We start from the raw sequence: 83597 nt of genomic DNA, 5'->3' as shown, positions 1-83597 counted from the left end.
CGGGCGGCGCGGGCGGCGCGGGCGGCGCGGGCGGCGCGGGCGGCGCGGGCGGCGGCCCCCTCCTGACCGTCGCCGCCGACCTCCCGCTCTTGGACGGCGCGGCGGTGAACGCGGTCCTCGACGCGGCCGACACCGCCGACGGCGACTCGCTCACCGTCTGCGTGCCGGCGGCCCGCAAGCGCGAACTGGGCGTCAGCGCGGACGCGACGACCGAGGTCGACGGCCGCGAGGTCGTGCCCGCCGGGATCAACGTCGTGGGCGGCGAGGCGGGCGACGGAGACGGAAGCGACGCGGGGGGCGACGACTCCGCGGACGACGACCGCGACGCCGGCGCGGTCCACCTCACCGACGACGCCCGGCTCGCCGTCAACGTCAACTACCCGTCAGACGTGCGGACCGCAGAGCGGTTACTGAAGAACGGCTCCGACCGACACCACACCGACAAATGAACCTCGACAGCGCGCTCGGCCTCGACCGCGAACCGCACGGGAGCAGCGACGACCCCGACCTGCTGGACTTCTCGGCGAACACCAACCCCGAGGTCCCGCCGGGCGTCGAGACGGCCTACCGCGAGGCGTTCGCGGCCGCGCGGTCGTACCCGGCCGAGCCGCCCGCGGCGTTCCGCGAGGCCGCGGCCGAGTACGTCGACTGCGACCCGGAGGCGGTCGTGCCGACGCCGGGCGGCCTCGCCGCCATCCGCGCCGCGGTCGGGCTCGCGGTGGACCCGGGCGACACCGCCCTGCTCCCCGCGCCGAGCTTCGCCGAGTACGCCCGCGAGGTGCGACTTCAGGGCGGCGAGCCCGCCTTCGTCGAGCCCGACGCGGTCCTCGACGCCGACCCGGCCGACCACGCGCTCGCGGTCGTCTGCGCCCCGAACAACCCCACGGGGACCGACTACGAGCACGGGGACCTAGAGCGGTTCGCGGCGCGGTGTCGCGCGGCCGACACCGCACTGCTCGTCGACGAGGCGTTCCGCGGGTTCACCGACCGCCCCTCGCTCGCGGGAGAGGAAGGGGTCGTCGTCGCCCGGTCGCTGACGAAGCTGTTCGGGCTCCCCGGCATCCGGGCGGGGTTCGCGGTCGCGACGGGCGAGTTCGGCGCGGCGCTGGGGCGCGCCCGGCGCCCGTGGAACGTGAGCGTCCCGGCGCTGACGACCGGCGCGCACTGCATGCGACAGGACGCGTTCGTCCGCGAGACCCGCGAGCGCGTCCGCGCGGAGCGGTCGCGGATGGCTGCAGCGCTCGCGGCGCGGTACGACGTGGTCCCCTCGGAGGCACCGTTCCTGCTGCTCGACGTGGGCGGGGAAGAGAGCGGGCGCTCGGTCGAGCGGGTCGTCGCCGACGCCCGCGAGCGCGGCGTCGCGGTCCGGGACGCGACCACCTTCCGCGGGCTCGACTCCCACGTCCGGGTCGCCGTGCGCCGGCCCACCGAGAACGACCGGCTGCTCGCGGCGCTGGGCGTGGGAGACGTTGAGGGGTCCGACGCGGAAGCGAGCGACCCGGAGGGCGACGATGTTTGACGCGACCGTGCGCGAGGGCGTCCTCCGCCTGCGCCGCCCCGAGACGCGCTGGCTCTCGACCGGCTGGGACGGGGGGCGATCGCGGGGCGACGCCGCCTGCAACGTCTCGGTGCCCGAGGGGTTCGACCGGACCGACCTCGGCGCGTACCGCGACGAGCGGCTGGCGCGGGCGGGGATGCAAACCGACGGCGACCCCCCGACCCTCTTCACCGGCGTCGCGATGGAACACGCCCGCGGCGCGCGTCTCGGCCCGGTCGTCGCGTACGCGACCGTCGGGCTGTCGAACCCGGCGACGCTCCCGGTGGGGCCGGCGGGTGCGGCGAACGACGACGACGCGGGCGACCCCGAACGCGACGACGACGCGGGCGACCCCGAACGCGACGACGACGCGGGCGACCCCGAACGCGACGACGACGCGTCGACCGCGGCGCCGGCCGAGGAGCCGCCGCAACGACCCGGCACGGTCAACCTGATCGTCGGCACGACCCGCCGGCTTGCGGACGGCGCGGCGGCGAACCTCGTCGCGGTCGCGGCCGAGGCGAAGGCGGCGACGCTGCTGGCGACGGCGGGCGTCCCGGGGACGACGAGCGACGCGGTGATCGTCGGCGACGACCCGACCGGGGAGCCGGCGGCGTTCTCGGGCAGCGCCACCCCGGTCGGCGCGGCGGCCCGCGTCTGCGTCCGGGACGCGGTCCGCGCGAGCCTGCGGTCGCGGTACCCGGACGGCGACACGCCCGGCTCGGCGGCCGACGCCGAACACGGCGTGGTCGCCGACGACCGGGCGGAGGTCTTCGAGCTATGACACACGACGACACCACAGACAGCGACGGCGACGCGGACGCAGACGCATCGACAGAGAGCGAAAGCCCGGCCGAGAGCGACGAAGACCCCGCCGCCCGAACTCCCGGCGGCGGAGACGCCCCCGAACCGGAGCCGATCGAGCCGGCCGCGCCCGAGGCGTTCGGGCTCGTGCAGGCGTGGTGGGGCGACGGCAAGGGGAAGACCACGGCGGCGATGGGGATGGGCTTCAGGGCCGCGGGGCACGGCTACCGCGTCCACATGCTCCAGTTCATGAAGGGCGGCGCCGACAGCGTCGAGGGCGTCAGGGGCGAGTACAACGCGATCGCAGCCATGCCCGGCTTCTCCTACGAGAACGCCGGCCACTACGGCTGGCACGGGCTCCTCGACGGCTCCGCGGACGACGAGCACGAGGCGAAGGCGAGCGCGGCGTTCTCGCGCGCGGAGGAACTCGTCGCGGGCGCCGCCGACGCGGACCTGACCGCCCCCCTCCCGCTCGACGGCGACCCCGACGACGGCGTCCACATGCTGCTACTCGACGAGGTGCTGTACGCCGCCGACCGCGGGCTCGTCGACCCGGACGAGGTCGTCGCGCTCGCGGAGTCGAAGCCCGACGACCTCGAACTCGTCCTCACCGGGAGCCACGCCGAGCCCGACTACCTCGACGGCGTCGCCGACCTGATCACGAACGTCCGGAAACAAACCCACCCGTTCGACGCGGGCCACCGCGCCCGGCGGGGGACGGAGTACTGAGACCGTGACCGAGACAGGGGACACCGGCGAGACGGCGGACACCGTCCTGATCGCCGGCACCGCGAGCCACGCCGGCAAGAGCACGCTCGCGGCCGGGCTCTGCCGGCTCCTCGCGCGCCGCGGCGTCTCGGTCGCGCCGTTCAAGGCGCAGAACATGAGCAACAACGCCCGCGTCGCGCTCGCGCCCGACGGCGAGTGGGGCGAGATCGGCGTCTCCCAGCACGTGCAGGCGCGGGCCGCCGAAGTCCCGGCGACGACCGACATGAACCCCGTCCTGCTCAAGCCCCGCGGCGACGGCGAGAGCCAGCTGGTGATCGACGGCGAGGCGGTCGGCCACGTCGCGGCCGGCGAGTACTACGAATCGCACTGGGATCGAGCGCGGGACGCCGCGGTCGCGGCCCACCGCCGGCTGGCCGCCGACCACGACGTGATCGTCGCGGAGGGGGCCGGGAGCATCGCCGAGATCAACCTCCACGACCGCGACCTCGCGAACGTCGAGTGCGCCCGCTTCGCCGACGCCGCGATCCTGATCGCGGTCGACATCGAGCGCGGCGGCGCCTTCGCGAGCCTCTACGGGACCCTCGAACTCCTCCCCGACGACGTGCGCGAGCGCGTCGCCGGCGCGGTGATCACGAAGTTCCGCGGCGACCCGGACCTCTTAGAGCCCGGTATCGCGGAGATCGAGGAGCGAACGGGGGTTCCGATCCTCGGCGTCGTCCCGCACGACGACCCCGGGCTCCCGGCGGAGGACAGCCTCTCGCTGCCGGACCCGGGAGACGCCGGCGGCGGGGGCGGCGAGGGCACCGGAGCCGCCCTCGGCGCGGACGACGGCATCCCCGACGAGGAGGCCGTCCGGATCGCGGTCCCCCGGCTCCCCCGAATCTCGAACTTCACCGATCTGGAACCGCTCGCGCGCGAACCGGGCGTCCGGGTGGCGTACGTCCCGATCGACGCGTCCGGTGTTGAGACCGCCGACCCCCTCGCCGACCCCCTCACCGCCGACCCCCTCGCCGACCCCCTCACCGCCGACGCCGACGCGGTCGTGCTCCCCGGGTCGAAGAACACCGTCGACGACCTGCTCGCGCTGCGCGAGGCGGGAGTCGACGAGGCGATCCGGCGCTTCGAGGGACCGATCGTCGGGATCTGCGGCGGCTACCAGATCCTCGGCGAGCGGATCACGGGCGCCGAGATCGAGGGGACCGGCTCGGTGTCGACCGTCGAGGGCGTCGGCGTGCTCCCGGTCGAGACCCGCTTCTCGCCCGACAAGCGCGTCGAGCGCGTGACCCGGACCGTCGAGGGCGTCGGCCCGCTCGCTGGGGCGACGGGGACCGCGACCGGCTACGAGATCCACATGGGCCGGTCGTCGCCGACCGAGGGGACCGCCCGGCCGCTGGGCCCGGAGAGCGCGGCGACCGACCGGGCGCTGGGGACCTATCTCCACGGGCTCTTCGAGAACGGGGCGGTCCGCGACGCCTTCGTGGCGACCGTCTTCGAGGCGGCCGGCAGATCGCGGCCGGTAGTCGGGGAATCGAACCCGGCGCGGTCCGGGTCGCCCTACGACCGCGCCGCCGACCTCGTCGCGGAGCACGTCGACCTCGCGGCCGCGGGGCTCGACGACGCGGGGTGACCGTCCCGGATCGCGGCGATCGAAGGCGGGTCTGACCGCGACGACATCGCGACCGGACCGCCGCCACCTATTTTCGCACCGAGGCCGTCCCGCCGCGTATGGTCTCCCGCGAGAACGCGGTCATCGGAACGTGTATCGCCCTCACGGTCGCCGTCGCCCTCCTCGTCGAGTCGCTGAACGCCGCGTACCCCGAGTGGTTCCCCGTCGCCCTGTTCATCGGCGGCGGGGTCGTCGTGCCGCTGGCGATCAACGAGACCCTCGATCGGCGCGAGGGGGCGGCGGAGTAGCTGACCCGCGCCCCGCGGATCGGTCGGTCGTCGCCGAGTCGGTCCGTCAGCGCCCGGAGCCCGCGTCGCCCGACTCGTCGATCCGGGCCTCGTACTTCGCCAACGACTCGTCGAGCGCGTCGGCCGCGTCGACCTCGGCCGCGTCGGCGAGCGCGAGGAGCGCGAACAGGGCGTCGCCGATCTCGTCGGACGCGATCGCGGCCTCCGCGGGCTCCGCGCCGTAGCCGGTCGAGGTCGTCACTTCCTTCGCGATCTCGCCGACCTCGCTCTCCAGGTCGAGGACGCGGTAGGCGAGGTGGGCGTCCAACTCGTGCTCGTCGACGAACGCGGCGACGCGGTCCTGCTCGTCCATGGGCGTCGCCTCCGCGCCACCGGAAAAGAATCCCCCGATCGAGCGGCGGCGAGGACGGCCGGTCGCGCACCCCCGAAGAATGGTGGCGAGGACGGCCGGTCGCGCAACCCCTAAGACGCGAGCGGCGCGACTGATCGTATGAAACTCGCGATACTCGGCGGCACGGGCGACATCGGGCAGGGACTCGCGCTCCGGCTCGCGGCCGACACCCCCCACGAGGTCACGGTCGGCTCGCGCGACGCGGAGAAGGCCGAGACCAAGGCCGAGGAGTACACCACCGAGCTCGACAGCCGCGGCCTCGACGCCGCGGTGGCGGGCGCCGAGAACGAGGTCGCCGCCGCCGGGGCGAAGGTCGTCGTGCTCGCGGTCCCGCCGTACCACGTCGGCGACACGGTCGAGGGGATCGCCGACGCGCTCGATCCGGGCGACGTGCTCGTCTCCCCCGCGACCGGCATGAAGCGCGACGACGAGGGCTTTCACTACCACAGGCCCGGCGCCGGCTCGGTGACGCGGATCGCCGCGGACGCCGCGCCCGAGGGAGTCGCCGTCGTGGGCGCGTTCCACAACCTCGCGGCCGCCCGCCTCGCGAACCTCGACGCCGACCTCGGGATCGACACCCTCGTGATCGGCGACGACGAGGACGCGAAGGCGACCGTCGCGGACATCGCCGAGGGGATCGAGGGGCTGCGCGCGCTCGACGCCGGCGGCGTCGCCAACGCCCCGGAGATCGAGGCGCTCACGCCGCTTCTGATCAACGTCGCCGAGCACAACGACGGGCTCCACGACCTCGGGATCGAATTTAAGTGATCCGAGACGGGCGGCCGTTCCGTTAGGCCTTTGCGCGACCGGTCCCTCCGGGCGATAGATGGAGTACCTGGAGCGCCGGGTCGCGCTGGTCGAGGACCGGCTGGAGGCCGTCATCGACGAGGTCGAGCCCGACGAGCTGTCCGAGGAGGTCGGCCACGTCGTCCTCGCCGGCGGCAAGCGGGTCCGCCCCGCCGTGACGATCCTCGCCTGCGAGGCGTTCGACGGCGACCCCGACGCGGCCGTCGACTTCGCGGCCGGGATCGAGTTCGTCCACAACGCGTCGCTCGTGATCGACGACATCATCGACCGCTCCGAGGTGCGCCGCGGCACGCCGTCGGCGTGGGCCGAGTACGGCTACGGCCCGGCGATCATCGCCAGCGACGGCCTGCTGGGCGAGGCGTTCGCGCTCTTCTCCGCCGAGCCGCGCGCGATGCGGACCGTCGCCGAGGCGCTCGTCGAGCTCGGGGAGGGCGAGGCCACCGAGCTGGCCGCCCGCCCCACCACCGAGGCCGAGTACATGGAACTGGCCCGCCGGAAGACCGGCGCGCTCTTCCGCGCGGCCGCCGAGCTGGGCGCGGTCGCCGGCGGCGCCGACCCCCACGCGGTCGACTCGTTCGGGGAGTACGCCGAGCGCGTCGGCGTCGCCTTCCAGATGCGCGACGACGTGCTCGACGCGACCGCCGACGCCGGCGACCTCGGAAAGCCGACGGGACAGGACGCGGAGATGGACCGCCCCTCGGTCCTGCAGGTCACGTCGCTGTCGCCCGAGGAGATAAACGAGCGCGCCCGCGCCGAGTCGGAGCGCGCGCTGGCCGCCCTCGACGACGCCGACCCGCCGGAGACGGAGGCGATCGAGTACCTCCGCGACCTCGCGGAGTTCGTCGTCGTGCGGGAGCGGTAGGAGCGACTCCGCTTCGATCAGGCGTCCCCGGTGTCCTGCGGCGGGAACAGCGGAGTCGGGTCCTCGTGGTCGAACTCGATGCGTTCGTCCCCGGAGAGCGCGTGGACGTAGGTCGTCATCGCGTCGCCCGCCCGGACGCGACTGAGCATGCGGTCCGCCTCGGCGACCCGGTAGTACAGCGGGAGGCAGAGCGCGGTCTCGGTCGCCGTCGCCCGGAACACCAGCGTCAGGTAGACGATCCCGTTCTCGTGGGCGCGGAACGCCTCGAACTCGTCGAACCCGTCCGCCTCGACCAGCTCCGCCAGCCGGTCGAACTCCTCGCCCGACAGCAGCACGTCGAGCCCGACCTTCTCGTCCGCGGAGTCGCCGGGCGCGGGGAGCGGCACCACGTCGCCGGGGACCGGCGCGAACGCCGTCCACCCACGATCTCGGTACTCCTCGGCGGTCGCACGGCACTCCTCGATGACCGTGGTCCACGTGTCGTCGTCGTCCGCGAGCGGATGCTCTTCCACGTCCATGCACGGCGTAGGCGGTCGACGGCGGGTAAAGGTTCCCTCCTGTCCGCCGCGGGCCGGGGAGATCGGGGGACGGACCGACCCGAGAGCGGACCGTTTCGAAGGCGGACTGATTCGGAGGCGGGTCGATCCGAAGGCGGACTGATTCGGAGGCGGATCGATCCGAAGGCGGACCGGTCCGGGGGCAGACCGACCCGGAAGCGGACCGATCCGGGGACGGGGACGCCGCGGCGACCGCCGCGAGGCCGAAGGCAAAAGTATATCCATGGACGGTCGGAAACTCGCCACATGCCTCCTCTGCTTTCGCTTTCCGACCTCCGCACCCAGTTCTCGACGGAACGGGGACAGGTGAAGGCGGTCGACGGGATAGACCTCGAGATCCGCGAAGGCGAGACCGTCGGTCTCGTCGGCGAGTCCGGGTCCGGGAAGAGCGTCACGGCGCTGTCGACGATGGGGCTCGTCGACGACCCCGGCGAGATCGTCGGCGGCACCGTCGAGCTGACTGACGCCCGGCTCGCCGACGAGCTCCGCGACCGGTACGACGCCGCGGCGTTCGTCGACGGCGACACGATCGACCTCACCGCCGCGCCGGAAGAGGCGCTCCGGTTCGTCCGCGGCCGAGAGGTGAGCATGATCTTCCAAGACCCGATGACGTCGCTGAACCCCTCGGTGACGGTCGGCGAGCAGGTCGCCGAGAGCCTCAGGCTCCACCAGTACGGCGGGCGCCGCAAGGACTCGTGGCTCAACGCGGTGCGCGAGATCCTTCCGAAGATCAGCCGCGACGTGGACGAGGAGATCCGAGAGGAGACCATCGAGGTGCTCGAAGACGTCGGCATCCCCGAACCCGGGGCGCGGGTCGACGAGTACCCGCACGAGTTCTCCGGCGGGATGCGCCAGCGGGTGCTCATCGCGATCGCGTTGGCCTGTCAGCCGGGGCTGCTCGTGGCCGACGAGCCGACGACCGCGCTCGACGTGACCATCCAAGCGCAGATCCTGGACCTGATCGACGACCTGCAGGCCGACCTGGGGATGTCGGTGCTGATGATCACCCACGACCTCGGCGTCGTGGCCGAGACCTGCGACCGCGTCGCGGTGATGTACGCCGGCGAGATCGTCGAGGAGGGTCCCGTCGAAGAGATCTTCGGGAACCCGTCGCACCCGTACACGTACACCCTCCTGGAGTCGCTCCCGACCGAGGAGAAGGAGCGGCTCACCCCGATCGAGGGGAACGTCCCGGACCTCATCGACATGCCGACCGGCTGTCACTTCGCGCCGCGGTGCCCGTGGGCGACCGAGGAGTGCACGAGCGGCGAGATCCCGTACCTCCAGCACGGCGGTGAGGACGTCGACCACCGCTCGAAGTGCGTCATGGAGTCGTTCGACACGGACGAGTACGGCGACGACGAGGGCGGCGCCGGACGCGACCGGTCGATCGGGGAGCCCCTCGTCGAGATCGACGGGCTCCGGAAGTACTACGACCAGGCCGACGGGGTGCTCGACCGGGTCCTCGGCGCCGACGACCGCAGCGTGAAGGCGGTCGACGGGGTCGACTTCACGATCAACCGCGGCGAGACGCTGGGGCTCGTCGGCGAGTCCGGCTGCGGGAAGTCGACCGCCGGCCGGGCGCTGTTGCACCTCACCGAGCCGACCGACGGCCGGGTGGTGTTCGCCGGGACCGACCTCACCGAGCTCGACGGGTCCGCCCTGCGAGAGACGCGGAAGGACCTCCAGATGATCTTCCAAGACCCGCTCTCCTCGCTCGACCCGCGGCAGACGGTCGGCCAGACGATCCGCGAGCCGCTGTCGATCCACGACCTGCCCGAGAGCGACCCGGACGTGGCGACCGAGGCCGAGGTGACCGTCTCCGGGATCGCCCGCGACCGGGTCGACGTGACGGTCGACGAGGAGATCGACGCCGTCGTCGGCTCCGGGAGCGGCGTGGCGACCGCCCACGTCGATGTGAGAGTCGCGGACGGCGAGGTCGACGTCGACGTGCGCGAGCACCTCGGCGTCGAGGGGACCGTCGAGCGCACCGACGCCGGCGACGTGGAACGGGTCTCGGTGACGGTCTCGCCCGGCGACACCGACCGGCTCCGCCGGCGGCGAGCTCGACATCATCGACGGGCTCGGCGCGCAGTCCTCCCAGCAGGTCGACGGCGCCGACGGAGTCGAGCTGGTCCGCACCGAGGGGATCAACATCGGCTACATGGCGTTCAACATCGCGGAGGTCGAGGAGTTCCAGGACCGCCGCGTCCGTCAGGCCGTCAGCCACGCGATCAACACCGAGGCGATCGTCAACCAGATCTACTCCGGCTTCGCGACGGAGGCCAGCCAGCCGCTGCCGCCGAACGTGCTGGGGCACAACGACGACCTCGATCCGTACGCGTACGACCCGGAGCAGGCCCAGTCCCTGCTTGAGGAGGCCGGCTACGGCGACGGGTTCTCCTTCGAGCTGGCGACGTTCCAGAACCCCCGCGGGTACAACCCCTCGCCGATCCAGACGGCCGAGACGGTCGCCTCCAACCTCGGCGAGGTCGGCATCGAGGTGGAGATCAACCAGCAGTCGTTCTCGCCGTTCCTCGAGTACACGGCGCAGGGTCGTCACGACGCCTGTTTCCTCGGCTGGTACACCGACAACGCGGACCCGGACAACTTCGCGTACGTGCTGCTCCACCCGCAGGTCGAAGAGAGCGAGCTCACCGAGGGCCAGGACTGGGTGAGCTTCGACGCCGAGGGGTACAACACGAGCAACCGCTCGGCGTGGGCGAACCAGGACTACATGGACCTCGTCGAGGAGGCCCAGCAGACGACGACCGAGAGCGACCGCGTCGACCTGTACAACGAGGCGATGCAGATCGCCCACGACGAGGCGCCGTGGGTGTACCTGGACTACGCCGAGGAGCTGCGGGGCGTCGCCGACCGGGTCAGCGGCTTCCAGATCGCCGCGATCAGCGGTCCGTACCTGAACCTGGTCTCGCTGGAGTAGCCGAACAGCTCACTTCACCCGTCGATGTTTCCAAAGCGATTCGTACTCAAGCGGCTGCTGTTGCTCGTTCCGGTGTTGATCGGAGTGGCGACGCTGGTCTTCTCGATCCTCCACCTCTCGCCGGGCGATCCGGCGCTCACGATCGCCGGCGAGCGCGCGAGCCAGGAGTTCGTCGAGCGCATCCGCGCCGACCTCGGGCTCAACGACCCGATCTGGGTCCAGTACATCGACTTCCTCGGCAACGTCGCGCAGTTCGACTTCGGGGAGTCGTACGTCATCAACCGGAACACGAGCGTCCGGGAGGTCCTCGCCGACACCCTTCCCGTGACGCTCGAACTGGCCCTGTACGGCCAGCTGTTCGGCATCCTGTTCGGCATCCCGCTCGGCGTCCTGAGCGCGGTGAAACAGGACACGCTCACCGACCACGCCACTCGCGTCGGCGCGCTCACCGGAATCAGCGTGCCGATCTTCTGGAGCGGCCCGCTGCTGATCCTGCTGTTCGCGCAGGTGCTCGGCGTCCTCCCGACCAGCGGGCGGATCGCGTCGGCGTACAACGTCGCCGCGATCCGCGTCACCGGAATGGTGACGATCGACACGCTGATCGCCGGCGACTGGGAGATGTTCCGGTCCGCGGTCAGACACATGCTCCTGCCGGCGCTCGTGATCGGCGTGTACTCGATGGCGCTCATCTCACGGATGATGCGCTCGTCGATGCTGGAGGTCGTCAGGCAAGACTACATGCGAACCGCCCGCGCGAAGGGGCAAGGCGAGAAGATCACCGTGTTGAAACACGGGTTCCGTAACGCCCTGATCCCCGTCGTCACGATCATCGGGATACAGTTCGGCGGGCTCCTCGGCGGCGCGGTGCTGACCGAGACCGTGTTCGCGATCGGCGGGATCGGAACCCTCCTCGTCGAGGCGATCGAGGTCGGCGACTACCCGATCGTTCAGGGGACCGTCCTGACGTTCGCGTTCCTGTTCACCCTGGTGAATCTCGTCGTCGACGTGACCTACTCGTACCTCGATCCGAGGATCCAACAATGAGCACCGAAACACTCACCGACGGGGAGGCGGAGACGGCGAGCCGCGGGCTCGTCGACCGCGTCCGCGCCTCTCCGTTCCTCTCACAGCTGCTGTCGAATCGGCTCGCGCTGGCGGGGCTCGCGATCATCGTCGGCATGCTCGTGGTCGCGATCTACGCGCGCCTGACGCTCGATCTGGAGGTCATCTCCCGATCCCAGCTCGGCACGAACCCGAACCGCGCGGCGCCGAGCCTGGAGTACCCGTTCGGCACCGACGGGCAGGCGCGGGCCCTGCTCCCGCGGGTCGCCTACGGCGCGTGGTACGCGATGCTGTTCGGGACGGTGACCGTCGGCGCGTCGACGGTGCTCGGGGTCGGCCTCGGCATCGTCGCCGCCTACTACGGCGACATCACCGACAACGTGATCATGCGGACGATGGACGTGCTGTTGGCGTTCCCCTCGCTCCTCTTGGCGCTCGCGCTCGTCTCCATCTTCCCGGACGAGCTCGGGCTCTGGCGGGCGGTCGCGGCCCTGACGCTCGTGTACACGCCGCGGTTCGCCCGCGTCGTCCGCGGGGCCGCGCTCACGGTGTTGGAGAACGAGTACATCGACGCCACCGTCGCGCTCGGCGCCACGGACCCGCGGGTGCTCGTCAAACACGTGCTGCCGAACTGCCTCGCGCCGATCACCGTCCAGTCGACGCTGAACTTCGGGCTGGCGATCATCGACCTGGCCGCGCTGTCGTTCCTCGGGTTCGGCGCCTCCGCCGGCACGCCCTCGTGGGGACTCATGCTCTCGAACGGCGTGAGTCAGGGGCTTCTCACCGGCGTCTGGTGGTGGTCGTTCTTCCCCGGACTGTTCCTCGCGCTGACCGTCCTCGGGTTCAACCTGCTCGGCGACGGGATGCGGGACGCGCTCGACCCCCGGATGCGGGAAGCGGTCGACTGATCGATGTCGCTGCCGCCGGCCGTCCGGGAGCGCGGGCGGCTCGTCGCCGGCGGCGCCGCCGTCGGCGCCGCCGCGACGCCGGTCCTCCTCGCCGGGTTGGTCGCGATCGGGGGATTCGGCCCGCTGGCCGCCGCGGAGACGGCGTTCGCGTTCGGCGGCCTCTGGTTCGGGCTCGCCCTCCTCGGGTGGGCCGGCTCCGTCGCCTCCGGTCGAGCGATCGAGGCCGCACAGGAACACCTCGACGCGGACTCCGGCTGGACCGAGCGCCGGTCCCGGCGCGCGATGGCGCGGATCGGGGGGTTCGGCGCCGGCATGATGCTCGTCGCGCCGGTCGTCGGAACCGCGGTCGGCTGATCGGGCTCGTTACTTCGACGACGCTCCGGCCTCCGGAGCGCTACCGCGACGACGTTCCGATCCCTGGAGCGTCGTGGTCCGCCTCCCACTCCTCGCGGGCCGCCTCCACGTCGTCCGGCTGTTCGTTCAGGAGGCACGCCGAGGGGTGGTCTCCCGCGGGCAACGCGGGATCGATCGCCTCGCAGGGGGACCGGTACCGCTCCCGCAGCGTCGCCGCGGCGGCCTCGCGGTCGCCGTCGGCGAGCGCGCGGATCGCCTCGCGGACCGTCTCCGCGTCGGCGTCGGGCAGGTCCGTGTCGAACGCCTCCTCGTAAAGCGAGTCGACGAACGCCGCCTGATCCTCCCGATCCGGGTCGCCGACCTGCTCCCACCGCACGCCAACGTCGATGTCGCCGTTCTCGATCCGGGTCCTGAACTCGCCGATCTCGCGGAACGTCGCCTGCGGAAGGTCCAGTCCCGGCGGCTGGATCAGCTCCGGACACCGCGTCCGGAACGAACAGCCGGAGGGCGGGTCCCGCGGCGACGGCACGTCGCCGCGGATCGTCTCGACGTCGCGGTCCCGCTCCTCGGTGTCCGCCCGCGGAACCGACTCTAACAGCGCCTTCGTGTACGGGTGTTGCGGGGCCTCGAAGATCTCCTCGGTGGGGCCGATCTCGACGATTTCGCCGAGGTACATGACGGCGACGCGGTCGGAGATGTGCCGCACCACCGACAGGTCGTGCGCGATGAACAGGTACGTCAGGTCGCGCTCGGCCTGCATGTCGGCGAGCAGGTTCAACACCTGCGCCTGCACGCTCACGTCGAGCGCGGACACCGGCTCGTCGAGGACGATGAACTCCGGATCGATGGCGAGCGCGCGGGCGAACCCGATGCGCTGGCGCTGTCCCCCCGAGAACTCGTGGGGGTACCGGTCGATCTGGTCGGCCGAGAGCCCGACCTCCTCCAAGAGGGTCTCGGCGCGCTCGCGCCGCTCGGCGCTCGTCCCCACGCCGTGGATCGCGAGCGGCTCCGTGATGATCTCGCCGGCGGTCATCCGCGGGTCGAGACTGGAGAACGGGTCTTGGAACATCACCTGCGCCCGCCGCCTGAACGCGTCCGTGTCGTCGCCCGAGAGCTCGAAGACCGGGTCGCCGTCGAACGTCACGGAGCCGCCGGTGGGCTCGCGGAGCCGCATCAGCGTCTCCGCGAGCGTCGACTTCCCGCAGCCGGACTCCCCGACCACGCCGAGCGTCTCGCCCTCGCGGACCTCGAAGGAGACGCCGTCGACCGCCCGGACCGCCTCCGGCTCCGCGCCGGTCAGCCGGTCGAGCAGCGTGTCGTTCTCGTAGTAGTACTTCTCGAGGCCGTCGACGGTGACGAGGGGGTCAGTCATCGCTCACCTCCGTGTTCGGGGCAGTCGACTCGTCGCGGGCGGTCGACCCCTCGGCCGCGGACGGCCCGTCGTCGGTCGGCCCCGAGAGCCGCTCGTCGGAGACCGCGTCGGCCTCGCTGTACTCGCGCTCGGCGAGGACACAGCGGGCGCGGTGGCCCTCGCTCACCTCGTACTCCGGCGGTCGCGTGAGACAGTCTGTCATGGCTTTCGGACAGCGGTCGGCGAAGTAACAGCGGTCGGGCATGGTCGCGTCGACGAGGTCCGGCACGTTGCCCGCGATCGGTTCGAGCCGCTCGCCGGGGCGGTCGATGTCGGGCACCGAGCCGAGCAGTCCCTTCGTGTAGGGGTGGACCGGGTCGTCGAACACGTCCCGCAGGGTGCCGCGCTCGACCACCTCGCCGGCGTACATGACGCTCACCCGGTCGGCGACGCGGGCGATGACGCCGAGGTTGTGGGTGATGAGCACGACGCTCATGTCCATCGTCTCCTGTAAGTCGGCGAGCAGGTCGAGGATCTGCGCCTGAATGGTCACGTCGAGCGCGGTCGTCGGCTCGTCGGCGACGAGGAGGTCCGGGTCGCCGGCGAGCGCCTGCGCGATCATCGCGCGCTGGAGCATGCCGCCGGAGAACTGATGCGGGTACTCCTCGGCGCGCTCGGCGGGGTCGGGGATGCCGACGCGGTCGAGCAGCTCGACCGCGCGGTCCCAGCTCTCCTCGGAGGTGTACGAGCGGTCGGGGAGGACCCCGTCGAGGAGCAGCTGTCCCAGCCCGTACCCCTGCGTCCGCGACCGGGTCGAGCGCGGGTTCGCGCTCGCTCGGCGCTGCACCTCGGCCGCCTCGGCGATCTGCTCGCCGACGGTGATCGAGGGGTTGAAACTGCTCATCGGGTCCTGGAAGATCATGCTGAACGCGGAGCCGCGGAGCGACCGGCGTTCGGCCTCGGAGAGCCGGCGGAGGTCGACGAAGTCGCCGTCGACCGCCTCGGGCCGGTCGCCCTCGACCCGCGCCGCGAGGTCGGCGTTGTTGTACCAGATCTCCCCGCTCGTGATCTTCCCCGGCGATTCCACCAGGTCGATGAGCGAGAGCCCGGTGACGGACTTCCCGCTGCCGGACTCGCCGACGACGCCGAGGACGGAGCCGGCCTCCACGGTGAACGAGACGCTCTCGACCGCGTTGATCTGCCCCTCCTCGGTGAAGAAGCGCGTCGAGAGGTCCCGGACGCGAAGCAGGTCCGTCACGGCGCACCCCCCTGACCCTCGATGCCCGGATCGAGCGCGTCGCGCAGCCAGTCGCCGATCAGGTTGATCCCGACGACGGCGGCGACGATGGCCAGCCCGGGCACGGTCGCGATCCACCACGACGACGAGAGGTACTGCCGCCCCTGCGCGATGTCGAAGCCCCACGAGAGCTGCGCCCCCGAGAAGCCGAGGAACGACAGCGAGGACTCCAGTAAGATGATCGCGGCGATCTGGATCGTCGCGAGCACTAAGATCGGCGTCAGGCTGTTCGGGAGCACGTGTCTGAGTATCACGTGCAGGTCGCTTCCGCCCATCGATCGCGCCGCCTTCACGTACTCCTGATCGCGGACGGAGAGCGCCTCCCCGCGCGCCACGCGGGCGAACCACACCCAGTTCACCAGCGCGACGACGGCGATCACGGTCCCCGGCAACACGATGTTCTCGGGCATCTTCGCGGGCGCGATCCCGAACGCGACCAGCGGGTCGGGGATGCGAAGCGACGCCTGCCCCCACAGCCCGATGAGCGCGATCGCGAGCACGAGCGACGGGAAGGCTAACATTACGTCGGCGAACCGCATCAGCGCGTCGTCGACCCGGCCGCCGTAGTAGCCGGCGGTGATCCCGACGGTGACGCCGAGCACGACGGCGATCGCCGTCCCGAACAGGCCGACCAGAAGCGACGTGCGCGCACCGAACATCGTCCGCGAGAGCACGTCGCGGCCGAGCGAGTCGGTGCCGAGGGGATGCTCGGCCGTGGTGTTGACGACGACCTCCTTCTCGACGATCTGCACCTCGCCGTCGACCATCTCCGAGGTCGTCTGGTTCTCCGTCGCCGTGAACCCGAGCGGCGGAACGTTCGTGTTGTCGAGGTTCTGGTTCGTCGGGTCGTGGGGCGCTAACAGCGGGGCGAACACGGCCGTAAAGAGGATCACGGCGAGGATCGCGATCCCGAGCTTCGCGAGGAGGCTCCGCGAGAGCTCGCTCCGGAGGTTCCGGAGCGTCCGCGGGGAGATCACCGGACGCTCACCTCTAGTGCCGTCCCGCGCGCCGCCACGGATGTCGTTCCGCACGCCGCCACGGATGTCGTTCCGCGCGCCGCCACGGATGTCGTTCCGCGCGCCGCTTCGGTCGTGGGTGACTCAACCGTGCGACACGCCGCGCCGCCTGAGAGACCGGAGATCTGTCGGTTCGTCATCAGTGGACCACCCGCGGATTGAGGTACGCGTACAGCGCGTCGACGAAGATGTTGATCAGCACGAACCCGGTCCCGATCACGATCAGCGACCCCTGGATCAGCGGCCAGTCGCGCACGTTGATCGAGTCGATGACCAGCGTGCCGAGGCCGGGCCACGAGAACACGGCCTCGGTGATCACCGCGCCGCCGATCAGGGTCCCGAGCTGGAGTCCCAGCACGGTGACGATCGGGATGAGGGTGTTCTGGAGCGCGTGTTTGTACTGTATCAGCGACTCCGGGAGCCCCTTCGCGCGCGCCGCGCGGACGTACGGCTGCCCGAGCTCCTCGATCATCCCGCTCCGGGTGAGCCGGGTGACGAGCGCGGTGAAGTACGTGCCCAGCGTCACCGCCGGCAGGGCGATGTGCCACAGCCACGTCCCCAGCCCGTCGAGGAACGCGCCCACGTCCATCGGCGCGGCGAGCCCGTTCTCGACCGTGATGAGGAACGCGAACGACTCGAAGAGGCCGATCGGTCGCCGGCTCGTCGGGAAGATATCGATCTGTACCGACAACACCAGGATGAGCATGATCCCGAGCCAGAAGTTCGGCGTCGAGATACCGACCAGCGAGAACAGGGTCGCCCCGTAGTCGGCGGGGTCGCGCCGGCGCGTCGCGCTGATGACGCCGAGCGGGATCGCGATGACGATCGCGACGACGGTCGCCGCGACCGCCAGCTCGACGGTGGCCGGCACGCGGGCGAGCACGATGGTGCTCGCCTCGGTCCCGCGGAGGTACGAGTACCCCATGTCTCCCCGGAGGAGCCCGACGATGTAGTCGGCGTACTGGACGTACAGCGGCTGATCGAGCCCCAGCTCGGCGGCGATCTGTGCGCGAAGCTCGGCGCTCGCGTCCAGCGGCGCGACGAACGTCACCGGGTCGCCCGGGGTGATGAACCGCAGCAGGAACACCGCGGTCACGACCCCCCACACGACCAGCACGCCCTGAATCCCGCGTTTCAGGAGGAACCGTCCCAGCGCCATCGAGCCTTAGTTTCCGCCCGGCAGGTCCTGGGACTCGGACATGAGCTCGTCGACCTCGTCGTCGTCCTGATAGCTGGAGAGCGCCCCGTCGGACGTGAGCAGCGGGATGATCGTCTGGCTGGCGTCGAACGTGGTGTTCCCCCAGCCGAGCAGGTAGAACGGCGGCGTGTTCTCGATGTCGCCGCTCGTCACCTCGCCGGCCAGCGAGGCGAAGTCGCGCTGCTCGACCTCACAGGAGACGTTCGAGAGCTCGTCGATCTGGCTGGCGACCGCCTGCGCGATCTCCACGTCGCGGAGGTACCGACCCACGGGCGTTTCGAGGGTGATCTCGGCGCCGGCGTGGCCGGAGTCCTCGACGAGCTGTTCGGCCTGCTCGACGTCTTGTGGGTACGGATCGACCTCCTCGTTGTAGCCGACGAACCCTTCGAGGGTCGGCTGGCCGGTCGGGTCGGCGAACCCCTGCAGGATGTTCTCGATGATGCTGTCGAGATCGATCGCGTAGTTCAGCGCCTGCCGGAACTCGACGCTGGAGAACGGCTCCACGTCGTACCGCATGGCGTTGAACACGACGCGGGTGCTCGGCACCGCCGTGACCTCCGTGGCGCCCTCGTCGCGGACGCGGCTCACTTCCTGCGGCGGCACGTTGACGATGAGGTCCGTTTCGCCGGCGAGCAGCTGCGAGACGCGTGTGCTCGCCTCGCTGGCCGAGCGGATCGTCAGCTCCTCGATCTCCGGCGCGTCGCCCCAGTAGTCCTCGTAGGGCTCGTAGACGATCTCCACGTCCTGCTCGTACTCGACGACCTGGAACGGGCCGGTCCCGTTCATGTCGGAGTTGATCGCCGAGGAGTCGCGCGACTCGATCCAGTCCTGCTGGACGACCTTACAGTACGAGGCGAAAAGCGAGAACACGATCGGGTTGATCCCGTCCGAGGTCACCTCGACGCCGCCGTCGACGACCTCGGCGCCCGTGACGCCGGCGAGCTGGTCGTTCTGCGGGCTCGCGATCCCGACCTCCTCGTCGACGACTCGGTTGACGCTGTAGGCGATGTCCGAGGGCTGGAGCTCGTCGCCGTTGTGGAAGGTGACGCCGTCGCGGATCTCGAACCGGACGCGGCCGTCTTCGAGCCGCTCGTAGTCGGTCGCGAGCGCCTCGATGATGTCGCCGTCGGCGTTGCGGCCGAGCACGCCGTCGTGGGCCTGTACGACGATGTTGTCGGTCGGCGTCTCGCGGTGGTCGTGCGGGTCGAGCCCGGAGTCCATCGACGACTGGGTGATGGTGACCGACGGCTCGCCCTCGGTCACCGAGATCGCCTGCGCCTCGATCCGCTCGTCGCGGCGGGCGTCCCAGTCGAGCCGGCTCGCGATGCCGTACACGCTGTACTGGCGGTTGAGGAAGATCCACGGGGCGCGATCGTGGAGCAGTCGGTTCGCGCGCTGGAGGTGCTCTTCGCGGGTCTCCGGCTCCGGAAGCTGCTCCTCGTCCTCCCCGTCGGAGCCGTCCTCGCCGTCGCTTCCATCGCTCCCGTCGCCGCCGTCGCTTCCGTCTCCCCCGTCGCCCCCGTCGCCCCCGTCGTCCGAACACCCGGCCAGACCGACGGTGGCCGCGGTCCCTCCGACGTACTTCAGATACGTCCGGCGGTTCACGTCCGCGTCATCGCGTAGCATAGGCGATTCAATACTACCGCGGGATATAAGACCTGTGGTCACGTAACACGGCGCTCGGCCGCCGTCACCGCCGTCCGTTCCGGCGGTTTCCTCGCCTCGCGCTCGCGCCGAGAACGCGCGAGCAAGGTTTAATTCCCCGCGGCGACGCTCCCTTCCATGAGCAGAGCCGATCTCGGCGAGCGGTGGCAGCGCGTGTTCGACGACACCGAGGCGACCGCGGCGGAGTACCGCGACGGCGGGTGGGAGGCGCTCGCGTTGCATCCCGGCGACGTGAACCCGATCGCCGACGAGGCGCGGCTCCACGTCCTGTTGCCCGGCTCGGAGTTCGACGAGGTCAACGGGCTGCTCTCGGAGGTGTCGATCGAGTCCGTCCGCGTGTACGCCGCGGCCGGCGAGGCGGCTAGCTACCGGCTGGTGGTCGCGGAGAACGCGACGTCGGAGGTCGCCGTCTGCGTCCCGACCTTCGTCCTCGACTCGGACCGGGACGCGCTCGAAGCGGCCGCGGCCGACGCGGGTCGGCTGACGATCCGGCTCCGTCCGCTCGACGACCGCGACCGCGTCGAGTTCGCGGTCGACGACCCGGAGCTCTTCTTCCGAGCGCCGGCGGAGTGACCGCGACCGCGCCGCCCACCGAACCGCGACCGCGCCGCTCACTCTCCGCTAGGAGCCACGTTCGTGGCGATCGTATCCTCCGAGGACTTCGACGTATTCATACTTGTGCGATCGCGATCATCCGTATGAACCGAGCAGAGAAGGCGGCCCTCCAGCTGCAGGCGGTCGCCGTGTTGCGGATGCTGAAGGAGACGCGCACCTACGAGGAGCTGTCCGAGGTGACGGGACTGCCCGCGGGCGACCTGAACCGGTACGTCAACGGCCACGTGCTTCCGGGCACCGACCGCGCGAGCGAGGTCGTCGAGGCGGTCGGCCGCGACGCGCTCGCCGACGAGCTGCTCGCCCGCGTCGAGTTCGACGACGAGGGGTACGTCGACAACTCCGGCGTCGTCTTCGACCAGTCGTTCCTCGATTTGGTCGCGCCCGTCGCCGCGGAGACGTTCGAGTTCGAGTCGCCGGACGTGGTCCTGACGGCCGCGACCGACGGGATCACCCTCGGCGCGGCGATGGCCTCCTTCTTCGACGCCCGCTTAGCGTACGCCAAGAAGTCGAAGGAGACCGCCGTCGAGGAGTTCATCGAGTCCCGCCAGCGGCTCGCCTCCGGCATCGAGCTCACCTACTACCTCCCCGCGAGCGCGATCGACGCCGGCGACACCGTCCTCGTCGTCGACGACCTGATCCGGTCTGGCGAGACGCAGGAGCTGCTCTTGGACATCGCGCTCCAGGCCGACGCCGACGTCACCGGCGTGTTCACGCTCATCTCCGTCGGGGACGAGGGGATGGAGCGCGCGCGAGAGATCACCGACGCTCCCGTGGGCGCGCTGACGACGTTCGAGTAGACACGTTCGCGCATTTCTCCGGACGTATCGGGGTTCATTGGCGACATCGTATCCACGAATATGGATATATATCGCTAGCGTTCAGCAAAGCTTATCACTCGATCCCGGGGAACACCCACCCGTTCAATGGGGCTTACAGACACGATCGCGGCGCGGTTCGACGTAGAGGGGCACGACTCCGACGTTCGCACGGAGCTGATCGCGGGGCTCACCACCTTCCTCGCGATGTCGTACATCATCGTCGTGAACCCCGCGATCCTCTCGGACGCGATCCAGATCGAGGGGTACGGACAGGGAGAGGTGTTCCAGATGATCGCCATCGCGACGGTCCTCTCGGCGGCGATCGGGACCGCCGTGATGGCGCTGTACGCCAACTACCCGTTCGGGCTCGCGCCCGGGCTCGGGCTCAACGCCTTCTTCGCGTACACGGTCGTGTTGGGGCTCGGAATCCCGTGGCAGACGGCGCTGGCCGCCGTCTTCGTCGAGGGCGTCGTGTTCATGCTGCTCACCGCAGTCGGCGCGCGGGAGTACGTCATCCGGTTGTTCCCCGAGCCGGTGAAGCGGTCGGTCGGGGCCGGTATCGGGCTGTTCCTGCTGTTCATCGGGTTCCAAGAGCTACAGGTGGTCGTCCCCGACGAGACGACGCTCGTCACGCTCGGCGGGATCTTCGGGAACCCGTGGGCGATCCTCGGGGTCCTCGGGGTCGTGTTGACGTTCGTGCTGTGGGCGCGGAACGTCACGGGCGCGATCGTCATCGGCATCGTGACCACGTCGCTGGTCGGGTGGGGACTCACCCTCGGCGGGGTGTTCGGGCGCGGGACGGTCACCCCCGAAACGCTGCCGGGCGTCCAGTACGACATCACGCCCCTCGCGGGCGCGTTCGTCGAGGGGCTCGCCGACATCGACCCGCTCACGTTCGTCTTGGTCGTGTTCACGTTCTTCTTCGTCGACTTCTTCGACACCGCCGGGACGCTCATCGGCGTCTCGCAGTTCGGCGACTTCCTCGACGATGACGGCGACCTCCCCGACATGGACAGGCCGCTGATGGCCGACGCGGTGGGGACGACCGCCGGCGCGATGCTCGGCACCTCCACGGTGACGACGTTCATCGAGTCGTCGGCCGGCGTCGAGGAGGGCGGCCGCACCGGACTCACCGCCTTGACCGTCGCGGCCCTCTTCCTCGCGTCGCTCGTCGTGATCCCGGTCGTGGCCGCAATCCCCGGCTACGCCTCCTACATCGCGCTGATCGTCGTCGGCGTGATGATGCTGCAGGGGCTCGTCGAGGTCGACTGGACCGACCCCGCGTGGGCCGTCTCCGCCGGCCTCACCGTCACCGTGATGCCGTTCGCCTACTCGATCGCCGACGGGCTCGCCGCCGGCATCGTCGCGTACCCGATCATCAAGGTCGCGGTCGGCGAGTACGACGAGGTCGCGCTCGGCCAGTACGTCATCGCGGCGCTGCTGGCGCTCTACTACGTGCTCTCGACTCGGGGCGTCATCCTGTGAACTACCCTACCCTACTCGCTCACGGCTGACGCCGTTCGCTCCTTGAGGGTAGGGCTTCCTGCTTCCACGACGCGCTTTGCAGATACAGGCGTATCCACAGGGAGCGCAGTCTCCACAGGCGGTGATTCGGAGTGTCCCACTCCTACTTTGTCGAGGCCGCGAGAAAGAATGTTCCACGCCGCGTTCGCATCCCTGTCCGCCTCGAACCCACAGGCGGGACAGGAGTGTTCACGGACCCACAACGGCTTCTCCGTTGAGACGCCGCAGCACGCACACTCCTTGGTCGTCCCTCTCGGGTTGAACGCCACGAAGTGTGTCCCCTCTCGCTTGCACTTGTATTCGAGCAACGAGAGGAACGTTCGCCACGCGGCAGACGCCGTGTTGCGGCTGTTCGACGGCGATTCCATCATTCCCTTCACGTTCAGGTCTTCGACCGCCACGAGATCGTACTCCTGCGCGTAGTACGCCGAGAGTTTGTGCAAGAAGTCGCGGCGTTTCCGTCGCAGGTCAGCGTGATACTCCGCGACGCGCCGTCGTTGCTTTTCGTAATTGTTCGACCCGTGTTGCTTGCGTGAGAGCGTCCGTTGCTCACGCTCCAAGCGGTCACGCTCGTCGGAGAGATCGAGCGACCCGACAGCCGTGCCGTCGGTGTCGTGGGCGTACTTGAGAATCCCCACGTCGATACCGACGCACGTCTCGGGGTTCTCAGGCGGTTCGGGTGGTTCGCGATCCATTTCGACGCCGAAGGTGGCGAACCACTTGCCCGTCGGTTCCTTCTTGACCGTGACCTGCTTGAGTTCGGCGTCATCGGGGATGGCGCGGTGGATCCGAATCGGTATGTCCACGAGTTTCGAGAGCGATAGGACAGTCTGACCGCCCTTCTTGTCGAGCTTGAAGCCAGACTGACTGTACGTGAAACTGCGGAACTCCCGTGGTGGCTTCCATTTGAGTTGACCGACGCCGTAGCCGTTCTCCTTGAGCTTGGAGAGGCCTTTGAGGTTGTCGAACAGCCGTTCCACGACGGTTTGGAGAACCTTCGAGTACACGTCCGAGAGACCGTCCCACCATTTCTTGAGGTCGGGGAGCTCCGACCGCAGGGTGGTCATGGACGGCAGTTCGCCGTGATCGTCTTGGTACTCGTTGAGGCGGTAGAGCGTGTGGTTGTAGAGTTGCCTACAGATGTCTCGGTGGCGGTCCAACTCCTCGCGGTGGGTGTCGGACGGCTTGAGACGGTATTTGTAGGCGTAGTACATCTGTTACTCGCGTTCCTCAATGAGTTCGTCCAACTGCTCACGGACGAACGACGAGAGGTTGAGGTGTTGATCCTCAATCCACTCGTCTTGGTCCTCCCGAATGGTGATTGTCTTCCGTTTCACCGTAATGCACACCATGCACGCCACACGTATAACGGCTTCGGTAAACGTTGGCCTGTGGGGCTGCAACAGACCAATGTGCGAACAGATGATGACGGCGTTGACGAGACGCTCCGCGTCTCGTTCGCACACCAGAAATCTTTGATTTCTGGGGACGCTGTATCCCCACCCTACTTCGCTCCCTTCGGTCGCTCCGTTAAGAGTGGGGGCTTAGCGCCTATATACAGCTAAGACCCGGGCGCCACCCGCTGAGCGCGGATCGATCGCCGTCTCTCCTCGCGTTCCGCGGTCCTCGGCTACGGCGCGGTCACGACGAACTCGTCGAACTCCCCGTCCTCGATCGCCTCGACGGTATCGGGGACGCCCCTGTCGAACGTCAGCTCGACCCGGTAGGAGTCGGCCGCGATGTCGTCCGTGCACTCCTCGCCCGCCTCCGGGTCTCGCCGACCGACCACTCGGACGGTGGCCGCGCTCCCCCCGGGTTCGTACGTCGCGCGATCCAGCGCGACCTCCCCGCACGAGCTCGACGAGTAGCTGACGGTCCCCTCGACGGTCACGCTCGACGCCTCCTCGTCGAACGCGATTTGCGGCGGCTCGTCGGCCGCCGGCGCGTCGTCGATCCCGAGCGTGATCGTCGCGTCGCGGAGCTCGGTGGGGCGGTCGGGGTCGCCGGAGGCGGGCTCAGCGTCGCCGGCGTCGTCACCGAGCGATCCGTCGAGACACCCACCGAGCGACGACGCGGCGGCGATTCCGACGCCCGCGAGCAGCCTGCGGCGGTTCATACCCCCACGTCCGCCCGGCACCGGTATATGCTTTCCAGCGGGTGAAGGCGGTCTTTCACTCTCCCCTCCGGCGTCCGTGCGTGCCGCGCGCATCGCCCACCGTACTTCTTTACGGGTCTGTGCCCTACGTGGGAGCGATGACGGACCTGACGCTCTACGAACTGGAAGGCTGTCCGTACTGCGCGAAAGTGAAGACCAAGCTCGCCGACCTCGATCTGGAGTACGAGTCGGTGATGGTACCGCGCTCGCACGACGAGCGCTCCGAGGTCGAGGCGGTCTCGGGACAGACCGGCGTCCCCGTCCTCGTCGACGAGGCCCACGGGGTCGAGGGGATGCCCGAGAGCGACGACATCGTCGAGTACCTCGAAGAGACGTACGGCGACGCGAGCTGATCGCGGTCGCCCGGACCCGCTTCCGGCGCGGCGTCGGCGTCTGACGTCGACGCCGCGGCCCGATCGCGAGGCTATTTACCCGGCGCCCGCCACGTGTCCGGCGTGCGACTCGTTCATCGACGCGCGTCGTCCGACGGCGGTTCGCCCGGCAGCGACGGCTCGCCCGGCAGCGACGGCCCGCTCGACGGCGACGATACCTCGACGCCCCTCGCGAACGACGTCGACGTGGCGCGCTCGACGCTCGAACAGGGTCGGGGCCTGATGTTCCGGCGGTCGATCCCCGACGGCTACGCGCTCGTGTTCCCCTTCGACGCGCCGGACACGCGGTGGCTCCACATGCTGTTCGTCCCCTTCGCGATCGACGCGCTGTGGCTCGTCGACGGCGAGGTCCGGAAGGCGAAGCGGCTCGCCCCGTTCGTCGGGCTGGGCCGCGGCCGCGCGGACACGGTGGTCGAGCTCCCGGCGGGCGCGGCCGACGGCGTCGCCGTCGGCGACGAGGTCCGGCTCGTCGAGTGAGCGGTCAAGCCGTCGGGTCGGATCGCCCGCCGTCTCACCCGCCGTCCGGCGTTCGCAGTTCGATCTCGATCCGCGTCCCGCCCGCCTTGCTCTCGCCGATGTCGAACGACCCGCCGCCGGCGCTGACGATCCAGTTGACGTACCAGAGCCCGAGCCCGCTCGCGTGCTCCAGCGGGGTCTCCTCACCGGTGAGCACCGATCGCTCGGCCGGTGGAATCCCCGGTCCGTCGTCGGCGACGACGAGCGACGCCCACGACTCGCTCGGGAGCTCGGCGGCCGTGATGTCGACGTGCGGGCGGTCGGCGTCGCTGTGGCGGACCGCGTTGTCGACGAGCTCCGCGATCGCCTCGGCGAGGTAACCGACCGCAGACACCGTGATCCCCTCGGGTACGTCGACGTCGATCGTCGCGCCGTCGCGTATCTCCGGCGGGAGCGAGGCGAGCGCCTCGTCGACCGTCGCGGCGAGGTCCAGCCGCCCGGGCGTCGGCCGGTCGGCGAGCAGCCGCTCGACGCGCCGGGAGGTCTCGCCGACGCGGAGCAGGCGCTCCGCGGTGTCGACGACGCGTTCGAGCTCCCGTTCGAGCTCCGGGTCGTCGACGGCTTCGATGGCCCGTTCGGTGAACCCGGTCACCACGTTGAGGTCGTTCCGGAAGTTGTGTCGGAGCACCCGCGTCAGGGCGGCGAGCCGCTCCTCGCGGATCGACGCCTCCGTGCGGTCCTCGCCGACCCCGACCGCGCCGACGACCTCGTCGCCGTCGACGACCGGCCCCAGCGCGAGCCGGTACGGGACGCGCTCGCCGGACCGGGTGAAAAGTGTCGCCTCGCAGTCGGCCGGCTCGCGCTCGCGGTACACGCGCCGGAGCGCCTCGGCCACGGCGTCGCGGCTCTCGTCGTCGAACAGGGCCGTCAGGGCGGTCCCGGACAGCGCCTCGCCGCCGCGTTCGGCGTCCGCGGCGAACCGGCCGTTCCAGCGCGCGAGGGTGCCGTCCGCGCCGCACTGAAACAGCGCGGCCGGCACCGTCGAGGCCACGGCGTCGACGACGCGGAGCTGCGACCGGAGCTCCTCCTCTGCGGTGACGCGCTCGGTCACGTCTGTCAGCCCGACGATCAGCCACCGCTCGTCCGCGATCGTCGCGGTGTGGAGCGAAACCGAGAGGCGGCAGCGTCCCCCTCTTCCGCCGGTCTCCCACTCGAACTCGGTGACTCCCTCCCGGTCGACCGCGCCGCGGACGGCGGCGTCGACCGCATCGCCGTCGACCGTCTCGTCGGTCTCGCCGAGGTCGGCGAGCCCCATCAGCGTCAGCGTTCCGCGGTCCCGACCGAGCAGGTCGGCCGCCGGCGCGTTGGCCGCCCGGATCGCGTGCGTCTCGGGATCGCAGGCTAACGCCGGAGTCGGAACCGCCTCGACGAACGACCGCACGACGCGGGGTGTCGACTCGCCGTCACGATCCATCCATGCCTCGTGTGACGGGCGGGAAACTTATAAACGCCGAGGGAAGGTCCCGACGGCGTGGGGTTCCCCGACGGGAGAAAGCTCCTCGACGGCCGAGCGCTAGTCCGCCTTCGCCTGCCAGTCGCGGACCGTGTCGGCGCCCACGCCGTCGACGTCGGCCGCCAGCTCGTCCGGGTCGAGCGACTTGAGGTCGTCGACGCCGTCGACGCCGGCGTCCTTCAGCTTCTCCGCGGTCTTCTCGCCGATCCCCTCGACGGTCTGGAGCTCCGAGCCCTCCTGCCGGGCGGTGAACTCTCGGTAGTTGCAGATGGGACAGCCCAGTTCCCACGGCTCATCGCCGGAGTGGACCCGGAGGTGCGGGAGGCCGTGCTCCTCGCAGCTCTCGTCGGTGACCTCGATCTCGCCGCGCCGGGGGAGCGGCAGCGAGTAGTCGCAGTCGGGGTAGCGCGTGCAGCCGACGAGCCGGGAGCCGGAGCGGAGCCGCTTGATGGCCAATTCTCCCCCGTGCTCTTCGCCACATTCGGGACACGCCCCGATCACCTCGTCCTCCTGTTCGTCGGCCTCGTCGGCCTTGCACTGCGGGCAGCCGTGGACGAACGTCTTCCGGCCCGCGAGCATCTTCACGTGCCGGAGCTCGTGGTCCTCGCAGGTCTCGTCGAGGATGAGCGGCTTCCCCGTCGAGGGGAGCGGCAGGGTGTACTCGCAGTCGGGGTAGCCGTCGCAGCCGACGAAGTACGAGCCCTGCCGGGACTTCCGGACGAGGAGGTCCTCGCCGCACTCGGGACAGGGGCCGAGCGTCTTGTCCGCCTTCAGCGACTTCTGGAGGTGGTCGCCGACCGCCTCGCGCGACTCGGTGAGGTCCTCGAACACGCGATCGAGCAGCTCGCGGGACTCCTCGGTCACCTCGTCGTACCCCTTCTCGCCCGCGGCGATCGCCTGCATGTCGCGTTCGAGCTGGGCGGTCATCTCCTCGCTGACGATGTGCTCGGCGAACTCCTCTGCGGCCTCGACGACCGCCTCCGCGAGCCGGGTCGGCCGCGGCGGGTCGCTCTCGATGTAGTTGCGGTCGTACAGCTTCTCCAAGGTGCGGTGGCGGGTGGCCTTCGTGCCGACGCCGCGCTTCTCCATCTCCTCGATGAGCCGGGACTGCCCGTACCGGCGGGGCGGCTGGGTCTCCTTCGCGTCCGTCCGCCGGTCGGTGAGCGCGAGCGTCTCGCCGACCTCCACGTCGGGGACGATCCGCTCGTCGCTGGAGCGGTAGGGGTAGACGTCGTGGTAGCCCGCCTCCAGCAGGCGCTTCCCGTTGGCCTTCAGCCGGAGCCCGCCGTCGGCGGCGAGGTCGGCGGGACCGTCGGCGTCGGCCGGGTCGCGGAGGGCGGCGAGCCCGTCCGCGCGCTCGGCGATCCCGGTCGCCGCGCCGTTCGCGAGCGCGACGACGCGGAGCCGCTCCCACGTCGCGGGCTCGGCGCAGGTCGCGAGGAAGCGGCGGACGATCAGCTCGTACACCTCCCACTCGTCCTCCGAGAGGTCGGAGGCGGCGGGGAGCTCGCCGGTCGGGTGGATCGGCGGGTGGTCGGTGGTCTCCTCGTCGCCTTCGGTGGGCTCTATCTCCTCCTGTTCGAGGAGGCCCTTCGCGTCCGTCCCGAACGTCGAGGCGGCCGAGAGCTCTTGGATTAGCTCTTCGGGGTCGAGATCTTCCGGGTACACCGTGTTGTCCGTCCGCGGGTAGGTGACGTAGCCGGCGGTGTACAGGTCCTCCGCGAGCGACATGGCGCGCTGGGCGGAATAGCCGAGCGAGCCCGCGGCGCGGATGAACGCCGTGGTGTTGAAGGGAGTCGGCGGGTCGTCGGTGCGGGTGCGGCGGCGAACGTCGTCGACGACCGCCTCGTCGGCCGCGTCGAGGGCCTCCGTCAGGACCTCGGCGACGTCGCCGTCCCAGACGCGCTCGGCCTCGTTGCCCTCGTCGTTTAAGTAGAAGTAGCGCGCCTCGAAGGGGTCGCCGCCGGACTTCGTCAGGTTCCCGTACAGCTCCCAGTAGGACTCGGGGTCGAACGCCTGTATCTCGCGCTCGCGGTCGACGATCAGCTTGAGCGTCGGCCCCTGCACCCGGCCCACCGAGATGAAGTCGTCGCCGAGCTGGCGGGCGGATAAGGAGAGGAACCGGGTGAGCGCCGCGCCCCACGTCAGGTCGATCACCTGTCGGGCCTCCCCGGCGGCGGCCAGATCGAAGTCGAGCTCGTCGGGGTTCGCGAACGCCTCGTTCACCTCGTTTTCGGTGATCGACGAGAAGCGGACCCGGTCGATCGGGGCGTCCTCGTTCACCTCCCGCACCAGCTCGTACGCCTCCTTGCCGATCAGTTCGCCCTCGCGGTCGTAGTCGGTCGCGATCACGACCCGAGAGGCGTTGCGCGCGAGCTTGCGGAGCGCGGCGACGATCCCCTCCTGGGTCGGTTCCTTGGTGACCGGCGCGTCGATCAGCTCGACCGGCTCCACGTCGCGCCAGTCGTTGTACTCGGCGGGGAAGTCGACGCCGACGACGTGGCCCGAGAGGCCGATACAGCGCTTGCCGCCCCACTTGTACACGTTCACGTCGTTCTCCCGCTCCGCCGTCGCGGACTCGCCGCTCAGGATGTCGGCGATGCGACGCGCCGCGTTGTCCTTCTCCGTGATGATCAGCTCGGGGCCGCGACTCATTGCACCGAGATACGCCGCTCTCCCGTCTAAAGGTTTCGCGATACGCTTTTGATCGCCCGCATGCGCGGCTGTACGTGTACGTCTCATCTGTTTGGAGTGCTCACTGGCTCGTCGTCGTGTTCTCCCGTTTGTGTGCAGTCGCTGTCGGCGGCGCGATGGATCTCTCAAAAGTCCGAGCCGCTCATTTATAAGTGATCGAGGACTCCGCGGTGAACACCTCCAAAGCCCCAATCGGCGAGGCGGACACACGCTCGCTGTGCGCTTCAGTCGCTCGCGGTGCTCGCTCCTTCCAGTGCTTGCGTCGCCTGTGTCCGCCTCGCCGACTGCCCCTTTGAGTCCCACCCTGCACCGCTCCGCACAGCACCTCACGCCTCCCCAACCTCGTCGGTCGCCCTCCGCGTTGCTCCGGGCGACCGACTCCCTCGCGCGGCGCTCCTCGCGGGCCGCCGGCCCGCTCGGAGGCGCGCGCCACCGCGTTTGCTTATAAACAGCTATCGCTACCGGTCAGTATCATTTATAAACAGTGTCCGCAGCGTCGGTGTGGCGGGGTTCGAAGCGGCGTAACGCCCTCTACTCCTCGTCGTCCTCGTCCGGTTCCGTCGGCACGCCGCCGAGGTTCCCCTCGTCGTCGAACAGCTTGGCGCGCAAAAAGCGGGCGCGGTAGCGGTTCGCGCCCTCCTTCGTGTCGGCCTCGCGGATCTCGTCGATCCGACCGTCGGCGACCGCGTCGATGATCTCCTCGACCTGCTCTTTCTCGCTCGGCGTCAGCTCGAACTCGTAGGTCCGGGGCTGCTCGCTCTCCAGTCGCGTCCACTTGCGCGCGGCCGAGACGACGACCGAGCAGGGCTCGCGGCAGGGGAAGACGCCGTCGCCGCCGTCGACATCGAGGTCGGTCTCGTCGTCGTACTCCCACTCGCGGCGCTTCAGACACTGCGAGTCGTCGCAGCACGCCTCCGCGACCCAGTTGACGTGCTCGTGCCCCTCGCCGCGGTCCCACGTCTTCACGACGCCGTAGATGCCGGACTGCCGTTCCATCGTCTCGCGCCAGTGGCTCACGTCGAGCTCGCCCTCGCGCTCCCGGTGCCAGTTGGCGACCGTCGCGGGGTAGATCGTCTCGACCGCCTCGTAGGCGTCCCGCGGGCCGAGGTCGGGGAACACCCACCCGCCCGCGAGCGACGGCGCGGTCTTGAGGGGGCGGTACCGCCCCTTCTCGTCGAGCGTCACCAGATCGCGGGCGTCGAGGGGGTCGTCGTAGCTGTCGAGGTCGTCGACCGGGACGCCGGCGTCGTCGGCGTGGCGCACGTCGTATCGTCGCTCGCCGCGGTCGGTGACGGTGGCCGTAACCCGCAGTTCGCCCCACGCGCGCTCGATCCCCTCGGCGAGCGCGGCGTACCGGGTCGCCACCGTCGCGCCGTCGGCGTCCTCCAGCCAGCGCAGGAACGCGCGGCGCGGGCCGAACTCGCCGACGACGCGCTCGAAGGCGTACCAGTCCGTGACCGCCGGCGCGCGCTCGTCGAGGGCCTCGTGGAGTTCGCGCTCGGACAGCCCGGTCCGACGGTCGCCGTCGGCGGGGTCGAGGCGGTACCGCCCGTCCGCGTCGCCGTGGTCGTCCCCGGCGCGGGCCACGCTGAACCCCTCGAACCGGAGGGGCTCGCCGGGGTCGCGGTCGGCGAGCGCGTCGAGCACCGCGTCGAAGGCGTCGCTCGGGAGATCGATCTCGGGGACGTCGGGCTCGTCGACCGCGGCCTCGACGCTCGCGGGAGTGGGGTCGGACACGGTCAGTCCCCCGTGGCGACGCGGGTCGTCTCCCGCACGTCGTCGAGCGCGGTCCCGAGGTCGGCGCCGGCGTCGGCCGCGCGCTCCAAGATCACGTCGGCCATCAGGGGCTCGGTGCCCACCGCGCCCGCGTACCAGATCCGGGTGCCGTCGACCTCGCTGGGCACGTCGTACCCCTCGGTGTGATCCTCGCAGAGCCCAACGTCCTCCGGGATGTCCTCCTGGGTGTGGTAGCCGTCGGCGATGAACAGGGGAACGAGGACCACGTCGTCGCTCTCGAAGAACTCGGGGAGGTCGTCGACCTCGGGCTCTTCGTCCATGTAGAGCGCCTTCACCTCGTCGAAGCGGCCGCGCTCGGCGATCCGGTCGGCGTGGTACTCGATCGCCTTCGCCGAGTTCTCGTTGCGCTCGGTGCCGTGGCCGACGACGGCGAGGCCGAACCCCTCGCCCACCTCGGGGTCGCCGGTGACCGACTCCGCGCGCCGGACGATCACGTCGGTCATCGCGCGGTGGGTCCCCACCGGGCCGCAGTAGTGGACCTCGCGGTCGATGTCCTCGGCGACGAGGGTGGCCTGGTCGGCCGAGAGGCCGTCGGAGTCCCACTCCGAGACGTCCCACCCCTCCAGCCGAAGCTCGCGGGGGATCACCTGCTCGGTGAAGTAGCCCTCGGAGACGAACAGCGGGACGACGTATATCTCGTCGCCCTCGACGGTGCGAAGCACCTCGCGGAAGTGCGGCTCCTCCTTCCAGAAGCCGGTGCGCACCTCGTCGAAGGCGCCGGTCGCGCGGATGGTGTCCGCGTGGTCGTACGTCGGCGCGCTCGACCCCGGATTGAGGTGTGAGCCGTGTGCGACGATGACGAGCGACTGCATACGCACGCTGGGGGCGCGCCGCTCTTAGGGACTTCGGCACGTGCGACGCCGTGGGAAACCGACGCTCGTCTCTCGCTTCCGATCCGACGACCGAAACCGCCATGCCGCCCCGCGCCGCAGGGTCGGCCATGTCGCTCGCAGCCGAGACCCGCGAGGCCGCCCGAGCGCGCCCCTTCGTCCTCGACGCGCTCCGCGCCGGCGTCCTCAACCACAGCGCCGCCGCCGCGTGGCTGGCCGACGAGGCCGGCCTCGGCGACGGCGAGGGAGACGCCGACACCGACGCGATCGCGACCGCGCTCCGCCGGTTCCGCGAGGAGCTAGCCGACTACGCGACCGCCGACCGCGCGGCCAGCGTGTCGATGCGGAGCGGGGTGGGGGTGACGGAGGACCCGGAGGACGGTCCCGCCGCCGACCCCCTCCTCCGCGTCGGCGGCGCGGCGGTCGTCCCCGACGGACGCGACACCGCGATCCTCGCGACCGGGGCGGTCGACGCCCCGGCGCTCGCGGCGGTCCTCCGTCGGCTCGCGACCGCCGGCGTCGCGATCGAGGCCGCCGGCGTCGCCGGGGAGACCCTCGTCGTCGTCGTCGGGCGACGCGACGGGGCGACCGCGGTCCGGGTCGTCGAGGACGCGCTGGCGGCGGTGCCGACCGACGGGGAGTGAGCCGCGCGCCGGGCGTCGCCCTCGCCGTGCTGTTGCTCACGGGCGCCGCGCCGCTGGCTGTCGACGGTCCGGTATAAAAACGAGAGGGTGTGTCTTCGCCGAGTCGTGCGGTTACGCCGCGTCCTCGGGAAGCGCGAAGCCGACGCCGCCGGCGATGATGGCCGAGGCGGCGAGGATCGTCGCGCCGAGAACGACGTAGCTGTCGTCGGGGTTGAGCCCGCCGATCGCGGCGGCGATGTCGACGACGAACACCGTGACGAACAGGCTCAAGATTGCGAACGCGAGCATGACGACCCCCGCGATCAGTGAACTGGCCAACGAGCCGAACGCGTCGAGAATTCCCATGCGTTGCTCGGATCGCGGCCCGGATGGAAGTAAACACGGGGTCGAAGCCGCTGGCGGGCGGCCGGACCGATGGCGACCTCCGAGCGGACACGTCAGACCCCGCACGCTTTTCACAGCCGGTCTTATAAGTGCAGTCGATGAACGCCGTCACGCTCGGCCCCGCCGGCACGTACTCGCACCGTGCGGCGCGGGCCGTCGCCGCCGAGGTGTCGTTCCGCGAGTCTGTCACCGCCATCGTCGACGCCGTCGCGGCCGGCGAGTTCGAGCGGGGGGTCGTCCCCATCGAGAACAGCATCGAGGGCTCCGTCACGGAGAGCCTCGACGCCTTAGCCGATCACGACGTGGCGGTCACCCGCGAGGTCGTCACCCCCATCCGCCACGCCCTCCTCGCGCAGGGGTCGGAGTTCGAGGTCGTCGCCAGCCACTCGCAGGCGCTCGCGCAGTGCCGCAACTGGCTGGAGGCCAACCATCCGGAGGCGGGGCTCGAAGCGGTCGCCTCCACCGCCCGGGGGGTCGAGCGCGCCCGCGAGGACGCCCGCGTCGCCGGGATCGGCCACCCGGACAACGCCGGCGACGACCTCACCATCCTCGCCGAGGACATCCAGGACCGCACCTCCAACGCGACCCGGTTCCTCGTCGTCGCCCCCGAGTCCGCGCGCTCCGACGCCGGCGGGAAGACGACCCTCATCGTCTACCCGAACGCGAACTACCCCGGGCTGCTGCTCGAACTGCTGGAGGCGTTCGCCGACCGCAACCTCAACCTCTCGCGGATCGAGTCGCGCCCGAGCGGCGAGCGACTCGGCGACTACCTGTTCCACTTCGACGTGGACGCCGGCCTCTACGAGGACCACATGGCGAAGGCGGTCGGGGACGTGGAGGCCATCGCCGACAACGGGTGGGTCAAGGTGCTCGGATCGTACGACACGGAGCACGTGTTAGAGTAGGCGTCTCCGATTCGTCCACCCGATAGTTCAAGTCGTCGGGGGATAGATCGATCGTATGGTGATCGTCCGAGATCCCGAACACAGCGACGGTGCGCCCACGATCGAGGGGACAGGGATTCGCGTGAAGGATGTCGCCGCAGCGTACGAACACAGTGGCTACGAACCCGATGAGATCACGCAGCTGTATCCCGACCTCAGCCTCGCAGATGTCCACCGGGCGCTGGCGTACTACTACGACCACATCGATGATTTCAGGTCGTCTTCCTCCGAGCCGGCCGCGGTATGACGACTGAGCTGTACTGCGACGAGAGTATTTGGATTCCGGTCGCCGACGGCCTCCGTCGCCGCGGCTGGACGGTCCACACGGCGCGCGAAGAAGGCACACTCGGCGATCCCGACCGCGAACAGTTACGTTTCGCGGCGGACAACGATTGGGTCCTGTTGACGTTCGACGACGATTTTCTCTCCCTCGTCACAGACAACGGGCTGACCCATTGCGGGTTGATCTACGTCCGGCAGTCGAGACGGAAGATCGGGGACGTGGTGAAGGCTGTCGATTCGCATCTGCAGGATCGATCCGATACCGACACGTCGATCCACTATCTCTGACCGACGAGGAGAGATGCTCCCGATCGGTCGTCACTCGAACCGGTACGTCGCGCCGTCCGGGTCGTCCTCGATCTCGACGCCGACCTCCCGAAGCGCGTCGCGGAGCTCGTCGGCGCGCTCGTAGTTGCCGGCCTCGCGCTCGGCCTCGCGCACGTCCAACACGAGTTCGATAAGCTCGCCGGCCAGATCCACGTCGCCGTCGGTCGTCGACTCGAACTGGAGCCCGAGCACGTCGCCGGCGAGGTCGTCGAACGCCTCCACGGCCTCGCGGAGGCCGCGGTAGTCGTAGGCGGAGCCTCCCTCTCCGTCTGCGCCCGCCTCGTCGACCGCGTCGTCGGCGTCGACCCCGTCCACGTGTCGGTTCACCGCGTCGGTGAGGTCCAGGAGCGCCGCGGTCGCCTCCCGGAGGTTCAGGTCGTCGTTCATCGCGGCCGCGAAGTCGTCGCGCGCGGCCTCGACCGCCCCGCGGAGGGCCGCGTCCTCGACTTTCGCGCGGGCGTCGGTCGAGTCGAGCGCCTCGACCGCGCGGTCGTAGGTGCGCGAGAGGCGCTCCCAGCGCTGTTCGGCCTCCGCGATCGTCTCCTCGGTGAGCGCCTGCTCGGAGCGGTAGGCGGCGCCGGCGTAGAAGGTGCGGACCACGTTGACGCCGAGTTCCTCCAAGGCGTCCGGCACGGTCCAGAAGTTGCCGATCGAGGAGGACATCTTCTCGCCCTCCATCTCCAGCAGCCCGACGTGGAGCCAGTGTCGCGCGAACGTCTCCCCGGTGGCGGCCTCCGACTGCGCGATCTCGTTCTCGTGGTGCGGGAAGACCAGGTCGCGACCGCCCATGTGGATGTCGAGGGTGTCGCCGAGGTGCGTCGTCGACATCGCCGAACACTCGACGTGCCAGCCCGGCCGCCCCTCGCTCCACGGCGACGCCCACGTCTCGCCGTCCGGCGTCTCCGCGCCGTGGTCGTGTTTCGCGTGCTCGCGCGCGGCGGTCTCGCTCACGCCGTCGGCTTTCCACAGCGCGAAGTCCGACGGATTGCGCTTCTCGGAGCGCTCGTCCGGCTCGCCCTGCGCCTCCAGCTCTGCGACCTCCTGGTTCGAGAGCTTCCCGTACCCCTCGAAGCTCGTCACGTCGAAGTAGACGGAGCCGTTCGACTCGTAGGCGTACCCCTTCTCGATCAGCGTCTCGACGAGGTCGACGATCTCCGGGACGTGCTCGGTGACGCGGGGGTACACCTCGGCCCGTTTCAGGTTCAGCCCGCGCATCGCGTCGAAGACGCTCGCCGTGAACGTCTCGGCCACGTCGCGCTCCGCGGTCCACGCGTCGCGCTCGCCGACGCGGGCCGTGATCTTCTCGTTGACGTCGGTGACGTTCTCGACGTGGCGCACGTCGTAGCCGACGTGTTCGAGCCACCGGTGGAGCACGTCGGCGTGGAACCACAGGCGGGCGTGGCCGAGGTGGGGGTCGTCCGACACCGTCAGGCCGCAGACGTACAGCGTGACGTCGCCGTCGGCCGTGAACTCGACGCGCTCGTCTTCCAGGGTGTCGGTAACGACGAGACTCATTACGACTCCGTTGCCGAGGTGAGCGTTTCAAATCGTCGGATCGGGCGAGACGACGTAGACGTGTCTTCCAGCGACCCGCCTGCTTACGTGTTCACAGCCGATATCGACCGCGGGTCGGTGACAAATACTGTCAAACCTCCAGCTACTCGCTTATAAATAACCGACAGTAGATCGACGGTGAACACCGTCAAATCCCCAGCCGGGAGGACGCCGCACGCTCGCTGCGCTCCTCGTCACTCGCTTCGCTCGTTCCTGCGGTGCTTGCGTCGCCTCCGGCGTCCTCCCGGCTGCCCCTTTGAGTCCCGCCCCGCACCGTACGGCACCGCAGGGCACCGTAGCCTCACGCCTCCCCAGCCTCGTCAGTCGCCTCCGCTTCGCTCCGGCGACTGACTCCCTCGCACGCGCTCCTCGCGGCCGCCGGTGGCGGCCACTCGGAGGCGCGCGCCACCGCGGTTCTGTTTATAAATCAACGATCCCGCCTCTCACCCCTCCTGCGTCGTCCACGCCACCTCGTAGCCCGCCTCGCGCACCGCACTCAGGACGCGGTCGACGTGGGCCGGGCCGTTCGTCTCCACCTCGAACACGAGGTCGGCGTCGCCCACCGGCAGGTCCGGGCGGCTGCGCTCGTGGCGCACCGTCCGGATGTTCGCGCGCTCCCCGCCGATCAGGGTGGCTATCTCGCCCATCGTCCCGGGCGTGTCGTCGATCCGGACGGAGAGCTCGATCAGCTGGTCGCGCTCCACGAGGGCGTGCGTCACCACCTCCTTCAGCGTCGTCACGTCGATGTTGCCGCCACAGAGGAGCGGGACGACCGTCTCGCCGGCCAGATCGAGTTCGTCGAGCGCGTCGTCGTTCAGGAGGGCGGCCGCGGCGGTCGCGCCCGCGCCCTCGACCATCTGCTTCGCGCGCTCTAAGAGCAGCAGGATGGCGTTCGCCACGTCGTCGTCGCTCACGACGACCACGTCGTCGAGGTGTTCCTTCAGGAGGCCGAAGGTGAGCTCGCTCAGCCCCCCGGTCGCGATCCCGTCGGCGATGGTGTCCGGCTCCTCGCGCGCCACGAGTTCGCCGGCCGCGAGGCTCTCGGAGAGCGTGGAGGCGCCCTCGGTCTGTACCCCCACGACTCGCGTCTCCGGCGACCGCGCCTTGACCGCGGTGGCGACCCCGCCCGCGAGCCCGCCGCCGCCCACCGGGACGAGCACGGTGTCCGCGTCGGGCACCTGATCGAGCACCTCCAGCCCGAGCGTCCCCTGTCCGGCGACCACGTCCGGGTCGTCGAACGCGTGGACGAACCGCGTCCCGGGGTCGTCGACCAGCGTCTGCGCGTGCGCCATCGCTTCGGGGAAGGCGTTCCCGCGGAGGACGACCTCGGCGCCGTACGCGCGGGTCGCCTCGATCTTCGCGGCCGGCGCCGACTCCGGCATCACGATCGTCGCGTCGATCCCCGCCCCGGAGGCCGCCAGCGCGACCCCCTGCGCGTGGTTGCCCGCGCTCGCGGCCACGACGCGTTCGATCGGGGTCTCGTCTTCCCCCTCCCCGGACCCGTCGATCGCCCGCGAGATCGCGTTGTACGCGCCGCGCGTCTTGAACGAGCCGGTGCGCTGGAGGTGTTCCATCTTCAGGCGCACGTCGGCGCCGCACCGCTCGCTCAGCGATCGGCTGCGCTCGACGGGCGTGCGCTGGACGATCGCCGCCGGTTCGAGCCGGGCGGCGGCGGCCTCGATATCAGCGATCGTGACGGAGGACATGACCGCCGTGTTCTCGGGGACCCACAAAAGGACTCGGTTGCGAAACGGAGTCCGATCGGTCGCGCCGTCGGGGGCGGTCCGGTCCCGGCGGCGTCGTCGCCCCGTGCGCTTATAGCGTCGAGGTCGAAGTGAGCGTATGCAGCCGCTCGTCGCCGTCATCCTCGTCGGCGTTCCGCTCGCGTGGCTCGTCGCGTTCGCCGCCTACGCGTACCTCGACGCACCGAACCACGAGATGAACCCGCGGAAATGGGCGCTCATCTGCCTTTTCGTTCCCCTGTTCGGCTTCTTCGCGTACGTGTTCGAGCGCGGCGAGCGCGACTACGACCCGTCCGAGGACCCCTACGCGCCGGAAAGTGACGCGCGCACGGCCGGCCTCGCCGTCCACGAGCGACGGCGCGGGGAGAAGGGGCTCGGGCCGGTCGGGACCGAGGCGGACGACGTGGGCGAAGCGGAGGGCGAAGCGGATGGAGGCGATGAGTGGAACGACCCCGACGGGATCGACGTCGACGACGACGGCTGAGGAGAGCGCTCGGCCGGCGGAGCCGAACCCCGTCGAACCGCCTACAGCATGTCGAGCAGCGCCGACCGTCGTCGTTCGAGGTCGAACGCGGCGTCGGCCGCGTCGAGTCGCTCGAAGAAGGCGAAGGCGTCCGCTCCCGACCGCTCCGCGTGTTCGACGAGCGCCTCGATCGACGCCCGATTGAGCGCGAGCGACTCCAACTGGCCGCAGGCGAGCGCGAGGGCGACGCCGGCCTCGCCGGCGGGGAACGCGGGGTCGACGGCGGAGAAGTCCGGATCTGTGTCGGCGGCGGACGGTCCGTCAGTCGCGGCCTCGGCCGCCGGAACCGTCCGGAGACAACGGGTGCAGATCGCGGTCGGGGAGTCGGGCGCGTGGCCGCGGAGCGCGGGCGGAACCGCGAACGCGACGACGGCGGCGTCACAGTGGGGACAGGACATCGAAACGAGAGAGAAAGGCGTGAGAACGGGTCGGTTCGCCGGTGTCAGTCCGCGGGCTCCGGCTCTTCGGTCTCGGCCGCGGCGTCCTCGGCGGCCTCGGCGGCTTCCTCCTTTTCTTCCTCCTCTTTCTTGGCCTTGATCTTCTTCAGCCGGAAGATCTCCTCGCGCTCCTGCTCTTCGAGCTTCTGCTCGATGTACTCCTGGTTCTCGTACAGGCGGGGCAGGAGGGTGAACTCCAAGGCGTTCACGCGGCGCTTGGTGGTCTCGATCTCCGTGAGCATCTTCTTCATCGCCGTCTCGACCTCGGCGGCGAGGATGACCTTCTCCAACAGCTCCTCGTAGGCGTCCGCGGCCTCGTCGATTCGCGCCGAGGAGCCGAGCAGCCCGTACCCCCGCTCGTCGAGGCTCTTCCGCACCTTCGAGGACTCGATCTGCGGGACCACGACGCCCATGATGTTCTTCGACTGGGTCGTGATCTCGGGGTGCTCTTTCAGCGCCGCGGCCGCGCCGCGAACGGCGACGTCGCCCTCCATCGCGCGGGCCATGTCGATCTTGCGCTGGGCCGCCTCGTAGTTCTCGGACACGTCCGAGCGGACGTCCTGCGCCTGATCGAGGATGTCCATGAACTCCATGATGAGGCCGTCACGCTTCTGTTCGAGCGTGTCGTGACCGCGCTCGGAGAGCTCGATGCGGTCCTCGATCGCCATCAGGTTCTTCCGCGTCGGTTTGACGTCCTTGGCCATCTTGTTGGGGAACGGTTCCGCTCCGAGGCGGATAATTCTTTTCAGTCGCGCCGTGTCGGCGCGTACGAGCCCGTACGCGAGACGCGGAAAGACGGACCGGAACCGGGACCGCGTGCCGCTGACAGCGACGGCCCGATCGCGTCCGCCGGGCCGGAGAACTCCGGGCTCCGGCCGACTCGCGGCGGGGTGGCGATCGGTTCCTCGGGTCCGGCGGAGCGGCGCGGTCAGAAGCCGGCCGCCACCCAATGGGACCCGTGCGGCGTACGGGGTCGGAGCTCCGGATTCGTGGCCCCGTCAGTTGTCGTCGGGATCGTCTGGATCGTCTGGGTCGTCGGAGTCGTCTGGGTCATCCGAATCATCAGGGTCGTCGGAGTCATCAGGGTCGTCAGGATCGTCCGAATCATCCGGATCATCCGGATCATTGGGATCGTCGGAGTCGTCGGAGTCATCCGGATCGTTCGGATCATCAGAATCGCCAGGATCGTCGGGGTCGTCGGGATCGTCGGAGTCGTCAGGATCGTCGGAGTCATCAGGATCGTCAGGATCGTCGGAGTCATCAGGATCGTCAGGATCGTCCGAATCATCCGGATCGTCCGGATCATTGGGATCGTCGGAGTCGTCCTCGTCATTCCGGTCGTCTTCACCGCTGTCCTCCGGCGCGTCGGAGCCGTCGTCACCGTCCGCGTCGCGGCCGTCGATGTCGATGTCGTCCGGCGCGAGCGCGCCGTCGTCGCCGACCTCGAACTCGATTTCGGCCTCGAAGCCCCCCTTCGTGAGACCGACCTCCAGCCCGCCGTCACCGGTCCCGACGGCGTCGAACGAGAGGCTCCCGTCCCCGTCGGTCGTGCCGACCGGCTCGCCGGCGGCGGTGACCGCGACGCCGGCGACGCCCTCGCCGTCGTACGTCACGGAGACCGAGACCGTCCCGTCGTCGACGGTGCCGGTCACGTCGAGTCGCTCGCGGATCATCTCGTCCTCGGCCTCCCCGGGCGACGCAGACCGAAGCGCGAGCCCCAGTTCGCCCTCGCGTCCGTCCCCCTCGACCTCGATGTCGACCTCGTCCTCGTCGGGCAGCCGCACCGCGATCCGCCCGTCGCCGTCGGTCGTCCCGGCGTCGCGGTCGCCGACCGCGACCGTCGCGCCCTCGACGGGAGCGCCGGCGGCGGTGACGCGGAGAGAGACCGTCCCGCCGGCGTCGGCGGTGCCGTCGACGATCGCGATCGACAGCGGCGTCTCGCCGGTGTCGCCTTCGGAGCCACCCTCCCCTCGCGGTTCGATCTCCTCCTCGAACTCGAAGACCGCGCCGGTTTCCCCGTCGACGCTCACCTCGGCTTCGCCGGTCGCCGCGGGCCCGTAGAAGGCGAACTCGAACCCGTAGTAGCCGTCGTCGTCGCGGTCGACGGAGCGGAGCGTCCACTCGCCGTCGCTCTCGTTCGAGAGCGGCTCCCTCGCGGCCGACAGCGCCTCGCTCTGGCTCACCCGGAACGTCCCGTTTCCGGACCGGTCGCGCTCGAACTCGCGGGAGCGCCCCCCGTCGTCGCTCTCGGCTTCGATCGAGACGCCGCCGTCGACGTCGATCGAGTACTCGCCGGAGCGCTCGCCGGTGTACTGCGCGAGCAGCGCGCTCGCCCCGGACCCGGTGACGCGGTCGAGCCGGTCGCGCGCCTCCTCGTTTGCGTCCCGGTCGTAGCCGGCGGCGCGCAGCTCCAGCGCGGAGACCCCCTCGGCGCGGTCGTCGAGGCGCTCGAAGCCGCTGGCGACGGTTCCCGCCCGCCCGGAGATCACCGCGAGCCGCCGGGCGAACTCGTCGCGGGTGAGGGCCCCCGCCTCGTACGCCTCGCGCGCCTCGCGCTGGTCGGCGACGACCGCGTCGGCCCGCTCGCGGAGGGCCGCCGCCCGATCGGCGAGCACCGCGGCTCGCTCCGACTCGCTGCCGTTCTCCAGCGCGGCCGCGAGCGACGACGCCTCGACGCCGCCGCTCACCTCGTCGTCGGTGACGGCGATGACCGTCGCGAGCTGTTGGCCGACCGCCGCGCGCGACGCGTTACCGTCGCTCGCGTTCGTTCCGTCGGTCTCACCGGTCCCGCTTCCGCCCGAGGTCCCTCCGCCGTCAGCCTGCGTCGGCGGGGTCGGCGCCACGCCGATCCGGTCGGTCGCAGCGTCGTCCCCGCCGACCGTCGGCGCGGCGCCGGACCCGACTCCCCCGGCCAGCGCGCCGCCGGGGACCGATCCGACGACGAGCCCCAGCGCCACCAGCGCGGTCAGGAGCCGTGTGCCCTTCATCGTCGAGTGTCGTGGCACGCCGGACACATATATCGCGTCGTTCGTCTCGCACCGTTTCGCCCAGTTTCGCCGCGTTGCACGGGGACCGACGGAGCGCGCCGACGAACCGCAGAGATCGCGGGGCCGCGGCGACGGCGACGATCTGTGGCTTTTAACCCGAACGGCGGAGTATGCCCGTCCGATGCGACCGAGCGATCGGACCCCGCGTGCGGTCCTCGTCCTCCTCGTCGCCGTCTGCTGTCTGGCGGCCGTCGCGCTCGGCGGTGCAGCGAGCGCACAGACCGTCGTCGTCCCGCAGACCGACGACCAGCCCGCCCCGGACAACACGCTCACCCGGATCGATCTGGCCGCCGACGGCTCGGCGACGTGGGAGGTCACCCTCCGAACCCGCCTCGAAAACGACTCCGACGTCGCGGAGTACGAGCGGTTCCAAGAGCGGTTCCGATCCAACACGAGCCGCTACCTCGACCCGTTCGCCGAGCGGATGTCCGGCGTCGTCTCGGCCGCAAACGATTCGTCCGACCGCGAGATGCGCGCGACCGACTTCGAGGCCGAGACCGGGATCCAAGAGGTTCCCCGCCGCTGGGGCGTCGTCAGCTTCCGGTTCACGTGGACCGGCTTCGCCGCGGTCGACGGCGACGCGGTCGTCGCCGGCGACGTCTTCGCCGGGGGATTCTTCATCAGCGAGGACGACGCGCTGGCCGTTTCGGCGCCGGATGGGTACGTCGTCGAGTCCACCGACCCCGATCCCGACGACGCCGGCGACGGCGACGTCGAGTGGCGCGGCCGCGAGGACTTCGACGACGGCCGGCCGCGCGTCCGCGCCGTGTCGGCGGCGACCGCCGGCGGGGGGAGCGGTGACGACGGGGACGGCGCGAGCGCCGGTTCCGACTCGGGCGGCGCCGAAAACGCCGCCCTCCTCGCCGCGCTCGGCGTCCTCGTCCTCGTCGCGGCGGTCGGGCTCGCCGGCTACGCCGTGCGGACCGGTCGATTCGGTCTCGGCGACGGGAGCGGCGGTTCCGCGGCCGGCGACGGGAGCGGCGGTTCCGCGGCCGGCGACGACGGCGGGGCCGATCACGGGGGAGCCGGACCGGACCCCTCCCCGTCGGGATCGAACGGCGGCGCGCCGGACGGATCGGGGGCCGCCGGCACCCACCGGGGCGATTCCGCGAGCGCGGCCGAGACCCGCTCGGACGACGACCCCGACGCGATCGACCCCGAACTCCTCACGGACGAGGACCGAGTCAGGCGCGCGCTCCGCGAGCGCGGCGGGCGGATGAAGCAGTCGGACGTGGTCGAGGAGTTCGGCTGGTCGAAGTCGAAGACCTCGCGCGTGCTCTCGCGGATGGCCGACGACGGCGAGGTGGAGAAGCTCCGCCTCGGCCGCGAGAACGTGATCGATCTCGCCGACGGCGACGATCCCCTCGACGAGGAGTGACGGCGAGGTGGGGCGGTACGGAGCGGCCGACGCGGCGTCCGGCGCGGCCGCTCGGCGGAATCGGGCGCGAAAGAGTAGAGAGAAGCCGGCTTAGTCGGCCGCTTCGACGACTTCGCGCTCGGAGTCCTCCTCGCGGTAGTACTCCTCGATGAACTCCTCGTCGATCCGGTTGAGGGCGTCCTTCGGGAGCATCGAGAGCAGGTCCCAGCCGATCTCCAGCGTCTCCTCGATGCCGCGGTTCTGGTCGAAGCCCTGGTCGACGAACTCCGACTCGAACGCGTCCGCGAAGTCGAGGTACTTGTTGTCGAGCTCCGAGAGCGCCTCGCGACCGACGATGTTCACGAGGTCGCGCAGGTCCTCGCCCTCCGCGTACGCCGCGAACATCTGGTCTTTCACGTCGGCGTGGTCCTCGCGGGTGAGCCCCTCGCCGATCCCGTCGTCCATCAGCCGCGACAGGCTGGGGAGGACGTTGATCGGGGGCTGGAGCCCCTGACTGTTGAGGTCGGGGTCGACGTAGATCTGCCCCTCCGTGATGTACCCGGTCAGGTCCGGGATCGGGTGGGTGTCGTCGTCGCCCGGCATCGTGAGGATCGGGATCTGGGTGACCGACCCCTCACGGCCCTGAATCCGCCCGGCGCGCTCGTACAGCTGCGCCAGGTCGGTGTACATGTATCCGGGGTAGCCGCGTCGCCCCGGGACCTCCTCGCGGGCCGCCCCGATCTCGCGGAGCGCCTCGCAGTAGTTGGTCATGTCCGTCAGGATGACGAGGACGTGGTAGTCCTTCTCGAAGGCGAGGTACTCGGCCGTGGTGAGCACCATCCGCGGGGTGACCGTCCGCTCGACGGCGGGGTCGTCCGCGAGGTTCATGAAGACGACGGAGCGCTCCAAGGCGCCGGTGCGCTCGAAGTCCTCCATGAACTCGTTGGCCTCCTCCTGGGTGATCCCCATCGCGCCGAAGATGACGGCGAACTCGGAGCTCTCCTCGTCGTCGCCCTCCTCCTCTTCGGGCACGCTGGCCTGCCGGGCGATCTGCATCGCCAGTTCGCTGTGCGGCTGGCCGGAGCTGGAGAAGATCGGGAGCTTCTGGCCGCGGACGAGCGTGTTCATCCCGTCGATGGCCGAGACGCCCGTCTCGATGAACTCCTCGGGGTACTCCCGAGAGTACGGGTTGATCGCCGCGCCGACGATGTCCTGTCGCTCCTCGGGGACGATCTCCGGACCGTCGTCGATCGGGCGGCCGGAGCCGTCGAGGACCCGCCCGAGCAGGTCCTCGGTGACGGGCATCTTCATCGTCTCGCCCAGGAACCGGACGGACGCGTTCTGGTCGATACCGGAGGTGCCCTCGAACACCTGGATGGCGACGACGCCCTCCGAGGATTCGAGCACCTGTCCGCGCAGCGTCTCGCCCTGTGCCGTCTCGATCTCGACGATCTCGTCATAGCCGATCGACTCGTCGACCTCGGCGTACACGAGGGGGCCGCTGATCTCGGTGATGGTCTGATACTCTTTCATGTTAGTAGAGGCTCCGGAGTTCCTCGGTGATCTCCGCTTTGAGCTCCTCGACGTACTCCTCGTAGTCCTCCTGGACGCCGATCCGGTTGATCCGGGGGGCGGCCTCGGTGTCGATGATCTCCTCGACGGGCACGCCCGCTTCGAGGGCGTCGAACGCCTCGTCGTTGAACGTCTCGATCGTCGTCAGCATGAGGTACGTCTTCTCCGGCGGACAGTACGTGTCGACCGGGTGGAACGCGTTCTGCTGGAGGTACGCCTCGCGCAGGTAGCGGGCGACCTCCAGGGTGAGCTGCTGGTCGTCGGGCAGGGCGTCCTTCCCGACGAGCTGGACGATCTCCTGCAGCTCGGTCTCCTCGTCGAGCACGTCGACCGCCCACTGGCGCTTCTCGGCCCAGTCGTCGGCGACCTCGTCTTCGAACCACGGGTCGAGCTGGTCTTTGTACAGCGAGTACGACTCGTTCCAGTTGATCGACGGGAAGTGGCGGCGTTCCGCCAGGTCCGCGTCGAGCGCCCAGAACGTCTTCACGATGCGCAGCGTGTTCTGGGTGACCGGCTCGGAGAAGTCGCCGCCGGGCGGCGACACCGCGCCGATCGCCGAGACGGACCCCTCCGTCCCGTTGACGTTCTCGAAGTAGCCGGCGCGCTCGTAGAACTGCGCGAGCCGGGCGGCGAGGTACGCGGGGTACCCCTCCTCGCCGGGCATCTCCTCCAGCCGGGAGGAGATCTCGCGCATGGCCTCCGCCCACCGCGAGGTGGAGTCGGCCATCAGCGCCACGTCGTACCCCATGTCGCGGTAGTACTCGGCGATCGTGATCCCCGTGTAGATACAGGACTCACGCGCCGCGACGGGCATGTTCGAGGTGTTGGCGATGAGCGAGGTCCGGGCCATCAGCGGGTTGCCGTTGGCCGGGTCCTCAAGCTCGGGGAAGTCCTCGATGACCTCGGTCATCTCGTTGCCGCGCTCGCCGCAGCCGACGTAGACGATGATGTCCGCGTCGGCGTACTTCGCGAGCTGGTGCTGGGTGACCGTCTTCCCGGAGCCGAACGGCCCCGGAATCGCGGCCGTCCCGCCCTTCGCGATGGGGAACAGCCCGTCGAGGATGCGCTGGCCGGACACCAGCGGCGTCCGGGGCGTCTTCTTGTTCGCGGAGGGGCGCGCCTCGCGGACGGGCCACTCCTGGTGCATCGAGACGTCCGTCCCGTTGGCGAGCTCGGCCACCGTCTCGGTGACGTCGAACGAGCCCGACTCGACGGCGGTGACCTCGGTGGTCTCGCCCTCCTCTAAGGCGTCCGGCGGCACCATCACCTTGTGGTCGATGGTGACCGTCTCCTCGACGACGCCGACCACGTCGCCGCGGCCGACCTCGTCGCCGACCTCGACGGCGGGTTCGAACTCCCACTCCTTCTCGAGGTCGATGCCGGGCGCGTCGACCCCGCGGTCGAGGTACGGACTGCCCATCTTGCCCTCCAGCACGTCCAGGGGACGCTGGACGCCGTCGTAGATGGCGTCCAGCATGCCCGGACCAAGGTCGACCGACAGCGGCTCGCCCGTGTTCTCGACGGGCTCGCCGGGGGCGACCCCGGAGGTCTCCTCGTACACCTGAACGGTCGTGATGTCGCCTTCGATCTCGATCACTTCCCCCATGAGGCCTTCGTCGCCGACGTAGACGACGTCGTTCATGCGGGCGTCGAGGTCGCGGGCGCTCACGACCGGACCGCTCACGCTCTGGATGACACCGTGTTCCGTGGTGGTCTCCGTGGATTCTGCTTTGCTCATATTAGTCGTCCTCCTCCATCAGGTCGATCCCGATGGCTCGTTTGATCTGGTCGCGCAGCCCGCCGCTGCCGGCGCCGGACCCGCCGAGGGTCACGAGCACGGGCTCGATGCTCCCCTCCACCGCCTCGCGGGTCCCCCGCGAGAGGTGGTCGAGGTCGTCGTCGTGCATCACGATGATGCCGGTGTCCTCGTCGCCGAGGGTCCGTTCGACGGCGTCGTCGAGCCGCTCGTCCTTCTCGTCGTCCGGTACGTTCTCGAACTTCCGCACGCCGGCGAGCCTGAATCCGGTGGTGAACTCGGGGCTCCCGACGACGGCGATCTCCTGGCTCATGTTATCACCAGCTCCGATTCGATCTCGTCGGCCGACAGCCCGGCCTCCTTCCCGCGGGCGATCGCCCGGATGTTCTCGACTTCCCGCTCCTTCGCGAGGATGTACGAGATCACCGGCGTCACCGACACCGGGTGGATCGTGCCGAGCCGGTCGCCGTACGCCAGCAGGGCGGCGTCGGTCGCGTGCTCGAACGCGATGAGGCTGTCCGCCTCCTCGAGTTCGCGCAGCGCGGGCCCGAGCTCCTCGCCGTACTGGCTGTCGGCGATGTACTCAACGAGGTCGTCGAGGTTCCGCGCGAGCCGCGCGAGCGACCCGCGGGTGAACAGCTCGCCGCCCTCGATGAAGTACGCCGCGGGGTCGATGTCCGCGCCCGACCGGGCGAGCCGGAGGGCGTTCGCCGCGTTGCGGAAGTCGACCTCCGCCTTGAGGAACGCCTCGTACTGGCGGGTCGGCTCGTCGTTGCCGAGCCCCGACAGGAGCCGCTCGTAGAACGCGCGGTCGACGGCGTTCTCCAGCGGCACCAGCACGTCCGTCTCCTCGTACTCGGCGTACGCCTCCCGGAGCGGGTCCCCGTAGACGGTGTCTTCGAGCACCTCGACGACGGCGTCGATCGAGTCGGCCTCCAGCAGCCGCCGCATCCGGCGGTCGTCGAACTCGCCGGCGCGGATCAGGTCGGTCTCGATCGCCGACTGGTCCGCGTCCGTGTAGACGCCGCGGATGACCGTCTTCACGTTCCAAGCGTCGAACTTCCGGAGGTACCGGGCGATCAGGCCGTACAGCGACCCCTCGCTCCAGTCGAGGATGTCGTCGAACTGCTCGGCGAGGTTGCGGTTCAGCGCGTACTCGATGAGGTCCACGCCGCCGTGGCGGCTCCCGAGGGCGTTGATCTCCGCGCCGTAGCTCGACTCCTCCATGAACCGGGCGATCTCCGCCGGCCCCATCCGGGTCAGCTTCCGGTACTCCTCGTCGCCGTAGAGGCTGCCGCGGCGGGCACGAACCCGCGCGACGACGTACTCTGGGTTCGAGCTCCCGACGGCGCTCATTGGTCGAACAGTCGCTCCGAGATGTTCTTCAACTCGTCGTCCCAGACGGACTCCAGGATCGAGTCGAACGTGTTGTTCACGCGAACGCGAGAGGTGTCGCTCTCCGCGACGACGCCGCCGAGACAGTCGACTTCGCCGTCGACCTCGGCGTTGCGGCCCTCGACGAGCTCCTCGAGGAGATCGACGTCCTCGGCGCGGGTGTAGACGGCGACCTCCTCGTCGTCGAACTCCGCGAGCGTCGCGTCGAGCAGCGTCTCGGTCAGCTCGCGGCGCCGATCGCCGTCGAGCCCCTCGATGGCGGCCTCGACGTCGGCGCGGACGTCCTCCAAGACGTCGCGGCGAGCGCCGAGCCGCTCCTGTTTGGCCTCGAGTTTGGCCGAGGAGAGCGTCTGCTCGCGCTCCTGATCGATCTGTCGATCGACCTCGGCGAGCCGCTCTTCGCGGATGCGCTCGGCGTCGGCCTCCGCCTCGGCGACGATCTCGTCCGCCTCGGACTCCGCCGCCTCGCGGATCTCCTCTGCACGCGCGCGGGCTTCGTCTCGAACGTCCTCAACGACAGTGTCCAAACTCATTGGTGTGGAAAGGGGGTGCCGCTTAGACGATGAAGACGACGACGAGTGCGAGAATGACGATCGTCTCGGGGAGGACCGTCAGAATGAGCCCGTTGACGAACAGGTCGTCGTCCTCGGCCATCGCGCCGACGGCCGCGGAACCGATCCCCCGCTCGGCGTACCCCGCGCCGAGCGCCGCCAGCCCGACGGCGAGTGCTGCCGCGGCGTTGGCGTCAGTCAGCGTTCCACCGGCCTGCAGTGCGACGTTCCCGAGTTCGTTGGTAGCTTCAAGCATTGGTAGTAGTTGCGGTTGCTCGTCTCCGAACAGTTGCTAGTTGCCGCCACAGTAGTCATAAAGCTTCCCAAAACGACCGAATAGAGCGACCCTGAGGCGGGAGAGAAACGCGACTAACGACGGCGATTTCCGGGCGCCGTCGGCGCCCGAGAGGCCGGTCGCGGACCGGACCGCGGCCGTCAGTCCTCGTCGGCGGTGTACTGCCGGTCGTAGCCGAACGGCAGGTACGCGTCCCCGCCGCCCTCGTAGAAGTTCCCGAAGAACTCCACGTATTCGAGACGCACCGCCTGAATGCCGGCGGAGGTGACCCCGAGCGCGAGGACGACGATGTGACCGACGACCGCGACGACGATCCCGCCCACGAGCGCGACGATCCCGACGAGGCCGATCGAGGCCGGGTCGAACGCGGTCGTGATCCCGGCGAAGACGAGCTCGTACTCCTCCGGGTGGTTCCGGATGTACTCGAGGTACTCGGCGGAGAAGATGAAGTGGAAGCTCCCCTCGCCGCCTTCGCCGATGTACGCCCCGAACGCCAGCAGGTTCACGGCCAGCGCCATCCCGCCCTTCGCGAGCAGCACCGCCATGATCCGGGCGTACGAGATGACGTTGACGATCGGCGAGAGCACCTCGGCGAGCTCCGGCGGCTCGCCGATCGCGAGCAGGACGACGCCGAGCGCGATGGCCGCGATGGCGGCGTACCCGACGGCGACCGGGAAGCCGGCGAACGACACGGCCCCGAAGGTGAGTATCGAGAACGAGTCGAACAGGAAGTCCGGCTTCGGACCGGGGAGGTGCTGGCTGAAGATCCAGACCCACGCGCCGTTGAGGATCAGCAGCCACGAGCCGCCCTCGTACAGCGCGTGCTTCAGGTCGTGCTGCTGGTAGTTGCTCACGAACGAGAGGACGTGTCCCACGTTCAGGTGCGCGAGCCCGAACAGCACGCTGGCGACCAGGAACGACAGCGCCCAGTCGATGTCCGCCGGCGAGAGGCCCTTCCCGTCGACGGGCCAGTGGACCTCGCCCGGCAGCAGCTGGTACGCGTGGTAGCCGAACACGTCGATCCCGAAGTAGATCCCGAACAGGACCGTGAAGCCGCCGGCCCACAGCGCGACGGCGCCGAGCTCCCGGAACGTGCCCTCGTAGTTGCGGTACAGGAAGGCGCCGATGGCGGCGTACAACACGCCGTACCCCACGTCGCCGATCATGAAGCCGAACATGAGCGGGAACGTGAGGAAGACTAAAAGCGTGGGGTCGAACTCCGAGTACTTCGGCCGCCCGAACCCCTGCACGAGCAGCTCGAAGGGGCCGGCCGCGCTCCCGTTGTTCTGGACGACCGGCGGGTCGTCGCCGCCGTGGGTCGCGTGGCCGCCGTCCGTGGCCGCCTCGCGCTCGGCGTCGTCGCCTGCCGCGGTCGCGACCTCGGCGCCGCCCGCGCCGCCGCCGTCAGCGACCGCCTCCGTGTGGTGGTCGCCGTCGGGGGTGAACGACGCGCGCTCCAGCTCCTCGACCTCGGCGTGGTCGCCGACCGCGTCGGCGACCGCCGCCTGCAGGTCGGGGAACGTCTCGGTCGGGACCCATCCCTCGGCGATGAAGGCGTTCTCGGTGGTCGCGAAGGAGAGCGGCGCCTGCTTCTTCTCGGCCTCGATGGTGAGCTGCTCCTCGGCGCGCAGCAGGAAGCCGGCCGTCTCCTCTTTCACCGCCGCGAGCTCCGCCTCGACCTCGTCGAGGTCGTTCCGGAGCGACTCGCGTTCGCGCTCCAGCTCCGCGACGTACTCGCTCGGGCTGGCGTCCGCCTCGGGGACCTCCAGCAGCGCGATGTCGACGCCCACGAGCGAGTCCTGGAGGACCCCCTCGTCGGCCCCGTCCGCGGGGCGCGCGAAGATCGCCACCACGTCGCTCCCGGCGAACACCTCGAACGCGTCGATCCCGTCCGCGTCGGCGAGCGTCGCCTCGACCGCCTCCGGCTTCGCCTCGCCGACGACGACTTCGAGCGAGTCGTAGCCGCCGAGCAGGTCGAGCTCGACGCCGAGATCCGCGAACGGTTCCATCCGGTCGATCTCCTCCTGCCGGTCGCGGATCTCGGTCTGCAGCTCGTCGCGCCGGTCGTTGAGCTCGTTGACGCGCTCGCGCACGTCGTCGAGCTCCGCTTCGAGCTCCTCGTCGCCGAGCGGGCGGGCGCCGTCGACCTCGTCGCCCTCGACGTCGAGAATGCTCTCCAGCGAGCGCACGGTGACGAGCTTCTCGTTGACGGTCTCCGCGCCGTCGAGCGACTCGCCGGGCGCGAACCCCTCGTAGCGCTCGTCGTAGTCGGTGACGTGCAGGGAGTGGTGTTCGTACGTCGCCTCGATCACGTCGTCGATGACGCGCTTCGATCCCGTCACCGACACCTTACTCATCCGCTCAGGCCTGAGCATCCACCGCCTCCTCGGCCTGTTGGTTCACCGCTTCTTCGAACCGTTCGACGGCGTAGTCGACGGCCGAGTCCACGCGCTCGCGGGCCTCGCGTTCGAGCTCGTCGCGGTCGGCACGACCCGATTCGAGGATCTCCTCGCGGCGCTCCTCGATCTCCTCGCGGGCCGCCGCCAGCCGGTCGTCGGCCTCGGAGTCCGCCTCTTCCTCGGCCTCCGCGCGGATCTCCTCCGCGCGCCGTCGAGCCTCGGCGAGGCGCTCGTCGGCGTCCGATTCCGCCTCCGCGATGATCTCGTCCGCCTCCGTTTCAGCCTCCTTGATCCGGTCGAGCACCTCTGGTCTCGCCATGCTACTAATCGCCTGAAACTCTACAAGCGACGTATAAGGTGTTTGCGAAAGTGCGCGCGCGGTTCCGGCGATTCGGGCGGTCGATCGCGCCGAAACGCCGCCGCGATCGCGCCGTCGCCGCCTACATTTAAGTGCCAGTCGCCGGACCCTCACCGTATGGCAACGGTGTATGCGGTCGCGTCGGCGAAAGGTGGGGTCGGGAAGACCACCACGACCGCGGCGGTGGCGACGCTCCTGGCCGACTCGGGCGCCGACGTCGTCGCGATCGACGCCGACCTCGGCATGGCGAACCTCGCGGAGGCCGTGGGCGTGACCCCCGGCGGGATCACCCTCCACGACGTGCTGGCGGGGGCGGCCGCCCCCCGCGACGCCGTCCACGAGGGGCCGGTCGGCCTCCGCGTCGTCCCGGGCGCGGCGGAGCTGAAGGCGTACGCGGCGGCCGACCCCTCCGGGCTCCTCGAGGTCGTCGACGCCTTCGACGACGCCGACTACGTGTTCGTCGACGCCGGCGCGGGGCTCTCACACGACTCCACGCTCCCGCTCGGGATCGCGGACGAGACCCTGCTCGTCTCCACGGCGGAGCGGACCGCCCTCGGCGACACCGAGAAGACCCGCCGGCTGACCGAGCGGCTCGGCGGCTCCGTCGCGGGCGCGGCGATCACCCGCCTCGACCCCGCGACCGCCGCGGCCGACGCCCCGATCGACGCGGTCGAGGAGACGCTCGATACGGCGGTGATCGGACGCATCCCGGAGGACGACGCGGTGGTGCGCGCGGCGGAGTCGGGCCAGCCGCTCCCCGCCTTCGCCCCGGACGCCCCGGCGACCCGCGCGTACCGGGACCTGACGCGGGCGCTGACCGGCGCGGCGATCGACGGCCCCGGGCTCGCCGTCGGGGGCGACGCGGCGCCGGAGAGCGGGGAGCGCGCGGGCGCGGCCGCCGCCGGGGACGCGGTCGCGGGCGGAGGCGAGTCACGCGCGGAAGCCGCCTCCCCCGACGAGGACGACGCCGAAGGGCCGAGCAGCTCCGAAGAACCGAGCAGCTCCGAAGAACCGAGCAGCTCCGAAGAACCGAGCAGCTCCGAAGGGCCGGACGACGCTGAAAAGCCGGACGACGCCGGACGAGGAGGCGCCGACGCCGCCGAGGGGTCCGCCGACCCGGACGCCGAAGACGAGGAGGACATCATCGTCGCGGACTCGGACCGGGCGGGCCTCGGCGAGCCGAGCGACGAGGAGGACATCATCGTCGCGGCGGAGTCGCCCGTCGAGGACACTTCTGACCCCGGAGACGCCGCGGACCCCGGGGACATCGCAGACACCGGAGACATCGCAGACACCGGAGACGCCGCGAGGCGCGGAGAGACCGGGGGCGTCGGGGAGTCCGGGAGCCTCGGGGAGCCCGACGGCTCCGCCGACGCCGATCGCGACGCGGTCGCCGGCGAGACGGAGGCGGTCGGGGAGCGTCACGTCGACGCCGACGACCTCGAGGCGATGATCGAGGAGGGCCTCGAACCGACGACGTTCGACGACGAGGGCGATCCGTCCGTCGGCCCGACGGACGACTCGTCGGCGAGTGCCGATCCGACGGACGACTCGCCAGAGGACGACTCGCCGGACGAGGGAGTCACCGGCGGCGAGGCGACGGGTGCCGAGGGACGAGCCCGGTCGCCGCCGGACGCGGAGCCAAGGACAGACCCGGAGTCCGGAGCGGGCGCGGAACCGGAGACAGACGCGGAATCCGGAGCGGGCGCGGAACCGGACGCCGATGCGGACGACGAGCTTGCAGGGAGCGTCCCGTTCCGCGACGACGACACCGGGATGATGAACACGGTCCTCTCCGAGGAGGAGGAGGAGTCGGACGACGAGGACGAGGACGGCGGATTCTTCAGCCGACTGCTCGGTCGTTAGCGGCCCGTGGGAGCGCCGGCGGCGGGCGTCAGGCCTCGGACGGCGCCTTCGCCCGGTCGCGGATGAGCTCGCGGATCTCTTCGGGGTCGGAGATGCCGGCGAGCTCCTCGCAGGAGACGAGGGCGGTGCCGTCGACCGACTCGCGCTCCTCGTCCTCCTCGGTGAAGTACACCGAGCGGGTCTGCGCCACCTCGCCGATCGAGGACATGATCCGCGCGCGTTTCTCGGCGGCCGGCGTGAACGTCGAGTGACCGGTGAGCACCCGCGCCGCGGAGCTCCCCTCGTCCTCGGAGACGGCCTTGAACGGCGCGCGGGCGGTCGGGTGGACCGTGAAGCCCGCGTTCGTGAGCACGTGAAGGACGTGCTCGTCGTCGGGGTCGGTCTCGGGCGCCGAGGGGGTGGGGTCGGCGTCGCGGACCTCGTCGGCGCCGTCGAGCACGTCGACCGGGCTGGAGAAGGGCTCGTTGAACAGCTCTTCCAGCTGGATCGCCACCTCGATGGAGGCGTTCATCCCGTCCTCGTACTTCGAGACGGTGCGGCGAGAGACGCCGAGCTCGGTCGCGAGGCGGCCGAGCGACCAGCCGCGCTCCTCGCGCTCGTCGGCCAGCAGGTCGCCGTCGAGGCTGACGTAGAGCCCGCCGGGAGCCGCGTAGATGAGCGGCGGCATCCCCTCGACGAACAGGTCGTACCCCGTGTCGGGGTTGATCACCGGGACGCCGTGCCGGAAGTAGACGACGCCCGGCTTCAGGTCCTCGTCGCGGGTCCGGACCCCGATCACCATCGGCGTCCCCTGCAGGTACTCGCCGAGCCGGCGCATCTCCGCGCCGGTCTCCGCGTCGAGCGCGTCGACGTTCCCGAGAATCTTCAGCAGGACGAGGTCCTCGTCGCGCCGGGCCGCCACGTCGAAGCTCTTGGGCCGGACCGCACACCGGTCGCTGACGAGGAAGCCCGCATCCTCCAGCATCGCGGTGATGTTTTCGATCAGCGCAGTCCGGGACATGGTCGAAATAAGCGGCTCGCCGTATATATGCGTTGTGTCAGTCGTACGCGCTCGAAAGCCCCGCCAGCCTGCGATTTTCTCGATCGGGGCGTCGACGCAGTTATATACTCGTTAATCGGTGCTTCCCTCTCTGCTGTTCCGTCCCCGCGCCGAAACCGGTTTGTCCGGGAGCGAGAGAGGGCACGTATGCCCATCGTCGCGGTCGACGACACCGACTCCCGCAAGCGCGGGATGTGCACGACGTACGTCGGCGCGCGGCTGGCCGAGCGGCTCGGTGCGGCCGGCGGCCGCGTCCGCCGCCGGCTCCTCGTCCGGCTCAATCCCGCGGTGAAACACAAGACGCGGGGCAACGCCGCGGTCGCGCTCCACGTCTCCGGCGTCGACGCGGAGGTGGCCTTCGACCTCGCCGCCGAAACGGTCCGGGAGTTCGCGGCGGCCGACGACCCCCGGACCTCGCCCGGCGTCGTCGTCGCCGACATCGATACCGCCGGCGATCCGTTTGCTCCGAGTACCACCCCGATTCCCGCCGACGTGGCCGACTTCGCCCACCGTGCGCTCCGACACCGGCTCTCCCTCGACGAGGCCCTCGACCTCGCCGACGCGCACGCTTTCCGCCACGCGGCGTTCGGGTCCGGGGGAGAGATCGACGCGGACTGCAGGAAGGCGGACGCGGAGGCCGTCGCGGGACGCGGCCGGATCGGCGCGCTCGCGGCGGTCGGCGCTCCCGCCGCGTTCGACGACTGGACCGTCGAGCGCATCTCCTACCGCGAACTGGACCGCTGCGGCACGCCCCGCGACGTCGATATCGAGAGCGTCTTCGCGGCCGCCGATCGCGGGTACCCGACCGTCTGGGACACCGTCGACCGCGGGACCGGAGAGGCGGTCTGCGTCCCGAACGCTCCAGGCCCGATCCTCCACGGGGTCCGCGGCGACGACGCCGACGCGTGCCGCGAGGTCGCCGCGGCGATCGACTCCGAGCCGGTCGAGCGCGCGGCGACGTTCCTGACGAACCAGGGCACCGACGCGCACCTCGCGCCCGGCGCGATCGGCGACCTCCGCGACGGCGCGGGCTACCGCGTCGCCGGCGTCGTCGCGAGCGAGCCGGAGACGAAACGCGGCGGGCACGTCCACGTCGACGTGGCCGCGTCCGACGGCGATCACGCCCCCGAGCTCCGGTGTGTCGCGTTCGAGCCGACCGGCCGGTTCCGAGACCGCGTGCGCGCCCTCCGTCCCGGCGACCGGGTGACTGTGTGCGGGGAGCACGAGGTCCGGTCGGTCGAGGGCGATACCGAACGCGACCCACCGGGCGACGGACGCCCGACGGCGACGCTGAAACTGGAGAAGCTCGCCGTGCGCGACCTCGTCGAGACGGAGCCCGTCGTGCCGACCTGTCCCGACTGCGGGCGGTCGATGTCCTCGGCGGGACGGGGTCAGGGGTACCGCTGTCGCGACTGCGGCACCGACGCGCCCGGGAAGGTTGCGGAGCCGATCGAGCGGGAGTTAGCGCCCGGCTGGTACGAGGTCCCGCCGAGCGCCCGGCGCCACGTCGCGAAGCCGCTGGTCCGCGGGGGGTTCGACGCCCCGATCCACCCGGAGCGGTGAGTCGGCGGGGTCGGGGCGGTGCGGGGGATGATGGCGGGCGTCAGTCGCTCGCGACCAGCTTGTAGCACATCCCGGCCTCGTCGGAATTCTCCGGGGCGCGCTCCGCGTAGTAGATCCCGTCGTCGGTCACCGTGGGCGCGCTGGTCGCGTCGCCGCGGCCCTCGGCGGTCCAGGTGACCGACCCGTCGTCGCGGTCGAGCGCGTACAGCTTCGCGTCGTACGAACCGACGAAGACGTGGTCGTTCGTGGCGACCGCGCTCCCGGTGATCCAGCCGCCCGTCGAGGTCGACCACAGCTTCTCGCCGCTCTGGAGGTCGATCGCGTAGGCGTTGGAGTCGTGGCTCCCGACGTACACCTCGCCGTCGTGGACCGCGGGCGCGCACATGACGCCGCCCGTGTCCCCCGGACTGGGGTCGCTCTTCGACGTCTCGCCGCCGTCGGTCTCGAACTCCCACAGCACGGAGCCGTCCTCGACGTCGAGCCCCGTGACGGTCCCCGCCCACGAGGGGACCACCGCGATCCCCTCGCTGATCGCGAGCGGGAGCTTCACCTCGCCGCCGGTGTCGTAGGCCCACTCGCGCTCCAGATCCGGGAACGACCACGCGTAGCAGTTGCCGTCGTTGGAGCCGAAGATGAGGCGACCGCGCTCGCGGTCGATCGCGACCGTCGAGTGCGGGTGGTCGGTGGGGCGCTCGTCGCGCCACTCGATCTCGCCGCTTTCCGCGTCCATCCTGACGACGCTCCCGCTCGGGGTCGCGTGCTCGACCGCGACGTAGAGCTTCCCGTCGAGGTAGGTCGGGCTGGCGGCGGCCGACCCGCCGGCGTCGGTCTGCCACAGGATCTCCCCGTCGTCGAGCGCCACCGCCGAGACCACGCCGTCGTAGGTGCCGACGTACAGGCTCCCGTCCGCGATCGCCGGCGTCCCGTGGCTGCCGCGGTCGTCGTCGCTGATCGAGGTCGCCCAGTTCACCGAGCCGTCCGGCGCGATCGACTGCACCCGACCGGTGTCGTCGGCGAGCACGATCGCCCCGTTCGGCGCCGCCACCGGGCTCCCCTTCGAGGCCGAGTGGTCGCCGCGGTTCGCCGGCACCTCCCACGCGGTCTCGACCGACTCGGGTATCGCCGCGTCGATGTACCCCGTGTTCCGGAGCCCCCGCCGGAACTGCGTCTTCACCCCGTCGTCCGGCGCTTCTGTCGGGCGATCGCCGCCGTCCGAATCCCCGCCGTCGCTCCCGTCTCCGGCGCCCTCGTTCTCTGACGTGCCGTCTCCGGCCGGCCCGCCGGAGTCGAAGGCGGAACACCCGGCCAGTCCCGCGACGCCCGCGGTGCTCGCGACACCGAGGGACCGCAGCCAGTCGCGACGCGTTCGTTCGGTCATGGTGGCCCTCTACCCGCAGCGAGAGTAAAAAGCCACGCTCCTCGGCGTTGCGCTCGCGAGATGTCCGGTGGCTCCCGACGGTCAGTCGTCGATGTCGCGCTCCCCGCGCCACGTCGCCGCGCGGTCGAGCGCGGCCTCGCGGTCGTCGAACCGCTCGCGCTCGTAGGCCGACTCGTCGTCGGCCTGCTCCATCACGTCGAGGCGGGCGACGACCCCGCCGTCGCCGCGCTCGCGGACCCGGACCGTCGCGTAGCCGTCGGAGCGCTCCCACTCGGTGATCACGTCGTCCTCGCGTCCCAGTGACCAGGCCATACCGGAGAACGCGCGCGACGCGGGTAAAGCGACGCGGTTCGCGGTCGGCGACGGGCGAGGTCCCCCGGTCAGTCCCCGGCTCTCGACGGCGCCGTCGTGTGCGAACAGACCGGACAGACCGCGTAGCCGAGGGCGTCGTACTGCACCGACGCCGAGGGTGCGGTCACGTCGCACTCGGGGCAGTCGAACGTCGACTCCGCCTGGGTGCTCATACCCGTCCGTGGGAACGCTTCGCATATCGTTATGGGGTGCTTGCCGTCCCCTCAACGCATCCCTACTTATAAGCGACCGCCGGCCCGAGTACGACCGTGACCGAAGACGTTCACGCGGAACGGCGCGAGCGCGCGGCGGAACGGCTCCGGGATACCGGCGCCGACGGGCTCGTCTGTTTCCCCAGTCGGAACCTCCAGTACCTCACCGGCTTCGCCGAGGAGCCGGGCGAGCGACACCTCCTGCTCGTCGTGCCGGCGGGTGACCGTGCGACAGGCGGGACCGACGCCGCCGAGCCGACCCTCCTCGTGCCCGCCCTCTACGAGACGCAGGTCCGGGAGGAGACCACGGTCGGCGCGGTGCGGACGTGGGCCGACGGCGACGACCCGACCGCCGCCGTCCGGACCTTGCTCGGCGATCTCGGGCTCCGCGAGGGGCGGCTCCTCGTCGACGACACGATGTGGGCGACGTTCACGCAGGACCTCCGGGCCGCCGCGCCGGACGCCGAGTGGGGGCTCGCGAGCGAGGCGCTCGCCGACCTCCGCGTGCGGAAGGACGAGGCCGAACTGGACGCGATGCGCGCGGCCGCGGCCGCCGCGGACGCGACGGTCCGGGACCTCCGCGACCTCGGCGCCGACGCGGTCGGGATGACCGAGCGCGAGGTCGCCGACCGGATCGCCGACCGGCTGGCCGCCCACGGCGGCGAGGGGACCTCCTTCGAGACGATCGTCGGCGCGGGACCGAACGGGGCGAAGCCCCACCACGGCTGCGGCGACCGCGAGATCCGGGCGGGCGAGCCCGTCGTGCTCGACTTCGGCACCCGGATCGACGGGTACCCCTCGGACCAGACGCGGACGCTCGTCTTCGACGGCGAGCCGCCTGCCGAGTACCAGCGCGTCCACGAGACGGTTCGGGAGGCGCACGCCGCCGCGGTGGAGGCGGTCGAGCCGGGCGTCGCCGCCGAGGCGGTCGACCGGGCCGCCCGCGAGGTCGTCGAGGACGCCGGCTACGGCGACGCGTTCTTCCACCGCACCGGCCACGGCGTCGGGCTCGACGTCCACGAGGAGCCGTATATCGTGGCCGGCAACGACCGGGCGCTGGAGCCGGGGATGGCCTTCTCGGTGGAGCCGGGAATCTACCTCGACGGCCGGTTCGGCTGTCGGATCGAAGACCTCGTCGTCGTCACCGATGACGGGTGCGAGCGGCTCAACGACACCGACCGCGGCTGGCGGTGAGGAGCGGTGGACGCACGGCGCCGGCCTCGGCGCGTGTGGTGCGTGTCCCCGATCGCAGCGTGTCGCCCGGACACATCATCGTCGCCCTTGGCTCGCATCGAAACCATTAGTGTCGCCGGAGCGAAAGCGCGGGGTATGAGCGACAACGACGAGGCCGAGGCGGAGGAGCCGGCCGTCGAGCTTGGCGAGGGGCCGGACGTCCCGGGCGAGCCGATCGCCCGCGTCGCGTCCCGGCTCACGTGGCCCGCGAAGCGCAGCGACCTGCGCGCCCAGGAGGGCGACGCGACGATCCGGACGCCGGAGGGCGCCCGCGCCCTCGACGACGTGCTCGCGGCGTCGGAGGTCCCGCTGTTCGAGAGCCGGAGCGAGTTCGTGACCGAGGTCGAGGAGATCGTCGGGCGCGGTCCGGTCGCGACCGAGTAGCCGTTTCCGGTTCGGTTTCGCTTCCCTCCTCGCATCTGTCTCCGTTTCGTCCCTGTCTCCGTTTCGTCCCTGTCTCCGTTTCGTCCCTGTCTCCGTTTCGTCCCTCGGCCGCCGCGAGCTTTTTGTCCGGCCGACGCGGAACCCGGGCATGGCGATCCCGTTCGATCCGCACGAGCTCGACCCCGAGGAGTACGGCGAGACGCAGACGACGCTCGAAGCCGACCACGAGTCGGCGATCGAGCGCGTCCGCGAGGTGTGTCTCGATGCGGGCTTCGGGATTCCGGTGGAGTTCTCCCCGTCGGAGATGCTCAACGAGAAGGTCGGCGCCGATCGCGACCCTTACTACGTCCTCGGCGCCTGCAACCCCGAGATGGCGAACCGCGCGCTCGACGCGACCGACGGGCGGATCGGTGCCCTGTTCCCCTGTAACATGGTGATCTGGGAGTCGGCGCCCGGCGAGCAGGTCGTCTACCACGTCTCGATCATGAAGATCGCGCGGCTGCTCGGGCTCCCGACCGACGACGAGGAGATGGACGCGATCGTCGCCGACACCGGCGAGATGGTCGACGCCGTGTTCGACGAGTTGGACGCGTAAGGGACTCCCGCCGACCCGGAGGGCCGCCGAGGGAGCCGACGCCGACCGCGCTCACCACGGCTCGTTCTTCAGCCCGAGCGCGTAGGCGCCGGCGTTCGTGGCGACGTGGAGGATCGGCGTCAGCACGAGCACGACCGCGAGGACGGACGGGGTGAACACCGCGAGCGCCCAGTCGGTGTCGACGACGAAGACGGTCGCGAGCGCGACGACGACGAAGTCGAGCTGGTCGAGCACCGGGAAGGCCGCCCCGCGCTCGCGACCCGACCGACGCTTGAGGAAGGAGGCGCCGATGTCGCCGCACATCGCGCCGAACGCGAGCGCGAACGCGGCCGGGAGCGCGAACGTCGGGAGGTCGACCCCGAGCGCGGCGCTCGCGGGCTCCGCGACGGCGTTGAGCGCGAGCGCGAGGACGACCCCGGCGAGGGTGCCGACCGCGGTGCCGCGCCACGTCTTCCCGTCGCCGAGCAGCCGGGCGCCGCGCCACTCGCGGCCGCCGTCGATGGGGCGGCCGCCGCCCGCGAGCACCGCGGCGTTGTTCGGCACGTAGGCGGGCAACATCGCCCAGAACGCGGTCGCGACGAGCGAACCGATCATACCCGACCGTCGCCTGTCGGGGGCATATAAATCCCGGATTCGATCGGTCCGGAATCCCTCGCCGGCTCCGCCGCGGCCGGCCTCGAAACCGTCCGAGTCGACAACAATCAAGTCGCTACCGCCCCGAGTGAGCGGTATGATCCCTCCGATCGCGCGGCGGTTCGTCGCCGGCGAGAGCATCCCGGAAGCCCTCGAACACGCCCGAGCGCGCAACGAGGACGGGGTCGCCGTCATCCTGAACCTGCTCGGCGAGCACTACGACGACCCCGCCGACGCCCGCGCCGATACCGACGCGTACCTCGCGCTCTTAGAGGACATCGCCGACAGCGGGCTCGACGCCTGCGTCTCGGTGAAACCCTCCCAGATCGGCCTCAGCGTGTCCGAGGAACTCTTCGAGGAGCACTACCGCGAGATCGTCTCCCGCGCCCACGACCTCGACGCGTTCGTCTGGTGTGACATGGAGGACGCCGACACCACGGACGCGACCCTCGACGCCTTCGAGTCGATCGCCGCGGAGTACCCGTGGAGCGTCGGCCAGTGCGTCCAGTCGAACCTCAAGCGCACCCGCGAGGACCTCCGCTTCCTGTTCGAACGCCGCGACCGCGGGATCGCGGTCGGCTCGCACGACCCCGCGATGATCGCGCTCGCCGACCGGCTCGCCCGGGAGCACGGGACGGAGTACGAGATCCAGATGCTGATGGGCGTCCGCGACGAGGCCCAGCGCGACCTCGCCGCGCAGGGGGTGGACGTGGCCCAGTACGCCCCGTTCGGGACCAAGTGGTTCTCGTACTTCTACCGGCGTGTCCGCGAGCGCAGGCAGAACCTGACGTTCGCGCTGCGAGCGGTCGCGGGTCGGTGATGGCGGCCCGCAGACCGGCGAGCGCCCGTCGAGGTCGTCCGGCACGTAGAAGCCCCTTTAAGCATTGCCGACGGATAGGGACTCGATAGATGTCCACGTGGAAACGCGACTTCGCCAGCGGCCTCATCGTGCTGGCTCCCCTGTTGGTGCTCCTCCTCGTCCTCCAGTGGATCTACCGGTACATCGCGTCGATCCCGCTGATCGAGGATCTCCAGCCGGCGGTCATCCCCACGCCGCTGGAGCCGGTCTCGCGGGTGATCATCGCGATGGCGGTGTTCGCGACGGTCGTCCTCGCGGTCGGCTACTTCATGCGGACGACGCTCGGCCGGCTGGCGGAGTCCGCCGTCGACGGCGCGATAAACCGGATTCCGGCGCTGCGCGTGGTGTACAACGCCTCGAAGCTCGCGATCGAGACGGCCGTCTCCGGGACCGACGAGCTACAGAGCCCCGTCTACATCGAGACGTGGCCGGGAATCCGCATGACCGCGTTCCGGACCGGGAAGAAGACCCGCGACGGGAAGATCGTTCTGTTCATGCCGACCGCGCCGAACATCACCACCGGCTTCGTCATCGAGGTCGAGCCCGACCGCATCGAGGAGACCGGCGAGACCGTCGAGGAGGGGATGACGCGCGTCCTCTCGGCCGGCTTCGCCGAGTCCGCGCATCAGGTCCCAGTCGAGGAGGAGCGCCCGCCCGAGGGAACCACCGGGAAGCCCGGCGGCGTCGGCGGCGTCCGTACCGACGGGACGCCCGGCGAGTCCGACCGCCCGTCTACGGACGGGGGCGGTGGCGGTGGCGGTGGCGGTGGCGGTGGCGGTGGCGGTGGCGGTGGCGGCGGCAGCGACTGATCGGAGACGGGTAAAACGGCGAGGAGAGCCGACCTACAGGTACGTGAACCAGTCGTCGTGGTCGTCGGTCCGGCGCTCGACCAGATCGAAGAAGGCGCCCTGGAGCTCCTCGGTGACCGGGCCGCGGGTGCCCGCGCCGATCTCGGTGTCGTCGACCGACCGGATCGGGGTCACCTCGGCCGCGGAACCGGTGAAGAACAGCTCGTCGGCGGTGTACAGCTGGCCGCGGGAGATGACCGCCTCGTCGTGGACGGTGTAGCCGCGCTCCTCCGCCAGTTCGATGACGGTGTCGCGGGTGATCCCTTCGAGGATCGACTGCGCCGGACCGGTGGTGTAGATCTCGCCGTCGTTGACCATGAAGATGTTCTCGCCCGGCCCCTCGGCGACGTTGCCTTCCTTGTTCAGGACGATGGCCTCGACGTAGCCGTTGCGGCGGGCCTCCTCGCCCGCGAGCATGGAGTTGACGTACAGGCCGGTGGTCTTGACGTTCGTCGGCACCTGCGAGGAGGCGTGTTTCCGCCACGAGGAGACCATCACGTCGACGCCGTTTTTGAGCGCCTCCTCGCCGAGGTACGCGCCCCACGGCCACGCGGCGAGGACGAGGTCAGTCGGGCAGTCCTTCGGCGAGACGCCGAGCGAGTCGTAGCCGTAGTAGGCGATCGGCCGGATGTAACAGGACTCCAAGTCCTGCCTATCGAGCAGGTCGAGGGTCGCCTCGGTGATCTCCTCACGGGAGTGCTCGATATCGAGGTCGTACATCTTCGCGGAGTCGAACAGCCGGTCGAGGTGCTCCTCCCACCGGAAGACCGCCGGTCCCCGCTCGGTGTCGTAACAGCGGACGCCCTCGAACACGCCGCTCCCGTAGTGGAGCGCGTGGGTCAGAACGTGAGTGGTCGCGTCGTCCCAGTCGAGGAACTCACCGTTCTTCCAGATCGTGTCGACATCCATCTCGTCGAATCCCATACTCGGAAATTGCGGTCGGCGGGCTTAAAACTGTCAGTAACCCACGACTGAAGTCGTGGACTTGTCAGTGGACTCCCCTTCTGCCGTCGAACTGACGGAGGCGGTAAATCCGCCGTTCAGGTTCAGCGTCCCTGACTTGAGCGCACACTGACAGGGTGCGCCTCCACCCGGAGACGTCTGCCCCGAGTGGAGACGTTTGAGAAGTTTCCGAGCGATGTTCTTGCTCGCGTTGTAATCCGCGTTCAGTTCGTACTCGCACTTCCGACACACGAACTGGTGTTTCGACCGTCGATTCGACTCATGGGTAAACCCACACTTCGAACACCGCTGAGACGTGTACGCAGGACTCACCTGCTCTATCTCGATCCCCAACATCTCGGCTTTGTACTCGACGTACTCGTATAAACGCCGGAACGCCCACGCGTGGAATCGCTTTACGCCAGCCATCCGCTTGCGAATATCGGTCAGGTTCTCGAAGGCGATGTGCGTACAACCGTGCTCACGCGCCTCTGTGAGAATCTGGTTCGAGGCTCGGTGGAGTTCGTCTTTCATCCAGCGGTGTTCGCGGTCGTCCATCGACTGAATCGACAGGTGCGCTGACCGCGTGCCCGCCTGTTGCATCGACCCGCGGGTCTTCTCAAACTCGCGGCGTCGATGATTCATCTCGTCGGCGTTGCCGATGAACGCACCTGTCGAAGTCACGGCGAGCGAGCCGTCCACGTTCAGATCGACGCCAAGGACTGTTCTGTGCTTGGCGTTAGAAGCAGCAGCCGTGGACTGCTCTCGATCGTCGCTCTCGATTCGGCGCATCCGTGCGTGGAGGTAGAACGACTCTGTGGAACGGTCGTACTGTAACGTGGACATCCGAAACTCGTAGTTCTCGTTCAGGAGGTACTCACCGATCGGAGTCCCTGCAGGCTCGTCAGGAATTACGTAATCACACTCGACACGCCCGTTTACCGTTGAAAGAGACACCTGGTCGCGGTGGAACGTCGCGCTTCTCTTGTCGTAGACGACGCTCCACGCGTCGAAGTGCGGTTGACTGGTGGTTTCGCCTTTTTTAAGTCGGGCAACGCCGCTTTTGGTAGCCTCGATAGCGCGTCGGATTCCCTTCTGGACGAGATTCGCGGTCAGCTCTGTTTCGTCCCGAAGTCGCTCGTAGAGAGCGGTTTCGGCTTTTTGTTTCGAGGTGACACAGTACTCGTTCGGGTGTCTCCACGCCCATGCTGCGGTCGTGTTCGCACAGTGAGAAACTGCTCTTTCGTCTGATGGAGGTCGTCGCACCGCTCGTCGGGCACGCCGAGTTTGACTTTGACGGTGCGAATCACATCCTCCATCTGTAGTTCACATGTTGATCTATTTGATTATAATATCTACGGCTGATACTGGGGAATCTGGTTGCTATCGCTCGTGGAATGGTGCGGATATTGTCGGATTCCTCCCATGTCATCAGAACTCATAGAGTTCTGATTGGCTAACGAGACGCTCTGCGTCTCGTGAACGGCTGAAGCCGTTGGCTTCCTCCTTGTTCCTCTGTGACAACCGGCTGGGGGCTGCCGCCACGGTCTGCGTGAGCTTGCGCGTCCCGAAAGCCTACGTCGCGCCGGCACGCGGGTGTCGACATGGCCGATTCGTTCTCCTCGGTCCTCGGCGCCCTCCGCCCGAGACGCGAGCACGTCCTCCCGTTCCTCCTCGTCGGGTACGTCCTCGGCTACGCCGGAGTCGTCTGGATGAGCGGATGGGTTCCCGCGTGGGTCACCGAGCGGACGGCCCTCGCGGCGACACCGCCGCTCGCGTACGTCACGGCCACGATCGTGGTCGCGGTCGCGCCCGATCGGGTCCCGTCGCCGTCGGGGTCGCAGGCCCGTTGGGCGCTCGCGTTCTGCGGACTGACGGTCGTCGCCTTCGAGGCGCTTCGCGCCGGTTGGGGACCGTCGTTCCGTGGCCTGCTCCTGCCAATCGCCGTGTTCGGGTGGCCCGCGGCGGCGCTCGTGTGGATCGGGATCCTGCTCACGTGGTCCGGACCGCTCCCGGCATCGGGCGGGCTACTGCTGTTCGGGATCGGCGCGGCGGCAACGGGAGTGTGGCAGTTCTGGCTCGCCGGGTGGGTATCCCGGCGAATCGCGGGGGTGCGGGCGAATCGTTCGGCGGACGAATAGTTATTTTCGGGATGTGCGTGTCGACGGCGTCACTGGCGTCGGTCACTTATAAAACGTTGCTGCTAACGCGGTGAACACTTCCAAAGCCCCAGCCGCTCGGCTATACGTGATCGACGATTCCGCGGTGAACACTTCCAAAGCCCCAGCCGCTCGGCTATACGTGATCGACGATTCCGCGGTGAACACTTCCAAAGCCCCAGCCGCGAGGACTCGCGCGGCTTGTTGTGCGCCTCGCTCAGTCGCTCGCACTGCTCGCTCCTTCGCTGCGGTGCTTACTGCGCCGTGCTTCGTCCTCGCGGCTGCCCCTTTGAGCCCCACCCGCTCTGCACAGCACCGCACAGCCTCACGCCTCCCCAGCCTCGCCGCTCGCTCGGGCTCCCTTCGGTCGCCCACATCGCTCGCGGCGTCCCTCGCACGCGCACCTCACGGCCGCCGAGGGCGGCCGCTCGGAGGCGCGCGCCGACGGCACAGTGATCAGTTATTTGAGCGCCTCGACGAGCGCCGAGCCCTCGACGTAGGGGATTCCGCGCCGCCGGGCGTACGCCGCGGCGTCGGCGGGCGCCAGCGCGGCGCCCGTCTCGTCGTCGAGCATCTCGCAGACCACGGCGGCGGGGGCGGCGTCGACGGCCTCGGCCATTGCGAGCCCGAGTTCCGTGTGCCCGGTCCGGCCGGACAGCCCGTCACGGGCGCCCCGGAGCACGTGGACGTGGCCGGGCGCGCGGAACTCCGCGGCGAAGTCCTCGGGGCCGTACTCTTCCGGATCGGCGTCCGCCGCTGCGGCCGCGCTCGCGATCTCGACGATGGTCCGAGAGCGGTCCTCGTCGGTGATCCCGGTGAACGTCTCGCGGTGGTTCACGGGCAGCGAGAAGGAGGAACGGTCGTCGTACTCGGGGTCGTCGTCGACCGCGGGGTGGTCGAGCGCGTCCGCGAGGAACGGGAGCCCGAACGCGTCCGCGACGGGGTCCGCGACCGCGACGCAGATCAGCCCGCCCGCGTCGTTGCGCATGTGGGCGACGGCCGCCTCGTCAACGGCGCCGGCCGGGTAGACGATGTCCGTCTCGCCCTCGCGGTCCGCGAAGTCGTGGACGCAGACCGGGTCGCCCGCACGGAACGCGTCGAGGGCGCGCCGGACGGAGTCGGCGTCGGACTCGGGAGCCGCGTCGGCGTCTACGGGTGCCCCCTCAGCCTCGGCGTCGGACTCGGCGCGCATCAGGCGACCTCCGTCTCTATCTCCGCCTCGGTGTCGGCCGTATCCGCCCGGCTCGTGGCGGCCACGCGGACCTCGACCGCGTCGCCGTCGTCGAGGTCGAGCGCGTCGCGGAGCCGCTCGGGGGCGATCAGTTCGAGCTGGTCGTCGTCGTGATGGGTCCGGTCCGGAACGATCGCGTGGACCTCCTCGTAGCGCTCGTCGCCGGCGACGAGGGTGACGCCGTAACAGGAAGCCGCGCCGTAGGTGCGGTCCTCACCCTCCCACGCGTCGATCGGCACCGCGTCGATGCCGGCCATCTCGCCGCGCCGGCGGACGCTCTCCTCGGAGAGGTCGACGTTGAGCGTGCCCGGGAACGGCTCGTAGCCCAGCCGCGACCGGAACTGCTCGGCGTAGCCGGGCAGGGTGATGTAGTGGCGCCCCTCGCCCATCCCGCCGGTGACCGAACCGCGGAGCACGAGCTCCACGTCGGTCTCGAACAGCCGGCGGTAGTCGGCGTACTCGGCGCGGAGGGCCGCCTCGCCCGCGTCGGTGACGCGCACCCACTGGCCGTCGCCGACCACGTCGCGCTCGATGTACCCCGCGGATTCGAGGGTCTGGAGCCGCCGGGAGGCGGTCTGCGTCGAGGCGTCGAGCCGGTCGCCGAGGGCCGCACACGACACCTTCGTCTCGGTCAGGCCGCCGACGAGCCCGACGTGTTTCAGGGCCGCGATCGCGGCCGGGTCGGGATCCGCCGTCGACGTCGCTTCTGCCATGTCCGGATCTGGGCCGTCCGCACGCAAAAGAGTAACGGATGTGAGATGTATCCCAGAAACGTTAATCGGGTGGAGAGTGGGAACCGTCGATCGGGCGCCCTCGGAGTCGCTTCCGAAGTTACTGAACGTCGTGGCGCCCCGTACCTAACCCCATCGGTATCGGCGGTGGTCGTCGCGAGCTGTGACGCCGTCGGAGCCAACGCGCGTGAGACGCCGAACCCGCGTGAGAGTGGGACGCACCCGCGTGCGGGTCGCCGAAAGGTAAGGTACAAATACGAACGGCGATTGGTTTCGGGTGCGGGCTCGTAGATCAGCGGCAGATCGCTTCCTTCGCAAGGAAGAGGCCCGGGGTTCAAATCCCCGCGAGTCCATTCACTTCGTTCGTTTCTGCGAAGGAACTCAAACGGGAAGCAGAAGCGCTGCCACGCTTGTTTCAGACCGTACCAGCGGGAATGAGCTCGATCACCGAGCCGAGTGAAAGGAGCAGCCGCATCATCCCCCGCCGTTCGGCGAAGGAAACACGAAACTGCGAAGCGTGAGAGGCGACGCCCTCTCCTGACCCAGACCGCTTATATACTCCGAGTCAGTTGGGCGTCATATGGGCGTTTCCGAGATACTCGAGGGGCAGAACCTCACGCACCGCCAGATGGGGGCCATCATGATCGGGTGGATCCTGCTCGTCGCGATCGTCGCCGTCGGGCTGTTGCTGTACACGGCGGCGACGTAGCCGATCCGGCGGGCGGGGCCGCGAACGCAATCCTCTTTTAGTCGTTCGTTGTCTGGGAGAGTATGGCACGCGACAGCGACGCACACGACGCCGGCGAGGACGACGGCGGGGAAGACGATCGTCGACTCGTCGGCGGTTGGGAGGGTCGGTACTACGAGGACTTCGCGGTCGGGGACGTGTACAAACACCCCTACGGCCGAACCGTGACGGAGACGGACAACGTCTGGTTCACGAACCTCTCGATGAACCTCAACCCGATGCACTTCAACGAGGCGTACGCCGCCGAGACGGAGTTCGGCGAGCGCCTCGTCGACGGCACCTTCGTCATCGCGCTGGCGGTCGGGATGAGCGTCATCGACGTGAGCGCCAACGCGACCGCGAACCTCGGCTACGACGACATCCGCCACCACGCCCCCGTCTTCCACGGTGACACGCTGTTCGCGGAGTCGGAGGTGCTTGACAAGCGGGAGTCCTCCTCGCGCGACCACGTCGGGATCGTCACTACAGAGCTGCGCGCGTACAACCAGAACGACGAGCTGGTGCTCTCCTTGGAGCGCACGCCGATGGTGCTCAAGCGCTCGCACGCCGAGCCGAGCGCGGCGCAGCCGACGGGCTGGCCCGAGGGGATCGGCACCCAGCCGGAGGACCTAGAGTGACGCCCGCGCCCTCCGGCCCCGCGGCGCCGACGCTCGACGATCCGGTCCCGGAGACGCGGCTCGGCGGCGACCTCCCCATCGCGACGCCCGAAAAGGCGGCCGGGCTCGTCCCCGAGACCGCGACGCTGCTCGTCTCCGGGTTCGGCGGCGTCGGCTACCCGAAGCTGGTCCCCGAGGCGCTGGCGGCGACCGACGGCGCCCGCGAACTCACGGTCGTCTCCGGCGGCGGCGTCGGCGACGAGATCGACCGCGCGCTCGTGGAGTCCGGCGACATGGCCCGCCGGTACCCGTTCGTCCCGAACGAGACCTCGCGCGCGGCCGCCAACGGCGGCCGGATCGCGTTCCACGACCGCCACATCTCGCGGCTGGCCGACGAGGTGCGCTTCGGCGGCCTCCGCGCCGGGATGCGGGGAGAGACGGTCGCGGTCGTCGAGGCGGTCGCGGTCGGTCCCGACTGGCTCGTCCCCTCCACGTCGATCGGCCACACGCCCGCGTACGTCGGTGCGGCTGATCGCGTGATCGTCGAGGTGAACCGCGCACAGCCCGTCGAGCTCGCGCGGGTCCACGACGTGCACGTCCGCGACGATCCCCCGAACCGGGGGCCGATCCCCCTCGACGACCCGCTCGGCGAGACCGACGGGCCGGCGGTCCGGTTCGACCCCGCGAAGCTGGCGGCCGTCGTGGAGACCGACCGGGCGGACGACCCCTACGAGTTCCGCGAGGTCTCCGCGACCGACGAGGCGATCGCCGACAACCTCGGCGCGTTCTTAGAGGCGGAGCTCGACCGCAACCCCCTGTTCGACGAGGCGGCGAACCTCCAGTTCGGCGTGGGGAGCCTCGGAAACGCCCTGATGGGCGCGCTCGCCGACATCGACTTCGGCGACAGGCCGGTGTCGTACGTGGGCGAGGTCGTGCAGGACGGCCTCCTCGACATGCTCGACGCGGGGGACCTCCGGGGCGCGAGCGCGACCTCGCTGGCGCTGTCGGCGGCGGGGCAAGAGCGGCTCTTCGACGACGTGGAGCGCTACGCCGAGGACGTGGTGTTGCGGCCGGCGGACGTCTCGAACGCGCCGGAGCTGATCGACCGGTTTGGCGTCGTCGGGGTGAACAGCGCGGTGGAGGTGGACCTGTACGGGAACGTGAACGCCACCCACATCGGCGGGACCCGCGTCGTCAACGGGATCGGCGGCGGCGGGGACTTCGCGCGCAACTGCCGGCTGGGGATCGTCGCGCTGCCGTCGACGGCGGTCGGCGGCGACGTGTCGCGGATCGTGCCGCTGACGCCTCACGTCGACCACACGGAGCACGACGCGAGCGTGATCGTCACGGAACACGGCGTCGCCGACCTCCGCGGGCTCTCGCCGCGCGAGCGGGCGGAGGCGCTCGTGGCGGTGGCCGACCCGTCCTTCCGCGAGGACCTCGACGCGTACCGCGAGCGAGCCGCGGGCGAGGGCGGCAACACGCCGCACGACCTCGACACGGCGTTCTCGTGGGAACGAGATGACACCTGATCGCGGGCTTTAGAAGGTTTCATCGGGCGAATCGGAGAAATAACGCGGTATTGACTCGATCCGTAGTGATGACCGCTAAATCGGCCGAAGACGGCGGTGAAATTCTTCGCGTCGACGACACGCTTTTATCAGTTGCCGTGTAGCATTGGCTCACATGATAGATGATGACAGGACGACGCGGCGCGACGTAGTAAAGGGAGCGGCGACGCTCGGCACAGTCGGGTTGGCCGGCTGTTCCGGGGACGGCGGCGGTGACGGTGGCGACGGCGGTGACGGCGGTGACGGCGGTGACGGCGGCGACGGCGAGGTCACGATAACGATCGGGGGGACGTCGACCGGGAGTTCGACGCAGGCCGCGGGTCAGGCGCTCGCCCGCGCGGCGTCACAGCACAGCGACTTCCTCAATATCTCCGTTCAGGAGACGCAGGGATGGACGGCGAACCTCTACGCGTACGACGATGACCAGATCCCGGCGATGGGCGTCGACAACAACTCGCTGGCGAAGGCGCTCAACGAGGAGGGGCCGTTCGCCGACGACCCCGTCGAGACGCTCCCGAACCAAGGGTTCCTGTTCACGTCGCTGCAGATCCACTGGGTCGGGCTCGAAAGCAGCGACGTCGAGTCGGTCGCCGACCTCCGCGAGGGCGGCTACACGATCTACCCGATTCAGCCCGGCTTCGGGACGAGACTGCTCACCGAGGAGATCCTCAAGGAGGCGGGGATGTGGGAGCCGAACGACATCCTCAACGTCGACACGGGCGACATCCCGGGCGCCGTCGAGGAGGGACGCGTCGACGCGCTCTGCCTGTACGGCGCCAACGGCGTTAACCTCTCCGGCTGGTGTCAGGAGGTTGACGTGCGCAGCGGCGGCGGCCTGAACCTGCTCGAGGTCGACGACGACTTCCGGCAGGTCGTCGAGGACCACCCCGGCGCAATCTTAGAGGAGATCGAGCCGTACGGGTACGAGCAGGAGGTCACCGCCCACACCGACACGATGACGACGTGGTCGCTGGCCGGCCAGTGGGCGTTCAGTCCGGACATCTCGGCGCGCGCGACCCGCGAGGTCTGCCGGCTCGCCATGGAGCACGAGGACACCCTGCGGGAGTCTGACCCGACGACCCTCGAGTACTCGCCCGAGGCGATGACGCAGACGGTCATTCCGGAGATCGACATCCACGCCGGCGTCGCGGACTTCTTCGAGGAGAACGACGTCTGGGACGACTCCTGGAGCCGCGGCGGCGAGTAGAAACGACCGTCTAACCACGCGACCACCCTTCCCTTTCCGACGAATGGCAACATCCCCCGACGACGCGACCGATCCGACCGACCCGCCAGACTCAGCGGACGTACCGGACGAGAGCATCCTCGACGACGAGGAGTCCCTCGACCTCGCTCCCGGCGACCGCGGTACCAAGCAACTCTGGCTGTATCTGCTGTCGCTCCCGTTCTGGATCCTCGTCATCTTCGTCCCGACGGTCATCCTGCCGAACTTCTTCGCAGGGGCGTACGGGGAGGCGCTCCCGGCGCTGCTGACCGACAACCCGGAGGCACTCGCAACGACGATCGAAGAGACGTCGACGACGATCATCGGTATCGGCGGTATCATCGGCGTTGCCGGCGTCACGGCGCTGATACTGCGGCTCGGTGTCGGGATCGAAGAGCGGCTGCGGATGGCGCTCATCTCCTACTCGATGCCGTTCTGGCTGATCGTGATGTGGTACGCGTACACCCAGCAGATGCCCCGCGGCCGGTATGCGGTCGCGTTCCTCGGGTGTATCCTCGGGCTGTACGTGCTCTCGGAGCTCGACGACCCGCTCATCGAGCGGAACTGGGTCGAGGTCGGGCTCCTCGTCGCGTCGGGGCTCATCACCGTGGCCACGAGCGCCTACCTCTTCCTGAACTACCAGTCGGTCGCGATCGACACCGTCGGACGGGCGACCGACCCGCAGATCGGGATGGCGTTCCTGTTCACGCTCGCGATGATCTACCTGACGTGGCGGTCGTTCGGGATGACGTTCCTCATCGTCGTGCTCGCCGGGATCGGGTACGGGCTCGCCGGCCCGGCCATGCCCGGCGCCCTCAGCCACGGCGGACTCTCTCCGTCTCGCATCCTGCGAATCCTCGTGGTGAGCGTCGACGGGTTCTACGGGTTCCTCACCCGGCTCGTGGCGGCGTGGATCGCCCTGTTCCTGCTGTACGCCGGGCTGCTGAAGGCGTACGGCGCGTTCGACCTCATCCTCCGGCTGGCGGTCCGGTCGGCGAAGTACGTCGACTCCGGGATCGCGCAGACGGCCGTCATCGCGAGCGCGGTCATCGGCTCCGTCAACGGGAGCCAGACCGCGAACGCCGGGATGACCGGTTCGTTCACCATCCCGCTGATGAAGAAGAACGGGATCAGACCGGAGACGGCCGGCGGCATCGAGGCGGTCGCCTCCACCTCCGGGCAGGTGCTCCCGCCCGTGATGGGCGCGGGAGCGTTCATCATGGCGTCGCTGATCACGGGAATCACGTACGTCGACGTGATCATCGCCGGGCTGATCCCGGCGGCCGTACTGGTCGTCTCGATCGTCATGGCGGTCCACTACGTGGCCGCGCCGCAGATCGACGACCCGGAGATGAGCGGCGTGTTCCAGGACGCGATGACCCGTCAAGAGATGATCCTGGAGTCGGTGAAGTACGGGATTCCGCTGGCGGTCCTGATCTACGTGCTCGGCGTGTTGCAGTACACCGTGATGACCGCCGCGCTGTACACGGCGGTCTCGATGATCTTCTTCGGGATCACGATTCCGCTGGTGCAGGCGACGCTCGACGGCGAGAGCCGGAAGGAGGCGTTCGTCGGAACCCTAGAACAGAGCGTCGACGGCTTCCGCGAGGGGGTCATCGTCGTCGCGCCGGTGACGATCATCCTCGCGGCGATCAACGGCGTGGTCGACATCCTGATGGCGACCGGCGTCCCGACGGCGATCTCGCTCACGCTGCTCGACCTGTCCGGCGGAGTTCCGATCATCGCGTTCGTGCTGGCGATGATCATCTGCATCCTGCTCGGGCTCGGGATGCCGACGACGGCCGCGTACACGGTCGTGGCGCTGCTGGTCGCGCCGACGCTGATCAGCCAGTTCGCCGTCCCCGAGTTCGCGGCGCACTTCTTCGTGTTCTACGCCGCGATTCTGGCGGGGCTCACGCCACCGATCGCGACCTGCGTCGCCGTCACCTGCGGGATCTCCGGCGGCGGGTTCTGGGGGAGCTGTAAGGAGGCGTTGCGCATCTCCACGCCGCTGTTCGTGCTCCCCTTCGCGTTCGTCTACCACCCGGAACTCGTCTCCGGCACGTTCAACTACGCGTCGCTGTCGGCCGGCGTCCTCGCGCTGTTCGGGTCGATAGCGATCATCCACGGGATCAACTACCAGTTCGTCTTCGGTCGCGGGCAGACGTACGGGCTCCGCGTGGCCTTCTTCGTCGCCGGCGTGCTGGCGATGGTCCACCCGATGCAGATCGTGCAGGTCGGCTCGCTCGCGGCCGTCGGCGCGCTGTACGTCCTCCAGACCGTCGTCGGGCGGCCGAATCCGCTCGCCACCATCCGCGGGGCGGCCGGCATGCTGCCCGGTCAGAAGCGGTAGCGAGTGACACTCGGCCGGGGGGTTTCGCACCCGGTCGGCGGAAGCGAGGGCTTCGCCTCCGCTGAAATCCTCTCCGTCGGCTGTCTCGCACGAAACAGCCGTTCGCAGGACCCACTCGGTCGGTTGACCGCCTCAGTCCGTATCGTGACGCTACCCCTGCTCGTGTTCGAGCCCGTTCATCATGGCGCGGACGTTCTCGCCGTCGCCGAACGAAGCCGGATACGCGGCCAGCGGGACGATGTAGTCGTCCCCCGCCTCGACCGCGGCCGCGACGTGAAACTCGAGCTCGGTGCTCACGCCGGTCCCCTCGATCTCCCCCTCGGCCGAGTACACGACGACATCGGCGTCGGTTCCGAGTACCTCTGTGGTGTACTCGGAGCCGCGTTCGAGGTCGCTGACGCCCTCGTAGCGGTCCGCGATCAGCGCGGCGCGCTCGTCCGGGCCGAGGTCGGCGACCGGGTTGAACGCCTGCCCGAGCACCTCGACGCGCGGCGTCGCCAGCGCGGCGAAGACGGCCGCCTGATAGCGCTCGCCGAACAGATCGACCGCCTTGTCGTACTCGGCGACGGTGTTCGTCACCCGGACCTCTCGGGTCGACCCGGCCACTTCGAACTCCCGCGTGACGCTCTCCTCGGAGACGTCGTTGAGCTCGTAGCCCGTCTCGGAGAGCGTCTCGTCGGCGACCGTCGCGGTGCCCGAGCCGAACTCGGCGGGTTCGCCGCCGGTGACGACGTCGAGGGCGGTGCAGCCGGCGAGACCGGTGAGTCCGACGGCGCCCGCGAGTCCGAGCGCGCCACGACGGGTGGTCGCGCCGGTCTTCGAGCGGTTCTCGGCGTCGGAATCGGTGGTCTGGCCGGGTGTCATATCCCTTCGTCTCGGCGGTGGAGGTACATACTTTGTGTTCGGTTGGCCGCCGCGGCGGTGGCCCCGGCCGCCGAATCCGCGCCCCCGTGCCAACGGGTCTCCCGGGAACGCGCGGTTCGGACGCTTTTTGGGGCCGCGGCCGGTAGAAGGGGGTAGATGATCTCCAAGGGCTGTGAACAGTGCGCCAAGGGCGGGAAGATGGTGCTTTTCGTCTACGGCTACTGCGACCAGCGGGACTGCTTCTACTGCCCCCTCGGAGAGAACCGGAAGAACGTCACCGACGTGTACGCCAACGAGCGGAAGGTCGAGTCCGACGAAGACGTGATCGCGGAGGCCAAGCGCATGAGCGCGCTCGGCACCTCGATCACCGGCGGCGAGCCGCAGGAGGCGATGGCGAAGACGACCCGGTACCTCGAACTGCTGAAAGACGAGTTCGGCGAGGATCACCACACCCACCTCTACACCGGGATCACGGGCGGTCGCGAGAACATGCGCCGCCTCTCGGAGGCCGGCCTCGACGAGATTCGCTTCCACCCGCCGCTCGAGATGTGGGGCGACATGCACGGCACCGAGTGGGAGGAGATCCTCCATATCGCCCGCGAGGAGGGACTCACACCCGCCTTCGAGATCCCCGGCATCCGGGCGGAGCCGGAGTTTCTGGACTTTTTGGACGAGGGCGCCGCCGAGTTCTGTAACATCAACGAGTTCGAGATGTCCGACGGGAACTACCGCCGGATGCAGGAGGAGGGCTTCGAACTGCAGGAGGGCCACATGTCCGCCGTCGAGGGGTCGAAGGACGACGCGATCGTCTCCGAGATGGCGAGCCACGAGAAGGTGTACTTCTGTACGTCGGTGTTCAAAGACGCCGCCCAACACCGGAACCGGCTGAAGCGGATGGCGAAGAACATCCGGCGGGAGTTCGACGAGGTAACCGACGACGGCACCCTCGTCTACGGGAAGGCGTTCGCCGACGCCGACCGCTTCGAGGCGCTCGGCGTCCCCGAGGAGTTCTACATCGTCAAGTCCGACCACGTCGAGGTCGCGTGGTGGCTCCTCGAAGAGATGGTCGAGGACGGCGACTTATCGGAGGGCGAGATCGTCGAGCAGTACCCGACCGTGAACGGCACGGTCGTCGAGCGCACGCCGGTTGCCTGAGTCGGGTTTTAGCCGTCTGAACCGGGGCTTAGCCGTCTGAATCGGGTGTTCCGTGTTGTCGTGCGATGACTACTGGCGAGTGAACGCGCGGTGGTCGTTTCTGCGGGGGCGCGTGCCTGTGAGCGCCCAGCAGGCGCGAACAGCGCCGCGCGAGGGAGTTGCGGCCGCTTTTAAGCGGCCGCGACGAGGCTGGGGAGGTGTGAGGTGCGGTTGCGGTCCCGCGAGTGGAACGAGCGGGAGCATGGAAGTCGCGGCCCGCGCAGCGAAGCGAGCAGGAACGTCTTCCAGCGGTGTGGATGGGACCTCAAAGGGGCAGCCACGAGGGCGACGCAGGCGACGTAAGCAGCGTGGCGCGTAGTGACACGGGCGGCCGACGGCGGCGGAGCCGCCGGCGAACCGCGGGGAGCGAGCAACGCGAGCGACCGAAGGGCGTGGTTCGAAACGACGGAGCCGTTTCGTCATCACGGGACGCCTCCGGCGTCTCGAACGGCAGCGAGCGTGCGCCGCCTTCGTAGCTGGGGCTTTGGAGGTTGGCTACCGCGGATCGTCGATCCGCCGTCGATCAGTCGTCGATCAGTCGCCAACATGACAGACATACAATGCAATCGCCTCGGAAGCGTTCCGTGCTATCACTAACCATACTTATGAGGGATCGGGGCGTACAGCCACGCATGGCCTCCGAAGAACCCGTGTTTGCCGACGTGAGCATCGGACAATCGGTGTACGACGAGGACGGCGAAGCGCTCGGGGCGGTCCGCGGCGTCGACGACGACGGCTTCTACGTCACGTCGCCGTCCGGCTCGGAGTCGCTGACGCTCACCGACGCCCGCGACGTGTTCGGCACCGCCTACGTAATGTGGCGCTGCTGGGAGTGCGGCGAGATGGGCGAGATCGGGACGGAGCTCCCGGCAAACTGTCCCAACTGCGACGCGCCCCGCGAGGATCTGTACTACTGGGCCGAGGACTGATCGCGGGTGTGTTCGGCTGGGCCGAGTCGACAGCCGAACACCCGACGACCTGAGCCGAACCTACCTCCGGCACCGGGGTCGCCGCCCGTTCAGATCCCTTCCTCGCCGCCCTCCTGCGCGAGCATGACGACCATCGAGAGTCCGGAGATGACCAGCAGTAGGAGGGTAGGGACGACGGCGTACTGGTAGAGCGCGGCTTCCTGTGCGCGCCAGATCTGCGTGACGATCGTCTCGAAGCCGGAGGGGCGGAGGATGAGCGTGACCGGGAGCTCCTTCATGGTCGTGAGGAACACGAGGGCGGCGCCGGCGACGATTCCGGACCGAACCAAGGGGAACGTCACGCGCCGGAACGCCCCCGTCGAGGACTCGCCGAGCGCTCGGCCCGCCTCGACGAGCCGGGGGTCGACCCCGAGGATCGCGGTTCGCGTCGACCCGACGACCTGCGGCAGGAACCGGACGACGTACGCGAACACGAGGAGGGGAAGCGTCTGGTAGAGCCACGGGAGGTAGCCCGACCCGAAGTAGACCAGCGCCAGCGCCAACACGATCCCGGGGACCGCGAACCCGACGTACGTCGCCCGCTCGAACAGCGTCGACAGGGGGGTGTCGTGGTTCGCGGCGAAGTACGCGATCGGGAGCGCCGCCAGCGCGGCGACGACGGCCGCCGCCGCGGCGACCGACACCGAGTTGAGCGCCTGCACCCACTCGAACGCCATCGAGGGGCGACGACCCGCGTCGGTGCGGACGAGCCAGAGGAGGAGTATCCAGAGGGGGACGAGGAGCGCGACCGCGGACACCGACGCGGGCAGTAGCGTCGCCGGCCAGCGCCAGCGTCCCAGCCCGACGAGCCGGTCGGTGTTGCCCGCGTCGTCGCCGTGTGCGTTACTGTCGGACTGAACGAGCCGCTCCAGCGCGAGCACGACGAGCACGACGGCGAGCAGCTGCAGGGAGAGCAGCGCGGCGTAGTCGCTCCCGAAGGAGTTGTACTCGACATATATCTGTCGGGTGAACACGGGGAGCCGCATGATCGTCGGCGTCCCGAAGTCGGACACCGCGTACAGCGCCGCCAACAGCGACCCGGCGGCGATCGCCGGGCGGATAACGGGGAGGGTCACGCGGCGGAACGCCTCGATCCGCCCGTGGTTCAGCGTCCGCGCCGCCTCGATCAGCGTCGTGTCGAGCGAGAGGAGGGCGGCGCGGGTCGTCAGGTAGACGTACGGGTACGTGTACAGGGTGATGACGAGGATCGTCCCCGGGAGCCCGTAGACATCGGGGAGCCGCTCGACCCCCAGCGGCGCGAGCAGGTCGTGGAACTCGCCGCGGGGGCCGAACGCGGAGACGAACGAGAACGCGCCGACGTAGCTCGGCACGACGAGCGGGAGCGCGACCGCGATCGACCAGAACCGACGGAACGGGAGGTCGGTCCGCGCCGTCAGGTACGCGAGCGGGACGCCCAACAGGATCGAAAACGCCGTGACGCCGCCCATCAGCAGGAGGCTGTTCACCAGTATCTCGGCGGTTCCCACGCTGAACAGCAGCTCCGTCGCCCGCGACCGCTCGACGGTGACCGCCCTGATCACCAGCCACGCCAGCGGGAACACCAGCGTTCCGGCGATGGCGGCCGAGAGCAGCGTCAACCCCACCGGCAGCCGATCGTCGCCGTCTGTCAGGATGTCGCGTATCTGGCGTGTCCAGCTCATAGTCCGGGAAAGACGGGCCGTACCGGAGGGAGACCGCAGCGACCGTTAGCAGTTGCGATCCGGTCGAGGGATCGAGTCCGGCGGACGGGATCGCGTTCGGGTCCGACGGATATAATACTTTAGGGAGGCCTAAATCAGATATGGAACTGACGCGGCGCGACGCGGCGGCCGCGCTGGCCGCCGTCGGCGCGACCGGCGGCGTCGCCCTCGCCGCCCGTCGGTCGGGGGACGGATCCGCTCGCGGTGGCGCCGACCGCGACGAGGGAACGGTCGGCGAGGCGGAGGACGGCGAGGGCGGAGACGCGCTCCCCGACGAGGCGACCGTCCGCGCGTCGATGACCGCAGCCGCCGCCGTCGTCTACCCGGAGACGGTCGACGGCGTCGAGGCGTTCGTCGACGCGTTCCTCGACGGTCGGCTCGACGGGTCGGCCCACGCGACGGGGCTGCGCGTGGCGGTCGGCGAACTCGAGGAGGCGGCCCGATCGTGGTACGGGGCGCCGGTCGCCGAGCTTCGCGAAAGCGATCGGGACGGCCTCCTCCGCGAGGTCGGCGCCGACACCGCCGACGAGGACCCCGACGGGACGCTCGCCGAGCGGGTGCGGTACTACGTCGTCAACGAGCTGCTCTTGGCGCTGTACGCCTCGCCGACCGGCGGCGAGCTGGTGGGGCTGGAGAATCCGGAGGGCCACCCCGGCGGGACCGAGAGCTACCGGCGGGGGCCGCGATGAGCGCGGAGGACGCGAACCGTGACATCGACCGCTCGCCCGTCGCGAACGCGGACGTCTGCGTGGTGGGCGCGGGGCCGGCGGGCGCGCTCGTCGCGGACCGGCTGGCCGCCGACCGAGAGGTGGTCGTCCTCGACGCCGGCCCCCGGTTCGACCCCGCAGACCGGCTCGCGCGACAGGAGCGGGCGATCCGCCCGAGCTACGACCGCCCGGACGTGTGGGACGTGGGGGGCGAGCGCGACGCCCACGCCAACTCCGGCGAGCGGTTCTACCCGCTGAACCACGCCCGCGTCAAGGGGATCGGGGGATCGACGCTCCACTGGCAGGGGATGGTGATGCGGCTCCACGAGGACGACTTCGGCTCGGAGACCGAGCGCGGCGTCGGCCCGGACTGGCCGATCGATTACGCCGACCTCCGGCCGTACTACGCCGAGGCCGAGCGCGAGCTGGGCGTCGCCGGCGCGTCGGACAACCCCTACGCGCCGCCGCGCGAGGAGCCGCACCCGATGCCCGCGTTCGAGCCCTCCTACAGCGACTCGCTGTTCGCGGAGGCGTGCGAGGAGCTCGGGATCGACATGCACTCGGTGCCGAACGCGCGCAACTCGGAGGCGTACGACGGCCGGTCCGCGTGCGTGGGGTACGGCACCTGCCAGCCCGTCTGCCCGGCCGGTGCGAAGTACGACGCGACGGTCCACGTCGAGCGCGCGGAGGAGCAGGGCGCGACCGTCATCGACCGCGCGTCGGTCGGTCGGCTCGACCACGACGCCGACCGCGTCACCGCCGCGGTGTACGCGACCCCCGACGGCGAGGAGCACAGACAGGAGGCCGACGCCTTCGTCGTCGCCTGCGGCGGCGTGGAGACGCCGCGGCTCCTGCTGCTCTCCGACACCGACGCGTACCCCGACGGGCTCGCCAACTCCAGCGGGACGGTCGGGAAGTTCTTCATGGACCACCTGTTCGCGGGCGTCGGCGGCACCCTCGACGAGCCGACCCGCCAGAACCACGTCGGCTTCTACACCAGCGCGTGCGACCAGTTCTACGACGAGGCGGACGAGGAGGTCGGCCCGTTCAAGCTGGAGTTCTTCAACTACGCCGGCCCGTCGCCGGTCGAGGAGGCGCTGTCCGGCGACGACTGGGGCGACGCGCTGTTAGACCGGCTCCGCGACGGCTACGGCACCCACGTGGCGATGGGCGGACTGGTCGAACAGCTCCCCCGGTCGGACAGCTACGTGACCCTCGATCCCGGCCGCACCGACGACCACGGCAACCCGGTCCCCGAGATCCACTGGAGCGTCGGCGACCGCGCGCTCCGGACGGTCGAGCGCGCCAACGAGATCCAGCGGGCGGTTTTAGAGGAACTGGGCGCCGAGATCGAGTGGGTCGCCGGCCCCGACGCGACCGGCCCCGCCTACCACCACATGGGGACGACCCGGATGAGCGCGGACCCCGACGCCGGGGTCGTCGACGCCGACTGCCGGACCCACGACCTCGACAACTGCTGGATCGCCTCCAGCGGCGTCTTCCCCACGAGCGGGGCGATGAACCCCACCCTGACGATCGCGGCGCTCGCGCTGCGCATCGCCGACGACGTTCGAGAGCGACTCTAACAGACGCTTTAGGCAAACCTAAAAACTCAAGTGGGTGGGGCGGCACCTCGGAGGTAATGAGTTCGATCACGGCGCCAGACAACGAGGCGACCGACGGGGCCGACTCCGTCGACGTCGACGCGACCACGAAGACCGACGACGCCCCCGAGGAGACGGACGAGGACGCGTACACCTTCGACGACCTGAGCGTCGTGATGGGGACGTACAACGAGGCGGAGGCGATCGGGACCGTCCTCGACGACATCGAGCGCGTCACGGACGGGCGCGCCGAGGTCGTCTGCGTCGACGGCTCGTCGGACCGGACCCCCGAGATCGCCCGCGAGCACGGCGCGACGGTGATCGAACAGGAGCCGCAGGGGTACGGGGTCGCGGTCCGCGAGGCCGTCCTGACGCCCGACCGCCCGGTCGTCGTCACGACCGACTGCGACGACACCTACCCGATGGACCGACTCCCGGACTTCCTCGACGCGATCAACGACGGCGCCGACGTGGTCAGCGGCGACCGGCTCTACCACGGCGCGGCCGCGATGCCCGCGTTCAACCGACTCGGAAATAAGGCGTTCGCGGCGCTCGCGTCCCTGCTCATGGGCGAGCGCGTCCACGACACCACGACCGGGATGCGGGCGTACCGCCGCGAGGTCGTGCAGGACATCGGGTGGACCGAGAACACCGGCCTCTCCGCCGAACTGCTGATCCGCCCGCTGATGCGCGGCTACGACGTGCGCGAGGAGCCGATCGAGTACGCCGATCGACTGGGCGAGACGAAGCTCGACCCGATCGAGGGCGGCGCCGCCATCGCAAAGTCGATCGTGACCGTCTGCCTCGAAGAGCGGCTGCGACGGTTCTGAGCGCGGAACGGCCCTCGAAGGCGAGAAGAATTTTTCACAGTGACGCGAACTACCGGCGTCGATCATTTATAAATAAACGAGGCGGTGGCGCGTGCCTCTGAGCGCCCGGAGGGCGCGAAGAGCACGCGCGAGGGACGCGGCGACCGGAGGGAGCCGCGAGGCTGGGGAGGGGTGAGGTGCGGTGCGGTCGCGGTCGGGTGGGGCTCAAAGGGGCAGCCGCGAGGGCGGCGCAGGCGACGTAAGGACCGCAGGGAGCGAGCGAAGTGAGCGACCGAGGACCGCAGCGAGCGTGCGCCGCCCTCGCGGCTGGGGCTTTGGCGGTGTGCACAGTCGATCCGCCATCAACTACGTATACGTATAAGCGAGCGGCTGGGGCTTTGGCGGTGTGCACAGTCGATCCACTTTCAACCAGTTATAAACAACCGCCAGCAGTTCACCGATCTTCGACACCGTCAGCGTCCGTTTCGAAGGCCACCCACTCCGCGTGGGCGTCCGGGTTCTCGGGGAGATACGTCCCCTCGGTGCCGCACTCGGTGACCAGCCGACACACCGATCGCCCCGGGGGCCAGACGACCTCGACCCCGCCGCCCTCGACGCTGTCACCCTCAGCCCCGCCGCCTTCGACACCACCACCCGCGACCCGAACCGTCGCCTCCTGCCGGTAGGTGAACGTCGATCCCGACGGATCGACGAGCGTCACCGTCACGATGACTTCGTCGCCCTCGGGGTCGATCGGGACGGTCGCGTTCGGCACGCCGGCCAGCCGCACCCCGTCGGGAGCGATCGACCAGTCGACCGCGAGCGAGTCGGCGGGATCGGTCACGACGTAGCGCGCGAAGTCGTCGCCGCTCGCGGTCTCCGCGTCGTCCACGCCCGTCGCGTCGTCCACGCCCGTCGCGTCGTCCACGCCCGCCGCGTCGTCCACGCCCGTCGCGTTGCCGCCGCGCGCGGTCTCCACCCGGACCCGCGCGCTCTCCACGCGCTCGGGGACGCCGACGGTCGTCGTCGCGTCGACCCGCGCGCCCCCCCGAACGTCGAGCGGTTCGAGCGTGGGTGCGACGCGCTGTGTCGGGTCCGGCGTCCACTCCCCCTGATACGCGTACCGGTGAAGTTCGCGGTCGGGGTACGCGTCGATCACCGCGAAGTCCCCGACCGGGTCGCGGTCGAGCGCGTACACCACCTCGCCGTCGAGTCCGGGGTCGTTCCGGAGCACCTGGAAGGGATGGTTGAGCCACTCGCCGTACGGCGTGGGGACAAAGACGAGGTCGTCGTCGAACTCGGCCGACTCGATCGGCTCGTAGGCCGTCTCGTACTTGTCGGCGTGTGACGCGTGCCGGTCGAGCGGCGCCTCGACCGCGGCGGTGGCGCCGAGCGCACCGCCGAGGAGCGCGAGCGCCGCGATCGCGACGACCGCCGCGCGCCCCGTCCGCGGGGCGCCCCGAGCGGCGAGCCGCGC

General features: G+C 69.9%; 78 protein-coding genes, 1 tRNA gene and 4 pseudogenes. 43 read left to right on the top strand and 40 right to left on the bottom strand.

From position 1 onward, the window contains the following. From ESO89_RS09800 to ESO89_RS09775, 6 genes and pseudogenes are all read left to right on the top strand, one after another. Positions 1–449 (top strand): annotated as a pseudogene (locus tag ESO89_RS09800) (GTP--adenosylcobinamide-phosphate guanylyltransferase); the annotation flags it as partial. Next, positions 446–1519 carry a pyridoxal phosphate-dependent aminotransferase gene (locus tag ESO89_RS09795; protein WP_128905338.1) on the top strand — a complete coding sequence of 358 codons (1074 nt, stop codon included), beginning with the start codon at positions 446–448 and terminating at the stop codon, positions 1517–1519. The pseudogene ESO89_RS09800 and the gene ESO89_RS09795, both read left to right, overlap by 4 nt. Continuing rightward, the gene (locus tag ESO89_RS09790) at positions 1512–2321 is read left to right on the top strand and encodes an adenosylcobinamide amidohydrolase (protein ID WP_128905337.1); all 810 of its coding nucleotides are present in this window, start codon (positions 1512–1514) and stop codon (positions 2319–2321) included. Before ESO89_RS09795 ends, ESO89_RS09790 begins: the two co-directional genes overlap by 8 nt. After that, complete coding sequence (locus tag ESO89_RS09785; protein WP_128905336.1) at positions 2318–3070, top strand: cob(I)yrinic acid a,c-diamide adenosyltransferase; 753 nt, start codon at positions 2318–2320, stop codon at positions 3068–3070. The genes ESO89_RS09790 and ESO89_RS09785 overlap by 4 nt, the downstream gene beginning before the upstream one ends. Positions 3071–3074: 4 nt before the next feature. After that, entirely contained in the window at positions 3075–4697 is a 1623-nt protein-coding gene (locus ESO89_RS09780) for a cobyric acid synthase (RefSeq protein WP_128905335.1), read from the top strand. A 98-nt stretch (positions 4698–4795) separates the two neighbouring features. Continuing rightward, a complete protein-coding gene (locus ESO89_RS09775; protein ID WP_128905334.1) occupies positions 4796–4984 on the top strand; it encodes a hypothetical protein in 189 nt (62 codons plus the stop codon). A 46-nt stretch (positions 4985–5030) separates the two neighbouring features. Here the strand turns inward: ESO89_RS09775 and ESO89_RS09770 are convergent, their stop codons facing one another. Beyond that, positions 5031–5336 (bottom strand): MazG nucleotide pyrophosphohydrolase domain-containing protein, encoded by a 306-nt coding sequence (locus ESO89_RS09770; protein WP_128905333.1) that lies wholly within the window; start codon positions 5334–5336, stop codon positions 5031–5033. A gap of 138 nt (positions 5337–5474) precedes the next feature. On the opposite strand from ESO89_RS09770, the gene npdG reads away from it, so the two are divergent. Further along, the gene (gene npdG, locus ESO89_RS09765) at positions 5475–6143 is read left to right on the top strand and encodes an NADPH-dependent F420 reductase (protein WP_128905332.1); all 669 of its coding nucleotides are present in this window, start codon (positions 5475–5477) and stop codon (positions 6141–6143) included. Between the two features lie 58 nt (positions 6144–6201). After that, on the top strand, positions 6202–7044 hold the full coding sequence (locus ESO89_RS09760; protein ID WP_128905331.1) for a polyprenyl synthetase family protein: 843 nt from the start codon (positions 6202–6204) through the stop codon (positions 7042–7044). Positions 7045–7061: 17 nt separating this feature from the next. Here the strand turns inward: ESO89_RS09760 and ESO89_RS09755 are convergent, their stop codons facing one another. Continuing rightward, positions 7062–7562, bottom strand: coding sequence for a DUF7529 family protein (locus tag ESO89_RS09755; protein ID WP_128905330.1), 501 nt, complete (start codon positions 7560–7562; stop codon positions 7062–7064). A gap of 285 nt (positions 7563–7847) precedes the next feature. Between ESO89_RS09755 and ESO89_RS09750 the strand changes: the two are divergent. The 5 genes and pseudogenes from ESO89_RS09750 to ESO89_RS09730 all read left to right on the top strand — a co-directional run. Then, a pseudogene (locus ESO89_RS09750) lies at positions 7848–9674 on the top strand (oligopeptide/dipeptide ABC transporter ATP-binding protein); the annotation flags it as partial. After that, a pseudogene (locus ESO89_RS09745) lies at positions 9655–10545 on the top strand (ABC transporter substrate-binding protein); the annotation flags it as partial. The pseudogenes ESO89_RS09750 and ESO89_RS09745, both read left to right, overlap by 20 nt. A gap of 24 nt (positions 10546–10569) precedes the next feature. Next, on the top strand, positions 10570–11589 hold the full coding sequence (locus ESO89_RS09740) for an ABC transporter permease (protein WP_128905329.1): 1020 nt from the start codon (positions 10570–10572) through the stop codon (positions 11587–11589). Next, positions 11586–12515, top strand: coding sequence for an ABC transporter permease (locus ESO89_RS09735; protein ID WP_128905328.1), 930 nt, complete (start codon positions 11586–11588; stop codon positions 12513–12515). Before ESO89_RS09740 ends, ESO89_RS09735 begins: the two co-directional genes overlap by 4 nt. Before the next feature lie 3 nt (positions 12516–12518). After that, a complete protein-coding gene (locus ESO89_RS09730; RefSeq protein ID WP_128905327.1) occupies positions 12519–12869 on the top strand; it encodes a DUF7268 family protein in 351 nt (116 codons plus the stop codon). A 40-nt stretch (positions 12870–12909) separates the two neighbouring features. On the opposite strand, the gene ESO89_RS09725 is transcribed toward ESO89_RS09730, so the two are convergent. Genes ESO89_RS09725 through ESO89_RS09700 form a run of 6 tightly spaced genes read right to left on the bottom strand, consistent with a single transcriptional unit; the run spans position 12910 to position 19357 of the window. After that, positions 12910–14241, bottom strand: a complete 1332-nt coding sequence (locus tag ESO89_RS09725; protein ID WP_128905326.1) for an ABC transporter ATP-binding protein — start codon at positions 14239–14241, stop codon at positions 12910–12912. Then, entirely contained in the window at positions 14234–15478 is a 1245-nt protein-coding gene (locus tag ESO89_RS09720; protein ID WP_128905325.1) for an ABC transporter ATP-binding protein, read from the bottom strand. The genes ESO89_RS09725 and ESO89_RS09720 overlap by 8 nt, the downstream gene beginning before the upstream one ends. Further along, positions 15475–16494 carry an ABC transporter permease gene (locus tag ESO89_RS09715; protein WP_128905324.1) on the bottom strand — a complete coding sequence of 340 codons (1020 nt, stop codon included), beginning with the start codon at positions 16492–16494 and terminating at the stop codon, positions 15475–15477. The genes ESO89_RS09720 and ESO89_RS09715 overlap by 4 nt, the downstream gene beginning before the upstream one ends. After that, positions 16491–16673, bottom strand: a complete 183-nt coding sequence (locus ESO89_RS09710; protein ID WP_128905323.1) for a hypothetical protein — start codon at positions 16671–16673, stop codon at positions 16491–16493. The genes ESO89_RS09715 and ESO89_RS09710 overlap by 4 nt, the downstream gene beginning before the upstream one ends. Then, the gene (locus tag ESO89_RS09705) at positions 16673–17692 is read right to left on the bottom strand and encodes an ABC transporter permease (protein WP_128905322.1); all 1020 of its coding nucleotides are present in this window, start codon (positions 17690–17692) and stop codon (positions 16673–16675) included. The genes ESO89_RS09710 and ESO89_RS09705 overlap by 1 nt, the downstream gene beginning before the upstream one ends. A gap of 6 nt (positions 17693–17698) precedes the next feature. Beyond that, positions 17699–19357, bottom strand: coding sequence for an ABC transporter substrate-binding protein (locus ESO89_RS09700; RefSeq protein ID WP_128905321.1), 1659 nt, complete (start codon positions 19355–19357; stop codon positions 17699–17701). Positions 19358–19513: 156 nt separating this feature from the next. On the opposite strand from ESO89_RS09700, the gene ESO89_RS09695 reads away from it, so the two are divergent. From ESO89_RS09695 to ESO89_RS09685, 3 genes are all read left to right on the top strand, one after another. Beyond that, positions 19514–19969 (top strand): DUF7529 family protein, encoded by a 456-nt coding sequence (locus tag ESO89_RS09695; RefSeq protein ID WP_128905320.1) that lies wholly within the window; start codon positions 19514–19516, stop codon positions 19967–19969. Positions 19970–20094: 125 nt separating this feature from the next. Further along, positions 20095–20808, top strand: coding sequence for a phosphoribosyltransferase family protein (locus ESO89_RS09690; RefSeq protein ID WP_128905319.1), 714 nt, complete (start codon positions 20095–20097; stop codon positions 20806–20808). Positions 20809–20934: 126 nt separating this feature from the next. Continuing rightward, positions 20935–22314, top strand: coding sequence for an NCS2 family permease (locus tag ESO89_RS09685; protein ID WP_128905318.1), 1380 nt, complete (start codon positions 20935–20937; stop codon positions 22312–22314). A gap of 11 nt (positions 22315–22325) precedes the next feature. On the opposite strand, the gene ESO89_RS09680 is transcribed toward ESO89_RS09685, so the two are convergent. Then, entirely contained in the window at positions 22326–23567 is a 1242-nt protein-coding gene (locus ESO89_RS09680; protein WP_128905317.1) for an RNA-guided endonuclease InsQ/TnpB family protein, read from the bottom strand. Positions 23568–23983: 416 nt separating this feature from the next. Next, positions 23984–24469: a hypothetical protein gene (locus ESO89_RS09675; protein WP_128905316.1), complete on the bottom strand. Its 486-nt coding sequence runs from the start codon at positions 24467–24469 to the stop codon at positions 23984–23986. Between the two features lie 137 nt (positions 24470–24606). Between ESO89_RS09675 and ESO89_RS09670 the strand changes: the two genes are divergently transcribed. Both ESO89_RS09670 and ESO89_RS09665 read left to right on the top strand, forming a co-directional pair. Beyond that, complete coding sequence (locus ESO89_RS09670) at positions 24607–24861, top strand: glutathione S-transferase N-terminal domain-containing protein (protein ID WP_128905315.1); 255 nt, start codon at positions 24607–24609, stop codon at positions 24859–24861. 93 nt (positions 24862–24954) lie between these two features. Beyond that, a complete protein-coding gene (locus ESO89_RS09665) occupies positions 24955–25377 on the top strand; it encodes a DUF192 domain-containing protein (RefSeq protein ID WP_394345378.1) in 423 nt (140 codons plus the stop codon). Between the two features lie 34 nt (positions 25378–25411). Here ESO89_RS09665 and ESO89_RS09660 read toward each other — a convergent pair whose 3' ends face one another. From ESO89_RS09660 to ESO89_RS09645, 4 genes are all read right to left on the bottom strand, one after another. Then, positions 25412–26830, bottom strand: a complete 1419-nt coding sequence (locus ESO89_RS09660; RefSeq protein ID WP_128905313.1) for a sensor histidine kinase — start codon at positions 26828–26830, stop codon at positions 25412–25414. Positions 26831–26929: 99 nt separating this feature from the next. Beyond that, positions 26930–29524 carry a DNA topoisomerase I gene (locus ESO89_RS09655; protein ID WP_128905312.1) on the bottom strand — a complete coding sequence of 865 codons (2595 nt, stop codon included), beginning with the start codon at positions 29522–29524 and terminating at the stop codon, positions 26930–26932. Between the two features lie 570 nt (positions 29525–30094). Beyond that, the gene (locus ESO89_RS09650) at positions 30095–31300 is read right to left on the bottom strand and encodes a DR2241 family protein (protein ID WP_128905311.1); all 1206 of its coding nucleotides are present in this window, start codon (positions 31298–31300) and stop codon (positions 30095–30097) included. 2 nt (positions 31301–31302) lie between these two features. Further along, entirely contained in the window at positions 31303–32172 is an 870-nt protein-coding gene (locus ESO89_RS09645) for a CbiX/SirB N-terminal domain-containing protein (protein ID WP_128905310.1), read from the bottom strand. A 128-nt stretch (positions 32173–32300) separates the two neighbouring features. On the opposite strand from ESO89_RS09645, the gene ESO89_RS09640 reads away from it, so the two are divergent. Next, on the top strand, positions 32301–32834 hold the full coding sequence (locus tag ESO89_RS09640; RefSeq protein ID WP_128905309.1) for a DUF7523 family protein: 534 nt from the start codon (positions 32301–32303) through the stop codon (positions 32832–32834). Positions 32835–32945: 111 nt separating this feature from the next. On the opposite strand, the gene ESO89_RS09635 is transcribed toward ESO89_RS09640, so the two are convergent. Then, on the bottom strand, positions 32946–33179 hold the full coding sequence (locus ESO89_RS09635; RefSeq protein WP_128905308.1) for a hypothetical protein: 234 nt from the start codon (positions 33177–33179) through the stop codon (positions 32946–32948). Between the two features lie 137 nt (positions 33180–33316). Here ESO89_RS09635 and pheA point away from each other — a divergent pair, with 137 nt between their 5' ends. The 3 genes from pheA to ESO89_RS09620 are packed head-to-tail and all read left to right on the top strand — an operon-like array spanning position 33317 to position 34732. Further along, positions 33317–34123, top strand: coding sequence for a prephenate dehydratase (gene pheA, locus ESO89_RS09630; protein WP_128905307.1), 807 nt, complete (start codon positions 33317–33319; stop codon positions 34121–34123). Positions 34124–34178: 55 nt separating this feature from the next. Then, entirely contained in the window at positions 34179–34409 is a 231-nt protein-coding gene (locus ESO89_RS09625) for a DUF433 domain-containing protein (protein WP_128905306.1), read from the top strand. Further along, a complete protein-coding gene (locus tag ESO89_RS09620) occupies positions 34406–34732 on the top strand; it encodes a DUF5615 family PIN-like protein (protein WP_128905305.1) in 327 nt (108 codons plus the stop codon). The genes ESO89_RS09625 and ESO89_RS09620 overlap by 4 nt, the downstream gene beginning before the upstream one ends. 30 nt (positions 34733–34762) lie before the next feature. Here the strand turns inward: ESO89_RS09620 and cysS are convergent, their stop codons facing one another. Next, the gene (gene cysS / locus ESO89_RS09615) at positions 34763–36286 is read right to left on the bottom strand and encodes a cysteine--tRNA ligase (RefSeq protein ID WP_128905304.1); all 1524 of its coding nucleotides are present in this window, start codon (positions 36284–36286) and stop codon (positions 34763–34765) included. A 482-nt stretch (positions 36287–36768) separates the two neighbouring features. After that, positions 36769–38031, bottom strand: a complete 1263-nt coding sequence (ilvA, locus tag ESO89_RS09610) for a threonine ammonia-lyase (RefSeq protein WP_128905303.1) — start codon at positions 38029–38031, stop codon at positions 36769–36771. Positions 38032–38167: 136 nt separating this feature from the next. On the opposite strand from ilvA, the gene ESO89_RS09605 reads away from it, so the two are divergent. After that, entirely contained in the window at positions 38168–38551 is a 384-nt protein-coding gene (locus tag ESO89_RS09605) for a PLD nuclease N-terminal domain-containing protein (protein ID WP_128905302.1), read from the top strand. 41 nt (positions 38552–38592) lie between these two features. Here the strand turns inward: ESO89_RS09605 and ESO89_RS09600 are convergent, their stop codons facing one another. The 3 genes from ESO89_RS09600 to ESO89_RS09590 all read right to left on the bottom strand — a co-directional run bounded on the left by ESO89_RS09600 (position 38593) and on the right by ESO89_RS09590 (position 42014). Then, the gene (locus ESO89_RS09600) at positions 38593–38988 is read right to left on the bottom strand and encodes a DUF6276 family protein (protein WP_128905301.1); all 396 of its coding nucleotides are present in this window, start codon (positions 38986–38988) and stop codon (positions 38593–38595) included. A 44-nt stretch (positions 38989–39032) separates the two neighbouring features. Then, positions 39033–39731, bottom strand: coding sequence for a V-type ATP synthase subunit D (locus ESO89_RS09595; protein ID WP_128905300.1), 699 nt, complete (start codon positions 39729–39731; stop codon positions 39033–39035). 294 nt (positions 39732–40025) lie between these two features. Further along, positions 40026–42014 (bottom strand): DUF7096 domain-containing protein, encoded by a 1989-nt coding sequence (locus ESO89_RS09590; protein WP_128905299.1) that lies wholly within the window; start codon positions 42012–42014, stop codon positions 40026–40028. Positions 42015–42195: 181 nt separating this feature from the next. Between ESO89_RS09590 and ESO89_RS18540 the strand changes: the two genes are divergently transcribed. Next, complete coding sequence (locus ESO89_RS18540) at positions 42196–43452, top strand: helix-turn-helix transcriptional regulator (RefSeq protein WP_164932774.1); 1257 nt, start codon at positions 42196–42198, stop codon at positions 43450–43452. 90 nt (positions 43453–43542) lie between these two features. Here ESO89_RS18540 and ESO89_RS09580 read toward each other — a convergent pair whose 3' ends face one another. From ESO89_RS09580 to ahaH, 8 genes are all read right to left on the bottom strand, one after another. Further along, positions 43543–44964 (bottom strand): V-type ATP synthase subunit B, encoded by a 1422-nt coding sequence (locus ESO89_RS09580; RefSeq protein WP_128905298.1) that lies wholly within the window; start codon positions 44962–44964, stop codon positions 43543–43545. Position 44965: 1 nt separating this feature from the next. Continuing rightward, positions 44966–46741 (bottom strand): ATP synthase subunit A, encoded by a 1776-nt coding sequence (locus ESO89_RS09575; protein ID WP_128905297.1) that lies wholly within the window; start codon positions 46739–46741, stop codon positions 44966–44968. Position 46742: 1 nt separating this feature from the next. Next, a complete protein-coding gene (locus tag ESO89_RS09570) occupies positions 46743–47072 on the bottom strand; it encodes a V-type ATP synthase subunit F (protein WP_128905296.1) in 330 nt (109 codons plus the stop codon). Continuing rightward, on the bottom strand, positions 47069–48115 hold the full coding sequence (locus ESO89_RS09565) for a V-type ATP synthase subunit C (RefSeq protein ID WP_128905295.1): 1047 nt from the start codon (positions 48113–48115) through the stop codon (positions 47069–47071). The genes ESO89_RS09570 and ESO89_RS09565 overlap by 4 nt, the downstream gene beginning before the upstream one ends. Continuing rightward, positions 48112–48687, bottom strand: coding sequence for a V-type ATP synthase subunit E (locus ESO89_RS09560; protein ID WP_128905294.1), 576 nt, complete (start codon positions 48685–48687; stop codon positions 48112–48114). The genes ESO89_RS09565 and ESO89_RS09560 overlap by 4 nt, the downstream gene beginning before the upstream one ends. Positions 48688–48709: 22 nt before the next feature. Next, entirely contained in the window at positions 48710–48961 is a 252-nt protein-coding gene (locus ESO89_RS09555; RefSeq protein ID WP_004049078.1) for a hypothetical protein, read from the bottom strand. 179 nt (positions 48962–49140) lie between these two features. Beyond that, positions 49141–51357, bottom strand: coding sequence for a V-type ATP synthase subunit I (locus ESO89_RS09550; protein WP_128905339.1), 2217 nt, complete (start codon positions 51355–51357; stop codon positions 49141–49143). Between the two features lie 4 nt (positions 51358–51361). Beyond that, positions 51362–51718, bottom strand: coding sequence for an ATP synthase archaeal subunit H (ahaH, locus tag ESO89_RS09545; RefSeq protein ID WP_128905293.1), 357 nt, complete (start codon positions 51716–51718; stop codon positions 51362–51364). Positions 51719–51874: 156 nt separating this feature from the next. Between ahaH and ESO89_RS09540 the strand changes: the two genes are divergently transcribed. Then, entirely contained in the window at positions 51875–53623 is a 1749-nt protein-coding gene (locus ESO89_RS09540) for a MinD/ParA family ATP-binding protein (protein ID WP_128905292.1), read from the top strand. 28 nt (positions 53624–53651) lie between these two features. On the opposite strand, the gene ESO89_RS09535 is transcribed toward ESO89_RS09540, so the two are convergent. Continuing rightward, positions 53652–54623: a transcriptional regulator gene (locus ESO89_RS09535; protein WP_128905291.1), complete on the bottom strand. Its 972-nt coding sequence runs from the start codon at positions 54621–54623 to the stop codon at positions 53652–53654. 186 nt (positions 54624–54809) lie between these two features. Between ESO89_RS09535 and ESO89_RS09530 the strand changes: the two genes are divergently transcribed. After that, positions 54810–56225 (top strand): tRNA(Ile)(2)-agmatinylcytidine synthase, encoded by a 1416-nt coding sequence (locus ESO89_RS09530; protein WP_128905290.1) that lies wholly within the window; start codon positions 54810–54812, stop codon positions 56223–56225. 40 nt (positions 56226–56265) lie between these two features. On the opposite strand, the gene ESO89_RS09525 is transcribed toward ESO89_RS09530, so the two are convergent. The 3 genes from ESO89_RS09525 to ESO89_RS18535 all read right to left on the bottom strand — a co-directional run bounded on the left by ESO89_RS09525 (position 56266) and on the right by ESO89_RS18535 (position 58127). Further along, positions 56266–57603: an outer membrane protein assembly factor BamB family protein gene (locus ESO89_RS09525; protein WP_128905289.1), complete on the bottom strand. Its 1338-nt coding sequence runs from the start codon at positions 57601–57603 to the stop codon at positions 56266–56268. An 81-nt stretch (positions 57604–57684) separates the two neighbouring features. After that, positions 57685–57915 carry a DUF7543 family protein gene (locus ESO89_RS09520; protein ID WP_128905288.1) on the bottom strand — a complete coding sequence of 77 codons (231 nt, stop codon included), beginning with the start codon at positions 57913–57915 and terminating at the stop codon, positions 57685–57687. 68 nt (positions 57916–57983) lie between these two features. Then, positions 57984–58127, bottom strand: coding sequence for a hypothetical protein (locus tag ESO89_RS18535; RefSeq protein WP_164932773.1), 144 nt, complete (start codon positions 58125–58127; stop codon positions 57984–57986). A 96-nt stretch (positions 58128–58223) separates the two neighbouring features. Here ESO89_RS18535 and ESO89_RS09515 point away from each other — a divergent pair, with 96 nt between their 5' ends. From ESO89_RS09515 to ESO89_RS09505, 3 genes are all read left to right on the top strand, one after another. After that, complete coding sequence (locus ESO89_RS09515; protein WP_128905287.1) at positions 58224–59360, top strand: aminopeptidase P family protein; 1137 nt, start codon at positions 58224–58226, stop codon at positions 59358–59360. 135 nt (positions 59361–59495) lie between these two features. Beyond that, positions 59496–59783: a DUF5789 family protein gene (locus ESO89_RS09510; protein ID WP_128905286.1), complete on the top strand. Its 288-nt coding sequence runs from the start codon at positions 59496–59498 to the stop codon at positions 59781–59783. Between the two features lie 148 nt (positions 59784–59931). Next, positions 59932–60378, top strand: coding sequence for a DUF302 domain-containing protein (locus tag ESO89_RS09505; protein WP_128905285.1), 447 nt, complete (start codon positions 59932–59934; stop codon positions 60376–60378). A gap of 51 nt (positions 60379–60429) precedes the next feature. Here the strand turns inward: ESO89_RS09505 and ESO89_RS09500 are convergent, their stop codons facing one another. Further along, complete coding sequence (locus tag ESO89_RS09500; protein WP_128905284.1) at positions 60430–60972, bottom strand: CDP-2,3-bis-(O-geranylgeranyl)-sn-glycerol synthase; 543 nt, start codon at positions 60970–60972, stop codon at positions 60430–60432. Positions 60973–61108: 136 nt separating this feature from the next. Between ESO89_RS09500 and ESO89_RS09495 the strand changes: the two genes are divergently transcribed. Further along, entirely contained in the window at positions 61109–61831 is a 723-nt protein-coding gene (locus tag ESO89_RS09495) for a proline dehydrogenase family protein (protein ID WP_128905283.1), read from the top strand. 89 nt (positions 61832–61920) lie between these two features. Continuing rightward, positions 61921–62679: a DUF502 domain-containing protein gene (locus tag ESO89_RS09490; protein ID WP_128905282.1), complete on the top strand. Its 759-nt coding sequence runs from the start codon at positions 61921–61923 to the stop codon at positions 62677–62679. Between the two features lie 33 nt (positions 62680–62712). Here ESO89_RS09490 and ESO89_RS09485 read toward each other — a convergent pair whose 3' ends face one another. Continuing rightward, positions 62713–63642: a branched-chain amino acid transaminase gene (locus ESO89_RS09485; protein WP_128905281.1), complete on the bottom strand. Its 930-nt coding sequence runs from the start codon at positions 63640–63642 to the stop codon at positions 62713–62715. 33 nt (positions 63643–63675) lie between these two features. Further along, positions 63676–64979 (bottom strand): annotated as a pseudogene (locus ESO89_RS09480) (RNA-guided endonuclease InsQ/TnpB family protein). A gap of 285 nt (positions 64980–65264) precedes the next feature. On the opposite strand from ESO89_RS09480, the gene ESO89_RS09475 reads away from it, so the two are divergent. Then, a complete protein-coding gene (locus ESO89_RS09475) occupies positions 65265–65801 on the top strand; it encodes a hypothetical protein (RefSeq protein ID WP_128905280.1) in 537 nt (178 codons plus the stop codon). A gap of 478 nt (positions 65802–66279) precedes the next feature. Here the strand turns inward: ESO89_RS09475 and ribB are convergent, their stop codons facing one another. Together ribB and ESO89_RS09460 are read right to left on the bottom strand one after the other, a co-directional pair. Further along, on the bottom strand, positions 66280–67011 hold the full coding sequence (gene ribB / locus ESO89_RS09465; RefSeq protein WP_128905278.1) for a 3,4-dihydroxy-2-butanone-4-phosphate synthase: 732 nt from the start codon (positions 67009–67011) through the stop codon (positions 66280–66282). After that, positions 67011–67763, bottom strand: coding sequence for a DUF120 domain-containing protein (locus tag ESO89_RS09460; RefSeq protein ID WP_128905277.1), 753 nt, complete (start codon positions 67761–67763; stop codon positions 67011–67013). Before ESO89_RS09460 ends, ribB begins: the two co-directional genes overlap by 1 nt. A gap of 299 nt (positions 67764–68062) precedes the next feature. Between ESO89_RS09460 and ESO89_RS09455 the strand changes: the two genes are divergently transcribed. From ESO89_RS09455 to ESO89_RS09435, 6 genes are all read left to right on the top strand, one after another. Then, positions 68063–68134, top strand: a tRNA-Ala gene (locus tag ESO89_RS09455). A gap of 227 nt (positions 68135–68361) precedes the next feature. Continuing rightward, positions 68362–68490, top strand: coding sequence for a hypothetical protein (locus tag ESO89_RS19205; RefSeq protein WP_277750262.1), 129 nt, complete (start codon positions 68362–68364; stop codon positions 68488–68490). Positions 68491–68552: 62 nt separating this feature from the next. Beyond that, positions 68553–69146, top strand: coding sequence for a MaoC family dehydratase (locus tag ESO89_RS09450; protein ID WP_128905276.1), 594 nt, complete (start codon positions 68553–68555; stop codon positions 69144–69146). Beyond that, positions 69143–70657: an acetyl-CoA hydrolase/transferase C-terminal domain-containing protein gene (locus ESO89_RS09445; RefSeq protein ID WP_128905275.1), complete on the top strand. Its 1515-nt coding sequence runs from the start codon at positions 69143–69145 to the stop codon at positions 70655–70657. The genes ESO89_RS09450 and ESO89_RS09445 overlap by 4 nt, the downstream gene beginning before the upstream one ends. Positions 70658–70811: 154 nt before the next feature. Then, a complete protein-coding gene (locus ESO89_RS09440; RefSeq protein WP_128905274.1) occupies positions 70812–71903 on the top strand; it encodes a TAXI family TRAP transporter solute-binding subunit in 1092 nt (363 codons plus the stop codon). Between the two features lie 43 nt (positions 71904–71946). Then, the gene (locus ESO89_RS09435; RefSeq protein ID WP_128905273.1) at positions 71947–74274 is read left to right on the top strand and encodes a TRAP transporter permease; all 2328 of its coding nucleotides are present in this window, start codon (positions 71947–71949) and stop codon (positions 74272–74274) included. 150 nt (positions 74275–74424) lie between these two features. On the opposite strand, the gene ESO89_RS09430 is transcribed toward ESO89_RS09435, so the two are convergent. Next, a complete protein-coding gene (locus tag ESO89_RS09430) occupies positions 74425–75138 on the bottom strand; it encodes a DUF6517 family protein (protein ID WP_128905272.1) in 714 nt (237 codons plus the stop codon). 156 nt (positions 75139–75294) lie between these two features. Here ESO89_RS09430 and ESO89_RS09425 point away from each other — a divergent pair, with 156 nt between their 5' ends. Both ESO89_RS09425 and ESO89_RS09420 read left to right on the top strand, forming a co-directional pair. Further along, positions 75295–76293 carry a radical SAM protein gene (locus ESO89_RS09425; protein WP_128905271.1) on the top strand — a complete coding sequence of 333 codons (999 nt, stop codon included), beginning with the start codon at positions 75295–75297 and terminating at the stop codon, positions 76291–76293. A gap of 671 nt (positions 76294–76964) precedes the next feature. Continuing rightward, the gene (locus tag ESO89_RS09420; protein ID WP_128905270.1) at positions 76965–77261 is read left to right on the top strand and encodes a DUF7130 family rubredoxin-like protein; all 297 of its coding nucleotides are present in this window, start codon (positions 76965–76967) and stop codon (positions 77259–77261) included. 89 nt (positions 77262–77350) lie between these two features. On the opposite strand, the gene ESO89_RS09415 is transcribed toward ESO89_RS09420, so the two are convergent. Then, positions 77351–78961, bottom strand: coding sequence for an ABC transporter permease (locus ESO89_RS09415; protein WP_128905269.1), 1611 nt, complete (start codon positions 78959–78961; stop codon positions 77351–77353). Between the two features lie 140 nt (positions 78962–79101). Here ESO89_RS09415 and ESO89_RS09410 point away from each other — a divergent pair, with 140 nt between their 5' ends. The 3 genes from ESO89_RS09410 (at position 79102) to ESO89_RS09400 (ending at position 82141) form a co-directional block, all read left to right on the top strand. Further along, positions 79102–79689, top strand: coding sequence for a gluconate 2-dehydrogenase subunit 3 family protein (locus ESO89_RS09410; RefSeq protein ID WP_128905268.1), 588 nt, complete (start codon positions 79102–79104; stop codon positions 79687–79689). Beyond that, positions 79686–81293: a GMC family oxidoreductase gene (locus ESO89_RS09405; RefSeq protein ID WP_128905267.1), complete on the top strand. Its 1608-nt coding sequence runs from the start codon at positions 79686–79688 to the stop codon at positions 81291–81293. The genes ESO89_RS09410 and ESO89_RS09405 overlap by 4 nt, the downstream gene beginning before the upstream one ends. Before the next feature lie 194 nt (positions 81294–81487). Beyond that, complete coding sequence (locus tag ESO89_RS09400; RefSeq protein WP_241686184.1) at positions 81488–82141, top strand: dolichyl-phosphate hexose transferase; 654 nt, start codon at positions 81488–81490, stop codon at positions 82139–82141. A 433-nt stretch (positions 82142–82574) separates the two neighbouring features. Here ESO89_RS09400 and ESO89_RS18990 read toward each other — a convergent pair. Next, the coding region (locus ESO89_RS18990) for a DUF7846 domain-containing protein (RefSeq protein WP_449404943.1) at positions 82575–83597 on the bottom strand (1023 nt) is incomplete at its 5' end.

The sequence above is a fragment of the Halorubrum amylolyticum genome (genome assembly GCF_004114995.1).
Classification (GTDB): domain Archaea; phylum Halobacteriota; class Halobacteria; order Halobacteriales; family Haloferacaceae; genus Halorubrum; species Halorubrum amylolyticum.
The sequence above is the reverse complement of the archived record's forward strand: the minus strand, read 5'-3'. Positions and strand labels throughout refer to the sequence as shown.

What these genes read in the sequence shown, in the direction of transcription:
- ESO89_RS09795 (WP_128905338.1), top strand. Translation starts at nt 446, where the DNA reads ATGAACCTCGACAGCGCGCTCGGCCTCGACCGCGAACCGCACGGGAGC.
- ESO89_RS09790 (WP_128905337.1), top strand. Translation starts at nt 1,512, where the DNA reads ATGTTTGACGCGACCGTGCGCGAGGGCGTCCTCCGCCTGCGCCGCCCC.
- ESO89_RS09785 (WP_128905336.1), top strand. Translation starts at nt 2,318, where the DNA reads ATGACACACGACGACACCACAGACAGCGACGGCGACGCGGACGCAGAC.
- ESO89_RS09775 (WP_128905334.1), top strand. Translation starts at nt 4,796, where the DNA reads ATGGTCTCCCGCGAGAACGCGGTCATCGGAACGTGTATCGCCCTCACG.
- ESO89_RS09770 (WP_128905333.1), bottom strand. Translation starts at nt 5,336, where the DNA reads ATGGACGAGCAGGACCGCGTCGCCGCGTTCGTCGACGAGCACGAGTTG.
- npdG (WP_128905332.1), top strand. Translation starts at nt 5,475, where the DNA reads ATGAAACTCGCGATACTCGGCGGCACGGGCGACATCGGGCAGGGACTC.
- ESO89_RS09760 (WP_128905331.1), top strand. Translation starts at nt 6,202, where the DNA reads ATGGAGTACCTGGAGCGCCGGGTCGCGCTGGTCGAGGACCGGCTGGAG.
- ESO89_RS09755 (WP_128905330.1), bottom strand. Translation starts at nt 7,562, where the DNA reads ATGGACGTGGAAGAGCATCCGCTCGCGGACGACGACGACACGTGGACC.
- ESO89_RS09740 (WP_128905329.1), top strand. Translation starts at nt 10,570, where the DNA reads ATGTTTCCAAAGCGATTCGTACTCAAGCGGCTGCTGTTGCTCGTTCCG.
- ESO89_RS09735 (WP_128905328.1), top strand. Translation starts at nt 11,586, where the DNA reads ATGAGCACCGAAACACTCACCGACGGGGAGGCGGAGACGGCGAGCCGC.
- ESO89_RS09730 (WP_128905327.1), top strand. Translation starts at nt 12,519, where the DNA reads ATGTCGCTGCCGCCGGCCGTCCGGGAGCGCGGGCGGCTCGTCGCCGGC.
- ESO89_RS09725 (WP_128905326.1), bottom strand. Translation starts at nt 14,241, where the DNA reads ATGACTGACCCCCTCGTCACCGTCGACGGCCTCGAGAAGTACTACTAC.
- ESO89_RS09710 (WP_128905323.1), bottom strand. Translation starts at nt 16,673, where the DNA reads ATGACGAACCGACAGATCTCCGGTCTCTCAGGCGGCGCGGCGTGTCGC.
- ESO89_RS09705 (WP_128905322.1), bottom strand. Translation starts at nt 17,692, where the DNA reads ATGGCGCTGGGACGGTTCCTCCTGAAACGCGGGATTCAGGGCGTGCTG.
- ESO89_RS09700 (WP_128905321.1), bottom strand. Translation starts at nt 19,357, where the DNA reads ATGCTACGCGATGACGCGGACGTGAACCGCCGGACGTATCTGAAGTAC.
- ESO89_RS09695 (WP_128905320.1), top strand. Translation starts at nt 19,514, where the DNA reads ATGAGCAGAGCCGATCTCGGCGAGCGGTGGCAGCGCGTGTTCGACGAC.
- ESO89_RS09690 (WP_128905319.1), top strand. Translation starts at nt 20,095, where the DNA reads ATGAACCGAGCAGAGAAGGCGGCCCTCCAGCTGCAGGCGGTCGCCGTG.
- ESO89_RS09685 (WP_128905318.1), top strand. Translation starts at nt 20,935, where the DNA reads ATGGGGCTTACAGACACGATCGCGGCGCGGTTCGACGTAGAGGGGCAC.
- ESO89_RS09680 (WP_128905317.1), bottom strand. Translation starts at nt 23,567, where the DNA reads ATGTACTACGCCTACAAATACCGTCTCAAGCCGTCCGACACCCACCGC.
- ESO89_RS09675 (WP_128905316.1), bottom strand. Translation starts at nt 24,469, where the DNA reads ATGAACCGCCGCAGGCTGCTCGCGGGCGTCGGAATCGCCGCCGCGTCG.
- ESO89_RS09670 (WP_128905315.1), top strand. Translation starts at nt 24,607, where the DNA reads ATGACGGACCTGACGCTCTACGAACTGGAAGGCTGTCCGTACTGCGCG.
- ESO89_RS09660 (WP_128905313.1), bottom strand. Translation starts at nt 26,830, where the DNA reads ATGGATCGTGACGGCGAGTCGACACCCCGCGTCGTGCGGTCGTTCGTC.
- ESO89_RS09655 (WP_128905312.1), bottom strand. Translation starts at nt 29,524, where the DNA reads ATGAGTCGCGGCCCCGAGCTGATCATCACGGAGAAGGACAACGCGGCG.
- ESO89_RS09645 (WP_128905310.1), bottom strand. Translation starts at nt 32,172, where the DNA reads ATGCAGTCGCTCGTCATCGTCGCACACGGCTCACACCTCAATCCGGGG.
- ESO89_RS09640 (WP_128905309.1), top strand. Translation starts at nt 32,301, where the DNA reads ATGTCGCTCGCAGCCGAGACCCGCGAGGCCGCCCGAGCGCGCCCCTTC.
- ESO89_RS09635 (WP_128905308.1), bottom strand. Translation starts at nt 33,179, where the DNA reads ATGGGAATTCTCGACGCGTTCGGCTCGTTGGCCAGTTCACTGATCGCG.
- pheA (WP_128905307.1), top strand. Translation starts at nt 33,317, where the DNA reads ATGAACGCCGTCACGCTCGGCCCCGCCGGCACGTACTCGCACCGTGCG.
- ESO89_RS09625 (WP_128905306.1), top strand. Translation starts at nt 34,179, where the DNA reads ATGGTGATCGTCCGAGATCCCGAACACAGCGACGGTGCGCCCACGATC.
- ESO89_RS09620 (WP_128905305.1), top strand. Translation starts at nt 34,406, where the DNA reads ATGACGACTGAGCTGTACTGCGACGAGAGTATTTGGATTCCGGTCGCC.
- cysS (WP_128905304.1), bottom strand. Translation starts at nt 36,286, where the DNA reads ATGAGTCTCGTCGTTACCGACACCCTGGAAGACGAGCGCGTCGAGTTC.
- ilvA (WP_128905303.1), bottom strand. Translation starts at nt 38,031, where the DNA reads ATGTCCTCCGTCACGATCGCTGATATCGAGGCCGCCGCCGCCCGGCTC.
- ESO89_RS09605 (WP_128905302.1), top strand. Translation starts at nt 38,168, where the DNA reads ATGCAGCCGCTCGTCGCCGTCATCCTCGTCGGCGTTCCGCTCGCGTGG.
- ESO89_RS09600 (WP_128905301.1), bottom strand. Translation starts at nt 38,988, where the DNA reads ATGTCCTGTCCCCACTGTGACGCCGCCGTCGTCGCGTTCGCGGTTCCG.
- ESO89_RS09595 (WP_128905300.1), bottom strand. Translation starts at nt 39,731, where the DNA reads ATGGCCAAGGACGTCAAACCGACGCGGAAGAACCTGATGGCGATCGAG.
- ESO89_RS09590 (WP_128905299.1), bottom strand. Translation starts at nt 42,014, where the DNA reads ATGAAGGGCACACGGCTCCTGACCGCGCTGGTGGCGCTGGGGCTCGTC.
- ESO89_RS18540 (WP_164932774.1), top strand. Translation starts at nt 42,196, where the DNA reads ATGCGACCGAGCGATCGGACCCCGCGTGCGGTCCTCGTCCTCCTCGTC.
- ESO89_RS09580 (WP_128905298.1), bottom strand. Translation starts at nt 44,964, where the DNA reads ATGAAAGAGTATCAGACCATCACCGAGATCAGCGGCCCCCTCGTGTAC.
- ESO89_RS09575 (WP_128905297.1), bottom strand. Translation starts at nt 46,741, where the DNA reads ATGAGCAAAGCAGAATCCACGGAGACCACCACGGAACACGGTGTCATC.
- ESO89_RS09570 (WP_128905296.1), bottom strand. Translation starts at nt 47,072, where the DNA reads ATGAGCCAGGAGATCGCCGTCGTCGGGAGCCCCGAGTTCACCACCGGA.
- ESO89_RS09565 (WP_128905295.1), bottom strand. Translation starts at nt 48,115, where the DNA reads ATGAGCGCCGTCGGGAGCTCGAACCCAGAGTACGTCGTCGCGCGGGTT.
- ESO89_RS09560 (WP_128905294.1), bottom strand. Translation starts at nt 48,687, where the DNA reads ATGAGTTTGGACACTGTCGTTGAGGACGTTCGAGACGAAGCCCGCGCG.
- ESO89_RS09555 (WP_004049078.1), bottom strand. Translation starts at nt 48,961, where the DNA reads ATGCTTGAAGCTACCAACGAACTCGGGAACGTCGCACTGCAGGCCGGT.
- ESO89_RS09550 (WP_128905339.1), bottom strand. Translation starts at nt 51,357, where the DNA reads ATGAGTAAGGTGTCGGTGACGGGATCGAAGCGCGTCATCGACGACGTG.
- ahaH (WP_128905293.1), bottom strand. Translation starts at nt 51,718, where the DNA reads ATGGCGAGACCAGAGGTGCTCGACCGGATCAAGGAGGCTGAAACGGAG.
- ESO89_RS09540 (WP_128905292.1), top strand. Translation starts at nt 51,875, where the DNA reads ATGGCAACGGTGTATGCGGTCGCGTCGGCGAAAGGTGGGGTCGGGAAG.
- ESO89_RS09535 (WP_128905291.1), bottom strand. Translation starts at nt 54,623, where the DNA reads ATGTCCCGGACTGCGCTGATCGAAAACATCACCGCGATGCTGGAGGAT.
- ESO89_RS09530 (WP_128905290.1), top strand. Translation starts at nt 54,810, where the DNA reads ATGCCCATCGTCGCGGTCGACGACACCGACTCCCGCAAGCGCGGGATG.
- ESO89_RS09525 (WP_128905289.1), bottom strand. Translation starts at nt 57,603, where the DNA reads ATGACCGAACGAACGCGTCGCGACTGGCTGCGGTCCCTCGGTGTCGCG.
- ESO89_RS09520 (WP_128905288.1), bottom strand. Translation starts at nt 57,915, where the DNA reads ATGGCCTGGTCACTGGGACGCGAGGACGACGTGATCACCGAGTGGGAG.
- ESO89_RS18535 (WP_164932773.1), bottom strand. Translation starts at nt 58,127, where the DNA reads ATGAGCACCCAGGCGGAGTCGACGTTCGACTGCCCCGAGTGCGACGTG.
- ESO89_RS09510 (WP_128905286.1), top strand. Translation starts at nt 59,496, where the DNA reads ATGAGCGACAACGACGAGGCCGAGGCGGAGGAGCCGGCCGTCGAGCTT.
- ESO89_RS09505 (WP_128905285.1), top strand. Translation starts at nt 59,932, where the DNA reads ATGGCGATCCCGTTCGATCCGCACGAGCTCGACCCCGAGGAGTACGGC.
- ESO89_RS09500 (WP_128905284.1), bottom strand. Translation starts at nt 60,972, where the DNA reads ATGATCGGTTCGCTCGTCGCGACCGCGTTCTGGGCGATGTTGCCCGCC.
- ESO89_RS09495 (WP_128905283.1), top strand. Translation starts at nt 61,109, where the DNA reads ATGATCCCTCCGATCGCGCGGCGGTTCGTCGCCGGCGAGAGCATCCCG.
- ESO89_RS09490 (WP_128905282.1), top strand. Translation starts at nt 61,921, where the DNA reads ATGTCCACGTGGAAACGCGACTTCGCCAGCGGCCTCATCGTGCTGGCT.
- ESO89_RS09485 (WP_128905281.1), bottom strand. Translation starts at nt 63,642, where the DNA reads ATGGGATTCGACGAGATGGATGTCGACACGATCTGGAAGAACGGTGAG.
- ESO89_RS09475 (WP_128905280.1), top strand. Translation starts at nt 65,265, where the DNA reads ATGGCCGATTCGTTCTCCTCGGTCCTCGGCGCCCTCCGCCCGAGACGC.
- ribB (WP_128905278.1), bottom strand. Translation starts at nt 67,011, where the DNA reads ATGCGCGCCGAGTCCGACGCCGAGGCTGAGGGGGCACCCGTAGACGCC.
- ESO89_RS09460 (WP_128905277.1), bottom strand. Translation starts at nt 67,763, where the DNA reads ATGGCAGAAGCGACGTCGACGGCGGATCCCGACCCGGCCGCGATCGCG.
- ESO89_RS19205 (WP_277750262.1), top strand. Translation starts at nt 68,362, where the DNA reads ATGGGCGTTTCCGAGATACTCGAGGGGCAGAACCTCACGCACCGCCAG.
- ESO89_RS09450 (WP_128905276.1), top strand. Translation starts at nt 68,553, where the DNA reads ATGGCACGCGACAGCGACGCACACGACGCCGGCGAGGACGACGGCGGG.
- ESO89_RS09440 (WP_128905274.1), top strand. Translation starts at nt 70,812, where the DNA reads ATGATAGATGATGACAGGACGACGCGGCGCGACGTAGTAAAGGGAGCG.
- ESO89_RS09435 (WP_128905273.1), top strand. Translation starts at nt 71,947, where the DNA reads ATGGCAACATCCCCCGACGACGCGACCGATCCGACCGACCCGCCAGAC.
- ESO89_RS09430 (WP_128905272.1), bottom strand. Translation starts at nt 75,138, where the DNA reads ATGACACCCGGCCAGACCACCGATTCCGACGCCGAGAACCGCTCGAAG.
- ESO89_RS09425 (WP_128905271.1), top strand. Translation starts at nt 75,295, where the DNA reads ATGATCTCCAAGGGCTGTGAACAGTGCGCCAAGGGCGGGAAGATGGTG.
- ESO89_RS09420 (WP_128905270.1), top strand. Translation starts at nt 76,965, where the DNA reads ATGGCCTCCGAAGAACCCGTGTTTGCCGACGTGAGCATCGGACAATCG.
- ESO89_RS09415 (WP_128905269.1), bottom strand. Translation starts at nt 78,961, where the DNA reads ATGAGCTGGACACGCCAGATACGCGACATCCTGACAGACGGCGACGAT.
- ESO89_RS09410 (WP_128905268.1), top strand. Translation starts at nt 79,102, where the DNA reads ATGGAACTGACGCGGCGCGACGCGGCGGCCGCGCTGGCCGCCGTCGGC.
- ESO89_RS09405 (WP_128905267.1), top strand. Translation starts at nt 79,686, where the DNA reads ATGAGCGCGGAGGACGCGAACCGTGACATCGACCGCTCGCCCGTCGCG.
- ESO89_RS09400 (WP_241686184.1), top strand. Translation starts at nt 81,488, where the DNA reads ATGGGGACGTACAACGAGGCGGAGGCGATCGGGACCGTCCTCGACGAC.